This is a genomic window from Tsuneonella sediminis (assembly GCF_051912845.1).
Taxonomy (GTDB): Bacteria; Pseudomonadota; Alphaproteobacteria; order Sphingomonadales; family Sphingomonadaceae; genus Tsuneonella; species Tsuneonella sediminis.
Genome location: NZ_JBNCBU010000001.1, coordinates 774,338 through 883,112, shown reverse-complemented (window position 1 = coordinate 883,112; position 108,775 = coordinate 774,338). Strand labels below are relative to the sequence as shown.

The 108,775-nt window shown below is 67.1% G+C and carries 118 protein-coding genes and 3 tRNA genes (2 of these 121 cut by a window edge); 64 read left to right on the top strand and 57 right to left on the bottom strand.

From position 1 onward, the window contains the following. From ACPV3N_RS04560 to ACPV3N_RS04515, 10 genes are all read left to right on the top strand, one after another. Positions 1-1,219, top strand: the 3' portion of a protein-coding gene (locus tag ACPV3N_RS04560) for a tetratricopeptide repeat protein (RefSeq protein ID WP_440115168.1). 608 nt of this gene lie to the left of the window's left edge; 1,219 of the gene's 1,827 nt are visible here — the last part of the coding sequence; its start codon lies off the left edge, out of view; the stop codon is at positions 1,217-1,219. 142 nt (positions 1,220-1,361) lie between these two features. Further along, complete coding sequence (locus ACPV3N_RS04555; RefSeq protein WP_440115166.1) at positions 1,362-1,871, top strand: type III secretion system chaperone family protein; 510 nt, start codon at positions 1,362-1,364, stop codon at positions 1,869-1,871. Positions 1,872-1,917: 46 nt separating this feature from the next. Continuing rightward, complete coding sequence (locus tag ACPV3N_RS04550) at positions 1,918-2,727, top strand: pyrroline-5-carboxylate reductase family protein (RefSeq protein ID WP_440115164.1); 810 nt, start codon at positions 1,918-1,920, stop codon at positions 2,725-2,727. A 100-nt stretch (positions 2,728-2,827) separates the two neighbouring features. After that, on the top strand, positions 2,828-3,556 hold the full coding sequence (locus tag ACPV3N_RS04545; RefSeq protein WP_440115162.1) for a Bax inhibitor-1/YccA family protein: 729 nt from the start codon (positions 2,828-2,830) through the stop codon (positions 3,554-3,556). Positions 3,557-3,724: 168 nt separating this feature from the next. Next, a complete protein-coding gene (locus ACPV3N_RS04540; RefSeq protein WP_440115160.1) occupies positions 3,725-4,636 on the top strand; it encodes a hypothetical protein in 912 nt (303 codons plus the stop codon). A gap of 99 nt (positions 4,637-4,735) precedes the next feature. Further along, positions 4,736-4,811, top strand: a tRNA-Ala gene (locus tag ACPV3N_RS04535). A gap of 135 nt (positions 4,812-4,946) precedes the next feature. Then, entirely contained in the window at positions 4,947-6,005 is a 1,059-nt protein-coding gene (gene obgE, locus ACPV3N_RS04530; protein ID WP_440115158.1) for a GTPase ObgE, read from the top strand. A 52-nt stretch (positions 6,006-6,057) separates the two neighbouring features. Further along, complete coding sequence (proB, locus tag ACPV3N_RS04525; RefSeq protein WP_440115156.1) at positions 6,058-7,191, top strand: glutamate 5-kinase; 1,134 nt, start codon at positions 6,058-6,060, stop codon at positions 7,189-7,191. Next, a complete protein-coding gene (locus ACPV3N_RS04520) occupies positions 7,188-8,105 on the top strand; it encodes an NAD-dependent epimerase/dehydratase family protein (protein ID WP_440115154.1) in 918 nt (305 codons plus the stop codon). The genes proB and ACPV3N_RS04520 overlap by 4 nt, the downstream gene beginning before the upstream one ends. Positions 8,106-8,208: 103 nt before the next feature. Further along, positions 8,209-8,622: a hypothetical protein gene (locus ACPV3N_RS04515; protein WP_440115152.1), complete on the top strand. Its 414-nt coding sequence runs from the start codon at positions 8,209-8,211 to the stop codon at positions 8,620-8,622. Positions 8,623-8,680: 58 nt separating this feature from the next. On the opposite strand, the gene ACPV3N_RS04510 is transcribed toward ACPV3N_RS04515, so the two are convergent. From ACPV3N_RS04510 to ACPV3N_RS04470, 9 genes are all read right to left on the bottom strand, one after another. Further along, the gene (locus ACPV3N_RS04510; RefSeq protein ID WP_440115150.1) at positions 8,681-9,481 is read right to left on the bottom strand and encodes a phosphoadenylyl-sulfate reductase; all 801 of its coding nucleotides are present in this window, start codon (positions 9,479-9,481) and stop codon (positions 8,681-8,683) included. Then, the gene (locus tag ACPV3N_RS04505; RefSeq protein ID WP_440115148.1) at positions 9,474-9,911 is read right to left on the bottom strand and encodes a DUF934 domain-containing protein; all 438 of its coding nucleotides are present in this window, start codon (positions 9,909-9,911) and stop codon (positions 9,474-9,476) included. Before ACPV3N_RS04505 ends, ACPV3N_RS04510 begins: the two co-directional genes overlap by 8 nt. Continuing rightward, on the bottom strand, positions 9,904-11,532 hold the full coding sequence (locus tag ACPV3N_RS04500; RefSeq protein WP_440115146.1) for a nitrite/sulfite reductase: 1,629 nt from the start codon (positions 11,530-11,532) through the stop codon (positions 9,904-9,906). Before ACPV3N_RS04500 ends, ACPV3N_RS04505 begins: the two co-directional genes overlap by 8 nt. A gap of 2 nt (positions 11,533-11,534) precedes the next feature. Beyond that, positions 11,535-11,831 (bottom strand): DUF2849 domain-containing protein, encoded by a 297-nt coding sequence (locus ACPV3N_RS04495; RefSeq protein ID WP_440115144.1) that lies wholly within the window; start codon positions 11,829-11,831, stop codon positions 11,535-11,537. After that, positions 11,828-12,583, bottom strand: coding sequence for a uroporphyrinogen-III C-methyltransferase (gene cobA / locus ACPV3N_RS04490; RefSeq protein ID WP_440115142.1), 756 nt, complete (start codon positions 12,581-12,583; stop codon positions 11,828-11,830). The genes ACPV3N_RS04495 and cobA overlap by 4 nt, the downstream gene beginning before the upstream one ends. A gap of 97 nt (positions 12,584-12,680) precedes the next feature. After that, entirely contained in the window at positions 12,681-13,796 is a 1,116-nt protein-coding gene (locus ACPV3N_RS04485) for a mechanosensitive ion channel family protein (protein ID WP_440115140.1), read from the bottom strand. Beyond that, the gene (metC, locus tag ACPV3N_RS04480; RefSeq protein WP_440115138.1) at positions 13,793-14,992 is read right to left on the bottom strand and encodes a cystathionine beta-lyase; all 1,200 of its coding nucleotides are present in this window, start codon (positions 14,990-14,992) and stop codon (positions 13,793-13,795) included. The genes ACPV3N_RS04485 and metC overlap by 4 nt, the downstream gene beginning before the upstream one ends. Further along, positions 14,992-15,837: a sulfurtransferase gene (locus ACPV3N_RS04475; RefSeq protein ID WP_440115136.1), complete on the bottom strand. Its 846-nt coding sequence runs from the start codon at positions 15,835-15,837 to the stop codon at positions 14,992-14,994. Before ACPV3N_RS04475 ends, metC begins: the two co-directional genes overlap by 1 nt. A gap of 41 nt (positions 15,838-15,878) precedes the next feature. Then, on the bottom strand, positions 15,879-17,024 hold the full coding sequence (locus ACPV3N_RS04470; RefSeq protein ID WP_440115134.1) for a hypothetical protein: 1,146 nt from the start codon (positions 17,022-17,024) through the stop codon (positions 15,879-15,881). Positions 17,025-17,130: 106 nt separating this feature from the next. Here ACPV3N_RS04470 and queF point away from each other — a divergent pair, with 106 nt between their 5' ends. Beyond that, positions 17,131-17,589: a preQ(1) synthase gene (gene queF, locus ACPV3N_RS04465; RefSeq protein ID WP_440115132.1), complete on the top strand. Its 459-nt coding sequence runs from the start codon at positions 17,131-17,133 to the stop codon at positions 17,587-17,589. A 24-nt stretch (positions 17,590-17,613) separates the two neighbouring features. Here queF and ACPV3N_RS04460 read toward each other — a convergent pair whose 3' ends face one another. Continuing rightward, positions 17,614-18,705, bottom strand: a complete 1,092-nt coding sequence (locus ACPV3N_RS04460) for a sensor histidine kinase (protein ID WP_440115130.1) — start codon at positions 18,703-18,705, stop codon at positions 17,614-17,616. A gap of 369 nt (positions 18,706-19,074) precedes the next feature. On the opposite strand from ACPV3N_RS04460, the gene fumC reads away from it, so the two are divergent. Next, positions 19,075-20,451 (top strand): class II fumarate hydratase, encoded by a 1,377-nt coding sequence (fumC, locus tag ACPV3N_RS04455; RefSeq protein WP_440115128.1) that lies wholly within the window; start codon positions 19,075-19,077, stop codon positions 20,449-20,451. On the opposite strand, the gene xth is transcribed toward fumC, so the two are convergent. From xth to ACPV3N_RS04435, 4 genes are all read right to left on the bottom strand, one after another. Continuing rightward, positions 20,448-21,221, bottom strand: coding sequence for an exodeoxyribonuclease III (gene xth / locus ACPV3N_RS04450; RefSeq protein WP_440115126.1), 774 nt, complete (start codon positions 21,219-21,221; stop codon positions 20,448-20,450). The two genes, fumC and xth, sit on opposite strands and share 4 nt — an antisense overlap. A 29-nt stretch (positions 21,222-21,250) precedes the next feature. Further along, positions 21,251-21,323: transfer RNA gene (locus ACPV3N_RS04445), tRNA-Thr, on the bottom strand. Positions 21,324-21,372: 49 nt separating this feature from the next. Next, entirely contained in the window at positions 21,373-22,248 is an 876-nt protein-coding gene (locus tag ACPV3N_RS04440) for a hypothetical protein (protein WP_440115124.1), read from the bottom strand. After that, complete coding sequence (locus tag ACPV3N_RS04435) at positions 22,245-23,579, bottom strand: replication-associated recombination protein A (RefSeq protein WP_440115122.1); 1,335 nt, start codon at positions 23,577-23,579, stop codon at positions 22,245-22,247. Before ACPV3N_RS04435 ends, ACPV3N_RS04440 begins: the two co-directional genes overlap by 4 nt. A 310-nt stretch (positions 23,580-23,889) precedes the next feature. Between ACPV3N_RS04435 and ACPV3N_RS04430 the strand changes: the two genes are divergently transcribed. Continuing rightward, positions 23,890-24,345 (top strand): PadR family transcriptional regulator, encoded by a 456-nt coding sequence (locus tag ACPV3N_RS04430; protein WP_440115120.1) that lies wholly within the window; start codon positions 23,890-23,892, stop codon positions 24,343-24,345. Positions 24,346-24,415: 70 nt separating this feature from the next. Next, a complete protein-coding gene (locus ACPV3N_RS04425) occupies positions 24,416-24,877 on the top strand; it encodes a hypothetical protein (protein WP_440115118.1) in 462 nt (153 codons plus the stop codon). On the opposite strand, the gene ACPV3N_RS04420 is transcribed toward ACPV3N_RS04425, so the two are convergent. Next, positions 24,874-26,019 carry a glycosyltransferase family 4 protein gene (locus ACPV3N_RS04420; protein WP_440115116.1) on the bottom strand — a complete coding sequence of 382 codons (1,146 nt, stop codon included), beginning with the start codon at positions 26,017-26,019 and terminating at the stop codon, positions 24,874-24,876. The two genes, ACPV3N_RS04425 and ACPV3N_RS04420, sit on opposite strands and share 4 nt — an antisense overlap. 173 nt (positions 26,020-26,192) lie before the next feature. On the opposite strand from ACPV3N_RS04420, the gene ACPV3N_RS04415 reads away from it, so the two are divergent. From ACPV3N_RS04415 to ACPV3N_RS04405, 3 genes are all read left to right on the top strand, one after another. Then, positions 26,193-27,320 carry a phosphoserine transaminase gene (locus ACPV3N_RS04415; RefSeq protein WP_440115114.1) on the top strand — a complete coding sequence of 376 codons (1,128 nt, stop codon included), beginning with the start codon at positions 26,193-26,195 and terminating at the stop codon, positions 27,318-27,320. Between the two features lie 66 nt (positions 27,321-27,386). Beyond that, a complete protein-coding gene (gene serA, locus ACPV3N_RS04410; RefSeq protein ID WP_440115113.1) occupies positions 27,387-28,970 on the top strand; it encodes a phosphoglycerate dehydrogenase in 1,584 nt (527 codons plus the stop codon). A gap of 19 nt (positions 28,971-28,989) precedes the next feature. Further along, positions 28,990-30,096 carry an ATP phosphoribosyltransferase regulatory subunit gene (locus ACPV3N_RS04405; RefSeq protein ID WP_440115111.1) on the top strand — a complete coding sequence of 369 codons (1,107 nt, stop codon included), beginning with the start codon at positions 28,990-28,992 and terminating at the stop codon, positions 30,094-30,096. Here the strand turns inward: ACPV3N_RS04405 and ACPV3N_RS04400 are convergent. Both ACPV3N_RS04400 and ACPV3N_RS04395 read right to left on the bottom strand, forming a co-directional pair. Further along, positions 30,093-30,908, bottom strand: a complete 816-nt coding sequence (locus tag ACPV3N_RS04400) for an aldo/keto reductase (RefSeq protein WP_440115109.1) — start codon at positions 30,906-30,908, stop codon at positions 30,093-30,095. The two genes, ACPV3N_RS04405 and ACPV3N_RS04400, sit on opposite strands and share 4 nt — an antisense overlap. 77 nt (positions 30,909-30,985) lie before the next feature. Continuing rightward, positions 30,986-31,795 (bottom strand): PilZ domain-containing protein, encoded by an 810-nt coding sequence (locus tag ACPV3N_RS04395; protein WP_440115107.1) that lies wholly within the window; start codon positions 31,793-31,795, stop codon positions 30,986-30,988. A gap of 285 nt (positions 31,796-32,080) precedes the next feature. Between ACPV3N_RS04395 and ACPV3N_RS04390 the strand changes: the two genes are divergently transcribed. From ACPV3N_RS04390 to ACPV3N_RS04370, 5 genes are all read left to right on the top strand, one after another. Further along, positions 32,081-33,370 carry an adenylosuccinate synthase gene (locus ACPV3N_RS04390; protein WP_440115105.1) on the top strand — a complete coding sequence of 430 codons (1,290 nt, stop codon included), beginning with the start codon at positions 32,081-32,083 and terminating at the stop codon, positions 33,368-33,370. 3 nt (positions 33,371-33,373) lie between these two features. Further along, positions 33,374-33,874 carry a L,D-transpeptidase family protein gene (locus ACPV3N_RS04385; RefSeq protein ID WP_440115104.1) on the top strand — a complete coding sequence of 167 codons (501 nt, stop codon included), beginning with the start codon at positions 33,374-33,376 and terminating at the stop codon, positions 33,872-33,874. A gap of 65 nt (positions 33,875-33,939) precedes the next feature. Next, positions 33,940-34,902 carry a winged helix DNA-binding protein gene (locus ACPV3N_RS04380; RefSeq protein WP_440115102.1) on the top strand — a complete coding sequence of 321 codons (963 nt, stop codon included), beginning with the start codon at positions 33,940-33,942 and terminating at the stop codon, positions 34,900-34,902. 116 nt (positions 34,903-35,018) lie between these two features. Then, the gene (locus ACPV3N_RS04375; protein ID WP_440115100.1) at positions 35,019-35,357 is read left to right on the top strand and encodes a hypothetical protein; all 339 of its coding nucleotides are present in this window, start codon (positions 35,019-35,021) and stop codon (positions 35,355-35,357) included. 113 nt (positions 35,358-35,470) lie between these two features. Continuing rightward, complete coding sequence (locus ACPV3N_RS04370; RefSeq protein ID WP_440117437.1) at positions 35,471-35,821, top strand: response regulator; 351 nt, start codon at positions 35,471-35,473, stop codon at positions 35,819-35,821. Between the two features lie 21 nt (positions 35,822-35,842). On the opposite strand, the gene ACPV3N_RS04365 is transcribed toward ACPV3N_RS04370, so the two are convergent. The 4 genes from ACPV3N_RS04365 to argH all read right to left on the bottom strand — a co-directional run bounded on the left by ACPV3N_RS04365 (position 35,843) and on the right by argH (position 39,572). After that, a complete protein-coding gene (locus tag ACPV3N_RS04365) occupies positions 35,843-36,613 on the bottom strand; it encodes a precorrin-2 dehydrogenase/sirohydrochlorin ferrochelatase family protein (protein ID WP_440115098.1) in 771 nt (256 codons plus the stop codon). Between the two features lie 4 nt (positions 36,614-36,617). After that, positions 36,618-37,877, bottom strand: a complete 1,260-nt coding sequence (gene lysA / locus ACPV3N_RS04360) for a diaminopimelate decarboxylase (protein ID WP_440115096.1) — start codon at positions 37,875-37,877, stop codon at positions 36,618-36,620. An 82-nt stretch (positions 37,878-37,959) separates the two neighbouring features. Further along, positions 37,960-38,196 (bottom strand): LPS translocon maturation chaperone LptM, encoded by a 237-nt coding sequence (lptM, locus tag ACPV3N_RS04355; RefSeq protein ID WP_440115095.1) that lies wholly within the window; start codon positions 38,194-38,196, stop codon positions 37,960-37,962. Then, the gene (argH, locus tag ACPV3N_RS04350) at positions 38,196-39,572 is read right to left on the bottom strand and encodes an argininosuccinate lyase (protein ID WP_440117435.1); all 1,377 of its coding nucleotides are present in this window, start codon (positions 39,570-39,572) and stop codon (positions 38,196-38,198) included. The genes lptM and argH overlap by 1 nt, the downstream gene beginning before the upstream one ends. A 28-nt stretch (positions 39,573-39,600) precedes the next feature. Between argH and ACPV3N_RS04345 the strand changes: the two genes are divergently transcribed. After that, positions 39,601-40,155, top strand: coding sequence for a TlpA family protein disulfide reductase (locus ACPV3N_RS04345; RefSeq protein ID WP_440115093.1), 555 nt, complete (start codon positions 39,601-39,603; stop codon positions 40,153-40,155). On the opposite strand, the gene ACPV3N_RS04340 is transcribed toward ACPV3N_RS04345, so the two are convergent. Together ACPV3N_RS04340 and ACPV3N_RS04335 are read right to left on the bottom strand one after the other, a co-directional pair. Further along, positions 40,152-41,372, bottom strand: coding sequence for a pyrophosphate--fructose-6-phosphate 1-phosphotransferase (locus ACPV3N_RS04340; protein WP_440115091.1), 1,221 nt, complete (start codon positions 41,370-41,372; stop codon positions 40,152-40,154). The genes ACPV3N_RS04345 and ACPV3N_RS04340 overlap by 4 nt on opposite strands. 47 nt (positions 41,373-41,419) lie before the next feature. Continuing rightward, positions 41,420-41,495 (bottom strand) — tRNA-Val (locus ACPV3N_RS04335). Between the two features lie 71 nt (positions 41,496-41,566). Here ACPV3N_RS04335 and ACPV3N_RS04330 point away from each other — a divergent pair. Then, on the top strand, positions 41,567-42,568 hold the full coding sequence (locus ACPV3N_RS04330) for an asparaginase (protein WP_440115089.1): 1,002 nt from the start codon (positions 41,567-41,569) through the stop codon (positions 42,566-42,568). Here ACPV3N_RS04330 and ACPV3N_RS04325 read toward each other — a convergent pair. The 3 genes from ACPV3N_RS04325 to fmt are packed head-to-tail and all read right to left on the bottom strand — an operon-like array spanning position 42,552 to position 45,376. After that, complete coding sequence (locus tag ACPV3N_RS04325; protein WP_440115087.1) at positions 42,552-43,664, bottom strand: zinc-binding dehydrogenase; 1,113 nt, start codon at positions 43,662-43,664, stop codon at positions 42,552-42,554. The genes ACPV3N_RS04330 and ACPV3N_RS04325 overlap by 17 nt on opposite strands. Positions 43,665-43,724: 60 nt before the next feature. Continuing rightward, complete coding sequence (truA, locus tag ACPV3N_RS04320; protein WP_440115085.1) at positions 43,725-44,474, bottom strand: tRNA pseudouridine(38-40) synthase TruA; 750 nt, start codon at positions 44,472-44,474, stop codon at positions 43,725-43,727. Next, positions 44,471-45,376, bottom strand: coding sequence for a methionyl-tRNA formyltransferase (gene fmt / locus ACPV3N_RS04315; protein ID WP_440115083.1), 906 nt, complete (start codon positions 45,374-45,376; stop codon positions 44,471-44,473). Before fmt ends, truA begins: the two co-directional genes overlap by 4 nt. Before the next feature lie 53 nt (positions 45,377-45,429). Between fmt and recR the strand changes: the two genes are divergently transcribed. After that, on the top strand, positions 45,430-46,026 hold the full coding sequence (recR, locus tag ACPV3N_RS04310; RefSeq protein WP_440115081.1) for a recombination mediator RecR: 597 nt from the start codon (positions 45,430-45,432) through the stop codon (positions 46,024-46,026). A 39-nt stretch (positions 46,027-46,065) separates the two neighbouring features. Beyond that, on the top strand, positions 46,066-46,632 hold the full coding sequence (locus tag ACPV3N_RS04305) for a peptide deformylase (RefSeq protein WP_440115079.1): 567 nt from the start codon (positions 46,066-46,068) through the stop codon (positions 46,630-46,632). A 26-nt stretch (positions 46,633-46,658) separates the two neighbouring features. Here the strand turns inward: ACPV3N_RS04305 and ACPV3N_RS04300 are convergent, their stop codons facing one another. Then, positions 46,659-47,099 carry a four-helix bundle copper-binding protein gene (locus ACPV3N_RS04300; RefSeq protein ID WP_440115077.1) on the bottom strand — a complete coding sequence of 147 codons (441 nt, stop codon included), beginning with the start codon at positions 47,097-47,099 and terminating at the stop codon, positions 46,659-46,661. 95 nt (positions 47,100-47,194) lie between these two features. Here ACPV3N_RS04300 and ACPV3N_RS04295 point away from each other — a divergent pair, with 95 nt between their 5' ends. Next, a complete protein-coding gene (locus ACPV3N_RS04295; RefSeq protein ID WP_440115076.1) occupies positions 47,195-48,580 on the top strand; it encodes a DNA recombination protein RmuC in 1,386 nt (461 codons plus the stop codon). 38 nt (positions 48,581-48,618) lie between these two features. Beyond that, a complete protein-coding gene (locus ACPV3N_RS04290) occupies positions 48,619-49,332 on the top strand; it encodes a hypothetical protein (RefSeq protein ID WP_440115074.1) in 714 nt (237 codons plus the stop codon). Between the two features lie 7 nt (positions 49,333-49,339). On the opposite strand, the gene ACPV3N_RS04285 is transcribed toward ACPV3N_RS04290, so the two are convergent. The 7 genes from ACPV3N_RS04285 to ACPV3N_RS04255 all read right to left on the bottom strand — a co-directional run bounded on the left by ACPV3N_RS04285 (position 49,340) and on the right by ACPV3N_RS04255 (position 54,718). Then, entirely contained in the window at positions 49,340-50,152 is an 813-nt protein-coding gene (locus tag ACPV3N_RS04285; protein WP_440115072.1) for a TrmH family RNA methyltransferase, read from the bottom strand. Continuing rightward, positions 50,152-50,430, bottom strand: a complete 279-nt coding sequence (locus ACPV3N_RS04280; RefSeq protein WP_440115070.1) for an HPr family phosphocarrier protein — start codon at positions 50,428-50,430, stop codon at positions 50,152-50,154. Before ACPV3N_RS04280 ends, ACPV3N_RS04285 begins: the two co-directional genes overlap by 1 nt. A 10-nt stretch (positions 50,431-50,440) precedes the next feature. Further along, entirely contained in the window at positions 50,441-50,869 is a 429-nt protein-coding gene (locus tag ACPV3N_RS04275; protein ID WP_440115069.1) for a PTS sugar transporter subunit IIA, read from the bottom strand. Positions 50,870-50,945: 76 nt separating this feature from the next. Next, positions 50,946-51,887 (bottom strand): RNase adapter RapZ, encoded by a 942-nt coding sequence (rapZ, locus tag ACPV3N_RS04270; protein WP_440115067.1) that lies wholly within the window; start codon positions 51,885-51,887, stop codon positions 50,946-50,948. Positions 51,888-51,933: 46 nt separating this feature from the next. Then, positions 51,934-52,377 (bottom strand): HPr kinase/phosphorylase, encoded by a 444-nt coding sequence (locus ACPV3N_RS04265; protein ID WP_440115065.1) that lies wholly within the window; start codon positions 52,375-52,377, stop codon positions 51,934-51,936. Continuing rightward, the gene (locus ACPV3N_RS04260; RefSeq protein ID WP_440115063.1) at positions 52,374-53,945 is read right to left on the bottom strand and encodes a HAMP domain-containing sensor histidine kinase; all 1,572 of its coding nucleotides are present in this window, start codon (positions 53,943-53,945) and stop codon (positions 52,374-52,376) included. Before ACPV3N_RS04260 ends, ACPV3N_RS04265 begins: the two co-directional genes overlap by 4 nt. 11 nt (positions 53,946-53,956) lie before the next feature. After that, positions 53,957-54,718, bottom strand: coding sequence for a response regulator (locus tag ACPV3N_RS04255; RefSeq protein WP_440115062.1), 762 nt, complete (start codon positions 54,716-54,718; stop codon positions 53,957-53,959). A gap of 219 nt (positions 54,719-54,937) precedes the next feature. On the opposite strand from ACPV3N_RS04255, the gene ACPV3N_RS04250 reads away from it, so the two are divergent. Next, positions 54,938-56,551: a phosphoenolpyruvate carboxykinase gene (locus ACPV3N_RS04250; protein ID WP_440115060.1), complete on the top strand. Its 1,614-nt coding sequence runs from the start codon at positions 54,938-54,940 to the stop codon at positions 56,549-56,551. A gap of 107 nt (positions 56,552-56,658) precedes the next feature. On the opposite strand, the gene ACPV3N_RS04245 is transcribed toward ACPV3N_RS04250, so the two are convergent. After that, a complete protein-coding gene (locus tag ACPV3N_RS04245) occupies positions 56,659-58,491 on the bottom strand; it encodes a DUF885 domain-containing protein (RefSeq protein WP_440115058.1) in 1,833 nt (610 codons plus the stop codon). Between the two features lie 41 nt (positions 58,492-58,532). Then, on the bottom strand, positions 58,533-58,922 hold the full coding sequence (locus ACPV3N_RS04240) for a DUF3597 domain-containing protein (protein ID WP_440115056.1): 390 nt from the start codon (positions 58,920-58,922) through the stop codon (positions 58,533-58,535). 103 nt (positions 58,923-59,025) lie between these two features. Here ACPV3N_RS04240 and ACPV3N_RS04235 point away from each other — a divergent pair, with 103 nt between their 5' ends. Further along, positions 59,026-59,253 carry a hypothetical protein gene (locus ACPV3N_RS04235; protein ID WP_440115054.1) on the top strand — a complete coding sequence of 76 codons (228 nt, stop codon included), beginning with the start codon at positions 59,026-59,028 and terminating at the stop codon, positions 59,251-59,253. 6 nt (positions 59,254-59,259) lie between these two features. Here the strand turns inward: ACPV3N_RS04235 and ACPV3N_RS04230 are convergent, their stop codons facing one another. Both ACPV3N_RS04230 and ACPV3N_RS04225 read right to left on the bottom strand, forming a co-directional pair. Then, positions 59,260-59,925: an energy transducer TonB gene (locus ACPV3N_RS04230; protein WP_440115052.1), complete on the bottom strand. Its 666-nt coding sequence runs from the start codon at positions 59,923-59,925 to the stop codon at positions 59,260-59,262. Between the two features lie 112 nt (positions 59,926-60,037). Next, positions 60,038-60,694, bottom strand: coding sequence for an alpha/beta hydrolase (locus tag ACPV3N_RS04225; RefSeq protein WP_259961406.1), 657 nt, complete (start codon positions 60,692-60,694; stop codon positions 60,038-60,040). 126 nt (positions 60,695-60,820) lie between these two features. Between ACPV3N_RS04225 and ACPV3N_RS04220 the strand changes: the two genes are divergently transcribed. The 4 genes from ACPV3N_RS04220 to ACPV3N_RS04205 are packed head-to-tail and all read left to right on the top strand — an operon-like array spanning position 60,821 to position 65,275. Next, on the top strand, positions 60,821-61,930 hold the full coding sequence (locus tag ACPV3N_RS04220) for a cysteine desulfurase family protein (RefSeq protein ID WP_440115050.1): 1,110 nt from the start codon (positions 60,821-60,823) through the stop codon (positions 61,928-61,930). Then, positions 61,927-63,009: a cysteine desulfurase family protein gene (locus tag ACPV3N_RS04215; protein WP_440115048.1), complete on the top strand. Its 1,083-nt coding sequence runs from the start codon at positions 61,927-61,929 to the stop codon at positions 63,007-63,009. Before ACPV3N_RS04220 ends, ACPV3N_RS04215 begins: the two co-directional genes overlap by 4 nt. After that, entirely contained in the window at positions 63,006-63,338 is a 333-nt protein-coding gene (locus tag ACPV3N_RS04210; protein ID WP_440115046.1) for a 2Fe-2S iron-sulfur cluster-binding protein, read from the top strand. The genes ACPV3N_RS04215 and ACPV3N_RS04210 overlap by 4 nt, the downstream gene beginning before the upstream one ends. A gap of 50 nt (positions 63,339-63,388) precedes the next feature. Then, a complete protein-coding gene (locus ACPV3N_RS04205) occupies positions 63,389-65,275 on the top strand; it encodes a DUF885 domain-containing protein (RefSeq protein ID WP_440115044.1) in 1,887 nt (628 codons plus the stop codon). Between the two features lie 70 nt (positions 65,276-65,345). On the opposite strand, the gene ACPV3N_RS04200 is transcribed toward ACPV3N_RS04205, so the two are convergent. Continuing rightward, positions 65,346-65,891 carry a type 1 glutamine amidotransferase domain-containing protein gene (locus tag ACPV3N_RS04200; protein WP_440115042.1) on the bottom strand — a complete coding sequence of 182 codons (546 nt, stop codon included), beginning with the start codon at positions 65,889-65,891 and terminating at the stop codon, positions 65,346-65,348. Positions 65,892-65,982: 91 nt separating this feature from the next. Between ACPV3N_RS04200 and parC the strand changes: the two genes are divergently transcribed. Continuing rightward, complete coding sequence (gene parC / locus ACPV3N_RS04195) at positions 65,983-68,271, top strand: DNA topoisomerase IV subunit A (RefSeq protein ID WP_440115040.1); 2,289 nt, start codon at positions 65,983-65,985, stop codon at positions 68,269-68,271. Positions 68,272-68,361: 90 nt separating this feature from the next. Here parC and ACPV3N_RS04190 read toward each other — a convergent pair whose 3' ends face one another. From ACPV3N_RS04190 to ACPV3N_RS04165, 6 genes are all read right to left on the bottom strand, one after another. Continuing rightward, positions 68,362-68,874, bottom strand: a complete 513-nt coding sequence (locus ACPV3N_RS04190; protein WP_440115038.1) for a hypothetical protein — start codon at positions 68,872-68,874, stop codon at positions 68,362-68,364. Between the two features lie 256 nt (positions 68,875-69,130). Then, positions 69,131-70,321 carry a CCA tRNA nucleotidyltransferase gene (locus ACPV3N_RS04185; RefSeq protein WP_440115036.1) on the bottom strand — a complete coding sequence of 397 codons (1,191 nt, stop codon included), beginning with the start codon at positions 70,319-70,321 and terminating at the stop codon, positions 69,131-69,133. Beyond that, on the bottom strand, positions 70,314-70,913 hold the full coding sequence (locus ACPV3N_RS04180) for a CoA pyrophosphatase (protein ID WP_440115034.1): 600 nt from the start codon (positions 70,911-70,913) through the stop codon (positions 70,314-70,316). The genes ACPV3N_RS04185 and ACPV3N_RS04180 overlap by 8 nt, the downstream gene beginning before the upstream one ends. Then, the gene (locus ACPV3N_RS04175) at positions 70,910-71,446 is read right to left on the bottom strand and encodes a DUF1285 domain-containing protein (protein WP_440115032.1); all 537 of its coding nucleotides are present in this window, start codon (positions 71,444-71,446) and stop codon (positions 70,910-70,912) included. Before ACPV3N_RS04175 ends, ACPV3N_RS04180 begins: the two co-directional genes overlap by 4 nt. Before the next feature lie 31 nt (positions 71,447-71,477). Continuing rightward, positions 71,478-71,981, bottom strand: a complete 504-nt coding sequence (locus ACPV3N_RS04170) for a GNAT family N-acetyltransferase (protein WP_440115030.1) — start codon at positions 71,979-71,981, stop codon at positions 71,478-71,480. Between the two features lie 59 nt (positions 71,982-72,040). Beyond that, positions 72,041-73,219: a PQQ-dependent sugar dehydrogenase gene (locus tag ACPV3N_RS04165; RefSeq protein WP_440115028.1), complete on the bottom strand. Its 1,179-nt coding sequence runs from the start codon at positions 73,217-73,219 to the stop codon at positions 72,041-72,043. Here ACPV3N_RS04165 and rnhB point away from each other — a divergent pair. The 3 genes from rnhB to folP all read left to right on the top strand — a co-directional run bounded on the left by rnhB (position 73,218) and on the right by folP (position 76,366). Next, complete coding sequence (gene rnhB, locus ACPV3N_RS04160) at positions 73,218-73,847, top strand: ribonuclease HII (RefSeq protein ID WP_440117433.1); 630 nt, start codon at positions 73,218-73,220, stop codon at positions 73,845-73,847. The two genes, ACPV3N_RS04165 and rnhB, sit on opposite strands and share 2 nt — an antisense overlap. A gap of 226 nt (positions 73,848-74,073) precedes the next feature. Next, the gene (locus ACPV3N_RS04155; RefSeq protein ID WP_440115026.1) at positions 74,074-75,210 is read left to right on the top strand and encodes a site-specific DNA-methyltransferase; all 1,137 of its coding nucleotides are present in this window, start codon (positions 74,074-74,076) and stop codon (positions 75,208-75,210) included. A 31-nt stretch (positions 75,211-75,241) separates the two neighbouring features. Further along, positions 75,242-76,366: a dihydropteroate synthase gene (gene folP / locus ACPV3N_RS04150; protein ID WP_440115024.1), complete on the top strand. Its 1,125-nt coding sequence runs from the start codon at positions 75,242-75,244 to the stop codon at positions 76,364-76,366. Positions 76,367-76,381: 15 nt separating this feature from the next. On the opposite strand, the gene ACPV3N_RS04145 is transcribed toward folP, so the two are convergent. The 3 genes from ACPV3N_RS04145 to ACPV3N_RS04135 all read right to left on the bottom strand — a co-directional run bounded on the left by ACPV3N_RS04145 (position 76,382) and on the right by ACPV3N_RS04135 (position 79,153). Next, positions 76,382-76,891: a hemerythrin domain-containing protein gene (locus tag ACPV3N_RS04145; RefSeq protein ID WP_440115022.1), complete on the bottom strand. Its 510-nt coding sequence runs from the start codon at positions 76,889-76,891 to the stop codon at positions 76,382-76,384. 61 nt (positions 76,892-76,952) lie between these two features. Then, entirely contained in the window at positions 76,953-77,717 is a 765-nt protein-coding gene (locus tag ACPV3N_RS04140; protein ID WP_440115020.1) for an SDR family NAD(P)-dependent oxidoreductase, read from the bottom strand. A gap of 17 nt (positions 77,718-77,734) precedes the next feature. Next, a complete protein-coding gene (locus ACPV3N_RS04135) occupies positions 77,735-79,153 on the bottom strand; it encodes a sigma-54-dependent transcriptional regulator (RefSeq protein ID WP_440115018.1) in 1,419 nt (472 codons plus the stop codon). 144 nt (positions 79,154-79,297) lie between these two features. Between ACPV3N_RS04135 and ACPV3N_RS04130 the strand changes: the two genes are divergently transcribed. From ACPV3N_RS04130 to ACPV3N_RS04115, 4 genes are read left to right on the top strand one after another with little or no spacing between them, the layout of a single operon-like run. Further along, positions 79,298-79,423, top strand: coding sequence for an aa3-type cytochrome c oxidase subunit IV (locus ACPV3N_RS04130; RefSeq protein ID WP_440115016.1), 126 nt, complete (start codon positions 79,298-79,300; stop codon positions 79,421-79,423). Positions 79,424-79,435: 12 nt separating this feature from the next. Continuing rightward, positions 79,436-80,560: an NAD(P) transhydrogenase subunit alpha gene (locus ACPV3N_RS04125; protein WP_440115014.1), complete on the top strand. Its 1,125-nt coding sequence runs from the start codon at positions 79,436-79,438 to the stop codon at positions 80,558-80,560. 28 nt (positions 80,561-80,588) lie between these two features. Continuing rightward, complete coding sequence (locus ACPV3N_RS04120) at positions 80,589-80,897, top strand: NAD(P) transhydrogenase subunit alpha part 2 (protein ID WP_440115012.1); 309 nt, start codon at positions 80,589-80,591, stop codon at positions 80,895-80,897. Next, positions 80,894-82,363 (top strand): NAD(P)(+) transhydrogenase (Re/Si-specific) subunit beta, encoded by a 1,470-nt coding sequence (locus ACPV3N_RS04115; RefSeq protein ID WP_440115010.1) that lies wholly within the window; start codon positions 80,894-80,896, stop codon positions 82,361-82,363. The genes ACPV3N_RS04120 and ACPV3N_RS04115 overlap by 4 nt, the downstream gene beginning before the upstream one ends. A 57-nt stretch (positions 82,364-82,420) precedes the next feature. Here ACPV3N_RS04115 and ACPV3N_RS04110 read toward each other — a convergent pair whose 3' ends face one another. Next, positions 82,421-82,786 (bottom strand): hypothetical protein, encoded by a 366-nt coding sequence (locus ACPV3N_RS04110; protein ID WP_440115008.1) that lies wholly within the window; start codon positions 82,784-82,786, stop codon positions 82,421-82,423. 117 nt (positions 82,787-82,903) lie between these two features. On the opposite strand from ACPV3N_RS04110, the gene ACPV3N_RS04105 reads away from it, so the two are divergent. The 8 genes from ACPV3N_RS04105 (at position 82,904) to ribB (ending at position 91,203) form a co-directional block, all read left to right on the top strand. Beyond that, on the top strand, positions 82,904-84,103 hold the full coding sequence (locus ACPV3N_RS04105) for a parallel beta-helix domain-containing protein (RefSeq protein ID WP_440115007.1): 1,200 nt from the start codon (positions 82,904-82,906) through the stop codon (positions 84,101-84,103). Continuing rightward, complete coding sequence (locus tag ACPV3N_RS04100) at positions 84,100-85,149, top strand: SO2930 family diheme c-type cytochrome (protein WP_440115005.1); 1,050 nt, start codon at positions 84,100-84,102, stop codon at positions 85,147-85,149. The genes ACPV3N_RS04105 and ACPV3N_RS04100 overlap by 4 nt, the downstream gene beginning before the upstream one ends. 42 nt (positions 85,150-85,191) lie before the next feature. Further along, positions 85,192-85,887, top strand: coding sequence for an aspartate/glutamate racemase family protein (locus ACPV3N_RS04095; RefSeq protein ID WP_440115003.1), 696 nt, complete (start codon positions 85,192-85,194; stop codon positions 85,885-85,887). 111 nt (positions 85,888-85,998) lie between these two features. After that, the gene (locus ACPV3N_RS04090) at positions 85,999-87,123 is read left to right on the top strand and encodes a S8 family serine peptidase (RefSeq protein ID WP_440115001.1); all 1,125 of its coding nucleotides are present in this window, start codon (positions 85,999-86,001) and stop codon (positions 87,121-87,123) included. A gap of 151 nt (positions 87,124-87,274) precedes the next feature. Beyond that, positions 87,275-88,435 (top strand): deoxyguanosinetriphosphate triphosphohydrolase, encoded by a 1,161-nt coding sequence (locus ACPV3N_RS04085; protein ID WP_440117431.1) that lies wholly within the window; start codon positions 87,275-87,277, stop codon positions 88,433-88,435. Then, positions 88,428-89,126, top strand: coding sequence for an NAD(P)H-binding protein (locus tag ACPV3N_RS04080; protein WP_440114999.1), 699 nt, complete (start codon positions 88,428-88,430; stop codon positions 89,124-89,126). Before ACPV3N_RS04085 ends, ACPV3N_RS04080 begins: the two co-directional genes overlap by 8 nt. Next, complete coding sequence (locus ACPV3N_RS04075; RefSeq protein ID WP_440114997.1) at positions 89,123-89,854, top strand: Nmad3 family putative nucleotide modification protein; 732 nt, start codon at positions 89,123-89,125, stop codon at positions 89,852-89,854. Before ACPV3N_RS04080 ends, ACPV3N_RS04075 begins: the two co-directional genes overlap by 4 nt. 47 nt (positions 89,855-89,901) lie before the next feature. Continuing rightward, a complete protein-coding gene (ribB, locus tag ACPV3N_RS04070; protein ID WP_440114995.1) occupies positions 89,902-91,203 on the top strand; it encodes a 3,4-dihydroxy-2-butanone-4-phosphate synthase in 1,302 nt (433 codons plus the stop codon). A gap of 10 nt (positions 91,204-91,213) precedes the next feature. Here the strand turns inward: ribB and ruvX are convergent, their stop codons facing one another. Genes ruvX through pyrE form a run of 7 tightly spaced genes read right to left on the bottom strand, consistent with a single transcriptional unit; the run spans position 91,214 to position 96,664 of the window. Further along, positions 91,214-91,699, bottom strand: coding sequence for a Holliday junction resolvase RuvX (ruvX, locus tag ACPV3N_RS04065; protein ID WP_440114993.1), 486 nt, complete (start codon positions 91,697-91,699; stop codon positions 91,214-91,216). Next, positions 91,681-92,916: a DUF3089 domain-containing protein gene (locus ACPV3N_RS04060; RefSeq protein WP_440114991.1), complete on the bottom strand. Its 1,236-nt coding sequence runs from the start codon at positions 92,914-92,916 to the stop codon at positions 91,681-91,683. The genes ruvX and ACPV3N_RS04060 overlap by 19 nt, the downstream gene beginning before the upstream one ends. Continuing rightward, positions 92,916-94,037 (bottom strand): AI-2E family transporter, encoded by a 1,122-nt coding sequence (locus ACPV3N_RS04055; RefSeq protein WP_440114989.1) that lies wholly within the window; start codon positions 94,035-94,037, stop codon positions 92,916-92,918. Before ACPV3N_RS04055 ends, ACPV3N_RS04060 begins: the two co-directional genes overlap by 1 nt. Continuing rightward, entirely contained in the window at positions 94,030-94,914 is an 885-nt protein-coding gene (gene lepB, locus ACPV3N_RS04050) for a signal peptidase I (RefSeq protein ID WP_440114987.1), read from the bottom strand. The genes ACPV3N_RS04055 and lepB overlap by 8 nt, the downstream gene beginning before the upstream one ends. Further along, the gene (acpS, locus tag ACPV3N_RS04045; protein WP_440114985.1) at positions 94,911-95,330 is read right to left on the bottom strand and encodes a holo-ACP synthase; all 420 of its coding nucleotides are present in this window, start codon (positions 95,328-95,330) and stop codon (positions 94,911-94,913) included. The genes lepB and acpS overlap by 4 nt, the downstream gene beginning before the upstream one ends. 10 nt (positions 95,331-95,340) lie before the next feature. Further along, positions 95,341-96,072 carry a pyridoxine 5'-phosphate synthase gene (locus ACPV3N_RS04040; RefSeq protein ID WP_440114983.1) on the bottom strand — a complete coding sequence of 244 codons (732 nt, stop codon included), beginning with the start codon at positions 96,070-96,072 and terminating at the stop codon, positions 95,341-95,343. A gap of 13 nt (positions 96,073-96,085) precedes the next feature. Further along, a complete protein-coding gene (gene pyrE / locus ACPV3N_RS04035) occupies positions 96,086-96,664 on the bottom strand; it encodes an orotate phosphoribosyltransferase (RefSeq protein WP_440114981.1) in 579 nt (192 codons plus the stop codon). Positions 96,665-96,852: 188 nt separating this feature from the next. Between pyrE and coxB the strand changes: the two genes are divergently transcribed. From coxB to ACPV3N_RS04020, 3 genes are all read left to right on the top strand, one after another. Next, entirely contained in the window at positions 96,853-97,971 is a 1,119-nt protein-coding gene (gene coxB, locus ACPV3N_RS04030) for a cytochrome c oxidase subunit II (RefSeq protein ID WP_440114979.1), read from the top strand. Between the two features lie 31 nt (positions 97,972-98,002). Then, positions 98,003-99,721, top strand: a complete 1,719-nt coding sequence (gene ctaD / locus ACPV3N_RS04025) for a cytochrome c oxidase subunit I (RefSeq protein ID WP_440114977.1) — start codon at positions 98,003-98,005, stop codon at positions 99,719-99,721. 76 nt (positions 99,722-99,797) lie between these two features. Then, positions 99,798-100,757 carry an alpha/beta fold hydrolase gene (locus ACPV3N_RS04020; RefSeq protein ID WP_440114975.1) on the top strand — a complete coding sequence of 320 codons (960 nt, stop codon included), beginning with the start codon at positions 99,798-99,800 and terminating at the stop codon, positions 100,755-100,757. A gap of 89 nt (positions 100,758-100,846) precedes the next feature. Here the strand turns inward: ACPV3N_RS04020 and ACPV3N_RS04015 are convergent, their stop codons facing one another. Beyond that, a complete protein-coding gene (locus ACPV3N_RS04015; protein WP_440114974.1) occupies positions 100,847-101,386 on the bottom strand; it encodes a hypothetical protein in 540 nt (179 codons plus the stop codon). A 63-nt stretch (positions 101,387-101,449) separates the two neighbouring features. Here ACPV3N_RS04015 and ACPV3N_RS04010 point away from each other — a divergent pair, with 63 nt between their 5' ends. From ACPV3N_RS04010 to ACPV3N_RS03960, 11 genes are all read left to right on the top strand, one after another. Then, complete coding sequence (locus ACPV3N_RS04010; RefSeq protein WP_440114972.1) at positions 101,450-102,301, top strand: helix-turn-helix transcriptional regulator; 852 nt, start codon at positions 101,450-101,452, stop codon at positions 102,299-102,301. Positions 102,302-102,387: 86 nt separating this feature from the next. After that, positions 102,388-103,305, top strand: a complete 918-nt coding sequence (locus ACPV3N_RS04005) for a heme o synthase (protein ID WP_440114970.1) — start codon at positions 102,388-102,390, stop codon at positions 103,303-103,305. Then, positions 103,302-103,427, top strand: coding sequence for a cytochrome c oxidase system small membrane protein (locus tag ACPV3N_RS04000; protein ID WP_440114968.1), 126 nt, complete (start codon positions 103,302-103,304; stop codon positions 103,425-103,427). The genes ACPV3N_RS04005 and ACPV3N_RS04000 overlap by 4 nt, the downstream gene beginning before the upstream one ends. A 2-nt stretch (positions 103,428-103,429) precedes the next feature. After that, positions 103,430-103,999 carry a cytochrome c oxidase assembly protein gene (locus ACPV3N_RS03995; protein WP_440114966.1) on the top strand — a complete coding sequence of 190 codons (570 nt, stop codon included), beginning with the start codon at positions 103,430-103,432 and terminating at the stop codon, positions 103,997-103,999. Between the two features lie 77 nt (positions 104,000-104,076). Beyond that, entirely contained in the window at positions 104,077-104,901 is an 825-nt protein-coding gene (locus ACPV3N_RS03990; RefSeq protein WP_440114964.1) for a cytochrome c oxidase subunit 3, read from the top strand. A 107-nt stretch (positions 104,902-105,008) separates the two neighbouring features. Further along, positions 105,009-105,287 carry a DUF983 domain-containing protein gene (locus ACPV3N_RS03985; protein WP_440114962.1) on the top strand — a complete coding sequence of 93 codons (279 nt, stop codon included), beginning with the start codon at positions 105,009-105,011 and terminating at the stop codon, positions 105,285-105,287. After that, positions 105,275-105,868, top strand: a complete 594-nt coding sequence (locus tag ACPV3N_RS03980; RefSeq protein ID WP_440114960.1) for an SURF1 family cytochrome oxidase biogenesis protein — start codon at positions 105,275-105,277, stop codon at positions 105,866-105,868. The genes ACPV3N_RS03985 and ACPV3N_RS03980 overlap by 13 nt, the downstream gene beginning before the upstream one ends. A gap of 49 nt (positions 105,869-105,917) precedes the next feature. Continuing rightward, positions 105,918-107,318: a threonine synthase gene (gene thrC, locus ACPV3N_RS03975; protein WP_440114958.1), complete on the top strand. Its 1,401-nt coding sequence runs from the start codon at positions 105,918-105,920 to the stop codon at positions 107,316-107,318. Continuing rightward, positions 107,318-108,208, top strand: coding sequence for a class I SAM-dependent methyltransferase (locus tag ACPV3N_RS03970; RefSeq protein WP_440114956.1), 891 nt, complete (start codon positions 107,318-107,320; stop codon positions 108,206-108,208). The genes thrC and ACPV3N_RS03970 overlap by 1 nt, the downstream gene beginning before the upstream one ends. Before the next feature lie 11 nt (positions 108,209-108,219). Further along, complete coding sequence (locus tag ACPV3N_RS03965) at positions 108,220-108,591, top strand: dihydroneopterin aldolase (RefSeq protein WP_440114954.1); 372 nt, start codon at positions 108,220-108,222, stop codon at positions 108,589-108,591. A gap of 3 nt (positions 108,592-108,594) precedes the next feature. Next, on the top strand, positions 108,595-108,775 hold the 5' portion of the coding sequence (locus ACPV3N_RS03960; protein WP_440114952.1) for a Rossmann fold domain-containing protein. 155 nt of this gene lie beyond the right edge of the window; only the first 181 of its 336 coding nucleotides appear in the window; the start codon lies at positions 108,595-108,597; its stop codon lies beyond the right edge, outside the window.

Below are 108,775 nucleotides of genomic sequence, written 5' to 3'. Positions count from 1 at the left end.
CGGCCTCGCGATCCTCGGCAAGGAAGACGACGCGATAGCCATCGTCGAGGCGGTCATGCCGCGTGAGCTTGCCGATCGCATGTCGCCCTATTTGCGCTACATGCCCAAGCTTACCCGCGCGCAGCAGGCCTCCGCCGCCAACCTTGGCAATTTCCCCCGCGCGGCGCAGATCGGCCGGGACGATCCCCGGTTCGCGCAATATGCCGGCAGCCAGCCGGTGCCCCCCGCCGCGGCCGCCGATTCCCGGCTCGCACCTGCCGGCGAACCGCTCGGGCCGCGGTCCCGGACCGACCGACGGAGCGGCCGCGAACGAGTAGCCGCTGCGCGCCCTGCTCCCGCGGCAGCCCCGGTGACGATAACGCGTGCGCCCGACGTCGACCGGCTTGGGAATCCCATCCGCCGGCGGGTTGCATCCTCGAGCGCGGTGACTGCGGCTGCCGCTCCGCCACCGCCACCGCCCCCGCCCCCGCCCGCGGCGGCCAGCCAGCCTGATCCCCAGCCGGTCGCTTCGCCGGTTCGGGCGGCGGTTCGGCAAGGCATCGAACTGCCGCCGTTGGACGCGTCGCCTCCGCCGGAGCCGCACCCCGCGGTGCAGCCAGTCGTTGTCGCCCGCCTGCCCGAACAGTCCACGGGCGCGCCCGGGTTCAACCTCGAAGCGGTCAAGCACGCGCAAAGCCAGGGCATGATGGCGGAAGGACTGGTCCCGGCAGCCGGGGCGCCGCAACCGGCGGCGAGCGCGAGCGCATCGATCGACCCGCCGGTGACTGTCACTCCGGTGCCCGAACCCGAACCGGCGAGCGTGGCGGACGCGTTCGCGGAATTCGGGTCCGCGAGCGTCCCGCGCGCGCCGGCGGTTGGCGCGGTGGACATTACGGCGATCAGGCCGAAGCGCGAGGTCGCCGAACCGCCACCTCCTCCGCCGCCCCCGCCACCTCCACCCAAGCCCAAGGCGCCCAGCCGGATCTGGGTGCAGGTCGCGACCGGCAAAGACCTCCAGGCGCTCGCTTTCGACTGGCGCCGGTTTGGCAGGAAGGCACCCGAACTCCTCGGCAAGCGAGAAGCCTACACGGCAAAGTGGGGTGCCTCGCAACGGCTCCTGACCGGCCCGGTCGATTCGGCAAAGGCGGCGAACAAGCTCGTCGCCGATCTCAAGGCGGCGGGCATCGACGCGTTCACTTTCACCAGCGAAGACGGGCAGGAGATCGCGCCGCTCAAGTGAGGCGGCCGGCGGCGCTCCACCGTTTTTGCACAGGCTTTGAACAGGCTTGTCACGTTGTCCCCAACCGTTCGCGGCCATGCGATTGCGGGCGGCGAACCCTCCCGGCAACGAGCATCGCAATGACTGAGACGGGATCGCGGCGATGAGAACCGGGCAGGACGAATACGGGCCGGCGGCCGAGGATGCAGCCCCGGTCGACATGCTCGCCGCGCTGTTCGAGGCACGCGGTTGGACCCACGAAATCGTCTCGGCGGACGAGATCTCGGCTGAGATCCAGGGCGCATGGACAAGCTACCAGGTGCGCGCGATCTGGCGCGCCGAAGACAACGTCCTGCAACTGCTGTGCCTTCCCGACATTCGCGTTGCGGACGGCAAGCGCGACGCCGCGCACGAACTCCTCGCGCTCGTCAACGAGCAGCTCTGGCTCGGCCATTTCGACGTCTGGTCGCAAGGGGGAATGCTGGTCTACCGCCACGGTCTGCTGCTGGGTGACGAGGGGCTGCTCGGGCTCGGGCAGGCGCAAGGGTTGATCGAGACCGCGATAGACGAATGCGACCGGTTCTACCCTGCGTTCCAGTTCGTGCTGTGGGGGGACAAGAGCCCGCGGGACGCGCTTGCGAGCGCGATGGTGGACGCCGCCGGCGAGGCGTGAGGGCCGGGGCCTAGCATCGCCGCGCCGTGCGCCCTAAGGCGGCGAGATGATCGCATTCCAGTCTATCCTGATCGCCGGCTACGGCTCGATGACGGGCGCCATGCTCGACGGTTGGCTCGCTTCGGGGCTGAAACCGGATATCTTCACCGCCTATGGTCCGCGCGAGAAGCCCGTCCCGGAAGGCGTGCGCTTCACGACCAGCGTTCCGGAAGGTGCGTTCGACGCGCTCGTCCTCGGGTTCAAGCCGCAGATGCTGAGCGAGGCCGCACCGCCGCTCGAACCGCTCGCAGGCCCCGGGACCGTGGTCGTGTCAGTCCTTGCCGGGGTCGAACTCGCGGCGCTCGCCCAGCGGTTTCCCCGGTCCGGGGGCGTGGTGCGGCTGATGCCCAATCTTGCCGCTGCCCTTGGCAAGTCGCCCAACGGGCTGGTCGCGCGGGGTATCGACGACGCTGGGCGGGATGCGGTGACCGAACTCGCCGCGCGGCTCGGCAGCGCGGAATGGCTGGCCGACGAAACCCAGTTCGACCTCGTCACCGCGCTCGCGGGCTCGGGGCCGGGCTTCGTCTACCGGTTCATCGATGCGCTGGCGGCCGGCGCGACCCGGCTGGGCCTCGATCCCGTCCAGGCGGAACGGCTGGCGGTGGCGATGGTCGACGGGGCAGGCGCGCTGGCGGCAGCTTCGCCGCATTCGCCGGGCGATCTCGCGCGCAAGGTGGCAAGCCCGGGGGGCATGACGCAGAAGGGCCTCAACGTGCTCGACGAGGACGAGGCGCTGACTCGACTGGTCACCGAAACCCTGCGCGCTGCCCGCGATCGGGGGCGCGAAATGGCCGCTTCGGCGCGCGACGAGGGTTAACGCGATTTCGACCGGTTTCGCTTGAAAAAGGGGGGCGAACACTCGATATTCGCCCTGTCGCCCGCGCACGGATGCTGCGGGCCAGAGGAGTAGGAAACACATGGCCGATTTTGAACCCCGCACGACGACCACGAGCTTCGGCTCGGTGCCGCGCGCCGGTGGCGCGGTCGTCTACGACGAGGGCCTGCGCCAGCACATGCTCTCGATCTACAACTACATGACGAGCGGCGTGCTGCTGACCGGCATCGTCGCTTTGCTGACCGCCAATTCGGGCCTCGCCTATTCGTTCGCGAGCGGGCCGCTGATGTGGCTCGTCGCGCTGTCGCCGCTGGCGATCGTGTTCGCCATGAGCTTCGGCGCGAACAGGTTCAGCCAGGGCACGCTCCAGGTGATGTACTGGGCCTTCGCGGTGTTGATGGGCCTGAGCCTGTCGACGATCTTCCTGGTCTACACCGGCGGGTCGATCGCGGTGACGTTCTTCGCCACGGCGGCGGCGTTCGCCGGCCTCAGCCTCTACGGTTACACGACCAAGCGCGACCTGTCGGGCATGGGCAAGTTCCTGCTGATGGGGGTGATCGGCCTCATCGTGGCGAGCATCGCCAACATGTTCATCGGCTCCGCGCCGTTCATGTACGCGATCAGCTTCATCGGCGTGCTCATCTTCGCCGGGCTGACCGTCTACGACACGCAGAAGCTCAAGGAACAGTATGCTCACCTGCGCGGTACCGACTGGGCCGGCAAGGCGGTGATCCTCGGGGCGCTCAACCTGTACCTCGACTTCATCAACATGTTCCTCTTCCTGCTGCGGTTCATGGGCAGCAAGGAGTAATCCGGGCGACCGTTGGTCGCACGCGAGATTCGGTTCATCGTGCCCGGGGGACATCGCGTCCCTCGGGCATTTTCTTTGCGCGGCCGACGGAGTAGGCGCGGTAGTGCTTCAGGCGCGCGAAAGGCGCGGGCTGTCAAATTCGATGCGGGCAGAGGAGGGCCGCGCCGCATGTTTCAGTTTTCGAGTTCGCGTATTCGTCTCCTGGCGGTCGCCGGCGCGCTTGCTGCGCTCGGCGCGTGCGCGACCCCGCCGCCGCCCCCGCCGCCGCCGCCTCCGCCTCCTCCGCCGGTGAAGGTCATTCCGCCGCGCCCGACGCCGCCGATGGGTGCTGTCGCCGGGATGGCGATTCCAGCGATACAGGGCGACGGGGTGCGCCATACGGTGAACTATCAGCTGACCCCGGCCCAGACGACGTGGAACCTGCGTTCGGCGCTCAACGTCGCCGCGCTCAACTGCCTTGAACCGAGGTACGATCCGATCCTGCAGGGCTACAAGGGGCTGCTGAAGACCCATGCACGGGGGCTGTCATCGGCCAACCGGACTCTCGAAAGCGAATTTCGCCAGAAATACGGGCCGGGCTTCCGCGACGTGCTCGATGGCTACATGACGCAGGTCTATAACTATTTTGCGCTGCCGCCCGCCCGCAACGCGTTCTGCGAGGCATCGCTTGGAGTTGCCAACGAACTGGCGCTCGTCGCGCAGGGTGACCTCGACGCGTTCGCCGCGCGCAGCCTGCCGAAGATCGAAGGCGTGTTCGACGATTTCTTCCGCGCCTACGAGCAGTACCGGGTCGAAGTCGCGCGGTGGGACGCGGAATACAACCCGACCGCGCTGACGGCGACCGTGACCGGTTACGTCAACCCGCTCGATCCGGCGGTGAACGTGCCGCCCGGCGCCACCACGGTAGGCGCGATGCCGCCGCTGCCCCCGTCAAGCCAGCCAGCCCCGGAACCGGTTATCGTGCTGACACAGCCGGCCACCTCGTCCGCTCCCGCGCCTTCCTCCGCGCCGGTTATCGTCCAGATGCCGGATGCCGAGGAGACGCCGACGATCCAGTTGCCGCTCGGCACGTCGGACTGAGCCGGAAAAAGGGGCGGTTTTGCTCTTGGCAAGCCACCCCCGCTTCGCCTAAGGGGCGCGCTCGCTGGCGACCTGACGGCAGCGACATGGAACTGGAACGGGGCCGTAGCTCAGCTGGGAGAGCGCGTCGTTCGCAATGACGAGGTCAGGGGTTCGATCCCCCTCGGCTCCACCAGTTACCTTTCGATTCATCCGATCGCGTTTCCGTTTCGCCCATGGGCGGGGGACGTCGGCCTCGCGGCTTCGCCGGTAACGATCCCGCGCCCACCGCGACTTTCAAGCGTCGCCATTTACGCGTAGCGCAGTTCCCATGCATTTCCTCGACCAGGCCAAGATCTTCATCAAGTCCGGCGCGGGCGGCCCCGGGGCCGTCAGCTTCCGGCGCGAGAAGTATATCGAATACGGCGGCCCTGACGGCGGTAACGGCGGCAAGGGCGGCGACGTCGTGTTCGAGGCGGTGCAGGGCCTCAATACGCTGATCGACTTTCGCTACACGCAGCACTTCAAGGCCCAGCGCGGCGGGCATGGCATGGGCAAGGACCGGACCGGGGCGAGCGCGCCCGACCTCATCATCCAGGTGCCCGTCGGCACCCAGATCCTGTCCGAGGACAAGGAAGAGATCCTTGCCGACTTCACCGAGGTCGGTCAGCGGCTCACCTTGCTCGAGGGCGGCATGGGCGGGCGCGGCAACGCGAGCTACAAGACCAGCACCAATCGCGCTCCGCGCCAGCACCAGCCGGGCATCCCGGCGCAGGAGATGTGGGTGTGGCTGCGCTTGAAGCTGCTCGCCGACGTGGGTCTCGTGGGCCTTCCCAACGCGGGCAAGAGCACGTTCATCAACCAGGTCTCGAACGCGCAGGCGAAGGTGGGTGCCTATGCCTTCACCACGCTCGTGCCCAAGCTTGGCGTGGTGCGGCACCGCGGGCGCGAGTTCGTGCTTGCGGACATTCCCGGGTTGATCGCCGGAGCGGCGGAAGGCGCGGGGATCGGCGACCGGTTTCTCGGCCATATCGAACGATGCCGGGTTCTTATCCATCTGATCGACATCGCCGGCACCGATCCGGCCGAGGCGCTCGCCATCGTCGAGGACGAGCTGGCAGCCTATGGCGAGGGGCTTGACGACAAGCCCCGCCTGATCGCGCTCAACAAGATCGATCTCGCCGATGCCGAGCTTGCCGAGGGATTTGCCAGGGAATTGCGCGAGGCGGGGGCCGCCGCGGTCTTCCCGGTTTCGGGGGCGACGGGCGAGGGGATCGAGGCGTTGCTCGACGCAGCGCTTGCCTATCTTCCCGACCGCACGGCGACCGAGACCCGCGGCAGCGAAGTCGAGGATGCACCCGAGGAGGGCGGCGACTGGTCGCCTGTCTGAGGTCGCGCTCGCCGCGTGACTGTCGCGCGCGGCTTCGCTAAGCGCCGCGCGAATGACGTTCGCGGCTCTCTCCCATATCGCCGATCCGGCCATTTGCCCGCGCCTGGTGATCAAGGTCGGCTCGGCGTTGCTCGTCGAGCGCGTCGGAACGTTGCGGCGCGAATGGCTGGCGGCGCTGTGCGGGGAGATCGCAGAGGCACGCGGGCGCGGCCAGCAGGTGGTCGTGGTCAGTTCGGGCGCCATTGCGCTTGGTGCGGGGAGGCTGGGGCTGTCCGGCGGCGGGCGCGCCAGCCTTGCCGACGCGCAGGCCGCCGCCGCGGTGGGCCAGATCGCGCTTGCCGGCGCATGGGATGAACTTCTCGGGGCAAGGGGTCTCGTCGCGGCCCAGCTCCTGCTCACCCTCGACGACCTCGAGGACCGTCGCCGCTACCTCAACGCCTCCTCTACGCTGGCGTGCCTGCTCGACCAGGGCGCGGTGCCGGTCGTCAACGAGAACGACAGCGTCGCCACCGCCGAGATCCGGTTTGGCGACAACGATCGCCTTGGGGCGCGGGTCGCGCAGGCTGCAGCGGCTGACGCGGTTGTCCTGCTGAGCGACGTCGACGGGCTGTTCGACCGGGACCCCGGCGATCCGGCGGCCGAGCTGGTCCGCGAGGTGCAGGGCGTCGACGAGACCATCCGGGCCATGGCGACGGGAGGATCGGGTTCGGGCATGGGCTCGGGGGGCATGGTCTCGAAGCTCGAGGCAGCCGAGATCGCAGGTCGGGCCGGCATCGCGCTGGCGATCGTGAACGGAACCCACGCCCGTCCCATCGAACACGCGCTGTCCGGAGACAAGGGCACGCTGTTCGTGCCCCAGCGGCGTGACGGCGGGCGCAAGGTGTGGCTGGGCGGGCGGATCGCACCTGCCGGGGTTCTCACGGTCGATGAAGGGTGTGCTGCCGCGCTCGGGGCGGGATCGAGCCTGCTCGCCGCCGGGGTGACAGGGGTCGATGGCGACTTCGCCCGCGGCGATCTCGTGACGATCCATTCCGCGAAAGGAGATCGGCTCGCGCAGGGGCTGGTCGAGTACACCGCCGCCGAATGCCGCGCGATCGCCGGACGCAAGGCCGGCGAGCAGGCTGGACTCCTAGGGTATGCTCCCCGGGCGGCGGTGGTCCACCGCGATCATATGGTGCTTCTGTGAGAGGGCCGCTCGTCGCCCTGACCGGTGCCACGGGATTCGTCGGGCGCGCCGCGCTGGAAAAGCTGTGCGGGGCCGGGATGCAGGTGCGCGCGCTCGCCCGGTCCGTCCCGCGCGACCAGACCGCCGCCCAATGGATCGAGGGCGACCTGTCCGACATTGGCGCGCTCGCGCGGCTGGTCGACGGCGCCGAGGCCGTCCTCCACGTCGCGGGCCTGACCACGGCGCGCGACGCGGCGGCGTTCGAGGCTGTCAATGTCGCCGGAACCCTCAACGCGGTGAAAGCGGCGACGGAGGCGGGGGTGCCGCGCTTCGTGTGCGTGTCGTCGCTCGCGGCGCGGGAGCCGGCACTCTCCGCCTACGGCGCGTCGAAGGAGCGCGCCGAGCGACTGGTCGCGGCGAGCGGACTCGACTGGACGATCGTCCGGCCGCCCGGGGTCTACGGACCGTGGGACCGCGACTATCTCGAGATGTTCAGGCTGGCGAAGCGGGGCCTGGTGCCGGTCCCACCGCCGGGGCGCAGTTCTCTCATCCACGTCCATGACCTTGCCGACCTTCTCGTTTCGCTCGTGCCCGGCGGGGAAGGGGTGACACACCGCATATTCGAACCCGACGATGGACACCCGGGCGGCTGGAGCCACCGCGAGCTGGCGCGGGTGATCGGCTGGGCGGTGGGCCGACGCCCGCTGGTGGTCCATCTCTCGCGCCCGCTACTCGAGCATGCCTCGCGTGCCGACCGGCTGCTGCGCCGCTCGCGCGCGCGACTGACGCGCGACCGGGTTGGCTACATGGCGCACCCCGACTGGGTCGCGCGTCCTGAAATGGCCGTTCCGCCCGGTCTGTGGCAGCCCCGCATTCCGACCCGCGACGGCCTCAAGGCCACCGCGCGCTGGTACCGCGAAAACGGCTGGCTCTAGCGCGCTGAGTCGACTCGGCGTCCGGAGCGTGCATAGTCCCGCGTGCGGGTCGCGAGTCGCGCCCGGGGCAAGACTCCAGGCGCGACGTGCAGGGGGATTTGCCATGAAGAAATTCGTTGCCGCAACCGCGCTGGTCGCGCTTGCCGCGTGCTCACAACCGGCCCCGGAACCCGAAGCCGATGCCGCCGCAACCGAGGCGGCCGCGCCTGAAGCCATGACGAACACGCTCGCCGCCGACGGCAAGCCCTCGCACGGCAAGTTCGAAGTCACGATGCCCGACGGCCAGAAAATCGTGGCCAACGTCAAGCCGGATGGCACGTACGAGGTTACCGACGCGAGCGGTACGGTCGTCGATACCGGCACCTGGGAACAGAAGTCGCCCAACCAGTATTGCGAGACTTCCTCGAAGGAGGGTTCGACGCAGGTCTGCTACAACGAGGAGGTGGTTGACGGTGTGTACCAGTCGACCGATCCCAAGACCGGCAAGGTTTCGACCGTAGTCCGCCTCGATAGCTGAGGGCGGTTCGCGAGAACGCGCCAGCGTCGGAGCAGTCTGGCGCTGACGCCCGCGCCGTTTACAGGAAGGGTTCGTACCCCGGCGGCAGCTCGCCGTCGGGACCGAGCTGGACGGGCGTGTGGATGCCGCATTCGGTCTTGTCCCACCCTTTCCAGCGGCCCGCGCGCGGGTCTTCGCCCGGCGCCACCTTGCTGGTGCACGGGGAGCAGCCGATCGAGGGATAGCCGCGTGCGACAAGCGGATGCGCGGGGAGTTCGTGCGCCGCGACGTACGCGGCGATCCGGTCCGCGTCCCAATCGATCAGCGGGTTGATCTTGAGGCGCCCGGCGGTGTCCGACCGGTCGATCTCGAAGCGGGGGAGGTTGGCGCGGGTCTGCGACTGGAACGCCTTGCGACCGGTGATCGAGGCATCGAAGCTTTCGAGAACCCTCGCCAGCGGGCGCACCTTGCGGATCTCGCAGCAGCCGTCGGGATCGTAGGACCAGCGCAGGCTGGTCTCGTCGCGGGAAGCAAGATCGGCCGGATCGGGCGCCAGCACGAGGAGGTTGGTCATTCCCAGGCGATCAAGCAGCGCGTCGCGATAGGCGATCGTCTCGGTGAAATGCTTGCCGGTGTCGAGGAAAAGCACCGGTGTGGCGGGCGCGACGGCGGCAATCTGGTGCAGCAGCACCGCGCTTTCGGCGCCGAAGCTCGATACCGCGGCGACACGGCCGGCCAGTCCGCCGCGCAGCACGCCTTCGAGCACCGAGGCGGTATCGCACCCTTCGAAGCGGCGATTGAGCGCGGCAGCGTCCGCGGGCGTGAACCGGGGTCCCGTGTCGATCCGGTCGGTGAACCTGCCGATGCCGAGGTCAGCCATGGGTCACCGGGTGGCGCAATGCCCAGATCGGCGTGCGGTCGTCGGCTGCGGGTTGGTAGACGTGATCCCAGCGCGAGAGGGCGGCTTCGGCATCGGCAGGATCGAGCGGGCGGTCGGGTTCGAAGGCATCGAATCCGCAGCGGCGCATCGCGAAAAGCTGGTCGACGAGCACGTCGCCCACCGCGCGCAGTTCTCCGGTGTAACCCGCCTCGCGCAGTATGCGCGCGGCACTGTACCCCCGGCCGTCGGTGAAAACCGGGAAATTCACCTCGATCAGCCGCAGGTCCGCGAGGTGAGGTATGAGCGCCCGGGCATCGTCGCCCGGCTCTATCCGCACAGCCGCGGAATTTGCCTGCTGGATATATGAATCGACCGTGACGGCCGGGTGATCGACCGGCTCGTCTTCGCGGAATCGCAACAGCTCAGCCATAGAGCGCCTCCTTGAACGGCTCGAGCCCGATGCGGCGATAGGTGTCGAGGAACCGCTCGCCTTCGCTGCGCTGCGCAAGATAGACCCCGGTCGCGGTCTCCACCGCGTCGACGATCCCTGCTTCGTCGAAGCCGGGGCCGACAATCTTGGCAAGCGAGGTGTCTTCCGCTTCGCTGCCACCCAGCAGCAGCTGGTAGTTCTCGGTCCCTTTCCGGTCGACGCCGAGGATGCCGATGTGACCCGCGTGGTGGTGCCCGCAGGCATTTATGCACCCCGAGATCTTGATCTTCAGCTCGCCGAGCTCTGCCGACTTCGGTGCAAGCCGCTGGCTCAGCTTCTGGGCGACCGGGATCGAGCGGGCGTTGGCAAGGCTGCAGTAGTCGAGCCCGGGGCAGGCGATAATGTCGCCTGCCATATCGAGGTTGGCGGTGCCGAGGCCCGCTTCGTCAAGCTTCTTCCACAGCGCGTGGAGGTCCGCCTGGCGAACGTGCGGCAGGACGATGTTCTGCGTGTGGGTCACGCGCATCTCGTCGAACGAATGGATCCGGGCGAGGTCGGCGATCAGCCGCATCTGGTCGGACGTCGCATCGCCGGGGATGCCACCGACCGGCTTGAGGCTGATCACCGCGGCGACATAACCGGCCGCCTTGTGCGGGACGGTGTTCGTATCGACCCACAGCGCGAAATCCGGGTCCGACCGGTCGACACCGCGCGGGAGGCCGGTCTCGAACGGCGGATCGGCGAAGAAGGCGGAGATGCGCTCGAGTTCCGCCAGTGGCGGCTCGATGCCCTGCGTCCGGAGGTGGGCGAACTCGTCCTCGACCTGGCGCCGATATTCCTCCGCGCCAAGCTCGTGGACGAGGATCTTGATCCGCGCCTTGTACTTGTTGTCACGACGGCCGTGGCGGTTGTAGACCCGCAAGGCGGCCTCGCAGTAGGTGACGAGGCTGTCGATCGGCACGAATTCGTTGATGCACGGCGCGATCATCGGGGTGCGGCCCATGCCGCCGCCGACCCAGAACTGCGCGCCGATCTCGCCCGCGTCGTTCCTGACGATCCGGATGCCGATATCGTGCAGCTTCATTGCCGCACGGTCGGTCGCGCTCGCGATCACGGCGATCTTGAACTTTCGCGGAAGCGCGGTGAATTCCGGGTGGAAGCTCGACCACTGTCTAAGAAGTTCGGCGTAAGGCCTTGGATCAATTACCTCGTCGGCCGCGGCGCCGGCAAAGTGGTCGGAGCTGATGTTGCGGATGCAATTTCCGCTCGTCTGGATCGCGTGCATCTCGACCTTCGCGAGATCCGCAAGGATGTCCGGCGCCTCGGCGAGCCTGATCCAGTTGTACTGGATGTTCTGACGGGTGGTGAAATGGCCATAGCCGCGATCGTACCTGTCGGCGATGTCGGCGAGCGCATGCATTTGGCGGCTGTCGAGCGTGCCGTAGGGTATGGCCACCCGCAGCATGTACGCGTGCAGTTGCAGGTAGAGCCCGTTCATCAGCCGCAAGGGTTTGAACTGGTCCTCGGTGATCTTGCCTGCGAGGCGCCTTTCCACTTGGTCGCGAAACTCCGCGACGCGGGCATCGACCTGTTGCTGGTCCCACTTGTCATACTCGTACATCGTCAGATCACCCAGTTGCCGGCTTCGGGATCGGCGGGCTTGAGGGTCAGGTCCGGCCGCACTGTGGGTCCGAGCGCGCGGATGCGGTCCTTGATGTGTGCCGGGCGCACGCCGCCTGCGGTGCGCTCGCCCTCGATCACGTAAGGCGCGTTAACGCGGCGGGCGGCTTCCTCGCGCGCGGCGATCGCATCGGCCTCGGGGCCGGCATCGACCGCGTCCTCGACGTGCAGCGACCAGTCGTAGCCGGTCCACCAGGTGACCGCGCCGGTCTTCAGATCGTTTCCGGTCAGGATCTTCATGCAGCGGCCTCCGCCAAGCGAGCGACGGCAGCGTCGTCGCGCGTGGTGACATCGCCGATCACGATGAGTGCCGGGCTCTTGACGGCCTCGGCCACGACGAGGTCGGGGAGCGCCGCCAGCGGACCGCGCAGCACGCGCATCTGTGGCCGGCAGGCGTTCTCGATCACTGCCAGCGGCATCTCCGGCGCGAGACCGTCGGCCATAAGCTTTTCAGCGATTTGCGGCGCGGTCTTGACGCCCATGTAGATGACGAGCGTGCGCCCCTTGCCGGCAAGGCCGGCCCAGTCCTGTTCGCTGAGCCCCTTGCACTGGCCCGCCACGAAACTGACCACGCTTGCCGCATCGCGGTGCGTCAGCGCGATCTGTGCTGCGGCGGCCGCGCCGTTGGCGGCGCTGATGCCGGGCACCACCTCGACCGGCACGCCGGCGGCGCGGCAGGCCTCGGCTTCCTCGCCCCCGCGCCCGAACACCAGCGGGTCGCCGCCCTTCAGGCGAACGACGTCGCGCCCGGCGAGCGCTTCGCGCACGAGCAGGGCATTGATCGCGTCCTGCGGCAGGGTGTGACGCGCGCGGCTCTTGGCTACAGAAACGAGCTTGGCCGCGGGCGGAGCAAGCGCGAGTACCGCAGGATCCACCAGCCCGTCGTGGACGATGATGTCCGCGCGCTCGATCAGGCGGGCGGCACGCAACGTCAGGAGATCGGGATCACCCGGACCCGCGCCGACGAGATGGACTGTTCCGGTTCTGGCCATGGCGGCGAGATGCGCGCGGGCACGCAATCTCGCCAGCCAGATTGCCTGTCAGCGGGGGAAGGCGCGATTTTGAAATCTGCGGTTTGACCGCGCCAAGCTAGCCTTCCGAAGGCTGCGGACCGGCCCTGTCCGGCTGTTCGATCCGCTGGGAAATCGCCGCCACAAGCTGCTGGAACTGGGCATTGTCGCGCAGGTTGAGGTCGCGCTGCGGGAACGGGATCTCCACCCCGTGCTCTGCAAACAGGTCCCACAACCGCTTGAGGACGTCCGATTTGACGTTGCCGACACCGTCCTCGGGATCGTTGATCCAGCAATGAATCACGAAGTTCACCGAGCTGTCGCCATAGGCATCGAGCCAGCACACCGGAGGCGGCGTCTTGAGCACGCGTGTCGCGCCCTTCGCCGCCTCGAGCATCAGCTTCTCGGCCAGCTTGAGGTCGCACTCATAGGAGACTCCGACCGGCACCTGGATGCGCACGTTGCGCGAGGAATACGACCAGTTCTCGACCTGGTTGACCATCAGGTTCTCGTTCGGGATCAGGTATTCGCGCTGGTCGCGGGTGGTCAGCGAAACCGCGCGGATGCCGATCTTGCGGATCTGTCCAAAGGTCATGGTGCCGGCCGAGTCGGCGATTGCGATCACGTCGCCGGGCTTGATCGAGCGGTCCATCAACAGGATGATCCCGGCGATCAGGTTGCCGAAGGTCTTCTGCAGGCCGAACCCGATCGCGAGCCCGAATGCGCCCGAGAACACCGCCAGCGCGGTCAGGTCGATGCCGAGGATGTCGATTCCCAGGAGAACGGCGATGGCCCACACCGCGATCGTGACGAGTTTTTCGGCCAGCAGGCGCTGGGTCTCGTCGAACCGTGAAAGCCGCCGCAGCGTCCGCCGCGCGAAACGGCTGAGGAAGAACGCCAGCAGGTAAATCCCGACGAGGACCGAGATGAACACGATCGCGTCCCACATCGACAGGTGGAACGAGCCGAGATCGATGGCGAAACCGTCGAGCGTCTCGACGACCCCGGCCGCGGTGCCGCCATTTTCGCTGACCGCTTCCTTGATGCCGTCCGCCGCCTTGATCGCCGTCTCGGGGGATGCCGTGGCCGTCGGCACGGGGAAAGGGGTCGCCGGAGGCAAAGCCGCGGTAACCTCGCCCACGGCACCCGAGGGATCGGGGATCGCGGTGTCCGTCGGCAGCGGGGTTGCTGTCATCTGTCGTCCATTGCTGCCAAAGCGCGCTCGAGGTCGGCGATCAGGTCCGCGGGATCCTCGAGGCCGATCGAGAACCTGATAGCCGCGCCTCCCTCGCTTGCCAAATCCGCCGGCGGCCACGCGGTCACGCTGCGCGGAGGATCGAACGGCACGACAAGGCTTTCATAGCCGCCCCAGCTGAAACCGATGCCGAACAGTTCGAGCGCGTCGATGAACCGGGCGCGCTCGCCCGCACCGCGGCCCGCCAGCACCACGCTGAACAGGCCGCAGCCGCCGGTGAAATCGCGGCTCCAAAGCGCGTGTCCCGGCGCGCCCGGCAGCATCGGGCAGAGCACCCTGGCCACCTCGGGCCGGGCATCGAGCCAGCGGGCGATCGAAAGCGCGGCGGCTGTCGAATGTGCGAGCCGCACGCCCATCGTCCTCAGTCCTCGCAGAACCAGCGCGGCGTCGTCCGGCGAGACCACGTTGCCGAGGCTCTGCGCTGTCAGCCGCAGCTTGCGGTGCCAGTCGCGCCCGGCGCTTGCCGAGCCCATCATCACGTCTGAATGACCGCCGGCATGCTTGGTCAGGCTCATGACCGCGATGTCGCACCCGTGCCGAAGCGCGGCAAAGCCGAGGGGTGAGGCCCAGGTGTTGTCGATCACGCTGACCGCGCCCTTTTCGCGCGCGATGCCGGCCAGTGCGGGCACGTCGCACACTTCCATCGTCAGGCTGCCCGGGCTTTCCAGCATCACCGCCGCGGTGCGCTCGCAGAACGCCGCGGCATATGCGTCGAGGTCGAGCGGATCGAAGAAGCGCGCCTCGATGCCGAACCGCGCGAGCAGGCCCTGCGCGATGCTGCGCGTCGGTTCGTAGGCGTTGTCGGTGACGAGCAGCACGTCGCCCGGTTTTAGGACCGTCAGCAGCGCGCCGGCGATCGCCGCCACGCCGCTCGGATAAAGGACGGTCCCGTCGGCGCCCGGTTCGATCGCGGTCAGTGCGTCGGCCAGCGCCCACTGGGTCGGCGTCCCGCGCCGCCCGTAGTAGAAATGGCCGTCCTCGTTCGGCCGTCCCCTGGCGAGGTCCGCGCTGTCGGCGTATAGGTGCGTGCTGGTGCGCCAGACCGGCGGGTTGACCGCCGCCCCCGTCCATTCGGCCTTCCGGCCTCCCGTGACGAGGCGGGTGGCCGCCTTCGTGTCGCGCGTTCGCTTGGCCATCAGGCGGCGGCTCCGGTTTCCTTGGGCGTCGCGGGATCCGCGCCCCATTCGCTCCAGCTCCCGTCGTAGAGCGCCGCGTCGTCGATGCCGATGAGGTGCAGCGCGAACAGGAGGACCGATGCGGTGACGCCGCTGCCGCACGACGCAACGACCGGCCGGGCAAGATCGACGCCCGCCCTTTCGAAAGCGGTCCGCAGTTCGCTCACCGGGCGGAAGGTGCCGTCCGGGCGGTAGAGATCGCGGAAGAACAGGTTGCGCGCACCGGGTATGTGGCCCCCGGGAAGGCCGTGGACGGTGTCCTCGGTCTCGCCGGTAAAGCGGGCGGAATCGCGCGCGTCGACCACCTGCTCGGAGCGGGTGCCAAGGTTGGCGAGCATCCCGTCCTTGCGGCGGACCGGCCTGCCAAATTCCCTGGGCGCAAGGAGAACGGGATCGGCATCGGCCTCGCCCGCCTCGACGGGCCTGCCTTCGGCTCGCCACTTCGCCAGACCTCCGTCGAGGATCGCGACGCGCTCGAACCCGTATCCGGTCAGCATGAACCACGCGCGGGCGGACGTCCTCACCTCGCTGTCATCGTATATCACCACGGGTGCCTCGCGCCTCACGCCGAGCGCTCCGACCACGCTTGCCGCGCGCTCGGGGCCGGGCAAGGTATGGCCAACGGGTGATTTCGGATCGACAAGCCGCGACAGGTCGAGGAACCGGGCTCCCGGGATGTGAGCCTGCAGGAATTCGGCGCCAGCGTCGCGTCCGGCGGCGGCAAGGTGGCGCGATGCATCGAGGACGACGAGCGCTTCCCCGCGGAGTTCTCGCGCGAGCCAGTCGGTGGAAACGAGGCTGTCCATGCGCGACAGGCGTAGCGGCCCCGAAGCGCACGATCCAGCGGCTAATCGAGCGCGGTCTGGCCCACGGCGTGATAGACCTGCGGCATCTCGTCGAGCCGGAACGGCTGGAGGCGCTGGGCGCCCGGCGGACGCAGCCCGACGACGAAAGTACGGGCGACCGGCTGCGCCCCTTCCGCCTCCGCGCGAACCCGCAGTAGCGGAACGTAGACCACCGCCTTGCCGTGCGGGATCGGCCGGATCTCCTCGACTGGCAGCCGGAACTCGCCGCTGAAGGCGATGCTCTGGCCCGGGTCGAGCCGCTCGACCGTCTGCACCGGCGCGAGCGGAACCGATGGATCGGCAAGTTGTGCCTGCGCGGGAACGCGAGCGTGGGCGGTTACGAGATCGCCGCCGAAGGTCACGTTCTCGAGCGGCATCGCGCCGCGGTTGGTGATCCGCAGCTCGTAGCTAAGCGTCGCGAATCGCATGCTGCGCGCCAGCTGCTTGGCCTGCGCATCGATCACCAGTGCCAGAGGCGAGGGCCCGACGCGCGCGGCGGGCGACGCGGTATCTGCCCCGCTCAGGTCGGCCGGTGACGCCGGGCGCGGCGGCACGATTTGCGGAGCCTCGACGGCATCGGCCACGCTCCGGCGGCGCATCCACACCACCGCGCCGACACCCGCTGCGAGCAGCAACCCGGCAAGCGCCACAAGCCAACCCGGCAGCCCGTCATTCTCGCTCTCCCCGGCGTTATCGAGAGTGGACGAGGGGGGCGGGGGTGCATCGACCGACCCGGTGGGCAGGGGCAGGGCCTCGGATTCGGCCGTCGTGCCGGGAAACGGTGCCGCCCCGTCGATGACCGCTTCCGATTCGAGCGGTGTCGGGCTCGCCGGAGGGGTGAACCGGGGCGGTAGCGAGCTCCCGCGCGGAGGGCTGACCACGCGGGGTGTCGGCGTCGGCGAGGGCAGAGGCTCGGGAGGCGGAGCCGGAGTCGCGGTCGGGCGCGGGGTCGGCGTGGGGGTGGGTGCGCGCGGGCGTGTCAGGATCGGCGCATCGGGATCGACCGGGCCTTGCACGTCGGTGGGGGTCGGGGTCGGGTTGGTCGGCAGGCGGAATCCGCCCGGCGTGCCCCCATCCTGGGCACCTCCGGGTACGGCCGCTGCTCCGACGGCAAGCGCAACAAGACTGGCGGATAGGTAGTGCTTCATGGCTCCCGACGGGACTTCCCAAGCGTCCGGCGCGCTGAATAGGCACTGAATTGCCCAAGTCCACCGCCTGCTTGCGGAAGGGCGCAATTCGCGCCAGATGCGCGGCATGAGCGACACACCCGTCACCGCCCACCTCGGCAAGTCGAGCGCGCTGCCTGGATCGCCGGGCGAGGCAACGCTCGATTATGTGCCCAACCCGCGGGAGGGAATGCTCTATCTCGTGCGCTTCGCCGCGCCGGAGTTCACCTCGCTCTGTCCCGTCACCGGCCAGCCCGACTTCGCGCACATCGTGATCGACTACGCGCCGAATGCGACGATCGTCGAATCCAAGAGCCTCAAGCTCTTCCTCGGCTCGTTCCGGAACCATTGCGGCTTCCACGAGGACGTGACCGTCGGCATCGGCCAGCGCCTCGCCGACGAAATGAATCCGCGATGGCTGCGCATCGGCGGTTACTGGTACCCGCGCGGTGGTATCCCGATCGACGTGTTCTGGCAGACCGGCGCGCCGCCCGAGGGGCTGTGGGTGCCCGAACAGGGTGTCGCCGGATACCGCGGACGCGGCTGAAGCGGATACGGCGGGAAGCGGGCGTCAGGAAGCGCGTGGAAACTGCACGGTAAAGCAGGCCCCCGTGCGATCCTGCCGCGGGCCGGCTTCCAGCGATCCGTGGAGCTGGTCCACCAGGGCGGCGATCACCTGCATCCCCAGACCGGTGGAGGCAGAGCGCGGATCGAAACCGTCGGCGAATCCGCTTCCTTCGTCGCAAACGGCGAGCCGGTTCATCTTCTCCGAAACCCGGAAAGTGACGTCGATCTGGCCGGCACCGTGTTTTGCGGCATTCGTCACAAGTTCATTTGTGATCAGCCCGATTGGCTGGATTGCGCTGGCCGGGACGGTGTCCTCGTCGCCATCGACCTCGATCTTCCGGTCGAGGATGGCGGAAAGGTCTTCGCACAACCGCCGCAAGAAGGTTGTGCACGACACTTCCTTCGCGCCATCGGCGTAGAAGTTGCGATGAACCTGCGCGACTGCTGCCACGCGGCGGGCAGCCTGTTCCAGGTAAACGGCAGCATCACCGACATCGGGCGAGCGGCTCTGGATCGCGAGCAGGCTGGAGACAAACTGCAGGCTGTTCATTACCCGGTGGTCGATTTCCCGCGCCAGCAGATTGGCCCTGCCTACCGCCTGCCGCGAAGCCAGGCGAAGCTCGAGCTGGTCCATCACGATCGAAGCGAGGTCTTTCAGATCCTCGACGTCGGTGCCCTGGATCTTGCGGGGCTCCTTATCGATCACGCAGAGCGTGCCGAGGTTGTGGCCGTCGCCCGTGGCGAGGGGGACCGCAGCGTAGAAACGCAGGCCGAATTCCCCCGCGACAAGCGGGTTCGCCAGAGACCGGGGGTCCTTTCGCGCATCTTCGATCAGATAGGGCGTGTCGCCCAGGATGGCCGAAGCGCACAGTCCGGGCTCGCGGTCGATTTGTCTTACTGGCAGCCCGTGATGTGATTTGAACCAGATTCGGTCTTCGTCGACGATGCTGACAATGGCGATCGGAACGCCAAGACGGCGGGCAGCCAAGGCCGTGATACGATCGAAAGCTCCGTCCGGAGGCGTGTCGAGAATGTCGTAACGCCGCACGGCTGCGATGCGTGCTTCTTCCTGGCTTGATGATGGTACTTGCGACACGTGTGAGCCCTTCCGGCGGGCTGCCTTGCCATCCGCCCTCGAATGTGAAACGCGATTGAACCCCTATGTGTAGCCTTCAAACTAGCGGACTGACAATGACTTCGCTAAAGTCGCTGCCGGATCGGCGGGCCGGTTGCCCCGAAACTCTGTTCCTACGCTCCTCCTCGTAGCTGGAGGTTTCGGTCGGGCGACGCGACGGACCACCTCCGCATCTCAGCCCGCAATCGCGTCTGTCGCATACCAGGGCCTGGAAAAATCGGAGGGTGAATTTCTGAGTCGGGCACGTTTCGGCCAGGACACCTTGAAGGTGTGACATGCCGTAAACCGCGCCGCCTTGCGCCGCCTTCCGTCCGGGTCCAGATTCCGCAAATGACCACCCGCACCGAAACCGACACCATGGGCAACATCGAAGTGCCTGCTGATCACCTCTGGGGCGCGCAGACGCAGCGCAGCCTGCAGAACTTCCGCATCGGCGGGGAGAAGATGCCGGGGCCCCTGATCCGCGCGCTCGGCGTCATCAAGCGGGCAGCCGCAGAGACCAACAAGGACCTTGGCGGGCTGGATAGCGCGCTGGCCGATGCGATCGCGCAGGCGGCGCAGGAAGTCATCGACGGCAAGCTGGACGGGGAATTCCCCCTCGTCGTGTGGCAGACGGGCTCGGGCACCCAGACCAACATGAACGCCAACGAGGTGATCGCCAACCGGGCGATCCAGCTGCTGGGCGGGGAAATCGGGTCGAAATCGCCGGTTCACCCGAACGATCACGTCAACATGAGCCAGAGTTCGAACGATACGATCCCCAGCGCGATTCATATTGCTGCGGCGAGCGAGATCGAAGGCCACCTTCTTCCCGCGTTGAGGGCGATGCACGCCGATCTTGCAGGAAAGGTCGATGCCTGGTCCGGAATCGTGAAGATCGGCCGCACGCACGCGCAGGACGCGACGCCGCTGACGCTGGGGCAGGAGTTTTCCGGCTATGCCGCGCAGGTGGAAGCGGCCATCGCGCGGATCGAAGTTTCGCAGGCAGGTCTTTACGCATTGGCGCAAGGCGGGACCGCAGTGGGAACGGGGCTGAACGCGCCCGACGGGTTCGCCGAGGGAGTGGCGCAGCGGATCGCCGCGATCACCGGGCTGCCCTTCGTCACCGCGCCCAACAAGTTCGCGCAGCTCGCCGCCGACGACGCGCTGGTCTTCGCGCACGGCGCAGTCAACGCAGCGGCGGCAGCCCTCTACAAGATCGCCAGCGACATCCGGCTGCTCGGCTCGGGACCGCGCGCCGGCCTCGGCGAGCTGGCGCTGCCCGAGAACGAACCGGGCAGTTCGATTATGCCCGGCAAGGTCAATCCGACGCAGGTCGAGGCGCTGACCCAGGTCTGCATCGAGGTGTTCGGCAACCAGGCCGCGATCACCTTCGCCGGATCGCAGGGGCAGTTCGAACTCAACGTCTATCGCCCGCTCATGGCATGGAACTTCCTGCGCTCGGTGCGCCTCCTCGGCGATGCCGTCCGCAGCTTCTCCGCGCACCTGCTGAAGGGACTCGAGCCGCGCCGCGACAGCATCGCCCGCGGCGTCGACAACTCTCTGATGCTGGTGACCGCGCTCGCGCCCAAGATCGGCTACGATCGCGCAGCCGCGATCGCCAAGGCAGCGCACCGGAGCGGATCGACCCTGCGCGAGGCCGCGATCGAGGCGGGGGTCACGGGCGAAGACTTCGACCGTCTCGTGCGGCCGGAGAACATGGTCTAGTCGGCGATCTCGATCCACGCGGGCGCGTGGTCGCTGGTCTTGTCCCATCCCCGCGGGGTGCGATCCACCCCGGCATCGCGCAGGCGCTTGGCCAGCGGAGGCGAGAGCAGGAAGTGGTCGATCCTGAGGCCCGCGTCGCGCTCGAACGAATTGCGCCAGTATTTCCAGAACGTGTAGAGCGTCTTGTCGGGGTGAACAGCGCGCAGCGCGTCGGTCCAGCCCTGTTCGACCAGACGGAACCAGGCCGCGCGCACCTCCGGTGCGAACAGCGCGTCGTCGATCCAGCGCTCGGGTTTGTAAACGTCGACCTCGGTCGGCATCACGTTGAAATCCCCGGCGAGCATGACCGGTAGCCCGCTGTCGAGCAGTCCCTCGGCATGCGCCGTCAGCCGTTCGAACCAGCGCATCTTGTAGTCGAACTTGGGACCGGGGCGGGGGTTGCCGTTGGGCAGGTAAAGCGCGCCGATCAGCACGCCGTTGACCGCCGCTTCGATGTAGCGGCTGTGGCTGTCGTCGGGATCGCCGGGCAGACCCCGCCGTGTCTCGTGGATTTCGCCCACTCGGCTCAAGATCGCAACGCCGTTCCAGCGGCTTTGCCCGTGCCAGACCGCGTCGTAACCGAGTTTCGCCAGATCGGCGGAGGGGAAGCGCTCGTCGGGTGCCTTCAGTTCCTGCAGGCAGACGACGTCGGGCCCCGCTTCGGCCAGCCAGCGCAGCAGGACCTCGCGGCGCCCGTTGATGCCGTTGACGTTGTAGGTGGCGATCCGCATCGGGGATCAACGCGCAGGTTGCATGGCGGTGCCGGCTGCAGGATTCGAACCCGCGGCCCCCTGATTACAAATCAGGTGCTCTACCAACTGAGCTAAGCCGGCCCACGTGAGCCCCGCCGCCGTGCAGCGGCAGGGCGCGAGCGCCTTTGCGTCAAAGTGCGCCGAAGGTCCAGCCCTCGGTTCGTGCGACGTCCGGGGTCAACCGTTCGGGCGACCAGTATTCCGGCCGGTGCGCGACGGACCGCAACCAGGCGGACGCCAGCAGCGCGTCGGAGCGGTGATCGTCGATCGGGCCGCGTTTCCCGATTGCCTTGCTTCCCAACGCCGCCAGCGCATCGTCGAGCTCGGCGTAGGATCGCAGCTTGCTGCGCCCGGCGGTCCTCCCGGCCGCGATCGCGGCGATGGTCGTGTAGATTTCAACCGCGACCGAGCCGCGCGCGGGCAGGGGATCGAACGGCCAGAGGGCGAGCACGCCGTCGAGCCGGTAAAGGACCCGCATCGCGGTCAGGCTGGCTTTGCCCACCTGGCTCGCGCCAACAAGATTGAAGTTGCTCGTCGGACGGCAGCCGAGCGCGGATTGGCCGATCCGCTCCGTTACCCGCAGCCGCCCCAGTCCGCCGCCGAACAGATCGCCCTCGCGGCCACCGTGGCGGCGATAGTGCCGGGCGATTTCGGGATGATCGACAAAGCCCGAGGCTCCGAGGTGCCGATCGTCCCGGCTGAGATCGTCGACCAGCGCCCACAGCGCGCGGGCGGTGGGCGGGCTGTCCGCCCAGCCGGGGAAGAACGCGCCCTTGTCGTCGAACGCGAGCGATCCGGAAATGTCGAGGCCGACAAGGGTATCGGGCGGCATCCCGCCGGCTATCCAGTCGAGCACCTCTTCGCGCGACCAGCGGTGGCCGGGACGCACGATCCGGGGCGCGGCGTCACCGGACCCACAGACGGCGATCGCGATGCCTGCGTGCCGCTCGCCGGCCGCGCCCGACCAGTCGATCGCGGCGAAGTGCTGGAACCGGCCGGGCCTCATCCGCCGGGAGGGGTGTCCTGCCGGCGCCCGGCGCGAAGCTTGGCCCAGTAGTCCAACCGCTTCCTGATCTCGCGCTCGAAGCCCCTTTCCACCGGCGTGTAGAAGGTTTGCCGGCCGATTTCCTCCGGCCAGTAGTCGGCACCCGAAAATCCGTCGTCGGCATCGTGATCGTAGGCGTAGTCCTTGCCGTACCCCAGGTCCTTCATCAGCCCGGTGGGTGCGTTGAGGATGGCCTGGGGGGGCATCACGCTGCCGGTTTCGCGCGCTGTGCGCCAGGCGGCCTTCTGCGCCTTGTAGGCGGCGTTCGACTTGGGAGCCGTGGCGCAATAGAGACAAGCCTGGACGATCGCGAGTTCGCCTTCGGGACTGCCGAGAAACTCGTAGGCGTCCCTGGCCGCAATGCATTGGACGAGCGCATTCGGATCGGCGAGGCCGATATCCTCCACCGCCGCGCGGATCATCCGGCGCAGCACGAACAGCGGTTCTTCGCCCGCCACCAGCATACGCGCCATGTAGTACAGCGCAGCGTCGGGATCGCTCCCACGCAGCGCCTTGTGCCACGCGGAAACGAGGTTGTAGTGGCCTTCGCGGTCCTTGTCGTAGACAGCCACCCGGCGCTGGAGGAACGTGCCGAGCTCGGCCGGGCCGAGCGGGCGCTCGATCTCCGCGGCGTAGAGCGTCTCGGCCTGATTCAGCAGGAAGCGCCCGTCGCCGTCGGCGCTGGCGACCAGCGCATCGCGTGCCTCCGGTGTGAGGGGAAGGGGCCCTTCAAGTGCTTCGGCCCTGTCTAGCAGCTTCGCGAGCGCCGCGGGGCCGAGCCGGTGGAGGATCAGCACCTGCGCACGGCTGAGCAACGCGGCGTTTAGTTCAAAGCTCGGGTTTTCGGTCGTCGCGCCGACGAGCGTAACGGTGCCGCGCTCGACGAACGGTAGAAAGCCGTCCTGCTGGGCGCGATTGAAGCGGTGGATTTCGTCCACGAACAGGAGCGTGCGGCGGCCCGCATCGGCGGCCTGGTCGGCGGCGGCGAAGGCTTTCCTGAGATCGGCGACCCCGCTGAATACCGCGCTGATCGAGGCGAACCGCATTCCCACCGCGTCGGCGAGCAGGCGGGCGATCGACGTCTTCCCGGTTCCCGGCGGTCCCCACAGGATCATGCTCGACAGACGTCCCGCGGCTACCATTCTGCCAATCGCACCCTCGGCGCCGGTGAGATGTTCCTGCCCCACTACGTCGCCCAGCGCCCGGGGACGCAGGCGGTCGGCGAGAGGTGCGTCGGGACGCGGCTCGTCCGCGTCTACCGCCGGAAGTCTGTCGGGGAAGAGATCCGCCATGCGCGCGGAGATAGGAAATCGCATGCCGTTCGACGAGGGCCTTGATATTCGATACGTCAAAGATATATCGTGAACTATCATAGGGAGAAAACAGATGCGACACGGTTGTTATCAGGGCGACGCCAGGCGCGCATTCCGGGCGGCCATGGCCGCGAAGATGGCCGCAAAATTGGGCGCGGCTGGCTGGGATAGTGCGGTCTTCGGTCCGGACGGACCCTTCGGTTCCAAGGGGCCGTTCGGACCATCGGGCCCGTTCGGTCCGGGAGGACCGTCCGGCTGGGGTGGCGGCAACCGCGGCCGTCGTGGTCGGATGTTCGGACAAGGCGAGCTGCGGCTCGCGCTCCTCAAGCTGATCGCTGACGAACCCCGCCACGGCTACGAGTTGATCAAGGCGATCGAGGAACTGACGGGCGGCCATTACGCTCCGAGTCCGGGAGCCGTCTATCCGACGCTTCAATTGCTGGTCGACGAGGGAATGATCGCCGAGCGGACCGACGATGCCAGCGCGCGCAAGCCCTTCGCGGCGACGCAGGCCGGGCGCGACGAGATTTCCGGCAGGGCTGAGGAGGTCGCCGCGGTCTTCGAACGGCTCGCCGCGCAGTCCGGACGCGGGGACCGCGGCCGCAGTCCTCACCTGTTTCGCGCGATGGGCAACCTTGCCCAGGTCCTGAAGCACAAGGCCCGCCATGGTGAACTGGACGACGATGCGATGAACGAGATCGTCGACATGATCGACGAGATGGCAAGGCGCATCGAGCGACTCTAGCGCTCCACCCCTAGGCCTTCCGGGGCGGATGGAGTAGGCTCCGGCACGGGTCGTGACGGAGGAGGGAAACATGGCTACTGCCGCGCCAGCCAAAGCGCCTTGGCATCTGTGGGTCGTGGGATTCGTGTCGCTGCTGTGGAACGCGTTCGGGGCGTATGACTACACAATGTCGCAGCTGCGCGACCCGGGCTACCTCGAAGCGACGATGGGGCCGATGGGGATCACCGTCGAAGAAGCATCCGCATTTCTCGACAGCTTCCCGGCATGGGCGGACGCGCTGTGGGCGCTCGGCGTCTGGGGGTCGGCGGCCGGATCGGTGCTTCTGCTCGCCCGTTCGCGCCATGCCGCGATGGCGTTCCTCGTTTCGCTGGTCGGCGCGGCGCTGAGCTTCGCTTACCAGTACACGCTCGACCTGCCGCCACAGATGGCTGACAGCGCGATGACGAAGATCATGCCGTTGGTGATCGTCGGCGCCGTGATCCTGCAGTGGTGGTATGCTCGCCGGATGACTGCCGCAGGCGTGCTGCGTTAACTTCTGGCTGCCAGCACCCGCAGGTAGGTATCTGCGACCGCGCTGTTGATGGCGTCCCATTCGAAGGCCTGCGCGCGGGTTGCTCCGGCTTGACCGTGTGCGGCCCGCAGCGCCGGGTCGGCTGCGTAGGCGGCGATCCGGTCGGCGTAAGCGCCTATGTCGCGCGGGGCGACGAGGTAGCCGTTGACCCCGTCCTCGACGAGGCTTGCCGCGCCCGTCGCGTCGGCGGCGACCACGGGAACGCCGCAGGCCATCGCCTCGAGCGTTACGTTGCCGAAGGTCTCGGTCACGCTCGGGTTGAGCAGCACGTCCATCGAGGCGACCGCCCGGCCCAGGTTTTCGCCGCCCTGAAAGCCGACGAAGCAGGCATCGGACATGCGCTCCTGGAAGGTAGCGCGCGCCGGACCGTCACCGATCACCATTACCTTGTGTTCCACGCTGCGTCGCTTCAGCTCGGCGACGACGCCTGCGAACACGTCGAGTCCCTTTTCGAGGACGAGCCGGCCGAGGAAACCGATTACGAGATCGCCGGGCGCGAAGCCCAGCTCGCGCCGCCACGCGTCGTCGCGTCGGCCGGGGTTGAAAATCGCGTGTTCCACCCCGCGCGACCATAGCCCGATGTCGTCGTTCATTCGCTGCTCGCGCAGCGTCTCGATCATGCTCGGGCTTGGCGTGACAAGCGCGTCGCACCCGCGATAGAGCTTGCGCAGCCACCCCTCGACCGCCGGCTCCAGGAAACCGAGGTGATAATAGCGGGGATAGGTTTCGAAACGCGTGTGGACCGATGCCACCACCGGCAGGCCACGGTCGCGTGCCCATCGAGCCGCCTCCCGCGCGGCGAAGTCGGGGGACGAGATGTGCACCAGATGCGGGTCGAAGGCGGCGAGATCTTCCCTGACCCGGCTGCCCAGCCAGGTGGGGACACGATATTCGCTCCGGCCGGGGATCGCGATCGAGGGCAGGCTGACCAGTTCACCCTTGGGCTCGAACGGTGGACTGTCGATCGTTGGCGAATAGACCCGCACCTGGGCACCCTGCCGCAAGAGATAGTCGACGAGGCGGTTGAGCGCCTTGTTTGCACCGTCCACGGTCATGGCGTAATTGCCGCTGAACAGCGCAATGCGGAGGTCTGACACCTTCATGGGCGCCGCCATATGAGCGTCGGCTTCTTTTGGCGAGAGGGGAACTGTCTGCCCGTAAGCACGCTTTGCCGGGTAATCCGATTGCGCGCTTGACTCGCTGCGCTGCAACATTAGTGCGGCGGGCGGGCCACGCGGTCCCAACGCCGCGCGTGCTCTCTGCAAGGAGAGTCTACATGACTGAATACCCGCTGCCGGAGCGCAAGCCTGCGCGTCCGTATTTCTCTTCCGGTCCCTGCGCGAAGCCGCCGGGCTGGTCCCCCGAAAGGCTTGCCACCCGGTCGCTCGGGCGTTCGCATCGCTCGAAGATCGGCAAGGCGCGCCTGCAACACTGCATCGACCTCATCCGCGAGGTGCTCGAGGTGCCGGACACGCACCGCATCGGTATCGTGCCCGGTTCGGACACCGGCGCGGTTGAAATGGCGATGTGGACGATGCTCGGACAACGCGGCGTCACCACGCTGGCGTGGGAAAGCTTCGGCGAGGGCTGGGTGACCGACGCGCTCAAGCAGCTGAAGATCGATCCCACGGTCATCCGCGCCGATTACGGACATCTGCCCGACCTCGGGGAGGTCGACTGGTCGACCGACGTCGTATTCACCTGGAACGGGACGACCTCGGGCGTCCGCGTGCCGAATGGCGACTGGATCGCCGCCGATCGCGAAGGGCTGTCGATCGCCGACGCGACGAGCGCGGTGTTCGCGCAGGACATCGACTGGGCCAAGGTCGATGTGCTGACGTTCAGCTGGCAGAAGGTGCTGGGCGGCGAGGGCGCGCACGGTGTGCTGATCCTCGGCCCGCGCGCGGTCGAGCGGCTGGAGAGCTACACACCGTCGTGGCCCCTGCCCAAGGTCTTTCGCCTGTCCAAGGGCGGCAAGCTGGTCGAGGGCGTGTTCAAGGGCGAGACGATCAACACGCCTTCGATGCTTGCGGTCGAGGACGCGATCTTCGCGCTCGAGTGGGCGAAATCGATCGGCGGCCTGCCGGCGATGAAGGCGCGTGCCGATGCGAACGCTGCCGCGCTCGATGCAATCGTGCAGTCGCGCGACTGGCTCCACCATCTCGCTGCCGATCCGGCGAGCCGCTCGAACACCTCCGTTTGCCTGATCGTCGACGGCGCGGACGAAGCGCGCATCAAGGCGATGGCGAAATTGCTCGAGGAGCACGACGCCGCCTACGACGTCGCGGGATACCGCGATGCCCCGGCGGGCCTGCGGATATGGTGCGGCGCGACGGTCGAGACCGCGGATATCGAGGCGCTCGGCCCGTGGCTCGACTGGGCCTACGCGGCCACCGCTTCCTGATTTTCGCGCAGGCAGGACGCTGCGTCCTGCCGCGCCTGTTTTCCCTTTCAAGCAAGGAGGCCGATGATGGCCAAGCCCAGAGTTCTCATTTCCGACAAGATGGATCCAAACGCCGCGAAGATCTTCGAAGAACGCGGTTGCGACGTCGATGTGATCACCGGCGAGACGCCCGATGAACTGAAGGCGCGCATCGGCGAATACGACGGCCTGGCGATCCGATCGTCGACCAAGGTGACCAGGGAAATCCTCGACGCGGCGACTAACCTCAAAGTGATCGGCCGCGCGGGCATCGGAGTCGACAACGTCGATATTCCCTATGCCAGCAGCAAGGGCGTGGTGGTGATGAACACCCCGTTCGGCAACTCGATCACGACCGCCGAGCATGCGATCGCCCTGATGTTCGCGCTTGCGCGGCAGATTCCCGAGGCGAACGAGCGTACCCAGGAAGGCGAATGGCCCAAGAACGGCTTCATGGGCGTCGAGGTTACCGGTAAGACGCTCGGCCTGATCGGCGCAGGCAACATCGGCTCGATCGTCGCCAGCCGGGCGCTCGGGCTCAGGATGAAGGTCGTTGCCTATGATCCGTTCCTGACCGAGGAGCGCGCAGTCGAGCTGGGGATCGAGAAGGTCGACCTCGAGACCTTGCTGGGCCGGGCCGACTTTATCACGCTGCATACCCCGCTTACCGACCAGACCCGCAACATCCTCAGCCGGGAGCGGCTGGAAAAGACCAAGCCGGGCGTGCGCATCGTCAACTGTGCGCGCGGCGGCCTGATCGACGAGGCGGCCTTGAAGGACGGGCTGGAGAGCGGCCACATCGCGGGTGCCGCGCTCGATGTGTTCGCGCAGGAGCCGGCGAAGGAATCGCCGCTGTTCGGCACGAAGAATTTCATCTGTACACCGCACCTTGGCGCTTCGACGACCGAGGCACAGGTCAACGTGGCGTTGCAGGTTGCCGAGCAGATGGCCGACTATCTCGTAAACGGCGGGGTGACCAACGCGCTCAACATGCCGTCGCTCAGCGCGGAGGAAGCGCCCAAGCTGCGTCCTTACATGAAGCTCGCCGAGAACCTCGGCAGCCTCGTCGGCCAGCTGGCTCACGGCAACCTGACCCAGATCTCGATCGAGCGCGAAGGTGCCGCGGCCGAACTCGCCGGCAAGCCGCTCGAGGCCGCTGTGCTCGCGGGTCTGATGAAGCAGTATTCGGACAGCGTGAACATGGTCAACGCGCCGTTTCTCGCCAAGGAACGCGGTCTTGATGTGCGTTCGATCCGGCACGAGCGCGAAGGGGCCTACAACACCCTCCTGCGCGTGACGGTAGGCACCAGCCAGGGCGATCGCTCGGTCGCCGGTACTCTGTTCGGCCAGGGCACCGCGCGGCTGGTCGAGATCTTCGGCATCGGGATCGAGGCCGAGTTGGAAGGGCACATGCTCTACATCGTCAACGAGGACGCGCCCGGCTTTATCGGCCGGATCGGTACCCTGCTCGGCGAAAGCGGCATCAACATCGGCACCTTCCATCTCGGCCGCCGCGACGCGGGCGGGGAGGCGGTGCTGCTGCTCAGCGTCGACCAGTCGATCCCCCGGGAAGTCATCGACAAGGCCTGCAAGCTCCAGGGCGTGAAGACCGTCATGGCGCTGGAGTTCTGACGGCGGTAAGGCGCGCGCGATGATCGATCCTACGACCGACCTCCTGCCCACGGGACTGGAAGATCGCCTGCCGCCCGCCGCACGCGCACTCACGCGGGCGCGGCGGGCGGCGCTCGATGCGATGGACGCGCACGGCTACGACCGGGTGATCCCGCCGCTAGTCGAGTTCGAAGCGTCGATGGCGACGCGGATGAACGGGGTGGCGACACGCCAGATGTTCCGCTTCACCGATCCCGATTCGCTGCGCACGCTGGCGCTTCGTTCGGACATCACGGTGCAGGTCGGACGGATCGCTGCGACCAGCCTTGCCGCGGCGCCCCGGCCCCTGCGCTTGTGTTATGCGGGCGAGGTTGCCGTGATCGCCAGCGACCAGCTCGATCCCGCGCGCCAGCGGCTGCAACTCGGCGCCGAGTTGATCGGCAGCGACAGCGCCGCCGCGGCCGCGGAGATCGTCAACCTTGCGATCGAGGCCCTCGCGGCAGCGGGCGCGACAGGGATTTCGGTGGATTTCACGCTGCCCGACCTCGTCGACACGCTGGCGCGCGACGTGCTGCCGCTCTCGCCCGATATGATCGACGACGTTCGCCGCGAACTCGATGCCAAGGACGCCGGCGCGCTCAAGGCGGCCGGCGGTAAGGCCTATCTGCCGCTTCTCTATGCCGCCGGGCCGTTCGATCAGGCGCTCGGGCGGTTGCAGGAGATCGATGCCTCCGGCGCACTGGCGACCCGCATTGCCGGCATCCGCGAAATTTCGGCCCGTGTGGGCGACCGCGCGAGGGTGACGCTTGATCCCGCCGAGCGGCACGGCTTCCAGTACCAGAGCTGGTTCGGCTTCACGCTGTATGCAGAGGGTGCGCGCGGAACGCTGGGTCGGGGCGGTACATACCGCCTGGGTGGCGGCGAAGCGGCGACGGGATTTTCGCTCTACATCGATCCGCTGGTCGATGCACTGGGGGCAGAACCGGCCCGTGACTTCCTGTATCTTCCGGTGGGGCACGACGCGGATGTCGCGGCGCGCCTGCGCGCGATCGGCTGGCGCACGTTGGCTGCACTGGACGAGAACGAGGATGCCGCCGCGCTGGGCTGCACCCATCGGCTCGACGGGAGCGACCCCCGACCGGTCTAGTCGAAGCGACCGGGATCGGGGCCGATGCGCCCGTCCGGATCGTCGAGCGCATCGATCCGCGCCATCTGATCCGCTGACAGTTCGAAGTCGAGGGCCCTGAAGTTCGCCTCGATATGCGCACGGCCGGTCGCCTTGGGGATCGTGCACAGGCCCGACTGCAGATGCCAGCGCAGGATTACGGCCGAAGCGGGCTGGCGGCACTCGTCGGCAATGGCCGCGATCGTCGGATGGTCCATCGCGCCGCCCTGTCCGAGCGGCGACCAGCTTTGCGTGACGATGCCGAGGTCGTCGTGCACCTTGCGCAGGTCGCGTTGCTGGAAAGCGGGGTGAAGTTCGACCTGGTTGAGTGCCGGCACGACTCCGGTTGCTTCGATCGCGGCGTGCAAGTCTTCCTTGCGGAAGTTCGACACGCCGATCGACTTCGCCTTTCCGGCATCGCGCGCCGCAACGAGCGCCTTCCACGTCTCGGTAGACAGGCCCTTCGCGGGGCATGGCCAGTGGATGAGGACAAGGTCGACGCTGCCACGTCCCAGACGTTCGAGGCACTTGTCCAGCGCGCGCAAGGTGCGGTCGTAACCCTGGCTTTCGTTCCATATCTTCGTCGTCAGCCAGACGTCGGGGTGATCCGCGATCCCCTTCCCGACACCCGGTTCGTTCCTGTAGATGGCGGCCGTGTCGACGAGTTCGTAGCCGACATCGATCGCGGTGCTTACAGCATCGGCAGCGGTATCGTCGGGAATCTGCCAGGTGCCGAAACCCAATCGGGGCATCGCGCGGCCGTCATTGAGGGCGATCGTCGGGGTGACGGTCATGAAGGTCCTTTCAGCGTGCTCGCGAGGGAAAATGCCCGAACGCGTGCGAAAGTTTCCCTCTGGCTCCGGATCCGGCGTCAGGCTGCTTCGGTGAGGTCGATCGAACCGGGCGGCAGCGCAACGCCGAAGCTGCCGACCCGCTTCCACACGATCGAACCCGTGATCGGGGGGAACTGGGCAAAGTGGACCTCGACCGTGTCGCCGATTTCGGCCGGGGTATCGGCGGCCAGCATTATTCCGCTGGCCGAAACGTTCGCGACATGGGGCGACATGTTCGCGGGGCCGATCGCGATGTCCATCTCGGGGGGAGCGGGAAAGCGCGGTTCGTGCCGGTGATCCGAGGTGCGGGCCGTGTTGCGCCGTACGAGCGTGAAGATCGACTTGCCCCCTTCGGCCGGTTTCTTGTCCATCAGAACACCGGGTTCGGGGATGACGTAACCCGCCCGGATCTGTTCGCGCCGCGATGCACTCGGGCGGACCGCCGGCGCCGGGATCGGGACCGCGGTATCGCGGGGCGGGAAGGGCGGCACGTCCGCGATGGAAGGAGCAGGCATCGGGCCCGGAGCGCTGCCCTGCCCGTGAAGGGAGACCATCCGCTGGAAAACGGCCGGGTATAGCCTCCGGTCGAACATCAGTCCGCTGGTGCCCTCGTGCGCCCACCGCATGCGGGTCGGCAAGCTTTCGAGTCCGGGGATTCTCACCCAGATGTCTTCGTCCGAAGCAGCGCTCAGGAACGCGCCCTTGATGCGGCACCCCCCGCACGACAGGTCGAGCAGCGTTGCCGGCATCTTGTGGCCACCGCGTTCGCGAACCGAGACAGCAAGCTCGAGCGGGACGCGGCAGTCCTCGCGCTGTTCGACATCGGCGAAATCGGCATCGGTAGGCATGGCGTCTCTCTCTGTTTCATCTGAAGGGCGACGGCCCGGCCCTGTGGACAGCGGTCTGCGGCGACCCAGCGTGGACCCTGCCGCGTGGCGGACTGTCTTTGCCTTGCTGGTAACAACAACAAACCCCGCCCGGGGCGGCCGTGCAAACTCGGCGCTTGGGGGTGTCCCGGAATGCGGTTAACCGGGGGAGGGGTGTTAACGGGATGGTAACCATGCCCTTCGCCATTGCCCTGCGGCCCACCTGCGCCTAGTGCCCCCGCGGTTTGAGCGACGCGAAAGAGGGCCATGGCCAACGTCACCGTTATCGGCGCCCAGTGGGGCGATGAAGGCAAGGGCAAGATCGTCGACTGGCTTGCCAGCCGGGCCGACGCGGTCGTTCGCTTCCAGGGCGGGCATAATGCCGGTCACACGCTCGTCGTCGGCGACACGACCTACAAGCTCAGCCTGCTGCCAAGCGGCATCGTAACCGGCACGCTGTCGATCATCGGCAACGGCGTGGTACTCGATCCCTGGGCGCTCAAGGCGGAGATCGAGAAGCTCGAGGGGCAGGGGGTCAGGATCGACGCCGACAACTTCGCCATCGCCGACAACTGCCCCTTGATCCTGCCGATCCACCGCGACCTCGACGGCTTGCGCGAATCGGCCGCGGGATCGGGCAAGATCGGCACCACCGGGCGGGGCATTGGTCCCGCTTACGAAGACAAGGTCGGCAGGCGAGCGATCCGGGTGTGCGACCTTGCGCACCTTGACCACCTCGACCCGCAGCTCGACCGGCTCTGCGCGCATCATGATGCGCTGCGCGCCGGGTTCGACGAGCCACCGGTGGATCGCGAACGCCTGGTCGCCGACCTTGCCGAGATCGCGCCCTTCGTGTTGCAGTATGCCCAGCCGGTGTGGAAGCGGCTGAAGAAGGTACGCAAGGCGGGCGCGCGGATCCTGTTCGAAGGTGCTCAGGGCGTACTGCTCGACGTCGATCACGGGACCTATCCCTTCGTCACCAGCTCGAACACCGTCAGCGGTACCGCGGCGAGCGGCAGCGGTCTGGGTCCGAATTCGACCGGCTTCGTGCTCGGCATAGTCAAGGCGTACACCACCCGCGTCGGCAGCGGACCGTTCCCGACCGAGCTCGACGACGACACCGGCCAGAAGCTGGGTGAGCGAGGGCACGAGTTCGGTACCGTGACCGGGCGTAAGCGCCGCTGCGGCTGGTTCGATGCGGTTCTGGTGCGCCAGTCGTGCGCGATCAGCGGAGTGACCGGCATCGCGCTGACCAAGCTCGACGTGCTCGACGGGTTCGATACCGTGCGGATCTGCACCGGCTACCGCCTGCGCGGCAAGATCCTCGATTACTTCCCGTCGCATTCCGCCGACCAGGCGGCGGTGGAGCCGATCTACGAGGAAATGGACGGCTGGCATGAGACCACAGCGGGCGCGCGCTCGTGGGCGGACCTGCCGGCGCAGGCGATCAAGTACATCCAGCGCGTGCAGGAACTGATCGAGACGCCGGTCGCGCTCGTGTCGACCAGTCCCGAGCGCGAGGACACGATCCTCGTACGCGATCCTTTCGTGGACTAGCTGGTGGTCCGGGCCGCGCTCCTCGCGCTGTCGCTTCTGGCCGGATGCGCGCAGGCTCGGGAAGCCACCCCCCCTCCGGCCGACTTGGTCCTGGTCGACAAGTCGGACCGGACACTGACGCTCTTTACCGAAGGCCGGGTCACGATGACAGTCAGCGGTATCCAGCTGGGTGACGCGCCCGAAGGGCACAAGCAGTTCGAGGGAGATGAGCGGACGCCGGAAGGTCTCTATGCGGTCGATTACCGCAACCCGGACAGCGCCTATCACCTGAGCCTGCACATCTCGTATCCCAACGCGTCTGACCGCGCCTTCGCGCAGTCGCGGGGCCGGTCGCCGGGCGGCGCGATCTTCATTCACGGCCAGCCCAACGGGCTTCCGGGGGCGGACCGGGGCGTTCGGGTCCCGGGCGACTGGACCGACGGCTGCATCGCGGTATCGAACGCCGCAATCGAGCTCCTGTGGCAGGTGATCCCCGACGGGACGCCAATAGAAATCCGGCCCTGACCACCAGTTGACTCGGCCACGGTAGCTTCTAACCCGATATCCGGGTTCTTACGGAGGGTCGCCCCATGAGACAGGCGAATTTCGCCTATGGTTCCGGCGTGGACGCAATCGCCTTCACTGCCGGAATCTATTCCGCGCGACCATCCACTGCGGCGGATTTTCGGGATGATGCTGCCACTGCCGGGTTTGCGGTCGCCGACTATGACCTTCTTGCCGAGCTGGACGAGACGCCGCCACCTATTTCCGCCGATGTGTTGCTGGTCGATTGTCCTGTGCAGGACGGCGCGACACTGGCGGCTCTGCTGCAGCTTGACATGCGCGCGGTGGTGCAGGGTATTCCGCTGGTCGTGAGCACGACGATGTCGGCGCTCGAAGCGGTCTTCTTTTGTCTTGAACGGTGCAACGCGGACATCGTCGTCGAGCCCACTAGGGGGGAACGCGTAATTGCGCTTGCGCGCGCGTTGCCCAAGATCCCCCGCATGGCAGTTCGCGAACTCGATGCGCAGGACCGCGACACGCTGCATCGCCTGACCGAACAGGTCGCGCAGATCGCGGCGCAGATCGACCGGTTGTCGGCGGGCGAGCCCCGGGCCTTCCGCCTCGAATCGCCGGTCGACGATTTCCATGGCGATGAGGGTGGCGGTGCAGAGCGCAAGCTGATCCGGCCGCCGCGCCCCCCGCTGCCGGACCCGCGGCTGGTCCGCAAGATCATCCGCCAGCGCCAGCTGCGGGCCGAATTCTTGGGTCCCGAGCTGTTCGCCGATCCGGCGTGGGACATCCTTCTCGACCTTACCGCGGCCCGCGCGGAACACGTGCGGGTGTCGGTCACCTCGCTGTGCATCGCGAGCGGTGTGCCCCCCACCACCGCGCTGCGCTGGATCGCGCAGATGACCGACGCTGGCCTGCTCGAGCGGGTCGAGGACGAAACCGACAGGCGGCGAGCCTTCATCGAACTGAGCGACAAGGCGGCCGACGCGATGGCCCGCTATTTCCACGAGCTTGGCAAGGACGCGAAGGCCGCGCTCTGACCGCGCAAACCGTCGCGCGCCGGAAAACGGCGGGCGCTCAACCGTTCGGTCGGCGCATTGAAGGTTCGGCAACCATTTCGCTTTAGCGTTCCCCTTCGTTCGAAAGGGCCGCGCCGGTGATTGAAGTCGAAATCCAGAACGAAACCCACCAGACCCAGCACCGCATCCGTTTCGCCGCCGTTCCGCGGATCGGGGAGGGCATCCGCCTGCTCGAGCCCGACGGCTGCTGGGCCAGCTACGACGTGCTCGACCTGTGGTACCAGAAGGCCGATTTCGGCGACATCTGGATACCCTACCTGCATGTCTGCATGACACCGGCCGAAAAGGCCGCGATGCCACCCGCGGCAGCGGCGCCTGCGCAGCGGCCCATCGGCGACAGGGAGGTCATCCCCCCGTATGGCGGTGAGGAACGCCCCGTTTACGGCGAAGAGGAGTTCGTGTCATTCACGGGTTGATCAAGCGTCTGAACGTGGCCGCCCAGGCTCCCGCCGCGAACGCAGCGCCGCATGCGGCACGTCCCGCAGAACAGCCCGCGCCGGTCCAGCAGGGAGCGCAGCGCACCTGCCTCGTGGTCGACGATTCGCGAATGATCCGCAAGGTAGCCCGCCGGATCGTCGAAAGCGTCGGCTATGCGGTGGTCGAGGCGGAGAACGGCGAGGAGGGCCTTGCCCGATGCCGCGTTTCGATGCCCCACCTTATCATCACCGACTGGAACATGCCGGTCATGAGCGGGATCGACTTCGTCACGGCCCTGCGCGCGATTCCCACCGAGCGCCGTCCCCGGGTGGTGTTCTGCACCACCAATTCAGGCGCGCGCGACATCCACAAGGGCATCGAGGCGGGTGCCGACGAATACGTGATCAAGCCGTTCGACGACGCTTCGCTTATCAGCCGCCTGCAGGCGATCGGCGCCGCGTGACATGCGCGTGTTCGTGAACCGCTAGTCCCGCGATCTGACGATCACCGTCCGCCCGCGGGGACGAGCGTCGCTCGGGCCGCGGATCGCGTCTGCGCGGGCGCGGTCGAGGATCGCCGGCGGCACGTCGGCATCGTGCAGCACCGTGTCGGCCTCGCCCAGCCAGCGTGCCTGGCGGAGCGTGAGGTCGTCGGGATCGTCGCTGACGAGAACGATCGCGACCGGCTCGCAGTCGATTTCCTCGTCCGCCGATTCAATCCAGCGGCCCACACCCTCGGCGGCATCGGGGCGTAGCGGGTCGAGTGGGCCACCTGCGGTAAGCGCGGCGTCGAGCGCGCGGCGACGCTGGACCGGGTCGGGATAGCGGCTGCGCAGACTATCGCGGGCCGCGTAGAGAGCCTGGGCCAGCTTGCCGAGGGACGGGGGAAGCAGCCCTTCGAGCCGCAGGCGCAGCTGCTTGGCAAGGCCGGCAGACGCGCCGGCGGTGCCGACCGCGACCAGCACGGGGTCGCGGTCGAGAATGCTGGGCACGGTGAAATCGCACAGTTCGGGCCGGTCGGTCACGTTGACGAGTAGGCCCTTGCACCTCAGGCGGATGGCAGCCGCCTCTGCCGCGCGCGGATCGTCCATTGCGATGAAGGCAAGCGCGGCATGATTCGTCTCCGCTTCTCCGCAGCAGGTCCCGCCCGCGCGTTCGACGAGGCGCCGCTTGGCATCCGCCGCATCGCCGTTGCCCAGCACCACGATCCGCTGCCCGCGCACGCGGTGGAACAGCGGAAGGGCGCTCAGCGGCATGGACTCACAACCATTCGGGGACCCGCTCGGCGTCCATGATCGCGTGCGGGCTGATCCGGTCGGCGACGACCGCGAACCGGTCTCCGTCGACGAGCACCTCGGCAACGAAACCACGGCTATTATAGCTCGACGCCATCGTGGCGCCGTATGCGCCCGCGGTGCGGAACACCGCGAGGTCGCCAGCGCCGACAGCCTCGATTTCGCGGTCCATCGCGAAGGTGTCGCCGGTCTCGCAGATCGGACCCACGATGTGCGCGGTCATCCGTTCGCCGGTCGGTGTCACCGATTCGAAATCGTGCCACGCGCCGTACATCGCAGGCCGCGCGAGGTCGTTCATCGCCGCGTCGACGATGACGAACGGGGGACCGTTCCCGCTGCGCTTCGAACGGACGACGCGCGTGAGCAGTACTCCCGCGTTGCCCGCGATCACGCGTCCCGGCTCGAACGAGAGTTGCACGTCCCATCCGGCCGTGACGCGCGCAACCATCGAGCCGTACTCGGCGGGCGAAGGGAATACCTCTTCCTTGCGGTAGGGGACGCCGAGTCCGCCGCCGAGGTCGGCGTGAGTCACCGTCTGTCCGCCCGCGCGCAATTCCGCGATCAGGGCACCCAGCTTGCCGAACGCGGTTTCGAGCGGTTCGAGATCGCCAAGCTGGCTGCCGATGTGGACCGCGACCCCGCGCATGTCGAGCCCGGGCTCGGCGGAGAGCGTCGCATAGATCGCGGCCGCGCGGTCGAGCGGCACCCCGAACTTGTTTTCGCGCTTGCCGGTCGAGATCTTCTCGTGCGTGCGGGCATCGACGTCGGGGTTTACGCGCAGCGCACACGGAACGGTCGCCCCCCGCCGACGGGCGATTGCGGCAAGCTCGTAACCTTCCTCCTCGCTTTCGAGGTTGAACTGGCCGATCCCGGCCTCAATGCCCTGGACGAGTTCGGCGTGGGTCTTGCCGACGCCGGAGAACACGACATCGTCGGGGCGCATGCCGGCTGCGAGTGCGCGGGTCAGTTCGCCCCCGCTGACGACGTCCGCGCCAAAGCCTTCCTTCGCCAGCACCTTGAGTACGGCGAGGTTGGGGTTCGCCTTCACGGCGAATGCGATGTGCGGGTTGCGCACACCGCCGAGCCCGTCACGAAACACCTTGGCATGGCGCACCAGCGTTGCGCGCGAATAGACGTACACGGGCGTACCTGCCGCCTCTGCAATGGCGGGGAGGGGCACGTCCTCGACGTGAAGGACGCCGTTTCGGAGTTCGAAGTGATCCATCGTCGGCGGCGCTTAGCGAGGTCGGGGGCCGGGGCCAAGCAAGGCTTGCATGGCCACCGGGATCGCGCGGCCGTGCGACCCGCTATTCCGGGGGCAGATCGAAGGGGTCGTCCTGCCGCTCCTCCGACCTCTTTCGCAGCTCGACCGAGCGATCGGGCGCAGCGAGCGGATCGAGCTTGAGCAGGTCCTCGGCATCGGGGCGAGCGGGTGCGCCGTAGGGCGTGGGTGGCAGATCCTGGCTGGCAAGCGGCTCGAGGTCTGCCTTCTGGCCGCAGGCAGACAGGAGCAGGACGGCGGCAAAGGCGACGAGGGTGCGCATCAGGTCTCCAGGCCCAGCGCGCTGCGCGCCGCGGCGACCTGTTCCCTTACCCGGGCTGGCGCGGTCCCGCCATAGCTGGCGCGCGCCGCGACCGAGGCGTCGACCGACAGGGCTGCGAACACGCGCTCGTCGATCCGTGAATCGATCGCCTTGAGATCATCGAGCTGCAGCCCGTCGAGGGCGCACCCACGGCTCTCGGCAAGCCTGACCGCGGCGCCGGTTATATGATGCGCTTCCCGAAACGGCACGTCGGCCTCGCGTACCAGCCAGTCGGCGAGATCGGTCGCGGTCGCATAGCCGAGCTCGGCCGCTTGCCGCATCCGCTCGGTGCGGAAGGCCGAATCGGCGATCATCCCGGTCATCGCCGCGATCGACAGGGCCAGAAGGCCGTGCGCCTCGAAGACCGGCGGCTTGTCGTCCTGCATGTCCTTCGAATAGGCGAGGGGAAGGCCCTTCATCGTCACCATCAAGCTGGTCAGGCAGCCGACGATCCGTCCGGCGTGGCCCCGCACGAGCTCGGCCGCGTCGGGGTTCTTCTTTTGCGGCATGATGCTGCTGCCCGTGCTGAGCGCATCGGGCAGCCGGACGAAGCCGAAAGGCTGGCTTGCCCACAGGATCAGTTCCTCGGCGAGGCGGCTGAGATGCAGCGCGCATTGCGCCGCGGCCTGGAGGTAGTCGAGCGCGAAGTCTCGGTCGCTGACGGCATCGAGGCTGTTGGCGGTCGGCCGATCGAACCCGAGCGCCCGCGCCGTGGCATCGCGGTCGATCGGAAAGCCGGTGCCCGCGAGCGCCGCCGAACCGAGCGGCGATTCGTTCATCCTCGCCCGCGAATCGGCAAACCGGCTGCGGTCGCGGCGGAGCATCTCGTAATAGGCCATCAGATGGTGGCCGAGGGTGACCGGCTGTGCGGTCTGCAGGTGCGTGAAGCCCGGCATTATGCTGTCGGCATGCTCTTCCGCGCGGGTCACTAGCGCACGCTGGAGGGCTTCGAGCCCGGCATCGACCTGCTGACACGCGTCGCGCACCCACAGCCGGAAATCGGTCGCCACCTGGTCGTTGCGGCTGCGACCGGTGTGCAGCCGCCCCGCGGCCGGGCCGATCAGTTCGGCGAGTCGGCTCTCGGTGACCATATGGATGTCTTCCAGGTCCCAGTTTTCGGGAACCCCGTCCGCTTCGTACTCGGCGGCGATCCGGTCGAGGCCGTCGGCGATAGCCTGCGCATCCGCGGTCGAGACGACGCCCTGGGCGCCAAGCATTCCGACGTGCGCCTTGCTCGCGGCGATGTCCTGGCGCCACAGCGCCTTGTCGAACGGGATCGAGGCGTTGATTTCGCGCATGATCGCGCTAGGCCCTTCGGCGAAGCGCCCGCCCCACATGGAGTTTGCCCCCTTGCCCTCACTGTCCTTGCGACTGTCGTTCACGCTGCTCGCCTCGGCCGTCATGCTGGCGGGGTGCAGTAGGGAAGAGAACAGCCAGCCGCAAGAAAAGGCGGAAACTGCCCTGACCGGCGAGATCGACCGGAGCCGCGCAGGGGATCTCATGCCCGCGGTCGCGCTATCCGATCCGGACGGGAAGGCGCTGAACACCGGCGCGCTATCGGGCACCCCGGTCCTGCTCAACCTCTGGGCAACCTGGTGCGCGCCGTGCGTCAAGGAAATGCCCATGCTCGACACGATCGCGGGTGACTATGGCGACCGGCTGCGCGTGATCGTCGCCAGCCAGGATCTCGGCGGGGCGGACAAGGTGGTGCCGTTCTTCGAGCAGGCGCAGTTTGCCCATCTCGAACCGTGGCTTGACAGCGAGAACGCGCTGATGACCGCGATCGCTCCTGAAGGCGTATTGCCGACCACCGTGCTCTACTCGGCCAGTGGCGAGGAAGTCGCGCGGGTGGTGGGCGCATTCGATTGGGAAAGCCCGGAGGCTAGGGCGCTCATCGACGAGGCCGTGGGTCCGGCTTAACTTCCGACGGGCTGCCCGATCTCGCCCAGCAGGTCGGCAAACCACGGGGTCGCGGTGTCGAACCTCTTGCCGCCGGCGATACGATCGAATTCGATCACCCGCAATGCGTTCCCGCGTTCCTCGTCCTCGCCGACAACGCCCGATTCGCCCGCGAGCGCCGCTTCGACCGCGCGGTGGACACAGGCCGCGATGAGCCTTCGGTCGGCCTCGTTTGCCGGCGCCGAGCGCGAGAAATAGCCGCTTTTCTGAACGAGCACCTTCTCCGCGCCGAGCTCGCTCGCGAAGCGATCGCCGAACCACTTGCCCGGGTCGACCTTGTCGAGCTGGACATGACCGAAGGGATCACGCGGAACCGCGTCTCCCGCCGCCTCCATCGCGGCGACGATCTCGCTCACGCCGGCGCCTTCGGCGATGAACAGGTTCACGCCGCCCTGATCGTCCATGATCGCGCGGAGCCTGGCTGCCTCGGAGGCAAGATCGAATGGCAGCTCGGGCACGTAGACCCCGTGAACATCCCACCGCGCCGCGGCGTTCTCCATCCATTCGGCAAACGGGGCGCCTCGCACCCAGTCGTGATGCGCGCGAGCGGTGGCGGCCGTGAGCCAGCCGCAACCCCGGCCCATGACTTCGTGGATGGTCAGCATCCGCGGGTTGGCGGTGTGCTCGGCGATGACGTTGCGGGCAAATACCGCGCCCTGTTCGGCGGCCGTCCAGGCGCCCAGTGACTGGCGGATCGGGATCACGTCGTTGTCGATCGTCTTGGGAAGGCCGACTACGGTGAGACCGTATCCCCCGCGCGCGAGGAAAGCGGACAGTTCGGCCGCAGCGCCGTTCGTGTCGTCGCCGCCGATGGTGTGCAGCACGTCGACCCCGGCGCGGGCCAGTTGCGAGGCGGCGACCTCGAGCGGATCCTCGCCTTCCCTGACGAGGCCCCGCTTCACGCAATCGGCGACGTTGGTCAGCTTGACCCGGCTGTTGCCGATCGGGCTGCCGCCGAACGCGTGCAGCCGCGATGCGGCGGCGCGGACCTCGGGGCTCGCCTCGACCCAGTCGCCCGTGAGAAGCCCGGCATAGCCGTTGCGGTACGCGATGATGCGGATCTCGGGCGCAATCTCGGTGTAGCGCTCAATCAGGCCGCCGACCGCCGAGGACAGGCAGGGCGCGAGACCGCCTGCAGTGAGGATGGCTACGGTGCGAACGGGCATCCGCACGCTCATGCCAAGGCGAGCGCGCCCCGCATAGCCGAATAGCTATGCAGTCAGGCTGGTGGGCGCTGACGGGCTCGAACCGCCGACCCTCTCGGTGTAAACGAGATGCTCTACCAACTGAGCTAAGCGCCCCAACCTTCGCCGGGTGATGCGCCACATAGCGTGCGTGACGAGCGAATCAATTGTCCCTATCGCCGCTTTCGATGACAAGCGCGCGCCTGACTGTCCTCGCCACCGGGGGTACCATCGCGGGGATCGCCGGATCGGCGATCGCGCACGATTACCGTGCAGGCGAGATCGGGATCGATGAATATCTCGAACAGGTCGGGGGCCTCGGCCTCGGGGCGGAGCTTGTGGGCCGGCAGATCGCCAACATCGATTCGGCCGACATCGGTCCCGCAGTGTGGAACCCGCTACACCTCGCGATCACGGAAGCGCTCGCCGACGACGAGTGCCACGGCATCATCGTCACTCACGGCACCGATACGCTGGAAGAGACCGCCTTCCTGCTCGACCTTACCCTGCCGGCGGACAAGCCGGTGGTGGTGGTCGGCGCGATGCGGCCCGCCGACGCGGTCGGTTACGATGGCCTGCGCAACTTCGCCAACGCCGTGCGCGTGGCGGGCGATGCGAACGCCGCCGGGAGAGGCGTTCTGGTGGTGATGGGCGACCGTGTGTTCGCCGCGCGCGACGTGCGCAAGGTCCGCACCCGCGGCACCGAGGCATTCCGCGGGTTTCCGCGCGAATCGGTGGGCCTCGTTACGCCCTCGAGCCTCGAATGGTTCGGTGCGCCGTGGCGGTCCGGCGGGCGCGCGGACTTCGAATGGCGCGATACATTGCCGGAAGTGGCGATCATCTACGCCTTCGCCGGCCTCGATGCGGCGAGCGTCGAACGGCAGGTCGGCGACACCGCGCGCGGAATCGTGATGGCAGGCGTAGGCGAGGGCAATTTTTCCCACGGTGCGCGGCAGGCGCTCGTCGCGCTCGCCCGGCGCGGGCTCCCGGTGGTGCGCGCCAGCCGGACCGACGAGGGGCTGGTCGACCGCGAGCCCGACGATGGGGAAAACGGTTTCGTTGCCGCGCGGGCGCTCAACCCGCAAAAAGCGCGCATTCTCTTACAATTGCTGTTGGCGGCAGGAATCGTCGACCCCGCCGCCATTCAGCACTGCTTCGACGGACGCCGGCCCTTCAACCCCATGGGGTGACGAGGTATTTCTCGCCGGTCTTCATCCTGCGGTAGTCGAGGATCGCTTCCTTCGTCAGCATGCCATCGAGGTCGACCTTGGTCTTGTAGTGGCTGGCGAAGGTCGTGGTCAGCCCGTCGAGCACGCGCTGGCGCATGCGCGCCGTCGTTTCCATGCCCGCCATCTGCAGGAACGGGGTCAGGAGCCAGCCCGACAGCGTCCAGCCGAAACCGTAGGACGGGGTCAGCGTGGTCGGCGAAAAGTCGAGCCGGCCATAGATGAACATGCGCTTCGGCTGGTTCGACCCGTAGCGCGAATATTCGGTCATCTTCGAAACGGCCACTTGCTCCATCGCCTTGAAGCAGCTGTCGACCATGGTTCCGCCGCCGATCGGGTCGAACCCGTAGAACGCGTCCGTCGCGTCGATCGCTTCGCGCAAGGCTGCCATGAAATCGCCACTAGACGAATCGACGACCCATTCGGCGCCCTCGTCCCGAAGCAGGTTCGCCTGCTCTTCCTTGCGCACGATATTGACCAGCTTCAGGCCATCCTCGAGGCAGATGCGGTTGAGCATCAGGCCGAGGTTCGACGCGCCGACGGTGTGGAGGATAGCCTCCTGGCCGTCGATCCTCGCGTTCTCGACGAAGCCGAGCGCGGTCATCGGGTTGACGAAGCTCGATGCGCCGGCTTCGGCGCTGTGATCGCCGAGCGGCAGGCACATCGCCGCGTCGGCGATGGCATACTGGGCGTAGGCGCTGCCCGGGACGCAGGCGACGCGCTGGCCCATCAGCGCCTTGGCCATGTCGCTGTCCCCGGCGGCGACGACTGTGCCCGCCCCTTCGTTGCCCGCCGGCAGCCGCTTCCCGTGGCGCGCCTTCTGGCCGCTGTTGAACGGTTCCGGCATCTTGGCGACGACCTTGCCGGTTGAGTACTCGGCGTTCTCGAAATCGGCCGCGCCGGTCAGGATCGCGAGATCGGAAGGGTTGATCGGCGCGGCTTCCATCTTGACGAGGACCTGGTTGCCCGTGGGTTCGCGGAACTCGGTGTCGACGATTTCAAGCGTCAGCGTGCCGTCCGGGGCAAGGGTGGTGAAAAGCTGCTTGCCGGTGGTCGCCATGATCCATTTCTCCCAAGGTTTCGGATTGCAACCGTTGCTAGGCGGGTGAGCGCCGGATGGCTAGGCCTCTCCCGGATATTCCGCCTTCACGAAGTAAAGCCCGTGCGGCGGAGCATTGAGGCCGAGCGCCTGCCGTTCGCGCGCCTCCAGCGCTTCGGCAACCTGCTCCACACGCCAACGCCCCATGCCGACCAGCGCTAGGCAGCCCACCATGCTGCGCACCTGGTGGTGCAGGAAGCTGCGCGCGGCCGTCTCGACAATAACATGTTCGCCCTCCCGCCGCACGTCGAGCCGGTCGAGCGTCTTGACGGGGCTCGCTGCCTGGCACTGGACCGAGCGGAAGGTGGTGAAGTCGTGCCGGCCGACGAGCGGTTGGGCGGCGTCATGCATCGCGCCCGCGTCGAGCGGTTGGGCGACCTGCCATGCGCGATCCTTTTCCAGCGTCAGTGGCGCGCGGCGGTTTGCGATCCGGTATTCGTAGGATCGACCAACGCAGCTGAAGCGCGCGTGCCAGTCTCCGGACACCGCCTCGCACGCGATGACCGCGATCGGGTCGGGGCGAAGGTGGGCGTTCAATGCTTCCATCAGCCGGAACGGCCCGATCGCCTTCTCGACATCGATGTGCGCGCGCATGGCGAGCGCGTGGACGCCAGTGTCGGTCCGGCCCGCGGAGTGCATCGTCACCTGTTCGCCCGTGACAGCGTGCGCTGCCTCCTCGACCGCCTGCTGCACACTGGGACCGCTGGCCTGCCGCTGGAGGCCGAAGAACGGCGTGCCGTCGAATTCGAGGGTCAGGGCGAAGCGCGTCACCCGACCAGCGTTCCCGCGGGCACCGCCTTGCCGTTGAGGAACGAGCCGAGGTCCATCGCAGGCTTGCCTGCCCGCTGAAGGCGCACCGGCCGGATCGCCGCATAGCCGCAGGCGATCGTCATTCCGTCGTCGAGGGTCAGGCCCGCCTTGCCCTCGCGCGCAACGATCTCGGCTTTCAGGACCTTGATGCGCTCGCCGTCGAGTTCGAACCACGCGCCGGGAAACGGCGCGAGGCCGCGAACCTGCCGTTCGATCGCCTCGGCGCCTTGGGTCCAGTCGATCTTCGCCTCGGCCTTGTCGATCTTGCGAGCGTAGCTTGCCTCGGCATCGTCCTGAGGGACCGGATGGAGAGCGGCGAGGTCGATCAGCGTACCGACCATGAGCTGCGCGCCGATCTCGGCCAGTTCCTCGGTCAGTTCGCCCGCGGTCTTGTCCTCGATCGGGGTTCGCGCGGTCGCGAGCATCGGACCTGTGTCGAGTCCCGCTTCCATCCGCATGATCGTGACCCCGGTGACCGCGTCGCCGGCCATGATCGCGCGCTGGATCGGCGCGGCACCGCGCCACTTGGGCAGGAGGCTGGCATGGACGTTCAGGCATCCCTGCTTCGGGATATCGAGCACGGCCCGGGGCAGGATCAATCCGTAGGCCGCGACCACCGCGAGGTCGGGTGCGAGCGCGGCGAGTTCGGCCTGCGCCTCGGGCGCCTTGAGCGAGGGCGGACACCTCACCGGGATGTGCCGGATTTCCGCCTCCGCCTGCACCGGGCTCGGCTGGAGCTTCTTGCCCCGGCCGGACGGGCGCGGCGGCTGGGTGTAGGCGGCAACCACCTCGTGCCCCGCTTCGTGAAGCGCGGCGAGCGTCGGCACCGCGAAGGCCGGCGTTCCCATGAAGACGATGCGCATAACCGGTGGGTCCAACCTTTCGCGGGGAGAGGGCAGCCACTATCTCCCGCCCCATGGCATCGCAAGAGATCGAGGCGCTGAGCGGCGCATTGGCGAAGCTGCCCGGCCTCGGCCCGCGCAGCGCGCGCCGCGCCGTCCTGTGGCTCGTCAAGCGCCGCGAGACCGCGCTGCGCCAGATCGTTTCCGCGTTGCAGGAAGTGCAGGACAAGCTGGTCGAGTGCGGGACATGCGGCAACGTCGACACGCAGGACCCCTGCAGCATCTGCGCCGATCCGCGCCGCGACCAGCGGTCGCTGTGCGTGGTCGAGGACGTCGCCGACCTCTGGGCGCTCGACCGGGCAAAGCTGTTCACCGGGCGCTACCACGTTCTTGGCGGGCGGCTCTCCGCGCTCGACGGGGTGGGGCCGGAAGACCTCGCGATCGGCACGCTGATCGACCGTGTTTCGAAGGGCGGGATCGACGAGGTCTTGCTTGCGATGAACGCCACTCTCGAGGGGCAGACGACTGCGCATTACATCGCCGAACGGCTCGAGGGGCGGCCGGTGCGCATCACCCAACTCGCCCACGGCCTGCCGGTCGGCGGCGAGCTCGACTATCTTGACGAGGGCACGCTCGCCCAGGCGCTGAGGGCGCGCCGCCCGGTCGGCTGATCACTTGCCGTTCAGCCGGTTCGTGCTTATTTGCGCTCCATGGCAATCCGCGAAATCCTGGAAGTTCCCGACCCCCGTCTGAAGACCGTGTCAGAGCCCGTCACCGCGTTCGACGATGAACTCAGGACGCTGGTCGATGACATGTTCGAGACGATGTACGACGCGCCGGGCATTGGCCTTGCCGCGATCCAGGTCGGCGTGCCCAAGCGCGTGCTGGTGATCGATCTCCAGCCCGAAGACCCGGATGCCGAGCCCGAGCCATGCAACCATAACGGGCACCACCATCATCACCAGCCGACGAAGAAAGAACCGCGGGTCTTCGTGAACCCCGAGATCCTCGACCCCGCAGAGGAACTGGCGACCTACCAGGAGGGCTGCCTGTCGGTGCCCGACATCTTCGCCGACGTCGATCGCCCGGCGACCTGCCGCGTCCGCTGGCAGGACCTGGAAGGCAACGTGCACGAGGAGCAGATGGAAGGGCTGATGGCCACCTGCATCCAGCACGAGATGGATCACCTCGAGGGCATCCTGTTCATCGATCACCTCAGCCGCCTGAAGCGGCAGATGGCGCTCAAGAAGCTGCAGAAGCTGCGGCAGGCCGCCTGACGGGTCGGACCTGAACCGGGCCGCGCTTACACGGCGCCGTGCTCGACCGTGCCGCGCTCCCCGTCGGCATGGACCTCGCGGTTCAGATCGGCGAGCGCCTTGCGGCAATCCTCGGAGCATTCGCGGCACATCTTGGCGCACCGGCGGCAGTGCGCGTTGTCGTGCTTCTCGCATTCCTCGGCGCACGTTTCGCACGCCTCGATGCAGACGGCGAGCACGCTGCGGATGAGTTGGCGGTTCTCGTCGGTCCGGCGCGAGGCGACCCGGTAGGCCATCGTGCACACGTCGGAGCAATCCATGCACAGGCGGATGCAGCGCGCCATGTCCATTTCCTCGGCGCTGCAAGCGTCGGCGCACGAGTTGCAGATCGCGGCACAATACATCGCGTGCTTCACCGCCTCGGCGAGTTGCTCGTTGAAATTCTCGCCAACCGCCGGATGCTCGCGGATCATTTCCTTGATCGACATGGGATCTGTCTCCTTCTGCCCACTAGCGCGCAAGGTCGGTGGATAGTTCCGCAGCAGTCTTTCCTACGTCCCACGTTCCGCCTATGTTCCCCAGTATGGAACCTCTCTCGATCATCCTGATCATCGTCGCCGTGCTGCTGGCAGGAGCATTCGGCTGGTTCGTCGGTTCGCGCCCGGTCGCAGACTGGAAAGCGCGCCATGGCGAGCGCGATGCCGAGGCAAGGGACCTTGCCGACAAGCTCGCGCGCATTGTTCCGGAACTTGCGACGATGAGCGAGCGGGCGGGACGCGCCGATTCGCTGGCCGCTTCGCTTGATGCCGCGCGAGAGGAACTGACCGCGCTCAAGGCGAAGGCGGCGGGCTTCGCCGAACAAAAAAGGCTGCTCGAGGAAAGCCGCGAGAAGCTGCTCAAGGAATTCGAGAACACCGGTGCGCAGGTGCTGGGCAAGGCGCAGGAAATGTTCCTCGCCCGCGCAGGCGAACGGTTCGATCACGCCGAGAAGGCGAACAAGGAGGCTATCGCCGCGCTGCTCCAGCCCGTGGGGGACCGGCTCAAGGCCTACGAGACGCAGGTCGAGACGCTCGAGAAGCAGCGGGTCGATGCCTTCGGCCAGCTCGCCGGGATGATCGAGGCGATGCGCGCAGGGCAGGAAGAGGTCCGGCGGGAAGCGGCGCGGCTCGGCAATTCGCTCACCAACGCGCCCAAGGCGCGCGGCCGCTGGGGCGAACGTGCGCTGCAAAACGTGCTGGAACAGTGCGGGCTGTCCGAGCACACCGACTTCGACCTCGAGCACTCGATGGATACCGAGGACGGCCGGCTGCGACCCGACGCAATCGTGCGTGTGCCGGGGCAGAAGAAGCTGGTGATCGACGCCAAGGTGTCGCTCAACGCATACCAGGCGGCGTTCGAGGCCGACGACGAGGAGGAGCGCAGGCGGCACCTCGACCAGCACGCCAAGTCGATGCGAAGCCACGTCCAGACGCTCGGCGCGAAGGGCTACCAAAGCCAGTTCGACGAGGCGCCCGACTATGTCGTGATGTTCGTGCCCGGCGAGCATTTCGTCGCCGCGGCACTCGAACACGATCCCGAGCTGTGGGACTTTGCCTTCCGCAACAAGGTGCTGCTGGCGACTCCCACGAACCTCGTGGCGATCGCGCGGACGGTCGCTCAGGTCTGGCGGCAGGACACCATCGCCCGCGAGGCGGTCGAGATCGGCCGGGCGGGCGCGGAACTTTACGATCGGCTGGCGGTCGCCGCCGAGCACATGAAGCGCGTCGGCGGCGGACTTGAGACGGCGGTCAACAACTACAACAAGTTCGTCGGCAGCTTCGAGCGCAACGTGCTGTCGGCCGGGCGCCGGCTGAGGGACAAGGGCATCGAGATCGGCAAGCGCGAGATAGAGGACATTCCGCTTGTCGAGGCTGCGCCCCGCTACGTCGAGGGTCCGGGCGAATTGCCGGAGCCTGTCGCGGACGACTGAGTTGCATCTCTTGCACTCAGGTCGCTACTGGATCCCGCATGAAACGACTTGTCCCCCTTGCCCTGTTTCCGGTCGCTCTGGCTGCCTGCAGCCAGGAGAACGCTCCGTCGGAAGCGATCAGCAAGGCAGCTGACAAGGTCGTCGAACGGGTCGAGGGGTCTGCACCGCCCCGGCTCGCCAAGGGTCCTTACGCCCCGCGAGACGAATGCGGCACCGTGAAGGGATCCGAGGAATTCCGTGGGGCGCTTAAGAGGGCTGTCTCCGCGCGCGACGCGGACGCATTGATCGCGATGGCGGCGACGGATATCAAGCTCGACTTCGGCGGGGGTTCGGGCACCGCCGAACTGCGAAAGCGGCTCGCCGATCCGGCATACGATCTGTGGGACGAACTGGCCACGCTGACAACGCTCGGCTGCGCGAAGAGGAGTGACGGGGGCATAACCCTGCCGTGGTATTTCGCGCAGGATTTCGGCGATCTCGACGTACTGAATTCGATCATCGTCATGGGCGAGAATGTACCCTTACGCGAAACCGCAGACGCGGGCGGGCGGGTGATTGCCCCGATTTCGTGGGATGCGGTCACGCTTGTGGGGAGCTTCAAGCCCGATGCGGAGTTCCACCAGGTCAAGACGACGGACGGAATGGTGGGATTCATCGCCGCGGACAAGCTGCGGCCGATTGCCGGGTACCGCCTCCTCGCATCGAGCCGCGACGGCAAGTGGAGCTTCACCAGCCTGGTCGCCGGCGACTGACGCCAGCTCAACCCTCCAGCGTTGCCAGCACCTCGTACGCGAGCACCGCGGCCGCGACCGCGGCGTTGAGGCTGTCGGCGCGGCCCTTCATCGGCATCGTGACGCGCAGGTCGCAGGCGTTCTCGTACGGTTCTGGCAGACCCCGCGATTCGTTGCCGACGAGGACGAAGCACGGCGCGGCATACGGCGCGCCGCGATAGGGCACCGCGTCGCGCAGGGAGGCCGCGACAAGCTGTCCAACTCCGCCGCGGAGCCAAGCCGTAAACTCGTCCCAGCCGGCCTGTGCGATTGCCTGCGTGAACACTGCGCCCATGCTTGCCCGCACTGCCTCGACCGAGAAAGGATCGGCGCAATCGTCAATCAGGATAAGCCCGCCCGCACCCACGGCATCGCCGGTCCGAAGCATCGTGCCCAGATTGCCCGGATCGCGCAGGGCCTGGGCGACGAGCCAGATCGGCGCGGCCGACCGGTCGATCGCGGACAACGAGGTGTCGAATTCGGCGAAAACCCCCGCAACCGCCTGGGGATTGTCCTTGCCGGTTATCTTGCCGAGGATTTCCGTGCTCGTCTCGATCACGTCGCCGCCCGCGGCGAGGACATCGGCCTCGAGCGCGGCTAGCAGGGGATGCGGGTCGCGCGCCTCGGCCATCACCAGCGTTTCGGGCACCCGCCCGCACTCGCGCGCATCGGTCAGCAGGCGCAGCCCCTCTGCAAGAAAGCGCCGCTCCCGCTTTCTGTGCTTCTTGTCGCGCAAGGCGCGGAGCGCCTTTACCGTCGGATTGGAGAAGCCGGTAATCGTTCGCCGGCCGGATCGGTCCATCAGTCTTCGCCGAAGCCGTCGTCGATCATTGCGCAGAGCTGGTCGAGCACGTCTTCGGCATCGTTGCCGGCGACGATGACCTCGACGTTGTCACCCTTGGCAGCCCCGAGCATCATCAGGCCGAGGATCGACCCGCCCACCGCCTCATTGCCGTCCTTGGCCAGGCGAACCGAGCAGCCTTCGGGCAGCGCGGCGACCGCATTGACGAACTTGGCGCTTGCCCTTGCATGGAGTCCGCGCTGGTTGACGATGGTGCAGGTCCGGCGCGCTTCGCTCATCGTCCCCGGCTCACTGCGCGGCCTTCTTCCTGTCGCACGACCCGGTCGCCAGGAACTCGGATGCGATGGTGATGTAGCTCTTGCCCGCATCGCGCGCGGCTGAAACCGCGGCGGTCACGTCCATCGCCTTGCGGGCTCCGGCGAGGCGGATGAGCATCGGCAGGTTGACCCCCGCAATAACCTCGACACGCCCCGCCTCGAGAAGCGAGATTGCAAGGTTGGACGGGGTCCCGCCGAAAAGGTCGGTCAGCACGATTGCGCCGGCCCCCGTATCGACCTCGGCGATCGCTGCCGCGATCTCCTCGCGCCGTTTCTCCATGTCGTCGTGCGGGCCGATACAGATCGTCTCGATCCCCTCCTGGGGTCCGACGACGTGCTCCATCGCACTGACGAATTCCTCGGCCAGACGGCCGTGGGTGACCAGGATCAATCCGATCATGTGACTGGGATGCTCTGCCTGCGAGAAAGTTCCGCGGCGCCGCGCCGTTCGCGGTCGCCGCCGTGTTGCGGGGTCGTCATGCCTGCGGTTGCCCTTCGAGCTGGTCTGCGGCGCGCGAACCCAGGTTGCGGTGAACGACAGTGGGGGAAAATCCACCGTCACGCAAGGCCCGCGCGATGGCCTCGGCGGTGTGGACCGACCGGTGCCGGCCGCCCGTGCATCCGAACGCGACCGTCACGTAGGTCTTGCCCTGTTCGGCATAGCGGGGAAGCAGCATGAGGAGAAGATCGCGGATCCGGCCGAACGCCTCGTCCCAGGCGGGATCCTGCCGGATGCGGTCCGAGACCGGCTGATCGAGACCGGTCAACGGACGAAGGTCCGGGTCCCAATGCGGGTTGTCGAGGAAGCGCATGTCAAACACGAGGTCGGCAAGCGGCGGCATCCCGCGCGCGAAACCGAAGCTCGCGACGGTGACCGTCATCGCGTCTGCAGGGGCTTCGGCGAAACGGTCGCGGATCGCCTGCTGCAGGTCGCTCGAGGTGAGTGCGCTGGTGTCGATCACGGCCTCGGCCCAGCGGCGAAGCGGGTCGAGAAGCTCGCGTTCGGCCTGGATGCCTTCGATGAGCGGCCGGCCCTGGGCCATCGGGTGACGCCGTCGGGTCTCGTTGTATCGGCGCTCGAGCTCGGCGCTGGTGCAGTCGAGAAACAGCGTCGTGAGATCGATGTCCGGTCGGGTGGAAAGCTTTTTCCAGCGGGCGATGATGTTCTGCGGAACGAAGCCGCGGGTGCGCGAATCGAACCCCACCGCGAGCGGCGGACGCGGCTCCCCTCCGGGATCCGACCGACTGGCGGCCTCGGCTCCGATCAACCTTTCGAGAAGGCGGATAGGGAAGTTGTCGATCGCCTCCCACCCGAGGTCTTCCAGCACCCTCAGCGCGGTGGTCTTGCCCGCGCCGGAAAGGCCGGTGACCAGGACCACGCGCTGCTTGCCGGGGGCGGAGGCGGAATCGTCGTCCATTCGCCCGGTTGTGCAGCCTGCCAGAATGTTTGGAAAGGGGCGTGCTTCAAGCCGTCGCGCCGGGGGACAATCCGTGCATTGCCAGCGCATACTCGGCGCGCAGGGCCGCGGCGGGTCCGCGCAGATCGAACGCCAGGACCGGCACCAGGCAACCCGCAAGGTCGATCGTGCCGACCCCGTCGACGAAGCGCGGCATGACCTCGTTCGACCGCAGCACGAGCGCGACCGGGGCGCTCGTCGTGGGAAGGCTGGCGATCCCGACCCCCCGCACCTCGATAAGCCCTGCCGTCGCCCGGGGAGGAGCGGCATGGAGTACGCCCGCCTCGGTGTAGAGCCTGACGCCGTCGTCGCCGATCAGCGTCGCCCCGCGGTCGATGAGCGTCAGTGCCAGCGTCGTCTTGCCGCACCCCGGCGCCCCTTCGACGAGCAGCGCGCGGCATCCGATCGCGACCGCGGTCGCCTGGTGCAGCGCGGTGCCGGCCGGCGTCATCGGCGTTGCGCGTCCGCGTCGGGCAAGGTCAGGACCATGCTGGCGCCCGAGGCCCCGTCGCCGCGCGGCTCGGCGATCAGCGTGCCGTCGTGTGCTTCGGCGATGGTGCGCGCGATCGCGAGGCCCAGGCCGCTGTGCTGGCCGAATCCTTCCTCCTCGGGGCGATCCGAATGGAACCGGCGGAAGACCTTCTCGCGGGCTTCCTCGGGAATGCCCGGCCCGTGATCGCCGACCGCGAGCGTCACCAGCCGGTCGGCCCGATCGATCGTCACCTCGATCGGCGTTCCGGGCGGGGAAAAAGAGACCGCGTTGTCGAGCAGGTTGTCGATCACCCGCTCGAGCCGAACCGGCACGCCGAGCACATGGGCACCGCCTGCCGGCCGCGTGATGACGACCGGGTGATCGGCGTTTTCGGCGCGGGTGTCCCGGCGCCCGACGATGTTCTGTGCCAGCGCGACGAGGTCGATCCGCTCGAACGTCGCCCGGCTCAGTTCGGCGTCGATCCTGCTTGCCTCGGATATCTCGCTGACCAACCGGTCTATTCGTCGCACGTCATGGGCCGCGATAGCGTTCAACTGGCTGCGCAACTCGCGGTCCTCGACCTGCGCCAGCGATTCAAGCGCGCTGCGCAAGCTGGCGAGCGGATTCTTTATCTCGTGGGCGACATCGGCGGCGAAGTGCTCGACTGCGTCGATGCGCTGGCGCAGCGTGTCGGTCATGTCGGCAATCGCGCGGGCGAGCTGGCCGATCTCGTCGCGGCGCATCGGCAGGCGGGGCACCTCGACCTGGCGCTCGCGGCCCTGCCTGACCCGGTTGGTCGCATTGGCCAGCATCCGCAGCGGGCTGACGATCGTGCGCGCCATGTAGAGTGACAGCAGCGTCGACATGAACAGGGCGAGCAGCACCGCGATGATCAGCGTGCTGCGGGCCTCGCGTACCTGCTGGGTGATGTCCACAGCGTTGCGCGTGGTGAGGAGGGTCGCCCCCAGGAGGCCGACCGGCGCGGCCGTGTTGATCACCGGGGTCCCGTCGCTCGCATCGCGCAACTGGATCTGGGTCAGGTTCTCTTCTCGCGCGCGCTTGAGTTCGGGCCATGCGTCGGCGTCGGGATTGTCCGGCTCGACGTAATCCGCGATCGGATCGGCGCCCACGACGGTGTCGACCGCGCGGTCCATCCACCGGGCAAGGTTTTCCTGCCAGGTCTCGTCGCCGGGTCGGTCGAAGGCGAAGCTGGGATCGGCGAGCTGGAAACTGTCGGCCCACAGGTTGCCCTCGGCGTCGAACATGCGCAGGCGCATCTTCTGTTCCTTGCCGATCTGGATGAGCAGGGCCTCCTGGCGCTCCCTGCTTGCCCCGGCGAGCGCTTCGGCGGTGATCTGCGCCTCGACCCGGGCGAGCTTGTAGCGCTCGTCGAGAAGCTGCTTGCGGTAGCTGTCGAGGTAGAACACCCCGCCGCCCAGAAGCAGCAGCGGCAGCAGGTTGATGATCAGGATGCGCGGGGTGAGCGACAGACGCCGGCCGGGCGTGAAATGCATCAGCGCCGCTGGCGGGTCAGCCGTCCGGGTCATCAGAAAAGGCCTCAGCCATCGGCGAAGCTGTAGCCCGCGCCGTAGAGTGTCTCGATCGCACTGAAGTCCGGATCCACGCTGCGAAACTTGCGGCGCATCCGCTTGATGTGGCTGTCGACCGTCCGGTCGTCGACGAACACGTCGTCGGGGTAGGCTGCGTCCATCAGCTGGTTGCGGCTCTTGATGACGCCAGGCCGCTGGGCCAGCGCCTCGAGGATGAGGAACTCGGTGACGGTGAGCGATACCGGACGGTCCTCCCACGTGACCTGGTGGCGGGCCGGGTCCATCCTGAGCCGGCCTCGCTCGATGACTGGTCCCGGCTCTGCCGCGCTGGCTCCAGGGTCGAGCGAATCGACCGCTCCGCTCCGCTTCAGGATGGCGCGGATCCGGGCGATCAGCAGACGCAGGCTGAAAGGCTTGGCGATGTAGTCGTCGGCGCCCATCTCGAAGCCGGCTTCCTCGTCCTGCTCGTCGTCCTTGCTGGTCAGGAAAATGATGGGCAGGGCGGGGTGCCGGGCGCGGACCCGGCGCAGAAGTTCCATCCCGTCCATCCGGGGCATCTTGATGTCGAATACACCGAAGTCGGGCGGGTTCTCGCTGATTGCCTTCAAAGCCGCTTCGCCGTCGGAATAGACGCGCGTGGCGAAGCCTTCGGCCTGAAGGGCGATCGATACGGTGGTGAGGATGTTGCGGTCATCGTCGACAAGCGCAATCGTGGTGCGATCCGCCCGCGCGTCCGGGACGTTACCGGTTTCGGTGGCATCGGCGTGCATTCCATCGGACTAGCGACTCCCGCCGCCAACGGCAACGCGCCATTGAGTGCGGCGGAGGGCCACACTTCTCTTCCCGCACCAGTTGGCTTTCCGGGCACGTTTGACGCGAACCGGATTGCCTACTATTGGCCAGGTATCGGCCCGCGCATTCGTATGCACGCGCACTGCGAAGCAGCGCTCCGGCGACAGGAATTCCTTTACGGAAATGGAGAGATAGAAGTGACCGTTGCCCTCGCTCACCCGCTGTCCGCGCAGGGCATCGAGACGCCCGCCCGCATCGAGGCCAATCTCGGCACCGATGCGCTAATCGAAACCGCGCTGGCCAACGGCGAAGGCCGGCTGGCGAAGGACGGTGCGCTGGTCGTGCAAACGGGAAAGCACACCGGGCGCAGCGCCAGGGACAAGTTCATCGTCCGCGACGCCGAGACCGAAAGCACGGTCAACTGGGGCAAGGTCAACGTGCCGATGACGCCCGAGCATTTCGCCGCCCTCAAGGCCGATTTCATGGCCGCCCTGAAGGATAGGGACACGCTCTACGTCGCCGACCTGTTTGGTGGATCGCAACCCGAGCACCGCGTCAATGTGCGGGTGATAAACGAGCTTGCGTGGCACAACCTCTTTATCCGCACGCTTCTGGTCCGCCCGAGTGCTGCGGAGCTTGAAGGTTTCACGCCCGAATACACCATCATCGACCTGCCGAGCTTCCAGGCGGACCCTGCGCGTCACGGAACCCGCAGCGAGACGGTGATCGCGGTCAACCTGTCGGAAAAGCTGATCCTCATCGGCGGGACGAAGTACGCCGGTGAGATGAAGAAGAGCGTCTTCGGCATCCTCAACTACCTGCTGCCAACGCAGGGCGTGATGCCGATGCATTGCAGCGCGAACATCGGCGCAGACGGCAAGACCGCAGTGTTCTTTGGCCTGTCGGGGACCGGCAAGACCACGCTTTCGGCCGACGCCAGCCGAACCCTGATCGGGGATGACGAGCACGGATGGTCGGATACCGCCGTCTTCAATTTCGAGGGCGGCTGCTACGCCAAGATGATTCGCCTCTCTCCCGAGGCCGAGCCCGAAATCTATGCCACCACCAAGATGCGGGGCACGGTCCTCGAAAACGTGGTGATGGACGAAAACGGCGAGCTCGACTTCGACGACAACTCGCTCGCCGAAAACAGCCGCGGGGCCTACCCGATCGAATTCATCCCCAACGCCAGCAAGGACAATATGGGGCCACCCCCGTCGAACGTGGTCATGCTGACAGCGGACGCGTTCGGCGTGTTGCCGCCGATCGCGCGGTTGACGCCCGACCAAGCTATGTATCACTTCCTGTCGGGATATACCGCGAAGGTGGCCGGAACCGAGATCGGCGTGACCGAGCCCGAGGCGACCTTCAGCACCTGTTTCGGCGCCCCCTTCATGCCGCGCCATCCCAGCGTCTACGGCAACCTGCTCAAGGATCGGATCGCGAAGGGCAACGTCCAGTGCTGGCTGCTCAACACCGGGTGGTCCGGCGGCAAGGCGACCGATGAGGGTATCGAGCGCATGCCGATCAAGGCAACCCGCGCGCTACTCAACGCCGCGCTCGACGGCAGCCTCAACGACGCCGAGTTCCGCAAGGACCCCAATTTCGGATTCGAGGTTCCGGTCGCGGTGCCGGGCGTCGACGCGAGGCTGCTCGATCCGCGCGCGGCCTGGGCCGACCCCGAGGCCTACGACCGGACCGCGCACAAGCTCGTGCAGCTGTTCGTCGATAACTTCGCTCAGTTCGAGGACCACGTCGACCAGGGCGTGCGCGATGCTGCACCGAACCTGGCTGCCGAAGCCGCCGCCTGACGGCTTGTGATGAGTTGGAGAGGGGGGCCCCGGCCGGGAGACCGGACCGGGGCCCTGAACTATCGTGCTTCCGTGACCACGGCAGCCCTGTCCCGGCGGCGCGTGGTTCAGCCGCGCGCCCTGGCGATATACCGGTCCACTGTCTTCGTCAGCACGTCCATCGGTACGTTGCCGCCGTCGACGATCGCCTGGTTGAAGGCCTTTACATCGAAGCGGCCGCCGAGCGCCGTCTGCGCACGGGCGCGCTCGCGCACGATCGCGGTATGTCCGATCTTGTACGAGCACGCCTGGCCCGGCCACGAACAGTACCGATCCACCTCGCTTGCCATCTCCAGCGGATTGCTGCCGTTGCGCTCGACGAACAGGTCGAGCGCCTGCTGCCTGGTCCAGCGCATGTGGTGAAGGCCGGTGTCGGCGACGAGGCGGCATGCGCGCCAGGCCTGGTCCTGCAGGTAGCCCAGCTGCCATTCGGGATGGTCGACATAGGCGCCGAGTTCGTCGGCAAGCTGTTCCGCGTATAGCGCCCAGCCTTCCGAGAAGGCGCCGAACGCCAGCATCGAGCGGATCGTGGGAAGCTGGTTGGAATATTCGCCTTCCCACACGTGTCCAGGGATCGCCTCGTGGTGCAGCAGCGTGGGGAGGGTGTAGGTCCGGTGAAGATCGGTCGTGTGGAGATTGATCCACATCCGGCCCGGGATCTTTCCGTCCTTGCTGCCTGCGCCGCCATAGGCATTAGGCGCGCCCGGCTCCTCCGCCGTGGGAAGGCGGCGGATTTCTATGTTGGGATCGACCATGCGTTCGAATGCGCGCGGCATCTGCGCCTTGATCCAGTCGAGCCGCTGCTGAAGGAATTCCATGATCTCCGCCCGGCCGGGGTCGCCTTCGGAGAACATAAACCGCCGGTCCTCGCCGAGCGCCTTCATCCGCTGGCCCACCGGCCCGTCGCGATAGCCGAGCCTGACCAGGATCGGGTCCATCCGCGCGTGAATTTCCTCGAGTTCGGCAAGGCCGATTGCGTGGATTTCGCGGGGCGAAAGCCGGGTCGTGGTCGCGGCCCGAAGGGCCCAGGCATACCACTCGTCGCCCCGGGGCTGGCTCCAGACCCCGGGATCCGTGTCGGCCACGGCACGTTCGGCCTCGAGTTCGGCGAGCTGGCGCTCGAGTGCGGCGGCAATGGGTCCCGAGGATAGGGCAAAGGCCCGCTCACCCCAGTTGCCGGGTATCGCACCCGAACGGCTCGTCAGTCCGTCAACGTAGGCACCGGTGCGGCTCCGCGCGTCTGCGATCGAATTCCTCATCGAGGCAATCGCCTTGTCGAGCAGGAAGCGCGGCGGCACCACCCCCATCGCGCGCGCCGCACGCAGGCGTTCGAGTTCGCCGTCGAGCTGGGCGGGAATACCTGACAGCCGGTCGAGGTAATATTCTGCATCGGCCGCGTCGCGGACGGGGTGCGTGGCGGTCATGAACCGGGGGAAATCAATGTATCCCCCGACATTCTGGATCACGACATAGGGCGAATTGCGCCAGCCGCCGACCGAGACATCGCCATAGGGCAGGGCCAGGCCGTCGAGCGCGGTGGAATAGGCACTGTCGACGACTTCGAAACTGGTCCGCGTGGCAGGATCGAGCGTGGCGGTATCGACCGCCCGAACGCGGGCGAGATCGGCCTTCAGGAGACCCGCGAGCGCACGATCACCCGCGGCCGAGCGATCGCCCAGTTTTCCCCTCATTTCTGCATGGGGACCCACGTCCAGGCCCAGCGCGGTCGCGCTCGTCGGGTTGTGGTCGAGGAGGCGCCAGGCGATGTCCTCGAGGAGCGCAGACGGGGACCCCGGACCTTCCCTTGGCGCGATCGTGGCGCATCCAGAAAGCGCGATGGCGGAAGTACTGCCAATGCCGGCAAGGGCCTGACGGCGGGTGATCTGAAAGTGCGACTCCATGCCCCGGGCTTAGGAAGCCGCGAGGCACCAAGTCAAATTGTTCAATCGATGAATTCGGCCGGCACCTGTCCGCCGTTGCGAGCTAGTTCGTTCATAACCTGCCGATGGAGCCATACGTTGTCCTCGGCGGTGCCCGAATAGTCGGTCCGGCCCATCTCCTGCGCCAAGGCCTTGCGGCTTTCGTAATCGGAATCGACCCCGATGAGCTTCATCAGGTCGACGATCGAAGTGCGCCAATTGAGCCGGTCGGCGCCGGGCATGTTGTCGAGGTTGTTCTCGACATCGATGACGCCCACTGCCGCGCTCTCGCTCGGTTCGGGGCTGGGGGGCGGATTGCCGGGGGACTGGGTGGTGTCGATGGTGGGCGAGGGCGCTGGCGCTGGACGGTCCTTGCCGAAGATGGCGTCCCTGATCTTGCCGAAAATGCTCATCGATGCGCTCCGAGGGATGGGGGCGGACAGCCCGCCCGTTCAGGGCAAGAACCAGCAGGGGGGCGGGCTGTTCCACGCACCCGGTTGGCGCTAATGCGCAGCGATGCTGTCCACGGTCCTCTCGATCCTCGTCCTCGCGACCTTCGCCCTTATCGGCGGAGCAATCTGGTTGTGGAGGAAGCCGGGCATGCGGCAGAAGGCGCTGCTGATGCTCGTCCTCGCGGCGATAGCCATGGTCAATGTCGCGATCTGGACGCTGCCAGACGGCGCCGGGCGCTCGCCGGTCGGGCAGCTCGGGACGGCGACCGACCCGGAGACGGGTCGGGACTGATCCCCCTTATTCAGGCAGTTCCCAGCGAACAGCGCTCGCATAGACGCCGGGGATCCGAGCACCGCTGGCATCCTTCGCCGGCTCGAACTGTGCGCGACGCGCAATCAGCGCGCAGGTCGCGCTGTCGAGCTCGGCGTGGCCGCTCGAAGAGGTGATCGTGCAGGTCTCGACCCGGCCATTTACGCCGACATCCACACGAAAACGCGCAACACCGGTCCATTCGCGGGCGATCCAGCTCGAGCGGTAGTCGTCAACCGTCACCCAGCGGCCCGGATCGCCCCGCGGCCGGGCTGGAACCGGATCGACTTTCGCGGAGGCCGAGGCGCTCGGCGTCGGCTTGGGCGCGACGAACGGGACGAGGTCGGGCAACTGCACGATGATCGGCGAGCTGTCGACCGGCGGCCGGGCAGACGGCAGTTCGAGCGGCGGGGTGGGAGCATGGATTGGCGGGGATACGAGCGATGGTTCGGGTTCGACCACCGGGTCAGGCTCGGTGGGCGGAGGCAGCTCGACATCCGGCACGAAAATGCCTTCCGGGTTCTTCACCGTGTCGACGACCTGTTCGAAGCTGAGGCCGGTCACCAGCGCGTATCCCACCACCGCGTGGATCGCGACGACCGCGGCGACGGCCCCCGGGCGGTCGCGCAGGTTGCGTTGATCGATATAGGCCATGCGAACATCTCCTCTCACCTGATGAAAGATGTTACAACATTACATATCTGAAGCAAGGGCTTTCGTTCGCGGGTGTATGGCGACCACCTCGCGGACCGTCAGTGCGCGATAGTCAGCGGATCGGACAGTCCGGCGAAAGCCGGAAATCGAGATAGTTGTCGACCGACAGCATCATCTCGTCGAGCTCGTGCTCGAAGAAATGGTTGGCCCGCGGGATCTCGTCGTGATGGATCGTAATGTGCTTCTGGGTGCGCAGCTTCTCGACCAGCTTGGTGACCGAACTCGGCTGGACGACGGTATCCTGTGCGCCGTGAACGAAGATGCCGCTCGCCGGGCAGGGGGCAAGGAACGTGAAGTCGTACATGCTCGCCGGGGCCGAGATCGAGATGAACCCGCGCACCTCGGGGCGTCGCATCAGCAGCTGCATGCCGATCAGTGCGCCGAAGCTCACGCCGGCGACCCACGTGGTCTGCGCCTCGGGATGGACGGTCTGGACCCAGTCGAGCGCGGAAGCCGCGTCGGACAGTTCACCGACACCGTTGTCGAAGCTGCCCTGGCTGCGGCCCACGCCGCGGAAGTTGAACCGCAGGGTGGCGAACCCGCGGTCGACGAAGGTCTTGTAGAGCCGCTGGACGATGCGATCGTTCATCGTCCCGCCGCCGTGCGGGTGCGGGTGGAGGATCATCGCGACCGGGGCACGGGGGCGGGGCCCGGGGCTGAAGCGGCCTTCGAGGCGGCCTTCGGGGCCGGGAAAGATCACTGAGGGCATGAAACGACCTTGGATAGATGGCTGCGCTGCGGCGCTGAAGGGAACCTGCGAAAGGAATACTTTCGCCGGCCCCATAGCGCCCCGCGGGTGCGCGGCTATATAGGCGCCAATGGCAAAATCGCAATCGTGACTGATCTCAAGCGCATCTACCTCGATCACGCCGCCACCACCCCGCTGCGCCCGGAGGCGCGCGCGGCAATGGAGCAGGGCTTCGCGCTGTGGGCGAATCCGTCGAGCCCTCATGCCGAGGGACGCCGGGCGCGCGCCGCGCTCGAGGACGCGCGCGAGCGAATAAGAGTCGCGCTCGGGTGGGATGGCGAGGTAATCTTCACCTCCGGCGCGAGCGAGGCAGCGGAACTGGCCATCGAGACCGCGAACACGGTGCATGATATTGCTTCGGCCGTCGAGCACGATGCGGTCCTGCGCGGCGACCGGCCCGAATGGACGCTGCCCGTGCGGCCCGACGGGGCGGCCGACCTCTTGGCGCTTTCGGCAGAAAGCGCGCCCTCGGAGCTTCTCGTCGACGATCCCGAGAACCGGTCGCTCGTCGCGGTCCAGCACGTCAACTCGGAGACCGGCAACCGTCAGCATATCGGCTTCGCCGCGGAAGTAGTGCATGACAACGGCGGGTTGCTGCTCGTCGACTGCGCGCAGAGCGCCGGCAAGTTTGCGCTGCCGAAGATGGCGGACATGGCGATCGTATCGGCGCACAAGTTCGGCGGACCGGTGGGGATCGGCGCGTTGCTGGTCAGGGATTTCGCGATGCTCCACCCGGGCGGGGGACAGGAGCGGGGGTACCGGCGGGGAACGGAGAACCTGCCCGCTGTGCTTGGCATGGCCGCGGCGCTCGAGGCGTGCGGCGATCCCTACATCGACCCGGGCGTGCTCGAGCCGCTGGAGCCGTTCGCGGCCGAGGTGCGTGCGCTGGGAGGCCAGTGGATTTCCGATCTCCTGTCCGATCCCACGCCCTATATCCGCGCATTCGCGATGCCGGCCCTGTCCGCGCAGGCCCAGCTCATGCGGTTCGACATGGCGGGCATCGCGATCAGTCAGGGCTCGGCCTGCTCGTCCGGAACGATGAAGCGCAGCCATGTCCTCGCCGCGATGGGCGTCCCCGCCGAGATCGCCGACCGCACGATCCGGGTAAGTTTCGGCTGGACCACCACCCGGGAGGAGGTCGAACGTTTCTGCGAGACCTGGCTCGGCATGGCCAGGGACGGCCGGACCGCCGCATGATATACCTCGACTATCAGGCCACCACCCCCCTCGCGCCCGAGGCGCGCGAGGCGATGCTGCGATGGCTCGACGGGCCGGGCGGAGAGGGGTTCGGCAACCCCCACTCCGCGCACAGGATGGGCCGGATGGCGAAAGCCGCAATCGACCTCGCGCGCGAGCAGGTGGCAGCGCTACTGCCGCCGGGAGGGCGCGTGATTTTCACCTCCGGCGGGACCGAGGCGATCAACCTCGCCGTTCGCGGGTCGGGGAAAGGCGGATCGGTCTCCGTCTCCGCGACAGAGCACGCGGCGGTACTCGACACGGCCGCGGACGCGGGCCGGGTACATCACCTGAATGTCGCCAGGTCGGGCCAGTGCGGCGTCGACCAGGACCTTCCAGCCGACACGCGCCTGGTCTGCGTGATGCAGGTCAACAACGAGATCGGGACGATCCAGCCGACGGTCGACTGGCATCGCAAGGCTAAGGCAGCCGGCGCGCTCTACTTGTGCGACGCGGTGCAGGCCTATGGCAAGATCGAGGTCACCGGCGCCGACATGATCGCGATCAGCGCGCACAAGTTCCATGGCCCCAAGGGCGTCGGCGCGCTGTGGGTGCGCGATGGGGTCGACCTCAGCGAAGTGCAGACCGGCGGCGGGCAGGAGGACGGCCTGCGTTCCGGCACGCTCTCGCCCGCGCTGATCGCCGGGATGGGCGCTGCCGCGGCGGTGGCGAGGGATCGGATGGTCGCCGATGCCGAGCACGTGGAGGCGTTATGGAGCCGTGCGTGCGAGCTTTTCTCCCATTGGGAACTCAACGGCAGCGCCGAGGCGCGCTGGCACGGCAACCTCAACATTCGCCGGTCCACGGAAGCGGGTGGCCTCGACGTCAACCGCCTGATGAGCGAGTGCCGGTCGGTGATGTTCTCGGCCGGCTCGGCCTGCGCCAGCGGCTCGGGCCGGCCGAGCCACGTGCTCAAGGCGATCGGCCTGTCCGACCGCGCGGCGAAGAGTTCGATCCGCCTGGGCTTCGGCCGGTACACGACGCTCGAGGAGATCGAGGAGGGGGCTGCAAGCATCAATGCAGCGGCCGACCGGCAATGATCCGGATCGAATTCACCGCGCCTGACAGTTCCCGCGTCACGGCCGAGGGCGCGCCCGGTGACAACCTGCTGCGCCTCGGCCAGGCGAAAGGCCTCCCGCTGGAAGGGACCTGCGAGGGCCAAATGGCGTGTTCCACCTGCCACGTGATAGTCGACCCGGCCTGGTTCGACCGCCTGCCCGCCGCCAGCGAAGCGGAAGAGGACATGCTCGATCTTGCCGCGAACGCCTGTCGGACGAGCCGCCTCTCGTGCCAGATCGACCTGACCGCCGATCTCGACGGGCTGGCCGTGCGGGTGCCGCCCGACAGCCACGACGCTCGCCGGATCTGAACGGGCGTTTGCGGAAAAGAATCTTCGTACTCGCGCACAAACGGCTAGGAGTGGCCGGCATCCAGCTGCTTACGGGGACTGTCCACATGCGCTACGCCTTTGCTTTCCTGATCGCCGCCGCTCCGCTCGCAATCGTCGCGCCGGCGGCACCGCTGCAAGCCGAAGACCACGCGGCGCATACCGCGACCGCGTCGAACAACGCCGCGCTGCGCGCCTGGTTCGAGGCGAAGTACGAGGAGCAGGTCCTCGACAGCCCGCTGACCCTGACGAGCCTGGGCCGCAAGGAGCGCTATGGCGAAATCGACGATTTCTCGCTCGCCGCGCAGGATCGCCAGCTGGCGTGGCAGAAGGCCTCGGTCGAGGAGATGGAGCGGACCTTCGACTACGCCTCGCTTAACGCCGCCGACCGGCTTTCCTACGATCTGTGGAAATACGAATACGAACAGGCGGCGCGCAGCGCGAAGTGGCGCGACAGCGGGTACGTCTTCACCCAGATGCAGGGCATCCATGCCTATTTGCCGACCTTGCTGATCTCGCAGCACCGGGTCGACACCGCGCAGGACATGAACGACTATATTTCGCGCGTCAGCGCGGTCGGCCGGGCGATCGGGCAGCTGGTCGACATCGCACGGTCGCGGGCGGCCAATGGCGTGCGCCCGCCCTATTTCGCCTACGACACCGTCATCGCCGAGGCGACGAAGCTCAAGTCCGGCGCGCCGTTCGACGGGGGAGCGGACAACGCGCTGTGGCAGGACGGCAAGGCCAAGATCGCCCGCCTTGTCGAGAAGGGCGCCATCAACGCCGGGCAGGCAGACACGATGCGCGGGCAGCTCGAGGCTGCGCTGGAGGGGGGCTACAAGGACGGGTACGAACAACTGGTCGCGTTCCTGACCGCAGACCGGCCGAACGCTCCCACGGTGGCAACCGGAGTGGGCGCGCTGCCCAATGGCGAAGCCTACTACGCACACCGCCTCGCGGCGTCGACCACCACCGACCTGACGCCCGACGAGGTGCACCGGATCGGGCTTGACGACGTGAAGCGCATCCACGCCGAGATGGAAGCGATCAAGGACAAGGTCGGCTTCGAGGGCGACCTCAATGCCTTCTTTCAGTATGTGAAGACTGATCCTGCGAACTACTACCCGCAGGGCGACGAGGGCGCGCAGATGTACATCGACGCGGCCAAGGCAGCGATCGACAACATCGAGAGCAAGCTTCCGCAGTTCTCCGGGCTTCTTCCCAAGGCCCCGCTGGAGGTCAGGCGGGTCGAGCCTTTTCGCGAACAGGCAGGGGGCGCGCAGCACTACCGCTCGGCAACGCCCGACGGTTCGCGGCCGGGCGTCTACTACGCCCACCTTTCGGACATGAGCGCGATGCCGAAGAACATGCTCGAGGTGATCGCCTACCACGAGGGGCTGCCCGGCCATCACATGCAGATATCGATCGCCCAGGAACTGGAGGGGGTTCCGACCTTCCAGACGCAGGCCGGCTACGGCGCCTTCTCGGAAGGGTGGGGCCTGTATTCCGAGCGCCTCGCCAAGGAGATTCCCGGCACCTACACCGATCCCTACTCGGATTTCGGCCGCCTGAGTTCGGAACTCTGGCGGGCAATCCGGCTGGTCGTCGATACCGGGGTTCATTCCAAGGGCTGGACCGAGGACCAGGCGATTGCGTATTTCACGGCAAATTCGCCCCAGAACCTCGAGACGATCCGCAACGAGGTGCGTCGGTACATCGTCTGGCCCGGTCAGGCGACAAGCTACAAGATCGGCATGAACAGGATCCTCGACCTGCGCGCCGAAGGCGAGCGGGCGCTGGGAGACAAGTTCGATATCCGCGGCTTCCACGACGCGGTGCTCGGCGGGGGATCGCTCCCGCTCGTGCTGCTGGAGCGCCGCGTTCGCGACTGGATCGCGGCGGAAAAGAAGAAGGATTGAGGCGCTAGACGGAAAAAGACCCCGCCCCTGACCGGGCGGGGCCTTCCTTCGCCCAATCGCGCCGGGAACGTCAGGCGTCTTCGGGGACCTGCTCGTCCTCGAGTGCGGCGATCAGCGCCTCGCTGAACGCCGGAATGTCGTCGGGATTGCGGCTGGTGATGAGGTTCCCGTCGATCGCGACCTCCTGGTCGACGACGTTCGCGCCCGCGTTCTCGAGGTCGGTCCGCACTGAGGGCCACCCGGTCACGGTTCGACCATCCACGATGTCGGCCTCGATCAGCAGCCAGGGCGCATGGCAGATCGCCGCGATCGGCTTGCCCGCGTCGTGAAAGTCCTCGACCAGATCGATCACGGTCTCGTTCATGCGCAGGATGTCGGGGTTCATTTGGCCACCCGGCAGCATGAGGGCATCATAGTCACCGGCGCTGACCTCCTCGACGGTGACGTCGACCTTGACCGGCGTTCCCCAGTCCTTGTTGTCCCAACCCTTGATTTCCCCGTCCTCGAGGCTGGCGACCACGGTTTCGAAGCCCGCGGCTTCGAGGTTGGCCCTCGGTTTATCGAGTTCCGATTGCTCGAAACCGTTGGTCGCTACGATCAGTACGCGTTTTGGCATGGTGGCAGTCTCCTTCCCCCACCATACGTGTGGGGATAGCGAGACGTTCCGCCGTTGAGCGCCTGCCTGTGCCGCTGCTAGGGCGAGGGGCATGGCAGACCTCATCGAAGCCGAGAAAGACCCGTTCGACGCGATCGTCGACGCGCCGTTCGACAGCGCGCTGTCCGAACGGTACCTGGTCTATGCGCTGTCCACGATCACCGCGCGTTCGCTGCCCGATCTGCGCGACGGGCTGAAGCCGGTCCACCGCCGGTTGCTGTGGGCGATGCGGCAACTGAAACTCAACCCCACCGACGCCTTCAAGAAGAGCGCGCGCGTGGTCGGCGACGTCATCGGCAAGTACCATCCGCACGGAGATGCCAGCGTCTACGACGCGATGGTCCGGCTCGCGCAGGATTTTGCCCTGCGCTATCCGCTGGTCGAGGGACAGGGCAACTTCGGCAACATCGACGGCGATAACGCCGCGGCCTACCGCTATACCGAGGCGCGGCTCACGCGCACCGCGATGCTGCTGATGCAGGGTCTCGACGAAGGAACGGTCGACTTCGCCCCGACCTACAACGGCGAGGAGCAGGAGCCCGAGATATTTCCCGGCCTGTTCCCCAACCTGCTGGCCAACGGATCGAGCGGGATCGCTGTCGGCATGGCGACCAACATCCCGAGCCACAACGTCGCCGAGGTGATCGACGCCACGCTCGAACTGATCGACAACCCGCATGCCGAGCAGGCCCGGCTGATGGAGCTGTTCCGGGGTCCCGACTTCGCCACCGGCGGCCTTGTCGTCGACAGCCCCGAGACGATCGCCGCAGCGTACGAAACCGGGCGCGGGTCCTTTCGGATGCGCGCGCGTTTCCATGCCGCCGAAGCCGACAAGGCAGAGGACCGCGAGAGCGGGATCGAGCGGCTCGGCGGGGGGCAGTGGCAGCTCGTCGTCAGCGAAATCCCCTACCAGGTGCAGAAGGGCAAGCTGATCGAGCAGGTTGCCCAGCTGATCGCCGATCGGAAGCTGCCCATTCTCGAGGACGTTCGCGATGAAAGCGACGAGCAGGTGCGCATCGTCTTCGTGCCGCGCAGCCGCAACGTGGACCCCGAACTGCTCAAGGAAAGCCTCTACAAGCTGACCGACCTCGAGACGCGGTTCGGCCTCAACCTGAACGTGCTCGATTCCGGCCGCACGCCGATGGTCATGGGGCTCAAGGAGGTCCTGCTCCACTGGATCGCCAGCCAGATCGACATCCTCCAGCGGCGCAGCCGCCACCGGCTCGACCAGATCGCGAAGCGGCTCGAACTCGTCGAAGGGTACATCGTCGCCTACCTCAACCTCGACCGGGTGATCGAGATCATCCGCACCGAGGACGAGCCAAAGCCGGTGATGATGGCCGAGTTCTCGCTGACCGACCGGCAGGTCGAGGCGATCCTCAACATGCGGCTGCGGTCCTTGCGCAAGCTCGAGGAAATGGAACTGCGGCAAGAGCGCGACGAACTCATCAAGGAGCAGGAGGACCTGGAAAAGCTCCTAGGCTCGCCTGCACGCCAGAGGACACGCCTGCGCCGCGACCTCGAGGCCCTGCGAAAGGAATACGGCCCCGACACGAAGCTGGGCGCCCGACGTACAACGATTGCCGAGGCCGCTCCGACGGTCGAATTCAATCCCGACGCGATGATCGAGAAAGAACCGGTGACGGTAATCCTTTCGCAGCGCGGCTGGATCCGCGCGGCGAAGGGTCATGTACCGCTCGACCAGGACTGGAAGTTCAAGGAAGGCGACGGCCCTGCGTTCGCGCTGCACGCGCAAACCACCGACAAGCTGCTGCTCGCCGCCGATGACGGACGCTTCTTCACGCTGGGCGCGGACAAGCTGCCCGGCGCCCGCGGCTTCGGCGAGCCAGTGCGCACGATGATCGATATCGACCCGGAAGCGACCGTCGTAGCAGCGCTGATCCACAAGCCGAAGGGGCAGCTCCTGCTCGCTTCGACGAGCGGGAAAGGGTTTGCAGCAGTCACCGACGAGTTGCTCGCAGAGACCCGCAAGGGCCGCCAGGTCGTCAATCTCAAGCCCGGCCAGAAGGTCGCCGCGGTGCGCGAGATCGCGCCCGAGCACGACCACGTCGCGGTCGTCGGCGACAACCGCAAGCTCGTGGTCTTCCACCTCGAAGAACTGCCCATCCTCGGTCGCGGTCAGGGGGTCACCCTCCAGCGCTATCGCGACGGGGGATTGAGTGACGCGACGACGTTCAGGCTCGAGGACGGGCTGAGCTGGACGATGGGCGGAGAAAGCGGCCGCACTCGAACCGAAACCGACATCTGGCAGTGGAAGGTCGCCCGCGGCGCAGCCGGACGCCTGCCGCCGACCGGATTTCCCAAGGGCAACCGCTTTTGAAATAAGAACGGACCGGGGCGCGGTTTGCGCCTCCGGCCCGTCCAGCGACCCGAAGGGCTCTCCCGTCGGAAAGCTCTCCGGAATATTAGATTACTCTGATGTAGTACCAGCACTTGCGGCAGCTGCAATCTGGTCTGCGGTGAACAGTGCCATGAGCGCGCCCTGTGCATCGACGGCGAAGTGCTCACGCTTCAGCGCGACCGCGCCGGAGGGGCTTTCGAGCACGATCGCATCGCCTTCGATCGACTTGATCGTGCCGGCCGGAGCGCCCTTGGCGGTCACGACCGCGGCGCCTGCAACCAGCGCCGCATCGCGCTTGGCGTTGGCCGCGGCGACCTGTTCGGCCATCATGGCGTCGATCTGGGCCTTGGTGACGGTGATCGTCGGACCCTTGTCGCTCTTGCCGAACGCGTTTTCGGGCAGCGGCGCCTTGTAGGTTCCGGTATCGAGCATGACGGTGCCGCCCTCGATGCTGACAATCGTGCCGACTTCGCCGCCTTGAGGGCCATAGACCGTGGCACCCGCGGCAACCTGCGCAAGCGCGGCGGCGGGAAGAAGGGCGGTGGCGAGAGCGGCCGAGACGGCCATCTTGGCAAGGTTCATGGGTAGGATCTCCGTTCAGTTCACATGGCGCCGCGAAGGCGAACAAGGCCCGCCTGGCGACGAAACTCGATTGTGTGCGCGAAAATGGCGAAGCGCGGCTTCGCATGGGGTGCCCCGGATGGCGGGACGGTGGCCCCGAAGGGGCCGGACGCGCGGGCGACCGCACGGGGGCGGTCGGGACCTTTATCCGTCACTCGTCGGGAAAGGCAACCTCGACCTGTATGGCGCAATCATCCTGAAGCCAGCCTGAAGCGCCTCAGCTGCGTCCTTCCAGCTCGCTCTCGAGGATGGCTTCGACCCGGTCGCGGCCGGGGAAGCCCTCGTCGATCCAGCGCCGCTCCACTTTCCGCAGGATCCGCGCGACTTCCGGGCCGGCACCTACGCCGCGTGCGACGATCTCGCCGCCCTTGAGCGGCAGCGTCGGCGCCTCCCACCCCGCGAGCGCCGACACGTCGGCCCCATCCAGGAGCAGCCGGTCGACCGCACTTTCCGTTCCGACCGCATAGGCCAGCGCACGCGGCGCATCGCGGTCGCGGACGTCGCGCCCCGCCGCGCAGGACAGGCGGTCGCGCTGGCTCCTCGACAGGCGGAGCCGGGCGGCGACAGTTTCGGCAACGGGTGGCACCGCGGGCAGGAGCGCGGCGAGCCGGCGAATGGCATCGGGCGCGACGCCGGCGGCGTTCTCGGCGGCAACAAGACCGGAGAGGCGATCGATCTCCGCGCCTCCCGTTTCGGGCAGCACGACCTGCAGCACGCCCAGCTCGCGCATCCGGGTGACGGTCGGGCCAGGATCGGGCAGCGCGAGTAGGTTGAGCAACTCCCACCCCACGCGTTCGCGGCTGAGGCCCTTGAGGCCCGCGGCCAGGTTCTTGCAGGCCGCTTCCGCCTCGGTATCGGGCGCGGCCCCGAAGCGGGCCTGGAAGCGGAAGTACCGCAGTATCCGCAGGTAGTCCTCGCGGATGCGCTGGTGGGCATCGCCGATGAACCGCACTCGCTTCGCCCCAAGGTCGGCAACACCGCCGAAATAGTCGAAGATCTCGCGGGTTGACGGGTCGGAATAGAGTGCGTTGATCGTGAAATCGCGGCGGGCCGCGTCGTCCTTCCAGTCGCTGGCGAAGGCGACCGTCGCTCGGCGTCCGTCGGTCGCGACGTCGCGGCGCAGCGTGGTGATCTCGACGTTGCCGCCTTCGAGGATTGCGGTGACGGTGCCGTGGTCGATGCCGGTCGGGATCGTGCGGATACCGGCGGCTTCCAGCCGGCCGATAACCTCAGCCGGCTCGAGCGGGGTGGCCGCGTCGATGTCGTGGACGTCCTGTCCCAGCAGCGTGTCGCGCACTGCGCCTCCGACCCATCGGGCATTGCCGGTGCCCAGCGCGGCGACGAGCCGCGCGAGGTCGGGTCGCTGGGTCCACTCGGCAGCCGGAAGGCGGGTGGCCGGCTCAGCCATCGAACAGCTCGGTGAGCGCAAGGCGCCGCGAGAGGTTGCCGATGATCGCCGCGGTGACCCCCCAGATCCTATGGCCTTCCCACACGATCTCGAAATACGTCCGCTCCGCGCCCTCCCATTCGACGGTGCGCGGCACGCGGTTCGCCGGATCGAGGACGAACGACAGCGGGGGCTCGAACCAGTCGCGCACTTCCGCCGGGTTGGGGACGATCGGGAGGTCGGGCGGGACAAGGGCCAGAACCGGGGTCACGTCGTAACCGGTGCGGGTGCGGAACGGGTCCGAGGCGCCGATCACCTGCACGTCGCGTGGATCGATCGCCAGTTCCTCGTGCGCTTCGCGCAAGGCGGCCTCGATCGCGTCCTCGCCGGGATCGATCTTGCCGCCGGGAAAGGCGGCCTGGCCGGGATGCGAACGCATGGTGTCGGGCCGGTGGGTCAGGAGGACCCCGGGCTGCTTGCGGTCGGTCACGGCGATGAGCACCGCGGCCGGGCGCAGTTCGTCGGGCGGGGCCATCGCGTCGGTCAGCAGGTCGACGTCGCGCGCATGGCCCGCCTCGAACACGCGGGTGAGCCGGTCCAGCAGGTTGCTCACACGGGTACCAGCGAGAACTTTTCGCCCAGGCTCGCGACGCGCCAGTCGGCGCCCGCGGCCAGCGCGAGCTGCTCGTAGGTCGAGCGGTTGAGCCGCGCCTCGCACCCCCGGCGCACGGAAAGGTAGATCGCCGGCGTATCGGCATCGCCGCGCGCGACCAGCGGGTGATCGGGTCCGGCGATGACGATCTCGTCGGTATTGAGCCGGAAGGCGAGCGCGCCATCCCTGTTGGTCATGTCAGTCGCGACAAACGCTGCATCCTCGACTTCGACCGACAGCTTCTGCAACGGCGTCACCAGCCAGTATCCGGCGCCGTCGCGCATCAGGAGCGATGCGAAGGCGCGCACCATGGCGGGGCGGGTGATCGGACTGCCGTCATGGATCCAGGTACCGTCGGCACGGATAGTGATGTGGCTGTCGCCCGTCTGGACCGGCGACCACTGCTCTACCGGAGGCAGCCGGCGCGCGGCCACGGCATCGAGCAGCTCGGCGAGCGAGAGGCCGGCGATCTCGGGAGGCGGGTCGTATGGCACGGGCGGGCGATGCCAGAGAGCCGCGGACGACTCAATCCTTCCAGGGTCCCAGCATGCCTTGCGCAGGAAGGATCGCCGGGTTGTCGCACCGCACCAGCAGGCGCACGGGGTCCCACGGCCCCGGGCAGCGCCAGCCGCGCGGCGCCTCCGTAAAGCCGAAGGGTCCGTAATACGGGGCATCGCCGATCAGCACCTGAGGCAGCGGCGCCGCCGGGTCGATCGCCCCGAGCGCCGCGGCGATCAGTGCCTTGCCGTAGCCTTCGCCCTGGTTTCCCGGCATGACGGCTACAGGGCCGACCATGAGCAGGGGGTGCATCCGGCCGTCCGGATCGGCAAGGGCCACCGGCCAGACCTGAATTGTGCCGATCAGCCAGTCGTCGTCGTCGAGAGCCGCGAAGCTCAAAGGCGGGAGCCAGTCGGTCCCCTCGCGAATGCGATAGGCGGTGCGCCCGCGCCGCTCCGCCTCGAACGCGCGATCGAGCAGGTCCTCGATCAGATCGGGATCGATCGCGGACAGGGGAACGAGGGTCGGCATGGGCGCGGCGCCGTTAAGGGCCTGTCGGCCCCATGTCGAGCGCAATCGAAGACTGGGCGTCAGCGCGGCCGCAGCTCGAGCAGGCGCCCGCCGGCCTTGTCCTCGAGCAACCAGAGCGCTCCGTCGGGTCCCTCGACGACTTCGCGGATGCGCCTGTCCATCGGGTATCGCGCCGCCTCGGACGCCTTCGATCCGTCGATCGTCACCCGGACAAGCGCAGCGGGTTTCATCGCGCCGATGATCGCGTTCCCCTTCCACTCGGGCCAGAGCTTGCCCGAATAGATCAGGAAATCGCCCGGAGCGATGACCGGATTCCAGCTAATCGCGGGTGCGGTGTACTCCGGCCGGTTCGAGTGTGGGGGGATAACGCGACCGTCGTAGTGGTCGCCCTCCGACACCTCGGGCCAGCCGTAGTTCGCGCCCTTCGAGATCAGGTTGATCTCGTCGCCCCCAGCCGGACCATGCTCGATGTTCCACAACCGACCCTGTCCGTCGAACGCGATGCCGAGGGTATTGCGGTGACCGAATGACCAGATGTCCTGCGCCTTGCCCGCGGCGCCTGCGAAGGGATTGCCTGGCGCTGGCGTGCCGTCGAGACTGAGGCGCACGATCGAGCCGAGATTGTTCGAGGTATCCTGCGCCGGTGCCATCTTCTGCCGGTCGCCGCTGGCCACGAACATCGTCTTTCCGTCGGGCGCGATGGCGATGCGGTGCGAATAGTGCCCGCGTCCGCTCACCTTCGGCTGGCGCCAGACCACCGCGAGGCTGTCGATCCGGCAGGCGTCGGCCTGCTCGCAGACCAGCTGGCCCCGGCCCACCGCCGCTCCGCGCGTGTCGCCGCTGCCGGCCTCGGCCCAGCTCAGGTAGATCGTCCTGTTGCCGAGCGTGCTGCTGGTTTCGGTCGGCAGGAACGCGATGTCGCCCAGACCTCCCTGACCGCCGTAATCCACTTCGGGAAGGCCGGTCACGGTGCCGAGCCGGCCGGTCGCGACGTCGACGAATTTCAATGCACCGGACTTCTCCGTGATGAAGATAGTGTTCGTGCCTGGCGCGAATGAGGCCGCCCACGGCTCGTTGAAGCTGCCGTGTTCGGTAATGCGGAACGGCATCCCCCCGCCGCTCGCGGGGCCGGGGGTCGACTTGGCCTGCGGGGAATCCCCCGTTGTCTGCATTCCGCAGCTTGCCAGCAGGAGGGTCACGGGGAATAGAAGGGCAAGGGAAATCGGTCGCTTGGTCATGCTGTCAGGAACTCCTCACCCGCAATTCGGCTCCACCCCGCTGGTCGTGGGCGTGGACGAGGCGGGCCGCGGTCCGCTCGCCGGACCGGTTGTTGCAGCCGCGGTGGCGCTCTGCAAGCCGCGTCCGGCGGGTCTCGACGATTCCAAGAAGCTCTGCGCCGCCACGCGCGCGCGGCTCGACCTCAGCGTCCGGCGCCGCTGCGCATGGGCCGTGGGTGTGGTCGAGGTCGACGAGATCGATCGACTGAACATCTTCGGGGCGACGATGTTGGCGATGACGCTGGCTGTGGTCCGCCTTGCCGAGGTTCTCGCCCGCGACCCCGAGCTCGTGCTGGTCGACGGCAACCTCACGCCGCAGGGCCGCCGTGCCGAATGGCGCTGGGCGGCGCGGCCCATCGTCGGCGGGGACGCACGCGAGCCGGCGATCAGCGCCGCCTCGATCGTGGCCAAGGAATGGCGCGACCGGATCATGCGCGAACACGCCAGGGCACACCCGCAGTACGGGTGGGAAACCAACGTCGGCTATTCCACGCCCACGCACCTGAAGGCGCTGCGCGAGCACGGCCCATGCCCGCTCCATCGCCGCAGCTTCGCACCGGTTGCCCAGGCAGACCTGTTCGCCGCCTGACGCGAATCCGGCCGGCGCGGCGATGCGAAAGCGGCGGACCGAGTCTTCCGTGCCACACCCCGCCATATCGAGCTTGGGAATCGGCGCGGACTCAACATCTTGTAGCGGACACCTTCTGTTCTGTCAGAGGTGAGCGCACGTTAACCATATTCGGGCAAACTCCCCGCTTGACGCAGAGTCCGCGAAGACTCACCCTGTGGATAAGTTGAATCGGGGGGAACGTTGAATGGGGGTCCAGGAGACCACGAAGGCCCGTGCGCGCCGCGTGCCGGAAATCGCGAAGGCGGCGGTCGATCTGCCGCTCGGGCGGATACTCGCGGGCGATTGCGTCGAGGCGATGCGGCGGCTGCCCGATGCCTCGATCGACCTCGTCTTTGCCGATCCGCCATACAACCTCCAGCTGGGCGGCGACCTCGCCCGGCCCGACGGCAGCCACGTGGATGCCGTAACCGATCACTGGGACCGGTTTTCCAGCTTCCAGGCCTACGACGATTTCACCCGCGCCTGGCTTGCCGAGGCGCGCCGCGTGCTAAAGCCGGACGGTGCGCTGTGGGTCATCGGCAGCTACCACAACATATTTCGCGTCGGCGCGATCCTGCAGGACCTGGGGTTCTGGATCCTGAACGATGTCGTGTGGCGCAAGACCAACCCGATGCCCAACTTCAAGGGGACCCGCTTCACCAACGCGCACGAGACGCTGATCTGGGCCAGCATGGGGGAGAAAAGCCGCTACCAGTTCAACTATCGCGCGATGAAGACGCTCAACGATGAACTGCAGATGCGCAGCGACTGGACCATCCCGATCTGTTCGGGACAGGAGCGGCTCAAGGAAAACGGCAGCAAGGCACACCCGACGCAGAAGCCCGAGGCGCTGCTATACCGGGTCCTGCTGGCGACGACCGAGAAGGGAGACGTCGTGCTCGACCCGTTTTTCGGCACCGGGACGACCGGCGCGGTCGCCAAGCGGCTGGGCCGCCAGTGGATCGGCTGCGAGCGCGAGCCGGCCTACCGCGAAGTCGCGACGAAGCGGATAGCGAAGGAATTGCCGCTCGACGAAAGCGCGCTCGCCACGATGCAGTCGCCCCGGGCGGCCCCCAAGGTCGCATTCGGCGCGCTGGTCGAGGCGGGGCTCGTCCCGCCCGGTACACGGGTGTTCGACAAGAAGCGCCGCTGGATCGCCACCGTGCGGGCCGACGGCTCGCTGGCGCACGAGAAAGCCACCGGATCGATCCACGGCCTCGGCAAGGAGCTCCAGGGGGCGCCCAGCTGCAACGGCTGGGCTTTCTGGCACTACGAATCGGACGGCGAGGTGAAGCCGATCGACGCGGCCCGCCAGCTCTGGCTGCTCGCGAACGAGGATTGATGTGCCAGCCCGCCCCCGCGAAGGCGGCGCGATGACCGATCGCCTCTACCTCATGCCCGTTGGCCTTTCGCCGAGTCCGCAGGCAGAGGAGGGCGACTGCGTCCGGCTTGCCGGAGGGCTCGTCTACGCGCACCGGTTCGCCGCGATCGTGCGGCGCGGCGGCGAAATCGTTTGGCGCGAGAGATTTACCCCGGAGAGCGCGGCCGATGCTTTCGCGCGGCTACCCGAAGCGCTGGGGCCCGAAGCCGAGGCGCAGTGGTCCAGCTTGCGCACGGCGCACCCGCCGCTTCAGCTGGGGGCCCGGACCGTCCGGCTCGATCAGCCGCAGGTCGCCGGCATCCTCAACGTCACTCCGGACAGTTTTTCCGACGGCGGCAAGTTCCTCGAGAAACCCGAGGAGGGCGCGGCTCACGCGGCACAGATGCTCGAGGCCGGCGCGGCGATGATCGATATCGGCGGCGAGAGCACACGGCCTGGCGCGGCGGCGGTGTGGGAGGGTGACGAGATCGCCCGCGTCGTTCCGGCGGTAGAATACTGCGCGGCGATGGGCGCGGCGATCTGCGTCGACACCCGGCGCGCCGGGGTCATGAGCGCGGCACTCGATGCCGGTGCCCACATGGCGAACGACGTATCGGGCATGCGCCACGATCCGGGCATGATCGACCTTGTGACGGCGCGCGGGTGCCCGGTCGTGATCATGCACGCGCCCGGTCCGGCTACGGGAACTGGCGGGGACCTCCATGCGGACGGCGAATACAACGATGTCGTCTTCGATGTGTTCGATTGGCTCGCCGCCCGCCGGGACGCGGCGGTAGCGGCGGGGATCGCGCGGGAAAAGATCGTGCTCGACCCCGGGCTGGGGTTTGGCAAGACTCTGGCCGACAACCTTGCGCTTCTGAACGCCCTTCCGCTGTTCCATGCCCTCGGCCATCCGCTCATGATCGGCGCGAGCCGCAAGCGGATGATCGGCGCGCTCTCGGGCGAGGCGGCTGCCCACCAGCGCCTTGGCGGCAGCATTGCGCTGGCGGTGAAGGCTATGGACGCCGGCGCGCAGATCCTGCGCGTCCACGACGTCGCCGAGACCGTGCAGGCGCGCAACGTCTGGCGGGGCCTGCGCGACGCCGCGCTGACCGATTTCTCGATGCTGCCGGGCTGACGGAGGGAACGCTGCCTAAGAGTTCGCTGCGATGTAGGCGCCCGGGTCCTTTTCCCGCCGGTCGTAGTCGCCTTCGTGCCTGGCCTCGAAGGCGAGGTACTGGAGCCCCAGCCTGACGCGGGTATCGAGCGGCACCCGGCGGCGGAAATCGGTCAGGCCCTGGCGCTCCTCCTCGCTCATGTGCCTCGAGTTCTGCTCGTTGCACTTGTCGACGCAAGCCCACCACTCGTCGGAACCGGGCCGCTCGCGCATCGCGGCCTCGGCCGCTTCGGCGATCTTGTTGTGATCGTCGATCGCGTCGTCGGTGGTTTCCTCGGCGCTGTCGGAATCGGTCGCGCCCTCGCCCTTCTTGAGGAGGGTGGGGTAGAAGAAGCGTTCCTCCGCCTCGGCGTGCGCCTCGAGGAAGTTCTTCAGGCGCGCGAACACCTGGCCGAGCACATCGGGATCGTCCTGCGCCTGGTCGAGCGCGGCGAAATACTGGCGCTGGCGTGCGTGGTCCGCGAGGATGCAGTCGACGATATCCATGGGGTGCCCCGTCTGGTGGAAAAGGTTTCCATCCGAACGGAACGGGGGCGACGAGGTTCCGTCAGAGCGAGAAGCCGCCATCGGTATTTAACACGATGCCGGTCACGTTCGCGGACATGTCGCTGAGCAGGTAGCCGATATCGCAGGCGATTTCTTCAGGTGTCGCAAACCTGCCGCGCGGATGGCTCGCGCCCATTTCGGCGATCGCGGCTGCGCGTCCATGGGCGGCAACGGCTTCGCGAAAGGCGTCGCCGGCATCCCAAATCGCCGTGTCGACACCACCGGGAGCGACCGCATTGACGCGGATGCCCAGCGCGGCATTTTCCGCCGCTGCGATGCGGGCCATGTGCGCGACCCCTGCCTTGGCCACGCCGTAGGCCCCGATGCCGGGGATCGGTTTGACCGCCGTTATCGAGCTCGTAACGACGGCCGAGCCTGCTTCGTTCGCGCGCATCAGCCGGATCGCGGCTGAGAGCGTGAGGAATGCGCCGTCAAGATTGACCGCCATCACGCGCCGCCAGTCGTCGAACGACTGGTCCGCGATCTGGCCCCCGCTGCCGATCCCGGCGTTCACGACCGCGTGATCGAGCTTTCCCGCGGCGCGCTCGAACACGCCCCAGAAATGCGGATCGGATACGTCGTGGACATGGGCGTGGACCCTGCATGAAAGATCGAGCGCCTCGATCCCGTCGCCGTTGACGTCGACAAGGTGAAGCTCAGCCACGCCATGAGAATCGAGCCAGCGGGCGACAGCCGCGCCGATGCCCGAGCCCGCGCCCGTGACGAGCGCAGTGCGGCCGGAAAAGTCGAGTTTCGGATCGGTCATCCCGACCCGATAGCGGCTCAGGCCGCGTTGTCGATCCCGAGATCGCCGAGCTTGCGATAGAGTGTCGAACGGCCGATCCCCAGCCGCCGCGCGACCTCGGTCATGCGCCCGCGATAATGCCCGATGGCGAGGCGGATGACGTCGGCCTCGATCTCCTCGAGGCTGCGCAGGTTGCCATCCTCGGTATAGAGCATCACGCCCACGCCGTCCTGGCGGGGATCGCGGTTCTCGACGGCCTCACCGAGCATTTCCGAGAGCTGCGGGAAGCTGTCGGCGGTCAGCGCGTCGCCCTCGCAGAAAACGGCCGCCCGGAACAGCACGGCCTGGAGCTGGCGGACATTGCCCGGCCAGTCGAACGCCGCCAGGAGCGCAAGGGCCCCGTCGGTGATCGTAAGCGAACGCAGGCCCGGCTGCTCGCCGATGCGGGCAAGGAAATGCCGCGCAAGAGCCTGGATGTCACCGGTCCTCTCGCGCAGCGGCGGAATGGTGATCGTGGTGCCCGCAAGCTGGGCGTGCAGGGCCGGATGGAAATATCCCGAATCCCCCAGCGCGCCGAGCGGGAGATTGCTGGCCGAAATGACGCGCAGGTCGAACTTGAAGCCGTGCCGGGCGCCCAATGGGCGCACGACGCCGCGCTCGAGCACCTCGGCGAGGCGTTCCTGCACCTCCATCGACAGGCGGTCGACCTCGTCGAGTACGAGCGTGCCCCCGTCGCACTGCTGGATCGCGCCGACCTGCCGCTCGAAGGCTCCGGGAAAGGCATTCTGCTCGTGGCCGAACAGGACCGATTCTATCGAATTGGCCGGGACCGCGCGGGCGTTGATCAGCCGGAAGGGCGCCTTGGCGCGTGGGCTGGCCGCGTGCATCGCGCGGATCAGCATCTCCTTGCCGGTCCCGGTCTCGCCCTCGATCAGAACGTTGCCATGTCCGCGGGCGGACTTTGCCGCCTTGGCCAGCGCGGCGCGGAAGTTGGGCGCGGTGCCGATCATCGCGTCGAAATCGAGCACCTGGCCGAGCTTCTCGGTAAGCGGCTGGAGCTCGTCGCGCGGGGCTTCGCGTTTTGAGGCCGTACGCAGCGCCTGCATCAGGCGGTCGGGCGCAACCGGCTTGATCATGTAATCGGTCGCGCCGGCCCGCATGGCCTCGACCGCCAGCAGCGGGCTGGCGCTGGCGGTGAGCATCAGGATCGGCAGCGCGGGTCGGCGCGCCTTCAGTTCCTCGATAAGGCGGCAGGCATCCTCGCCGGGCACCCACTGATCCAGGATGATCGCCGACAGCTGCATTCCCTGCCGGGTGCCGAGCGTGGCGATGGCGGTTTCCGAATCGCCCACCACGATCGTGCGCCAACCATCGCGAGCGGCGAGCGCGGAGATGAGCCGGCTTTGCGCCGGTTCATCGTCGATAAGCATGAGCAGGCGGTTGTCACCCTCGTTCATCGCGCAAACGTGTCCCGTCCCGAAACAGACCGACCCAATAGGAGACAGGAGTAAAGGTCCGCTTAAGACTGCATGCAGGCTTGAGCGCGCGCGCGCCCCGCGATAGGACATCGCGCATACCGAATTCCAAGGAACGGAAAAGACATGGCAACCGGCAACGACATGAAGGCTCACCAGGGGACTTACGGCGGCTTCATCGCCTTGCTCAAATGGTCGGTCCCGATCATCGCGATCATCGCGCTGCTCATCGTCATTGCCATCGCCGACTGACGGACCGCGGCGTTGCGGATCGCTGTCCTCAAGGAAACCGCGCCGGGCGAAGCCCGCGTCGCGCTGACGCCCGAGACCGCGAAGAAGTTCATCGGCCTGGGTGCGACCATAGCGGTCGAGAGCGGGGCCGGCATCGCCGCCAGCATTCCCGATGCCGCCTATGCCGACGCCGGGGTCGAGGTGGGCCCTGCGGCGCAGGTGGTGAAGGGCGCGGACCTCGTGATGGGCGTTCAGGCGCCCGATGTTGCCGCACTTTCGGGGGCAAACCCCGGCGCCTGGGTCGCGGCGACGTTCGATCCCTTTTCGCGCAGGGAGCGGGTGGAGGCCTATGCCGGCGCCGGGTTCGAGGCGCTGGCGATGGAGTTCATGCCGCGCATAACCCGCGCCCAGTCGATGGACGTGCTTTCGAGCCAGTCGAACCTCGCGGGCTACAAGGCGGTGATCGCCGCCGCGGATGTTTACGGACGCGCGTTCCCGATGATGATGACTGCCGCGGGTACCATTCAGGCTGCGCGCGTGTTCGTGATGGGCGTGGGCGTTGCGGGCCTGCAGGCGATCGCCACCGCCCGGCGGCTGGGCGCGCAGGTCTCCGCGACCGACGTACGCTCGGCGACGAAGGAGCAGATCCAGTCGCTGGGCGCCAAGGCGATCTTCGTCGAGAACGTCGCCGGGATCGAAGGCGAGGGCGCGGACGGCTATGCCACCGAGATGAGCGACGAGTACAAGGCCGCGCAGGCCGAACTTGTCAGCAGCCATATCGCGAAGCAGGACATCGTCATCACCACCGCGCTGATCCCGGGGCGCGCCGCGCCGCGGCTGGTGTCCGACGCGCAGATCGCGACGATGAAGCCGGGCAGTGTGATCTACGACCTCGCCGTCGCGCAAGGCGGCAACGTCGAAGGATCGGTCGCCGACCGGGTGACCGAGAAGCACGGCGTGAAGATCATTGGTTATGCAAACACGCCCGCAACGCTTGCGGCCGACGCCAGCGCGCTATTCGCGCGCAACCTGTTCAATTTCCTCTCGGCTTTCTGGGACAAGGACGCGGGGCGGCCCGTTCTCGACGAGGAGATCGGCGACGCGATCCGCCTGACGCGGGGCGGAAAGGTAGTCAGCGAAAGGCTGAAAACACAGTAATTTCCGGACCCGGGGAAGGGGACCCAGAGTGGACTTCATTTCGATCCTGTCGATCTTCGTGCTGGCCTGCTTCGTCGGCTATTACGTGGTCTGGTCGGTCACCCCGGCGCTGCACACCCCGCTGATGGCGGTGACCAACGCCATATCCTCGGTGATCGTTGTCGGCGCGCTGATCGCGAGCGCGGCCGCGGGCAGCCCCAGCGCAAAGTGGCTCGGCCTGGTCGCGGTGGCGCTGGCGAGCGTCAACATCTTCGGCGGCTTCGCGGTGACGGCCCGGATGCTCGCGATGTACAAGAAGAAGGACAAGCCGGCTCCTTCGACGGAGAAGGGCGCATGAGCGCGTTTCCGGTCGAGCAGGTAACGGACCTGTCCACGGCTGCCGACGCGGCCCACGCAGTGAGTCCGTGGGTGGCGCTTGCCTATCTCGCGGCAGGGGTCCTGTTCATCCTGGCGCTGCGCGGATTGTCGAGCCCGGCAACCAGCCGCGCGGGCAATCGCTACGGCATGATCGGCATGCTGATCGCGGTGGTGACCACGCTGGTGACGCACGACGTCGCGAGCCTGCCCGAAATCCTTGCCGCCATCGCCGTGGGCGGCGCGGTCGGCTGGGTCATCGCGCGGCGCATCGCGATGACGGCGATGCCGCAGCTTGTCGCGGCGTTCCACAGCCTCGTCGGCCTCGCGGCGGTGCTCGTCGCGGTGGCCGCTTTCCTGAACCCGAGCGCGTTCGGCATCCTCGGGCTGGACGGCAATATCCTTGCCGTCAGCCGGGTAGAGATGGCGCTGGGGGCGGCGATCGGCGCGATCACCTTCTCCGGTTCCGTCATCGCGTTTGCCAAGCTCAACGGCAACATGAGCGGATCGCCGATCCTGCTGCCGGGCCGGCACGTGATCAACCTCGGCACGCTGCTCGGCATCCTCGGCGCGACAGCGGCGTTCGCGCTTGCTGCCAATGCCGGGCCGGGCGAGGGGTGGCTGTTCTGGGCGTTGCTCGCCGCGGCGTTCGCGATCGGGTTCCTGCTGATCATTCCGATCGGCGGGGCGGACATGCCAGTCGTGGTCTCAATGCTGAACAGCTACTCGGGCTGGGCGGCGGCAGCGATGGGATTCACGCTGCACAACACTGCGATGATCGTGACCGGCGCGCTGGTGGGCAGTTCGGGCGCGATCCTCAGCTACATCATGTGCCGGGCGATGAATCGCAGCTTCCTGTCGGTCATCGCGGGCGGGTTCGGCGCCGACGCGGCAATCGCGGGCGAGGCAAAGGAGCAGCGCCCCTACAAGACCGGCAGCGCGGCGGACGCGGCCTACATGCTCGAGCAGGCGGAGAAGGTCATCGTCATCCCCGGCTACGGCATGGCGGTCGCCCAGGCGCAGCACGCGCTGCGCGAGATGACCGATCTCCTCGAGGAAAAGGGCGTCGAGGTGAAGTTCGCGATCCACCCGGTCGCGGGCCGCATGCCGGGGCACATGAACGTTCTGCTGGCAGAGGCGCAGGTGCCCTATGACAAGGTATTCGAGCTCGAGGACATCAACTCGGAGTTCGCGCAGGCCGACGTCGCCTTCATTATCGGCGCGAACGACGTGGTGAACCCGGCGGCCAAGACCGACAAATCGAGCCCGATCTACGGCATGCCGGTTTTCGACGTCGACAAGGCCAAGCAGGTTTTCTTCATCAAGCGCAGCATGGGAGGCGTGGGTTACGCCGGCGTCGATAACGACGTGTTCTACATGGACCAGACGATGATGCTGCTCGCCGACGCGAAGAAGATAGTCGAGGACATCGTCAAGTCGTTCGACTGACGCCGCGTTGCGAATTTCCTTTCGCGCGGCGAGGCGCGATTGCTCTGGAGGAGAGCCTCAGGTTCCCTTCACCGTGGGCAGCCCGTTCGTGAGCGCGAAGTCCCCGAACGCGAACTTGCAGGTGTCGAACCCCGTCCACACTACCGGCGTGTCGTCGCCTTCGAAGGTCATCCGGACGTCGTACTTGCAGACCTTGGCGTCCTTGTCGAAGTGGACGGTGTAGTCGGCACCGGGCTTGATCGTCCCGGAACCGATGTCCTCATCGCGCTTGTCCTTTTTCCAGTTGCCCGATCCGGCGACGGACACCTCGACCAGCGTGATCGTCTTGCCGGTCTTGTTGACCAGCACGAAGTCCCAGTTCTCGGCCAGTGCCGGGGCAGCGCCCGCCATTGCCGTCGCGGCGACCAAGAGTTTGAAACGCATCGCAAACGCTCCTCTCTCTCACGTAACTTCTCGAGCAGACTGCGCCCTGGCGGCGAGTCTGGCAAGAGGCCCTATGGGGCGTTGACTAACAGCCCTGTCAGTTGCAGCCTGCCACGTATGAGATTGACCCTGATCGCGCCGCTGACGCTCGCCGCCGCCACCGCCTCGCCCGCGCTTTGCGCCACGCACGACATCGCCGCGGGTGACGGTGCGCAAACTCGTCTGCAGGAGGCACTGATCCTGGCCGAGCCAGGTGACGAGATCGTGCTCGGCGCCGGACGCTTTTCGCTCGACGACGGGCTCAGCCTCGACGTCGACGGGGTGACGGTGCGGGGCGCGGGGATGGACGCCACGGTGCTCGACTTCACCGGCCAGAAGGGCGCGGGCGAAGGGCTGCTGGTTACAAGCGACAGGGTCACCTTGCGCGACTTCGCGGTCGAGAACCCCAAGGGCGACGGGATCAAGTCCAAGGGCGCCGACGACATCGTCTACTACCGCGTTCGGGTCGCCTGGACCGGGGGGCCGCTCTCGACCAACGGCGCCTACGGGATCTACCCGGTCGAGAGCAGCAACGTGCTGATCGACGGTGTGCAGGTTTCGGGAGCCTCGGACGCGGGGATCTACGTGGGGCAGAGCAGAAAGATCACGGTTCGCAATTCTCTCGCGCAGGCCAACGTCGCGGGGATCGAGATTGAGAACAGCCGCGACGCGCTGGTGGAGGCGAACCTCGTCACCCGCAATACCGGCGGCATCCTCGTCTTCGACCTGCCGAGTCTGCCGGTCATGGGGGGCGGCAACGTTCTAGTGCGCGACAACCTCGTGATCGACAACGACACGTCCAATTTTGCGCCGCCCGGGAACATCGTGGCCGGGGTCAGGCGAGGAACCGGAATCATGGTGATGGCCAACGACGCGGTCACGGTCGAGCACAACACGATTACCGGAAATCCGACCGCTGCGGTCATGGTCGTCGCCTATCCGCGCGCGTTCGACGATGCGCGGTACAATCCCTATCCGCGCAAGGTGGCAGTCGGCGCCAACCGGGTCGGCGGCAACGGGACCGATCCTCAGATCGGCGGCGGCGAGCAACTGGTCGCCCTGTTTGGCGGGGCGCTGCCCCCGGTCATGTGGGACGGGCTGGGCGACGGCGCGCTGACCGTCCACCCGGACATGCGCGGGTGGACCCTTGCGCTCGCCAGGCAAGGACAGGGTCCCGACGAGGCCAAGCCTGCGCTTGCGGCCTTTGCCCCCTTTGCCGACGCTGTCGATCGCGCCGCGGTGGGCGCTTCGACGGACCTCGACGCACGCCTCAGATGATCCGCTCGATCGCCTTGCCTGCGGCTGCGGTCGCGGCGCTGCTCGGCGCGCTGACGGCGCAGGCGACCCCGGTAGGGTCGGTCGACCAGTCGGCAATCCTCGACGACGGGATGCCTCGCAGCCTGTCCGAGTTCGGCTTTTTCGCCGACCCGGTCGCCCAGGTCCCCGGCAAGAGCGTGGTGCCCTACCGGCTCAACACGCCGCTCTGGTCCGACGGGGCGGACAAGCTGCGGTTCGTGTATGTGCCGCCCGGCAAGCAGGCGCGGGCGGATGGGGAGGGCTTGCTCGATTTCCCGGTCGGATCAGCGCTTATCAAGACATTCGCGTTCCAGCAGGACGGCAAGCGGCGCCTGATCGAAACCCGCGTGCTTCTTCGCCGCGCAAGCGATTGGGTTGCACTACCTTACCTGTGGAACGCCGAGCAAACCGAGGCGACCCTCGCGATCGCCGGTGCGCGCGTCCCGCTTACCACACCCGGAGGCGAGGACATCGAATACCGCGTTCCCAACAAGAACCAGTGCAAGGAATGTCACGGCCTTCAGGGCGCGGTGGTTCCGATTGGCCCGAAGGCGGCCAATCTGTCGGAGGAGTGGCTCGCGGCCTTTCGGGGCGCGGGTCACATGGATGCGGTACCCAAGGTCGCGGCGCGAATGCCGCTGTGGGAAGAGCGGTCCTCGGCCCCCGTCGAAGCGGCCGCGCGGGGCTATCTCGACGTCAACTGCGCGCATTGCCACCGACCGGGCGGGTCGGCCTCCAACTCCGGTCTCGACCTGCGTTGGCAACAGGCCGATCCCGGCAAGCTCGGCGTGATGAAGCGCCCGGTGGCCGCCGGACGCGGTGCGGGGGATTTCCTGTTCGATATCGTGCCCGGCGAGCCGGGCCGGTCGATCCTGGTCCACCGGATGGGCAGCCTCGAAGGCGGCGTGGCGATGCCCGAACTCGGCAAGGCGACCATCGACCACGATGGACTCGACGTTGTGAAACGGTGGATCGCCGGTCTTGTCCCCGTTTCGCAGGCGCCTCCCGGTGGACGCGGGGGCGGCTGACGCGCTAACCGGGCAGCGGGCGCGTACTGAGGGAGCGACAATTTGCGCAGACTGGGGCTGATCGGGGGAATGAGCTGGGCCTCCACGCGCGATTACTACGAGTTCCTCAACCGCGGCATCCAGCGTCAGGTTTCCCCCGATTCCAGCGCGCCGCTGCTGATCGAAAGCCTCGACTTCGCATCGCTCAGGGCGATCACGGACGACGCGGGCTGGGATCACGCGGCCGGAGTGCTGTCCGAAAGCGCCCGGCGGCTCGTCGATGCTGGTGCGGGCGCACTCCTGATCTGCGCCAACTCGATGCACAAGGTGTACGACCGGGTGGCGGAGGCCGCGGGAGTGCCGGTCATCCACATCGCCGATTGCGTCGCGCGCGAGATGCAGGCCGCCGGGATCACAAGTGCCGCCCTGGTCGGCACGCGCAACGTCATGACCGAAAGCTTCTATCGCCGCCGGCTCGTCAGCCACGGGGTCGACCTGGTGCCGCCAGACATGGCCCAAGTCGAACTGATCGACCGGATCATTTACGAGGAACTGATGCGGGGCAAGGCGACCCGCGACGCGGAGCGGGCGCTGAAGACCTGGATCACCCTCAAGGAACGCGAAGGCGCCAGGGCGATCGTGCTTGCCTGCACCGAGCTTTCGATGATCGTCGATGTCGATGCGAATGTGCTGCCGGTGTTCGATTCAACCCGGGCCCATTGCCGCGCCGGCGTGGCATGGTTACTGGGCGACGAATAGTGCAAAGCGTGCGACGAATGGTTTGATTGCCAACCGGGTAATGATCTTTGTCTATTCCCTTTGGTTAGGGGTGAGGCATTCTACCCTTCCTGTCTAAGGGAGGGACTATCAATGACAAAACGGGTTGCCGGCCGCATCGCGGCCTTCAGCGGCGTCGCACTGGCCGCCGCGCTTGCCGCCACGCCGGCGCACGCCGCGGCGGGTGACAAGATTGCCAATTCCTACATTTGCGTCTTCAAGAACGACCGCGTGGCGAGAGGCGACGTCGCGGCCAAGGCGAATGCCGCAGCGCGCTCTCACGGCGGAGCAGTCGGCCACGTCTACTCGCACACGATACGCGGCTTTTCCGCCAACATGAGCGAGCAGGGCATGAACGCCATGCGCCGGAGCAATCCTTCGATCGCATTCTGCGAGCAAGACCAGGAGATGGCCATTGCCGTAGTCGCGCAGGGAAGGCCCGAGGGGCCGACCGCAAAGGCCGAGACTGTTCCATGGGGTATCACGCGCGTCGGCGGCGGCGGCAGCACCGCGAGCGGGAAGGCATGGGTGCTCGACACCGGGATCGACCTCGATCACCCCGACCTCAACGTGAACGTCGCGCTTAGCGCAAGCTTCACCCGCGAGAAGAACGCTGACGATGGCAACGGCCATGGATCGCACGTGGCTGGGACCATCGGCGCCAAGGCGAACAACGGGATCGGCGTACTCGGCGTGGCGCCGGGGGTCCAGCTCGTCGCGGTCAAGGTGCTGACCCGGAGCGGCTCGGGGACCAACAGCGGCGTGATTGCCGGGGTGGACTACGCGGGCAAGAACTTTGCAGCGGGTGATGTGGCGAACATGAGCCTCGGTGGCGGATTCAGCCAGGCTCTCAATGACGCGGTGATTGCCGCGGCTGCCAAGGGCCTCAAGTTTGCGCTAGCCGCCGGCAACGAATCGACCAGCGCAACCACCAAGTCGCCGGCTTCGGCGAACGGGCCAAACATCTACACGATTTCCTCGTTCGCGCAGGGAGACACGTGGTCGAGTTTCTCGAACTACGGCAATCCGCCGGTCGATTTTGCCGAGCCGGGTTCCTCTATCTATTCGACCTATAAGAGCGGCGGATATGCGACGCTTTCGGGTACCTCGATGGCCAGCCCCCATGCCGCAGGCCTGCTCTTGTTCGGCACGCCGAAAAGCGGCGGCACGGTTTCGGGCGACCCTGACGGCAACCCGGACACCATCGGCATCAAGTGACCACCGTTTCCGGCGGGTCGCACCTGGCCGGATGATCTGCGGGCCGCGCGTCGTTGCGATGCGCGGCCCGTTTTTTTGTCGGGCGCGGGGCGATGTTCCGCTGCTGTTCCCGTTGCCCGGGCGGGACGCGCCCACTAACCGCCTGATGCCGATGACGCTCGCCCCCTATGCTGCCGATCCAGCCGCCAGTCGCGGCCGCGAGTTCGCCGAGAGGCGCGAGGGCACCCGCGGACCCCGCAGCGAGTTCCAGCGCGATCGCGACCGGATCGTCCATTCGATCGCTTTCCGCCGCCTCAAGGCGAAGACACAGGTCTTCATAGCGCCGGACGGCGATCACTATCGCACGCGTCTGACCCACAGCATCGAGGTGGCACAAATCGGCCGCGTGATTGCCCGCGCGCTCGGGCTCGACGAGGACCTGACCGAAGCCCTGTGCCTCGCCCACGACATCGGCCATCCGCCGTTCGGCCATGCCGGCGAGGACGCGCTGCGCGAGGCGATGGCGGAGCGCGGCGGGTTCGACCATAACGCCCACACGTTGCGGGTCCTCATGCGCCTCGAAAACCCGTATTGCGACCACCCGGGGCTGAACCTGTCGTGGGACCTGCTCGAGGGGCTGGCGAAGCACAACGGGCCGGTGAGCACCCCCAACTGGGCGCTCGCCGAACTCGACGAGGCATTCCCGCTCGATCTCGGCGCTTGGCCAAGCCTCGAAGCGCAGGTCGCTGCGATTGCCGACGATATCGCCTACGACAACCACGACATCGACGACGGCCTTCGTGCCGGTTTCCTCCTTCTCGACGACCTGCTGGACCTTCCCGCGATCGCCGAGCAGTACCGCGCGGTAGAGCGGCGCCATCCATCCGCCAGCGTCGACCAGCGCCTGCGCGAACTGGTCCGCAGCCGGATCGGACTGATGGTCAACGACGTGATCGACACGACCCGCACGAACGCGAAGGGAATGCGCAGCGTGGCCGAAGTTCGCGCGCATCCCGGGCAACTTGCCGGGTTCTCTGCCGCGATGGGCGAAGAGGAGCGAGCGCTCAAGGCGTTCATGTACGAGCGGCTCTATTACCATCCCGAACAGCTGACCGCGGCCAGTCGCGCGCGCGACGTCGTTTCACGGCTGTTCGCGGCCTATGACCAGAACCCGGCTGCGCTGCCGCCTGAGTGGCGTGCGGCGCTGCCCGAGGACGAACCCGGGCGTAGCCGGCATCTTGCCGATTTCATCGCCGGAATGACCGACAGGTTCGCGATCCGCCAGTGCACCGAGATATTCGGACGCGAGCCGGAGGGGCTTCGCAATGTCTGAACCTCTGCGGATCGCGCTCGTCGGTGCGACGGGGCTGATCGGCCGCGAGGTAATGCGGCTGGCCGTCGGGCGCGAGGACATGCGACTCGTTGCGGTAGCCCGGCGCGAAACTCCGTTGCCGCCGGGAGCGCGAATGGAGATGTTCGTCGCCGATCCGGCCAAGTGGGGGGAAGTGTTCGAGGCAGTACGCCCGAATGCAGTGATTTGCGCGCTCGGGACGACGTGGAAGAAGGCGGGGCGCGACGAGGAGGCTTTCCGCGCGGTCGATCACGCCCTCGTGATCGCAACAGCAAAGACCGCAAGGGAACACGGAGCCGAAAGGTTCGTCGTCGTGAGCTCGGCCGGTGCCGACCCCATGTCGAAGGCGCTCTACCTGCGAACCAAGGGTCAGGTCGAGGGCGAACTTGGCAAGCTGCGGTTCAAGAGGCTCGACGTGCTTCGCCCCGGACTTTTGCGAGGCAAGCGATCGGGAGATCGCCGGGTGCTGGAACGGGCCGGTGTCCTCGCCAGCCCGCTCTTCGACCTCCTGCTCCTTGGATCGCGGCGGGGCTTTCGCTCGATTGCTGGCGAGACGGTCGCCAAGGCCGCGCTCGCGCTCGCGACACGCAAGGCGGCGGGGCGGTTCGTGCACGACAACGATGCAATCCTGCGCGCGGCCGCGAGCCTTTCGGTGCCGCTCCCGAACGCATGAAGATCGTCTTTAGCCGCAAGGGTTTCGACAGCGCTTCGGGCGGCGGACCATCGCCGATCGTCGACGGCCGGCCGGTCAGCCTGCCTATTCCCAGCAGCGGCGGATCGGGAACGACCTGGGATGATCTCGGTCTCGGCAATCATGTCGTGCGGGCGAGCCGCGGGCGGCACCACGGCAGCGAGGAGTGCCACCACGACCCCATGTTCCTCGAGGGGGGAACCTGTCTTTTCGGGCAGTGCGGCGCTGCGCAGACGCATCTTGCCAATCGCGGGGTGGGGCTCGGCGACGTGTTTCTCTTCTTCGGCCTGTTTCGCGAGGCCGGTCATGCGCCGCACCACCGGATCTTCGGCTACATCGTCGTGGAAGAGATCCTCGTCGTCGCAGCGCTTGAAGAGGAGCGACGCGCGGAGCTGGTCCGCGCCCGCCACCCTCATGCCGTATCCCCCTTTGCGGCGAACGATGTGATCTACGCGGGACGGGGCCGGACGGCGGCACGCGCCATGCCGAGTTTACGCCTGACCGCCCCGGGCGAAAGGCCGAGCACGTGGGACAGGCCGACGTGGCTGAAGCAAGGCGGGCTGAGCTATCACGACGACCCCGCGCGGTGGCACGCGGACGGACGCCTGCGCGCAGCTTCACGGGGACAGGAATTCGTCGCCGACATCGGCCGGCGGACGGTTCCCCGGCGTTGGCTCGCGTCGGTGATCGCCGCCATCGAGCACGGCTAGCACATTTTGCTGTGGCATTCACATTTCGATGTGATAACGCTGCCCGAATGACCACATTGACTATCGCCAACACGACCATTCAGCGGGTCCGCGATCTGGTGGCGGGCAATCGCATGAGCCGCGCCGCGCTCGCCCGCGCGGCAGGCCTTCACGCGAATTCCCTGCGCGACTGTCTCGAGCCGGGCTGGAACCCGACTGCCGATACGCTGGGCAAGCTGGACAACTTTCTGTCCGTGAACGACGAGCGGCCTGTAATCGTCCCGGCCGAGGAGATCATCGACGAGGCGCGCAACGGGCGCATGTTCATCCTTGTCGACGACGAGGACCGCGAGAATGAGGGCGATCTCGTCATCCCGGCCCAGATGGCGACGCCCAACGCGATCAATTTCATGGCGACTCACGGGCGCGGCCTGGTGTGCCTCGCGATGACGCGCCAGCGGGTCGAGCAGCTTGGCCTCGACCTGATGAGCCGCAACAACCGCACTCGTCATGAAACCGCCTTCACCACCTCGATCGAAGCGCGCGAGGGCGTCTCCACCGGCATTTCGGCGGGCGACCGCGCACGCACGATCTCGGTCGCGATCGACGGGACCAAGGGCCGCGACGATATCGTTACACCGGGCCACGTGTTCCCGCTCGTCGCGCGCGACGGCGGCGTCCTGGTGCGGGCGGGGCATACCGAGGCGGCAGTCGACATCTCCCGGCTCGCCGGGCTGAATCCTTCGGGCGTGATCTGCGAGATCATGAACGAGGATGGCACGATGTCGCGCCTGTCGGACTTGGTGCGCTTCGCGCGGTTGCACGACCTCAAGATCGGCACGATCCGCGACCTCATCGCCTATCGCCGTCGCCACGACCACCTGATCGAGCGGCGCGGCGAGCGACGCTTCACCAGCAAGTGGGGCGGCGATTGGCAGGCGATCGCCTTCTACAACCGCGCGACGGGCGAGGAGAACCTCGCGCTCGTGAAGGGATCTGTCAGGCCCGACCGGCCGACGCTGGTGCGGATGCACGCACTGTCGCTGTTCGACGACGTGTTCGGCGAGGACGGCCCGCGCGGGCAGCTGATCGAACGGTCGATGGAGATCATCGGGGGCGAGGGCGCCGGAATTATCGTGCTGATCAACCGTGCGAGTTCCGACTACGTGAGCCGCGCGATCGCGCGCGAGGGCGGCATGCCGCCCGCGAACGAAACGCAGGTGACAGAGCAGCGCGACTACGGCGGGGGGGCGCAGATCCTCGGTGCGCTCGGCGTGCACGACATGATCCTGCTGACCAACACAGAGCATTCGCTCGTCGCGCTCGAAGGATATGGCCTGAGCATAGTCGGCCAGCGGACCCTCGACTGACAGCCCGACGCTAGAGCAAGGCGCCCGACAGCGCGTCGATCGCCGCCTGCAGGATCACTGCGGCGGCGTGCGAATCGATGCGCTCCTTGCGCCGTGCCCGGCTCATGTCCTGCTCGATCAGCGACCGCTCGGCGCTGACGGTCGACCAGCGCTCGTCCCACAGCAGGATCGGCAGGCCGAGCGCCGCCGACAGGTTGCGGGCATAGGCACGACTCGCCTGCGCGCGCGGCCCTTCGCTGCCGTCCATGTTGCGCGGCAGGCCGATGACCACGCCGCGCACCGCCCGCTCGGCGCACAGCCGCGCAAGCGTTTCGCGGTCGCGGCCGAACTTTCCGCGCTCGAGTGTCTTGCCCGCCGTGGCGAACCGCCAGCCGGCATCGCATGTCGCGGTACCGATGGTCCTGGTGCCCAGATCGAGCGCGAGCAGAACGCCGCCGTCGGGCAGCGCTGCGCCGAAATCCCGCGCGCTGGCAGTGATCAGGTTGCCGGCTTCCACGCTGCCGTCCGCCGCGCCACATCGGCCTGCAGGTTCGCCCAGAACAGCGGGATGTCGTATACGTGGTAGTTGTTGCCCGGAAGGACGCCAGGGCCGAGGTCGGGCGGGTCGCCGATCAAGAGCAGCCCGGTGTCCGGGTCGCACCGCGCGGGGACCAGCCCGGCGATGAGCTCGCCGCTCGAGAAATCGCTCGTCGGCTTGAGGGTGCCACGGTTCTCGGCAGCGTCCGCCATGCCGTTCAGCGTGCCGCTGACCGGGTTGACGCAAACGATCGGGCCGTTCCCACGCGGCTGTCCGTCGAACCCGGTGGTGGCAGTGAACCGTTCGAACACCTGGCTGGGATCGGCGGGTTCGGCAAAGCTCGACCAGGTCATGATGCAGTTTGCCTGGTCTGGCGTGGCACAGGCGGGAAAGCTGATCGCGGGCAGGTCGTGCGCGACCGAAATCGGCCAACCGATCGGGTAGACCATCGCAATCCGCTCTTCGAGCGGGGTACCGCCAATCCGTTCGCGGAGCAGACGCAGGACCATCAGCGCGCCCTGGCTGTGGCCTGCCAGCACGATCGGGGTGTCATCGTCGACCGTGGCGACGAAGAAATCGAATGCCTGCACGATGTCGCGATATGCGAGGTCAAGTGCCTTTTGCGCCTGCGGCTTGTCGGTCAGGAACGCGCCGAATACCGCCTGCCGGTATTTCGGTGCCCAGATCTCGTCGGCGTCGGCAAAGGGGCTGGCCATCCCGCGCAGGAACAGGCGGGCGCGGGTCTCGGCCTCCTCGTCGCCCAGAGGTGCGTTCCACGGGGCATCGTTTCCGATGGCCGGACGGATGTAGCTGGTGGGGTGAACGAAAAAGACGGCGTAATCTCTGCCTGCCGGGTCATCAGCGGGCTGAATCGCCGAGGACGCTGTCGATTTGGGGATCGAAGCCCGGGCCTGTGCGGTGAGCGATCGTTCGGCCGCGGGCGATTCTGGCGACGCAACGCTGGCGGCGGGCGCGGGCCAGTAGCGCGCGGGATCGTCCGCACCCATGCCGGGCCGCGAATACCACATCCCGGGGTCGGCATAGGCGTTGGTTTCGAGCGCGGGCTGCTCGACGAAATCGCCGCGGGGCACGAACGCAAATTCGGTGGCTTCCTTGGACCAGATGCTCAGCGCGATCGCCCCTGCGATCACGAGGAAGATAACGAACGCGATGAAGTACAGGAACTTGCGTGCCATCAGGCTGGCGATCCCTCGGTTTCGGCGCGGCCCGCTTCGGCGTCGCCATCTTCCTGTTCGAGCCAGTGCGCACGGCGCTCGAGCGCGGTCTTGATCATGGCCAGCATGGGATCGGCGAAGGTGAGGCCGAGCACCCCGAAAAGGACGCCCATTATCAGCTGGAATCCCAGCACCAGACCCGGCGCTAGATCGACCGTCTTCTTGGCGATCATCGGCACGAGGATGTACCCGTCGAAGTTCTGCACCGCGAAGTAGATCGCGATCGTCCACAGACCCATCTCTGTCCCGCCAGAGAAGCCGACCAGCACCATCAGGATGCCCGAAATGATTGCCCCGATGTTGGGAATGAAGGCGAGCAGCCCGGTTATGAGGCCCAGCAGCGCTGCCATCGGAACTCCCACCAGACTCAGCGCGATGTAGGTGAAGAACCCTTCGGCAAACATGCCCACAAGCCGGCCTGCAAGGAGCCGCCGCATGGTGAACGCCATGTGCCCGAGCGTGTCGGCAACCTGGTCGCGATGTTCCTCCGCCACCATCCACGACAGCCCGCGTTCGTAGGGTCGCGGATCAATGGCGAGGTAGATGCCGATGATCACGATGAGGACTAGGGTCGTCAGGCCCCCGACGACCCCGCCGATCGCGCGGGTCACCGTGCCGACGCCGCTGGTCAGGCTGCCGGCAAAGCCCTGGATATCGCTCTGGTCGATCGCCACGCCCTTCGATCCCAGCCAGGCGGCCGCACGGCCTAGCTGTTCGGAGACCAGCGCGGGAAATTCCGCGGCCTGATCGGCGATCTGGCTTCCGGCGAAGCGAACGAGCCAGAACAGGAATCCCGCCGTCAGCAGCAGGACGATGGCCACCCGCAAGCCGCGCGCGATCGGAAGGACCCGCGCGATGAGCCTCGCGCCGCCATCGATCATTGCCGCGAATACCAGCGCGCCGAAGATCACGAGGAGCGACTGGGCAAGGTAGATCGCCAGCACGACAAGACCGATGACGCCTGCCCAGACCGCCGCGCGCTTCGCCTCGTAGCGCAGCTCGGGGCTGGAGATGCGAGTGGGGCTGGTGCCCACGTCCGCGTCGTCCATGTCGATCGGCGGCGGCGCGGCCTTGTCATTCATCTGCTGCTGGGCCTTTCGTGATGGCGGGCCGCAGGGTCGACCAGGCGCGGCCGTCGCGCAAGCTGCTCCACCAGGTCAGCGGATTGAGGGTGGTCGTCCCGTCGAGGGAAAAGGTGATGAATTCGGCTCGACCGCCGACGTTCGCCAGGGGCACGGGGCCACCGAGTCCGCTTTCCCAGGTTTCGGCCCGGCTGTCGGCCGAATGGTCGCGGTTGTCGCCCATGAGAAATACGTGGCCCGCGGGCACCAGCGTCTCGGGGTAGTTGTCGAGCGGCTGGTCGCGGTGGTCGACGATCCGGTAGCTGGCGCCGTTCGGAAGCGTCTCGCGCCGGGCGGGGACCTCGTAAAAATCCCGGCCGTCAGCGGAGCGGACGCGGTAGTTCTCGAAGTAGCCGAGGCACGGTACGCGGTCGCACATCTGGGCATCGACGGGAATGCGTATGTCGGGCTCGACCCTTTGCGGGACCGGCTTCCCGTTGAGGATGATCTGGCCGTTCTGCACGGCGATGCGGTCGCCGGGAAGCGCGACGACCCGCTTGATGTAATCCTCGTCGCGGTTCGGGGGAACGGCGATCACTACGTCGCCGTATTCCGGAGTCGCGGGCCAGATCCGCGTATCGCCCCGCGGCAGCACGTGGAACGACGCCGAAACCCAGCTCCAGCCATAGGGGTATTTCGAGACGACCAGCCGGTCGCCGACCATCAGGTTGGGCACCATCGAAGTCGACGGGATGTAGAAGGGCTTGGCCACGAGGCTGTGGAACGCGAGGACCGCGAGAAGCATCAGCACCAGCCCGCGCAGTTCGGCCAGCCAGTCGATCTTCTCGCGCTTCTTGTCGGGGCTGCTCATCGGCTGGATATCGCTCAGGGAAGTCATGGGGCCAGGATGCTCGTCGAAGGGACTGCCTCGATTACGACGAAGGCCTGTGCCCATGGGTGATCATCGGTTAGGGTGAGATGAATGCGCGCCTCATGGCCGCCCGGCACAAGTTCGGCAAGCCGGATTGCCGCGCCGCCGGTGAGCGCGAGCGTCGGTGCGCCGGACGGGGCGTTAACGACCCCGATGTCCTTGTGAAACACCCCGCGGCGAAAGCCCGTGCCGACTGCCTTGGCATAGGCTTCCTTCGCCGCCCATCGCTTGGCGAAAGTACCCACGCGCGTGAACGGTCGCTTGGCCGCCTTGGCGCGCTCGACATCGGTGAAGCAGCGCGCCTCGAACTTCTCGCCCCACCGGTCGAGCGAACTGGCGATCCGCTCCATGTTGGTAAGGTCGCTGCCCATGCCGATGATCATAGCTGCAGGCTCACCGTGCAGCGTCCATCAGATCACGCATCCGCAGCACAGCCGGCTCGAGGCCCACGAACACCGCTTCGCCGACCAGGTAGTGACCGATGTTGAGTTCGGCGAGCTGTGGAATGGCGGCGATCGGCTGGACGTTGTCGTAGGTCAGGCCGTGACCGGCATGTGGCTCGATCCCGTTCTTGGCGGCGAGAGCAGCCATATCGGCGATGCGCTTGAGCTCGATCGGTACCTGGTCGCCGGTGGCATGGGCGTATTCGCCGGTATGGAATTCGACAACCGGAACGCTGAGCCTGAGGGCAGCGTCGAGTTGCCGCTCGCTCGCCTCGATGAACAGGCTGACCCGGATGCCGGCGTCCTTGAGCTTCCACACGATCGGATAGAGGTGATTGTGCTGCCCAGCCGCGTCAAGACCGCCCTCGGTCGTGCGCTCCTGGCGCTTTTCGGGCACGATGCACACAGCGTGCGGCTTGTGGCGCAGCGCGATCGCGAGCATTTCCTCGGTCGCCGCCATCTCGAGGTTCAATGGCAGGTCGGTCGCCGCCTGGATGCGGGCAAGGTCGTCGTCGCGAATGTGGCGCCGGTCTTCGCGCAGATGCGCGGTGATGCCGTCGCCACCGCAGCGCGCCACGATTTCGGCCGCGCGCACGGGATCGGGATGGTCGCCGCCGCGCGCGTTGCGGATCGTCGCGACGTGGTCGATGTTGACGCCCAGTCTCAGCGGATGGGGACGCACTTTACCGGCCAAGTTACCTGCGGCTCCCCGGCTTGGTCACCGGAACGGCGGCGAGTTCGGGCGGCAGTTCGTCCTCGGCGTAGCTGGGGAACCGGATGTCGATCAGAGGGAAGAAGGGAACACCGAGATCGGCGGTGCCGTTGCTGCGGTCTACGAGCGCGGCTTCTGCGATAACTTCGCCGCCTTCGCGCCTCACCGCCTCGATGGCCTCGCGGCTGGAGAGACCGGTGGTGACCACGTCCTCGACCATCAGCACCCGGGCGCCCTCGTCGAGACGGAATCCACGGCGCAGCTCGAACGTGCCCTCCGGCCGCTCGAGAAACAGCGCATCCTTGCCCAGCGCACGGCCCATCTCGTGGCCGATGATAATCCCCCCCATCGCCGGGCTGACGACGACGTCAACCTGCTGCCGGAGGTCGCGCGGGAGCTTCTGGGCAAGGGCGATGGCCAGGTTGCCGGCGCGATCGGGGTTCATCAGGACGCGCGCACATTGCAGGTAGTGCGCGCTGTGCCGCCCGCTCGACAGCTTGAAGTGTCCCTCGAGCAGGGCTTCGCAGCTACGGAATTCGTGCAGGACTTCTTCTTCGGTCATCGCGGATGGTCGGCGCTCGTGCAGGGGGTGGGGAAAGGCTGGCAAAAATCTCCCTAGAAGCGCTTGAGGCATGGGGCAAGCGCGCGTATAGGCCCGCCCAAACCCCCGTCCGCGGGGTTTCTCCGGCCTGCCATGAGGGCGGAAAACCGGGCTGTAAGAATTAGGTCAAGACGGGAAGTTTCGCACCGATGATCCTCGGCAAATCGTTCCTCCGCACTTTCGCCCCGCTGTGGGCTGCGCTCTTCCTGGCGCTCGCCCCCCAGGCCGCGCTGGCGCAGGAGCCGGATTCGGTGGCGAGCAACCCCGCATCGGCGACCGAGGCCGCGCCTGGCGCGAGCGAACTCGGCGCTGCAGCCATCGGCGCGGTGGACGACAAGGCCGACGCCTCGAGCGAAGACGTCGCGGAGGGCGCATCGGCCTACAAGCCGCTTGGCCCCGAGTGGATCAAGGGCCAGCCTCATGCCGGCGGCTGGGACGTGCAGAAGCAGTACTCCCCGACCGGCGAACAGGCCTACACGCTGCATTACTGGCTCATTTGGGTGATGGCGGTCATCTCCGCCTTCGTGCTCGGCCTGATGCTGTACGTGATGATCCGCTTCCGCCGCAGCCGCAATCCGGTTCCCTCGCGCACGACCCACAACACCACGATCGAGGTCGTCTGGACGCTCCTGCCGGTACTCATCCTCGTCGGCATCGCTCTGCCCTCGATCAGCCTGCTTTCGGCTCAGTACAAGAGCGCGCCCAAGGATGCGCTGACGGTGAAGGTGACCGGCTACCAGTGGTACTGGGGCTACACCTATCCCGATAACGGCGGTTTCGAGGTGATCTCGAACATGCTCCCCGATGACGAGGCTGTTGCCCGCGGCGAGCCGGCGCAGCTTGCGGTCGACAACCGCATGGTCGTTCCGGCGGGCGAATGGATCCGCGTGCAGACCACTGCCGCCGACGTGATCCACTCGTTCGCGGTGCCGAGCCTGTGGTTCAAGCTCGACGCGGTACCCGGCCGGCTGAACGAGAAGCGCATGCTCATCAAGGAGCCCGGCATCTATTACGGCCAGTGCTCCGAGCTCTGCGGTGCCAAGCACGGCTACATGCCCATCGCCGTCGAGGCGCTGCCGCGCCCGCAGTTCGAGGCGTGGGTCCGGGCCCAGGGGGGAACCGTCGGTTCGGCCGAGGCTGCCCCGGCACCGTCCGCCGCTCCGCTCCAGCAGCCCGAAAGCGGCGCCCAGCAGCCTGCCGGCGCTCCGGCGAACGCCACTGCCGGTACGCCGCCCAGCGCACCCGCCGCCGTCAAGCCCATCGCCTGATCATCCGATTCGAAGCACAGAGACCCCAGCAATGGCCACCACCGCCGACACCTTCCAGGCTCACCACGACGATCACGCGCACCACGACGCGGATCACAAGCCCGGTTTCTTCGCCCGCTGGTTCATGTCGACCAACCACAAGGACATCGGCACGCTGTACCTGATCTTCGCGATCATCGCCGGCATCGTCGGCGGCGCGATGTCGGGCGTGATGCGCGCCGAGCTGGCCGAGCCGGGCATCCAGGTGCTGGGCAGCTGGGTCGCCCTGATGGGCGGCGAGGCCAGCTTCGAGGCCAACCTCCACGCGTGGAACGTGCTGATCACCGGCCACGGTCTGATCATGGTGTTCTTCATGGTCATGCCCGCGATGATCGGCGGCTTCGGCAACTGGTTCGTGCCGCTGATGATCGGCGCGCCCGACATGGCCTTCCCGCGGATGAACAACATCTCGTTCTGGCTGACCGTGGCGGGCTTCACCTCGCTGGTGATCTCGCTGTTCGTCCCGGGCGATGCGACTGGCAACGGATCGGGCACCGGCTGGACGGTCTATGCGCCGCTGTCGACCAGCGGGGCGCCGGGTCCGGCGACTGACTTCGCGATTTTCGCGCTGCACCTTGCCGGCGCAGCGTCGATCATGGGTGCGATCAACTTCATCACGACGATCTTCAACATGCGTGCGCCGGGCATGACACTGCACAAGATGCCGCTGTTCGTGTGGTCGATCCTGGTCACCGCGTTCCTGCTGTTGCTGGCGCTGCCCGTGCTGGCCGCCGCGATCACCATGCTGATCACCGACCGCAACTTCGGCACCACGTTCTTCGCGGCCGAGGGTGGCGGCGACCCGATCCTCTATCAGCACCTGTTCTGGTTCTTCGGGCACCCGGAAGTCTACATCATGATCCTGCCGGGCTTCGGCATGATCAGCCAGATCGTCGCCACATTCAGCCGCAAGCCGGTGTTCGGCTACCTCGGCATGGCCTACGCGATGGTCGCGATCGGCGTCGTCGGCTTCATCGTCTGGGCGCACCATATGTACACCGTGGGCCTCGACGTGAACACGAAGATGTATTTCACGGCCGCCACGATGGTCATCGCGGTGCCGACCGGCGTGAAGATCTTCAGCTGGATCGCCACGATGTGGGGCGGATCGATCGAGTTCAAGTCGCCGATGGTCTGGGCGCTGGGCATGATCTTCCTGTTCACCGTGGGCGGCGTGACCGGCGTCTATCTTGCCAATGGCGGCGTGGACGACGTCGTGCACGACACCTACTTCGTCGTCGCGCACTTCCACTACGTGCTGTCGATGGGCGCCGTGTTCAGCCTGTTCGCGGGCTTCTACTACTGGTTCCCTAAGATGAGTGGCCGGATGCACTCCGAACTGCTCGCGCACCTGCACTTCTGGGGCTTCTTCATCGGCGTGAACGTGATCTTCTTCCCGCAGCACTTCCTCGGCTGGCAGGGCATGCCGCGCCGCTATCCCGACTATGCCGAGGCGTTTTCGTACTTCAACGAGATCAGTTCGCTGGGTTACGTGATCATGGCCGGGTCGATGATCTTCTTCTTCGCCAACCTCGTATACGCGTTCACCGCGGGCAAGAAGGTCGGCGCCAACTACTGGGGCGAAGGGGCCACCACGCTCGAGTGGAGCCTGTCGAGCCCGCCGCCCTATCACCAGTTCGAAACGCTGCCGGTGATCGAGGACGACCACGATTACCACAACCACCTGCCCAAGGGCGCCGCTCCGGCCTGACCCTTGCAGGATTGACAAGCGAAGCGGCCGGTCCCCCGATACGGTGGGGCCGGCCGTTTCCGTTGGAGATAGTGCGATGCCCGAGATGCGCCTGATCGACACCGGCGACGTGACGCTGCGCTGCGCGCTCGCGGGGACCGGCCCGCTGGTGATTTTCGTCCACGGCTTTCCCGAAAGCTGGTACTCGTGGCGTCACCAGATCGGCCCGGTTGCCGACGCGGGCTTTACCGCGTGCGCGATCGATGTGCGTGGATACGGCGGATCGGACAAACCGCCCGAAGTGGGCGACTACACGCTCGAGAAGATCGCGGGCGATCTGGTGGGCCTCGCCGATGCGCTGCAGCCGGACGCACCGGTCATCCTGGTCGGCCACGACTGGGGTGCGCCGATCGTGTGGAACACGGCGCTTACCCATCCTGAGCGCATTGCTGCCGTCGCGGGTCTCTCGGTGCCGTTCGCCGGAGTGCCAAGCCGGCCGTTCACCGAGGTTTTCCGCGAGCACTTCACGTCGAAAGGCAAGTTCTTCTACCAGGAATACTTCCAGGAGCCGGGCGTCGCGGAGGCCGAGGCGGAAGCCGACCCGCAAGACTTCGTCCACCGCATGATGTATTCGATCTGCGGCGATGCGCCCGCCGGCAACCACTTCGACAAGCCGCTCGGCGCAAAGTTCCTCGACCGGCTGCCCGACCCGGAGCCAGTGCCATGGCTTACCGAAGAGGACATCGCGTTCTACGGCCGCGAGTTCGCGGAGAGCGGATTTCGCGGCCCGCTCAACCGGTACCGCAACCACGAGCGCGACTACGAATGGCTGCAGGGCTGGAAAGGCATGCGGATCGAGCAGCCCAGCCTGTTCGTCGGCGGCGACCGCGACCCGGCGACGTTCCTGTTCGGCGCCGTGGCCGATCCCGTCGCCATGATGCGCAACTTCGCCCCGAGGGTCGAAGGCCATATCCTGAAAGGCGTCGGCCACTGGACCCAGCAGGAAAGGCCGGAAGAGGTCAACCAACTGCTTTTGGACTGGTTGGCGCGGGTCTGAAGCCTCTTTCGTCGCGGATAAACACGAGCTTTTCGAACTCGCCCAAGGATCCTGTCATTCGGGCTTAGACTGCCCACTTTGGCGTGCGATCACTTCGTGACGAACAGCGGGTTGTCCTCCGGCCAGCGTGTGTCCGCCACGCGCGTCAGCGTCATTTCGAAGAATGGCACCGACTTTCCGTCTGCACCGATTCGCTCGCCCTTTTCTTTCCAGACGCCATCAGCCACCTCGGCCGTATAGCGGACGGTGTGCGTGCTGGCCGGAATTTCCCACGCGAAGCTCCTCCCGTCGCGAAGTTCGACCCTGCGGCTGTTCTGGTGCCCCATCGTGTAGGTCCGCATCTCGATTTCACCTTCCGCGTTCTGCGAAAAGATCGAGAACGCGTTGAAAACCGTTTTTCCGGTCGAATCGCGGCCCCTGCCTTCCATCACGCGAACTTCGCCTCCCATCATGGGTCCGACGCGTTCCATTTGCTCGAATTCCATCTTTCGCCCGTCGGGAAGCGTGATCGCGGCAGGGCCTATCCAGACGCCGTCGAGAAATGCAACTTCGCGCGTGTGGGGGGGCTTCGGGAGCGAGGCATCCTCGGCCTGTCCGACGGACCCGGCAGAAAGGAGCGCGATGGCCATGACGGATACTTGCAAAGCCGGGACTCGCAATGCGCGGCGGTGGTTGGTCACTGTATCGCCTCCATGCTGCTGGAATGTCCCCGAACCTATGGCATCATTGTTCTTTCCGATCTTGAACGAAATGGAAATCGGAAGGCCCTGACGGTGCTGTACGAGGAATTTGAACCCTTGGGCGAGGCCGTGCAGCACATCGAAAGCTATTGGCGCTTCACGCCTGTCGGCATCGAGGGTTCGTCCGACCATGCGATAATCCCCGACGGGCTGGTATCAATCAGCGCCGCCTTCCAGGGCCGGCATCTCGCCGGTGTGCTGGTGAGCGGGCCCGCCGCTGAAGCGCACGTCGTTCCGGTACAGGCAGGGCTGCGGTACGCGGGGATGCGGTTCCTGCCTGGTTCGGCCATGTCACTTTTGGGCATCGATCCGGTCGCAGTCGCGGGCCAGGTTCTCCCGATCGGTTCCATTTGTCCGTCAAGTGGGCGATGGGCCTCGGCAGCTCTGGCGGACTTCGTCGAATTCGGTGATCCCGCCCATCTCGATGCGGCAATTGCCGAACGGGCGCACAACGGCGGGCCGGTCGATCCTGTCGTTGCAGCAGCTTCAGGCCGGCTGATCCGAAGCGATGGCCGTATTTCTATAACTGCGCTGATTGCCGAGACGGGTTTGAGCGATCGACAGTTCCGCACTCGTTTTCTTGCTGCTGCCGGACTGGCTCCCAAGACATTTGCGCGGGTCCGCAGACAACGTGCCGCGTGGAAGTCGCTGGCCCGAAAGGACGCCGGCTCGTTGGCAGACGCTTCACAGATAGCGGGCTACGCCGATCAGCCGCATTTCTCCCGGGAGACCCAGCGTGCCTTCGGCACGTCCGCCCGGCGCGTGCAGCGGTACATCCGAAAGATCGACCACAAGTTCGATTAGTCTAGCGCGGTGCTACCGTCCGCACGGGGAAACGCAGCAGCGCTTCCCTCGACGCCGCTGCATCCCTATATGCCCGCTCGCCCCCGATGAGCGAATCTCCTGCCCTTTACCTGCCGACCGACTGGCGCGACTTCCTGTCGCTGACCAAGCCGCGCGTGATGAGCCTGGTGATCTTCACCGGCCTGTGCGGACTGCTGGCCGCACCGGGCAACATTCATCCGCTGGTCGGCTTCGTCGCGGTGCTGTGCATCGCGATGGGCGCGGGCGGCGCAGCCGCGCTCAACCAATGGTGGGAAGCCGACATAGATGCCGGCATGAAGCGCACCGCCAGCCGGCCGATCCCCGGTGGGCGGATGCGGCGCACCGACGCCCGGGATTTCGGCATCGTTCTGTCCGCTGCTTCGGTGGGCCTGATGGGCTTGGCGGTAAACTGGCTCGCCGCGGCAATTCTCGCGGTCTCTATCGTCTATTACGCGGTGGTTTATACCATCTGGCTGAAACCGCGCACCCCGCAGAACATCGTGATCGGCGGAGGAGCGGGCGCGTTCCCACCGATGATCGGCTGGGTGGCGGTGACGGGCGACATCACGCTGATGCCGGTGCTGCTGTTCGCGATCATTTTCTTCTGGACCCCGCCGCACTTCTGGGCGCTCGCGCTGTTCGTGCAGACCGATTACGCCAAGGTCGGAATACCGATGATGCCGGTGGTGAAGGGCGAGGCGAGCACTCGGCGCCAGATCATCGCCTATGCAGTCCTTCTGCTCCCGATCGCGGCGGCGCCATGGTTCATCGGCGGCACCGGCGCGGTCTATGGCGCGGCGGCGATGCTGCTGAGCCTCGCCTTCATCGCGCTGTCGGTGCCCGTCGCGCTGCGTCGCGCAGAGACGGGGGACCCGATGAAGCCCGAAAAGCGGCTGTTCGGCTTCAGCGTGCTCTATCTTTTCGTACTGTTCGCGGCACTGGTTGCCGACCGGGCGATTTACGGGCAGGGGCTGTTCGCATGACACCCGAGGATGAGGCCGAGTTCAAGCGCCGGCGCAAGAGCCGCAACGTCGTGCTGGCGGCGGTGCTGGTGTTCTTCGTACTTCTTTTCTACGCGCTGACCTTCGTGCAGATGGGCCGCTGACGATGAGCACGATCGAGGTCCGGCGCAGCAACCTGAAGGTCGGCCTGATGGCCGCGGCCTTCGGGCTGGCCATGCTCGGCCTCGGGTTCGCGGCGGTGCCGCTTTACCGGATCTTCTGCCAGGTCACCGGGTTCGGAGGGACGATCCAGGTCGCGACCGAGGACGAAGCCTCGCTCGCCGCCGCACGGGCCCAGCAGGTGGCGGGAGCGACCGTTTCGGTGCGCTTCGACGCCAACCTCGACCCGGACCTTCCATGGACCTTCCGGCCCGAGCAGGTGACCGAGACGGTCCAGCTCGGCCAGCGGCGGATGGCGTTCTTCTACGCGAAGAACAACTCGGACAAGCCGATCAAGGGACAGGCCAGCTTCAACGTCTCGCCCGCGCAGACGGGCCCCTATTTCAACAAGATCCAGTGCTTCTGCTTCACCGAGCAGGTTCTCCAGCCGGGGCAGGAGATCAGCATGCCGGTACTGTACTACGTCGATCCGTCGATCCGCAGCGATCCCGATGCCGCCCCTGTCGAGCAGATCACCCTGAGCTACACTTTCCACCGTTCGGACACCGATGGCTAAGAGGCCACTGGACCGCGGGGCGGAGGCGCTCTAAGGGCAACCCCAAATCCGCTTCCAACAGGGACAGAGCAATCCTCATGGCCGGCGCCAAGAACCACCAGTACCACATCCTTCCGCCCGATATCTGGCCGCTGATCGGCTCGATCTCGGCGGTCACGTTCACCACCGGCATGGTGCTGTTCATGCACCGCGACACGATGGGCGGCTGGCCGATCGTGCTGGGGCTCGGCATCGCCGGCCTCATCGCGACGTTCTTCAGCTGGTTCTCGAATATCGTGAAGGAGGCCCAGGCCGGCGATCACACCCCGGTCGTGCAGCTTCACCTGCGTTACGGGATGATCCTGTTCATCGCCTCGGAGGTTATGTTCTTCCTCGGCTGGTTCTGGGCGTTCTTCGACTTCGCGCTGTTCCCGAGCGAGCTTGCGGAATCCATCGGCGGGCAGTTCCCGCCCAAGGGCATGGAAGTGCTCGATGCGTTCGACCTGCCGCTGCTCAATACGCTGATCCTGCTGTGTTCGGGCACGACTGTCACCTGGGCGCACCATTCGCTGATCCACGGCGATCGCGACGGGCTCAAGAAGGGCCTGTGGCTGACGATCCTGCTCGGCGCGCTGTTCACCTCGATCCAGGCCTACGAATACTCGGTCGCGCCGTTCCCGTTCGGCACCAACACCTATGGCTCGGCGTTCTACATGGCGACGGGCTTCCATGGGTTCCACGTGCTCGTCGGTACGATCTTCCTGATCGTTTGCCTCGTGCGCACCTACAAGGGTCACTTCACTCCGCAGCAGCACTTCGGTTTCGAAGCGGCGGCGTGGTACTGGCACTTCGTCGACGTGGTATGGCTGTTCCTCTTCGTCGTCGTTTACGTCTGGGGCGGCTGGGGCGCGCCGGTTCACTGATGAACCCGTCCGGACCGGACATTGGAAAGGGGCAGCCCGGGATCGCCCAGGCTGCCCTTTTCGGTTTATGCCCTCGATGCGGGTCGCAGACGCTGTTCGCGGGGCCGGTGGGGTTCGCGGACCGCTGCGGCGCCTGCGCGCTCGATTACACGCGGTTCGACGTGGGTGATGGGCCGGCGGCCTTCCTGATCCTTGTCATCGGCGGCTTCGTCGCTGCGCTGGCCATCGGGTTGCAGCTTGCCGCGGACCCGCCGTACTGGCTCCAGGCGCTGATCTGGGTGCCGGTGACGACCCTGCTGGTGGTCGGCGGGCTCCGCATTGCAAAGGCCGCCTTGCTGGCGAGCGAGTTCCGCCATCGCGCGGGCGAGGGACGATGGGGGAAGTGAACCGCCGGGTACCGATCCTGCCGACCCTGATCGTCGCGCTGGCAGTGGCCGTAATGGTGGCGCTGGGCATCTGGCAACTGGCGCGGATGGGAGAGAAGGACGCGCAGCTCGCCCGATATGCCAAAGCGCAGGGCATTGCCGCCGAAGTTCCCTGGCCGGGCAATCGGGACGCCCTCGACGATGCGCTTTACCGCCGCGCAGAAGTGGACTGCGTGCGGGTCGTCGCCGTCGATACGCTGGCCGGTCGTTCCGCGTCGGGCGAGACCGGCTGGGCGCATGTCGCCCGCTGTGTCCTTCCCGGCGGTGGCACCGCGGCGGTGGCGCTGGGCTGGGCACGCGAACCCGTGCGCCCGCAATGGTCCGGCGGGCGGGTAGAAGGGTTCATCGGCCCTTACCGGGGCGGCGCGAAGCTGGTCGCATCGCCGCCGCAAGCGGGGCTGGAGCAACTCGCGCGGCCCGACCCGCGCGACGTGCCCAACAACCACCTTTCCTACGCCGTGCAGTGGTTCCTCTTCGCGCTGACCGCGGTGGTCATCTACGTCCTCGCCCTGCGCAAGCGCTGGCGGGCTTCGGCGGGATAAAGCGCGCCTTGCTTGCCGCCCGCCCGGCCCGGCGCTAGGCGCGGGCGCGATGGAATACATCTCCACCCGTGGACAGGCGCCGGCACTCGGCTTCGAGGGCGTGACGCTGGCCGGGCTGGCGAGCGATGGCGGGCTATATCTGCCGCGCGATTGGCCTTCCCTCACGGCCCCGGAAATCGCCGCGATGCGGGGCCTTTCCTATGCCGAACTCGCGGCGCGGGTCATGGCGCCGTTCGTTGGAGAAAGCCTGACGCCGGAACGGCTTCTCGACCTCACCCGAACGGCGTATGGCCGGTTCGCGCACGAGGCGGTGACCCCGCTCGTCCAGCTAGACCAGCAGAACTGGCTGATGGAGCTGTTCCACGGCCCCACGCTCGCGTTCAAGGACGTCGCCCTGCAACTCCTCGGATTGCTGTTCGAGGAATTCCTCGGCCGGTCCGGCGGCAACCTGACGATCGTGGGTGCCACCAGCGGAGATACCGGGAGCGCGGCAATCGATGCGGTCGCGGGACGCGAAGGGGTGGAGATATTCATGCTTCACCCGCGCGGCAAGGTCAGCGACGTTCAGCGCCGCCAGATGACCACGGTGCTTGCGCCCAACGTCCACAACATCGCCATCGACGGCAGCTTCGACGACGCGCAGGCGATGGTGAAGCGGATGTTCGGCGACGCGGAGATGACCGCACGGTTTCGCCTGTCTGCCGTCAATTCGATCAACTGGGCGCGGCTCATGGCGCAGGTGGTCTACTACTTCGCCGCCGCGCTCCAGCTGGGCGCTCCCGACCGCAGAATCGCCTTCAGCGTGCCGACGGGCAATTTCGGCGACGTCTTTGCCGGTTATGTCGCCTCGCGGATGGGGCTTCCGGTCGAGCGCCTGATCGTCGCCACGAACGTCAACGACATCCTGCACCGGGCATTGTCGGCGGGCGACTATTCGACCGGAACGGTGACCCCGACCGCGGCACCAAGCATGGATATCCAGGTCTCCTCGAACTTCGAGCGGCTGCTGTTCGACCTCGGCGGGCGCGACGGGCCGGCGATGGCCGAGCAGATGCGCGGGTTCGAGACATCGGGGGCGATGCGGCTCACCAATGCACAGCGGGAAGGCGCGGCGGCGCTGTTCGCCAGCGCGCGGGTCGAGCCCGATGCGATGACCGCGACGATCCGCTGGGCGCATGAGGCGTGCGGGCAGACGATCGATCCGCATACCGCGATCGGGCTTCACGCCGCGCGGACGAGCGAGCTGGCGGCTGACATCCCGCTCGTCACGCTGGCTACTGCGCATCCTGCCAAGTTCCGCGATGCTGTCGAGCGCGCGACCGGCCAGCGGCCGCAGCTTCCGGCGCGGGTCGGCGACCTGTTCGCGCGCGAGGAGCGCTATGCGGAACTTCCTGGCGAATACCGCGCGGTGCGCGATTTCATCGCCGAACGTGCCACGCCGAGATCCTGATGGCCGCGCTGATCGAGCAACCGGTGCTCATGGTGGGCGCGGGATGGAAGGATTACGGTCTCGTCGATAGCGGCCACGGCCGCAAGCTCGAGCGGTACGGCCCGCATTGCTTCGTCCGGCCCGAGCCGCAAGCAATGTGGTCGCCGCGCCTGTCCGAATGGCAGGCGGACGGAGAGTTCGTGCCCGGCAGCGACGAGGATGGCGGCGGTCGCTGGCAGTTCGACCGGCCCGTCCCCCGCGATGGCTGGAGCCTCGAATGGAACGAGGTTCGCTTCACCGCACAATGTACGCCGTTCAGGCATCTCGGCTTCTTCCCCGACATGGCGCCGGTCTGGGACTGGATGCGCGAACGGCTATCCGGCAAGCCCGACGCCGAGACCCTCAACATGTTTGGCTATACGGGGGTCGGTTCGCTCGCACTGAGCGGGTGCGGAACGGTCGCGCACGTCGACGCCAGCAAGAAGTCGGTCGCCCAGGCACGCGAGAACGCGGCGCTTTCGCAAATGGAGGACCGCCCCATCCGCTGGCTGGTGGACGATGCGGCCAAGTTCGCTGCGCGCGAGGTCAGGCGCGAACGGCGATACGACGGAATCATCCTCGACCCGCCCAAGTTCGGCCGCGGCCCCAACGGGGAGACGTGGCGGATCGAGGAAGGGCTGGCGCCGCTCGTCGCGGACTGCCGCCGGCTGCTCGATGCGGACAGCCGTTTCCTGTTCCTGACGGTCTACGCGGTGCGCATGAGCAGTCTGGCGCTCGGCGGCCTGCTCGCGGAGCTCTTCGCTGACCTGCCCGGCAGCATTGAACATGGCGATCTCGCGGTGCGGGAAGAAGGCGAGGGCGGGCGCTTGCTTCCCACTGCGATCTTCGCGCGCTGGGCCAATCCGGGCTAAGGGCAGCAGCGATGGCCGATTCGCTCATCCTCGAAGTCGCCGACCTCGAAGTCGATGTCCTTACCGGCATTTATTCCGAGGAAACCGGCAAGCCGCAGCCCCTGCGGATTACGGTTACCGCACGGATGAAACCCGCGCATCGCTACGAGCCGGACACGCACCTTTCGGCGAGCAAGAACTACATGGACCTGAAGTTCGCTGCCTCCGAGGCGCTGCCGGAGGGCGTGCACTTTAAGCTGATCGAGGCAGTCGCCGAGCACATTTGCGACACCCTTTTCGTGCAGGACGAGCGTGTCGAGGCTGTGACCGTGAAGATCGTCAAGCTTGCCATCGCCGAGCGGGACGAGAAGATCGGCATGACCCTGACGCGCGAGCGCCGCTGAACGATGCTGGTGCGCGTCGGCCCGCTTCCTACCGCGGCGATCGAGGCAGCAACGCGCTTCCATTGCGAGGCGCTTCCCCGAGTGATCGAGGCGATCGGCACGACGGATGGCGAACTGATCGTCCTGGTGTTCGGGCCGGCCGATCACACGCACCGCGGGTGGCGCCTGGCGGCAGTGCAGAACC

Bases quoted from the DNA above. Each gene is read 5' to 3' on its own strand.
- ACPV3N_RS04555 (WP_440115166.1), top strand. From the start codon at position 1,362: ATGAGAACCGGGCAGGACGAATACGGGCCGGCGGCCGAGGATGCAGCC.
- ACPV3N_RS04550 (WP_440115164.1), top strand. From the start codon at position 1,918: ATGATCGCATTCCAGTCTATCCTGATCGCCGGCTACGGCTCGATGACG.
- ACPV3N_RS04545 (WP_440115162.1), top strand. From the start codon at position 2,828: ATGGCCGATTTTGAACCCCGCACGACGACCACGAGCTTCGGCTCGGTG.
- ACPV3N_RS04540 (WP_440115160.1), top strand. From the start codon at position 3,725: ATGTTTCAGTTTTCGAGTTCGCGTATTCGTCTCCTGGCGGTCGCCGGC.
- obgE (WP_440115158.1), top strand. From the start codon at position 4,947: ATGCATTTCCTCGACCAGGCCAAGATCTTCATCAAGTCCGGCGCGGGC.
- proB (WP_440115156.1), top strand. From the start codon at position 6,058: ATGACGTTCGCGGCTCTCTCCCATATCGCCGATCCGGCCATTTGCCCG.
- ACPV3N_RS04515 (WP_440115152.1), top strand. From the start codon at position 8,209: ATGAAGAAATTCGTTGCCGCAACCGCGCTGGTCGCGCTTGCCGCGTGC.
- ACPV3N_RS04510 (WP_440115150.1), bottom strand. From the start codon at position 9,481: ATGGCTGACCTCGGCATCGGCAGGTTCACCGACCGGATCGACACGGGA.
- ACPV3N_RS04505 (WP_440115148.1), bottom strand. From the start codon at position 9,911: ATGGCTGAGCTGTTGCGATTCCGCGAAGACGAGCCGGTCGATCACCCG.
- ACPV3N_RS04500 (WP_440115146.1), bottom strand. From the start codon at position 11,532: ATGTACGAGTATGACAAGTGGGACCAGCAACAGGTCGATGCCCGCGTC.
- ACPV3N_RS04495 (WP_440115144.1), bottom strand. From the start codon at position 11,831: ATGAAGATCCTGACCGGAAACGATCTGAAGACCGGCGCGGTCACCTGG.
- cobA (WP_440115142.1), bottom strand. From the start codon at position 12,583: ATGGCCAGAACCGGAACAGTCCATCTCGTCGGCGCGGGTCCGGGTGAT.
- ACPV3N_RS04485 (WP_440115140.1), bottom strand. From the start codon at position 13,796: ATGACAGCAACCCCGCTGCCGACGGACACCGCGATCCCCGATCCCTCG.
- metC (WP_440115138.1), bottom strand. From the start codon at position 14,992: ATGGCCAAGCGAACGCGCGACACGAAGGCGGCCACCCGCCTCGTCACG.
- ACPV3N_RS04475 (WP_440115136.1), bottom strand. From the start codon at position 15,837: ATGGACAGCCTCGTTTCCACCGACTGGCTCGCGCGAGAACTCCGCGGG.
- ACPV3N_RS04470 (WP_440115134.1), bottom strand. From the start codon at position 17,024: ATGAAGCACTACCTATCCGCCAGTCTTGTTGCGCTTGCCGTCGGAGCA.
- queF (WP_440115132.1), top strand. From the start codon at position 17,131: ATGAGCGACACACCCGTCACCGCCCACCTCGGCAAGTCGAGCGCGCTG.
- fumC (WP_440115128.1), top strand. From the start codon at position 19,075: ATGACCACCCGCACCGAAACCGACACCATGGGCAACATCGAAGTGCCT.
- xth (WP_440115126.1), bottom strand. From the start codon at position 21,221: ATGCGGATCGCCACCTACAACGTCAACGGCATCAACGGGCGCCGCGAG.
- ACPV3N_RS04440 (WP_440115124.1), bottom strand. From the start codon at position 22,248: ATGAGGCCCGGCCGGTTCCAGCACTTCGCCGCGATCGACTGGTCGGGC.
- ACPV3N_RS04435 (WP_440115122.1), bottom strand. From the start codon at position 23,579: ATGGCGGATCTCTTCCCCGACAGACTTCCGGCGGTAGACGCGGACGAG.
- ACPV3N_RS04430 (WP_440115120.1), top strand. From the start codon at position 23,890: ATGTTCGGACAAGGCGAGCTGCGGCTCGCGCTCCTCAAGCTGATCGCT.
- ACPV3N_RS04425 (WP_440115118.1), top strand. From the start codon at position 24,416: ATGGCTACTGCCGCGCCAGCCAAAGCGCCTTGGCATCTGTGGGTCGTG.
- ACPV3N_RS04420 (WP_440115116.1), bottom strand. From the start codon at position 26,019: ATGAAGGTGTCAGACCTCCGCATTGCGCTGTTCAGCGGCAATTACGCC.
- ACPV3N_RS04415 (WP_440115114.1), top strand. From the start codon at position 26,193: ATGACTGAATACCCGCTGCCGGAGCGCAAGCCTGCGCGTCCGTATTTC.
- serA (WP_440115113.1), top strand. From the start codon at position 27,387: ATGGCCAAGCCCAGAGTTCTCATTTCCGACAAGATGGATCCAAACGCC.
- ACPV3N_RS04405 (WP_440115111.1), top strand. From the start codon at position 28,990: ATGATCGATCCTACGACCGACCTCCTGCCCACGGGACTGGAAGATCGC.
- ACPV3N_RS04400 (WP_440115109.1), bottom strand. From the start codon at position 30,908: ATGACCGTCACCCCGACGATCGCCCTCAATGACGGCCGCGCGATGCCC.
- ACPV3N_RS04395 (WP_440115107.1), bottom strand. From the start codon at position 31,795: ATGCCTACCGATGCCGATTTCGCCGATGTCGAACAGCGCGAGGACTGC.
- ACPV3N_RS04390 (WP_440115105.1), top strand. From the start codon at position 32,081: ATGGCCAACGTCACCGTTATCGGCGCCCAGTGGGGCGATGAAGGCAAG.
- ACPV3N_RS04380 (WP_440115102.1), top strand. From the start codon at position 33,940: ATGAGACAGGCGAATTTCGCCTATGGTTCCGGCGTGGACGCAATCGCC.
- ACPV3N_RS04365 (WP_440115098.1), bottom strand. From the start codon at position 36,613: ATGCCGCTGAGCGCCCTTCCGCTGTTCCACCGCGTGCGCGGGCAGCGG.
- lysA (WP_440115096.1), bottom strand. From the start codon at position 37,877: ATGGATCACTTCGAACTCCGAAACGGCGTCCTTCACGTCGAGGACGTG.
- lptM (WP_440115095.1), bottom strand. From the start codon at position 38,196: ATGCGCACCCTCGTCGCCTTTGCCGCCGTCCTGCTCCTGTCTGCCTGC.
- argH (WP_440117435.1), bottom strand. From the start codon at position 39,572: ATGTGGGGCGGGCGCTTCGCCGAAGGGCCTAGCGCGATCATGCGCGAA.
- ACPV3N_RS04340 (WP_440115091.1), bottom strand. From the start codon at position 41,372: ATGAGCGTGCGGATGCCCGTTCGCACCGTAGCCATCCTCACTGCAGGC.
- ACPV3N_RS04330 (WP_440115089.1), top strand. From the start codon at position 41,567: ATGACAAGCGCGCGCCTGACTGTCCTCGCCACCGGGGGTACCATCGCG.
- ACPV3N_RS04325 (WP_440115087.1), bottom strand. From the start codon at position 43,664: ATGGCGACCACCGGCAAGCAGCTTTTCACCACCCTTGCCCCGGACGGC.
- fmt (WP_440115083.1), bottom strand. From the start codon at position 45,376: ATGCGCATCGTCTTCATGGGAACGCCGGCCTTCGCGGTGCCGACGCTC.
- recR (WP_440115081.1), top strand. From the start codon at position 45,430: ATGGCATCGCAAGAGATCGAGGCGCTGAGCGGCGCATTGGCGAAGCTG.
- ACPV3N_RS04305 (WP_440115079.1), top strand. From the start codon at position 46,066: ATGGCAATCCGCGAAATCCTGGAAGTTCCCGACCCCCGTCTGAAGACC.
- ACPV3N_RS04300 (WP_440115077.1), bottom strand. From the start codon at position 47,099: ATGTCGATCAAGGAAATGATCCGCGAGCATCCGGCGGTTGGCGAGAAT.
- ACPV3N_RS04295 (WP_440115076.1), top strand. From the start codon at position 47,195: ATGGAACCTCTCTCGATCATCCTGATCATCGTCGCCGTGCTGCTGGCA.
- ACPV3N_RS04290 (WP_440115074.1), top strand. From the start codon at position 48,619: ATGAAACGACTTGTCCCCCTTGCCCTGTTTCCGGTCGCTCTGGCTGCC.
- ACPV3N_RS04285 (WP_440115072.1), bottom strand. From the start codon at position 50,152: ATGGACCGATCCGGCCGGCGAACGATTACCGGCTTCTCCAATCCGACG.
- ACPV3N_RS04280 (WP_440115070.1), bottom strand. From the start codon at position 50,430: ATGAGCGAAGCGCGCCGGACCTGCACCATCGTCAACCAGCGCGGACTC.
- ACPV3N_RS04275 (WP_440115069.1), bottom strand. From the start codon at position 50,869: ATGATCGGATTGATCCTGGTCACCCACGGCCGTCTGGCCGAGGAATTC.
- rapZ (WP_440115067.1), bottom strand. From the start codon at position 51,887: ATGGACGACGATTCCGCCTCCGCCCCCGGCAAGCAGCGCGTGGTCCTG.
- ACPV3N_RS04265 (WP_440115065.1), bottom strand. From the start codon at position 52,377: ATGACGCCGGCCGGCACCGCGCTGCACCAGGCGACCGCGGTCGCGATC.
- ACPV3N_RS04260 (WP_440115063.1), bottom strand. From the start codon at position 53,945: ATGACCCGGACGGCTGACCCGCCAGCGGCGCTGATGCATTTCACGCCC.
- ACPV3N_RS04255 (WP_440115062.1), bottom strand. From the start codon at position 54,718: ATGCACGCCGATGCCACCGAAACCGGTAACGTCCCGGACGCGCGGGCG.
- ACPV3N_RS04245 (WP_440115058.1), bottom strand. From the start codon at position 58,491: ATGGAGTCGCACTTTCAGATCACCCGCCGTCAGGCCCTTGCCGGCATT.
- ACPV3N_RS04240 (WP_440115056.1), bottom strand. From the start codon at position 58,922: ATGAGCATTTTCGGCAAGATCAGGGACGCCATCTTCGGCAAGGACCGT.
- ACPV3N_RS04235 (WP_440115054.1), top strand. From the start codon at position 59,026: ATGCTGTCCACGGTCCTCTCGATCCTCGTCCTCGCGACCTTCGCCCTT.
- ACPV3N_RS04230 (WP_440115052.1), bottom strand. From the start codon at position 59,925: ATGGCCTATATCGATCAACGCAACCTGCGCGACCGCCCGGGGGCCGTC.
- ACPV3N_RS04225 (WP_259961406.1), bottom strand. From the start codon at position 60,694: ATGCCCTCAGTGATCTTTCCCGGCCCCGAAGGCCGCCTCGAAGGCCGC.
- ACPV3N_RS04215 (WP_440115048.1), top strand. From the start codon at position 61,927: ATGATATACCTCGACTATCAGGCCACCACCCCCCTCGCGCCCGAGGCG.
- ACPV3N_RS04210 (WP_440115046.1), top strand. From the start codon at position 63,006: ATGATCCGGATCGAATTCACCGCGCCTGACAGTTCCCGCGTCACGGCC.
- ACPV3N_RS04200 (WP_440115042.1), bottom strand. From the start codon at position 65,891: ATGCCAAAACGCGTACTGATCGTAGCGACCAACGGTTTCGAGCAATCG.
- parC (WP_440115040.1), top strand. From the start codon at position 65,983: ATGGCAGACCTCATCGAAGCCGAGAAAGACCCGTTCGACGCGATCGTC.
- ACPV3N_RS04190 (WP_440115038.1), bottom strand. From the start codon at position 68,874: ATGAACCTTGCCAAGATGGCCGTCTCGGCCGCTCTCGCCACCGCCCTT.
- ACPV3N_RS04185 (WP_440115036.1), bottom strand. From the start codon at position 70,321: ATGGCTGAGCCGGCCACCCGCCTTCCGGCTGCCGAGTGGACCCAGCGA.
- ACPV3N_RS04170 (WP_440115030.1), bottom strand. From the start codon at position 71,981: ATGCCGACCCTCGTTCCCCTGTCCGCGATCGATCCCGATCTGATCGAG.
- rnhB (WP_440117433.1), top strand. From the start codon at position 73,218: ATGCTGTCAGGAACTCCTCACCCGCAATTCGGCTCCACCCCGCTGGTC.
- ACPV3N_RS04165 (WP_440115028.1), bottom strand. From the start codon at position 73,219: ATGACCAAGCGACCGATTTCCCTTGCCCTTCTATTCCCCGTGACCCTC.
- ACPV3N_RS04155 (WP_440115026.1), top strand. From the start codon at position 74,074: ATGGGGGTCCAGGAGACCACGAAGGCCCGTGCGCGCCGCGTGCCGGAA.
- folP (WP_440115024.1), top strand. From the start codon at position 75,242: ATGACCGATCGCCTCTACCTCATGCCCGTTGGCCTTTCGCCGAGTCCG.
- ACPV3N_RS04145 (WP_440115022.1), bottom strand. From the start codon at position 76,891: ATGGATATCGTCGACTGCATCCTCGCGGACCACGCACGCCAGCGCCAG.
- ACPV3N_RS04140 (WP_440115020.1), bottom strand. From the start codon at position 77,717: ATGACCGATCCGAAACTCGACTTTTCCGGCCGCACTGCGCTCGTCACG.
- ACPV3N_RS04135 (WP_440115018.1), bottom strand. From the start codon at position 79,153: ATGAACGAGGGTGACAACCGCCTGCTCATGCTTATCGACGATGAACCG.
- ACPV3N_RS04130 (WP_440115016.1), top strand. From the start codon at position 79,298: ATGGCAACCGGCAACGACATGAAGGCTCACCAGGGGACTTACGGCGGC.
- ACPV3N_RS04115 (WP_440115010.1), top strand. From the start codon at position 80,894: ATGAGCGCGTTTCCGGTCGAGCAGGTAACGGACCTGTCCACGGCTGCC.
- ACPV3N_RS04110 (WP_440115008.1), bottom strand. From the start codon at position 82,786: ATGCGTTTCAAACTCTTGGTCGCCGCGACGGCAATGGCGGGCGCTGCC.
- ACPV3N_RS04105 (WP_440115007.1), top strand. From the start codon at position 82,904: ATGAGATTGACCCTGATCGCGCCGCTGACGCTCGCCGCCGCCACCGCC.
- ACPV3N_RS04100 (WP_440115005.1), top strand. From the start codon at position 84,100: ATGATCCGCTCGATCGCCTTGCCTGCGGCTGCGGTCGCGGCGCTGCTC.
- ACPV3N_RS04090 (WP_440115001.1), top strand. From the start codon at position 85,999: ATGACAAAACGGGTTGCCGGCCGCATCGCGGCCTTCAGCGGCGTCGCA.
- ACPV3N_RS04085 (WP_440117431.1), top strand. From the start codon at position 87,275: ATGACGCTCGCCCCCTATGCTGCCGATCCAGCCGCCAGTCGCGGCCGC.
- ACPV3N_RS04080 (WP_440114999.1), top strand. From the start codon at position 88,428: ATGTCTGAACCTCTGCGGATCGCGCTCGTCGGTGCGACGGGGCTGATC.
- ACPV3N_RS04075 (WP_440114997.1), top strand. From the start codon at position 89,123: ATGAAGATCGTCTTTAGCCGCAAGGGTTTCGACAGCGCTTCGGGCGGC.
- ribB (WP_440114995.1), top strand. From the start codon at position 89,902: ATGACCACATTGACTATCGCCAACACGACCATTCAGCGGGTCCGCGAT.
- ACPV3N_RS04060 (WP_440114991.1), bottom strand. From the start codon at position 92,916: ATGGCACGCAAGTTCCTGTACTTCATCGCGTTCGTTATCTTCCTCGTG.
- ACPV3N_RS04055 (WP_440114989.1), bottom strand. From the start codon at position 94,037: ATGAATGACAAGGCCGCGCCGCCGCCGATCGACATGGACGACGCGGAC.
- lepB (WP_440114987.1), bottom strand. From the start codon at position 94,914: ATGACTTCCCTGAGCGATATCCAGCCGATGAGCAGCCCCGACAAGAAG.
- acpS (WP_440114985.1), bottom strand. From the start codon at position 95,330: ATGATCATCGGCATGGGCAGCGACCTTACCAACATGGAGCGGATCGCC.
- pyrE (WP_440114981.1), bottom strand. From the start codon at position 96,664: ATGACCGAAGAAGAAGTCCTGCACGAATTCCGTAGCTGCGAAGCCCTG.
- coxB (WP_440114979.1), top strand. From the start codon at position 96,853: ATGATCCTCGGCAAATCGTTCCTCCGCACTTTCGCCCCGCTGTGGGCT.
- ctaD (WP_440114977.1), top strand. From the start codon at position 98,003: ATGGCCACCACCGCCGACACCTTCCAGGCTCACCACGACGATCACGCG.
- ACPV3N_RS04020 (WP_440114975.1), top strand. From the start codon at position 99,798: ATGCCCGAGATGCGCCTGATCGACACCGGCGACGTGACGCTGCGCTGC.
- ACPV3N_RS04015 (WP_440114974.1), bottom strand. From the start codon at position 101,386: ATGGCCATCGCGCTCCTTTCTGCCGGGTCCGTCGGACAGGCCGAGGAT.
- ACPV3N_RS04010 (WP_440114972.1), top strand. From the start codon at position 101,450: ATGCTGCTGGAATGTCCCCGAACCTATGGCATCATTGTTCTTTCCGAT.
- ACPV3N_RS04005 (WP_440114970.1), top strand. From the start codon at position 102,388: ATGAGCGAATCTCCTGCCCTTTACCTGCCGACCGACTGGCGCGACTTC.
- ACPV3N_RS04000 (WP_440114968.1), top strand. From the start codon at position 103,302: ATGACACCCGAGGATGAGGCCGAGTTCAAGCGCCGGCGCAAGAGCCGC.
- ACPV3N_RS03995 (WP_440114966.1), top strand. From the start codon at position 103,430: ATGAGCACGATCGAGGTCCGGCGCAGCAACCTGAAGGTCGGCCTGATG.
- ACPV3N_RS03990 (WP_440114964.1), top strand. From the start codon at position 104,077: ATGGCCGGCGCCAAGAACCACCAGTACCACATCCTTCCGCCCGATATC.
- ACPV3N_RS03980 (WP_440114960.1), top strand. From the start codon at position 105,275: ATGGGGGAAGTGAACCGCCGGGTACCGATCCTGCCGACCCTGATCGTC.
- thrC (WP_440114958.1), top strand. From the start codon at position 105,918: ATGGAATACATCTCCACCCGTGGACAGGCGCCGGCACTCGGCTTCGAG.
- ACPV3N_RS03970 (WP_440114956.1), top strand. From the start codon at position 107,318: ATGGCCGCGCTGATCGAGCAACCGGTGCTCATGGTGGGCGCGGGATGG.
- ACPV3N_RS03965 (WP_440114954.1), top strand. From the start codon at position 108,220: ATGGCCGATTCGCTCATCCTCGAAGTCGCCGACCTCGAAGTCGATGTC.